This is a genomic window from Arenibacter sp. S6351L (assembly GCF_023016025.1).
In the GTDB taxonomy this organism is placed as follows: domain Bacteria; phylum Bacteroidota; class Bacteroidia; order Flavobacteriales; family Flavobacteriaceae; genus Arenibacter; species Arenibacter algicola_B.
Map to the genome: position 1 here is coordinate 1 of NZ_JALKBB010000008.1, position 115,343 is coordinate 115,343.

General features: G+C 39.7%; 115 protein-coding genes (1 of these 115 running past the window's edge). 68 read left to right on the forward strand and 47 right to left on the reverse strand.

Annotated elements, in window-relative coordinates; genetic code table 11:
- Window positions 1–98: 98 nt before the first annotated feature.
- The 3 genes from MWU82_RS08350 to MWU82_RS08360 are packed head-to-tail and all read right to left on the reverse strand — an operon-like array spanning window position 99 to window position 5,904.
- Window positions 99–1,019: a hypothetical protein gene (locus MWU82_RS08350; protein WP_247096087.1), complete on the reverse strand. Its 921-nt coding sequence runs from the start codon at window positions 1,017–1,019 to the stop codon at window positions 99–101.
- A gap of 17 nt (window positions 1,020–1,036) precedes the next feature.
- Complete coding sequence (locus tag MWU82_RS08355) at window positions 1,037–2,737, reverse strand: SusD/RagB family nutrient-binding outer membrane lipoprotein (RefSeq protein WP_247096088.1); 1,701 nt, start codon at window positions 2,735–2,737, stop codon at window positions 1,037–1,039.
- Between the two features lie 11 nt (window positions 2,738–2,748).
- On the reverse strand, window positions 2,749–5,904 hold the full coding sequence (locus tag MWU82_RS08360) for a SusC/RagA family TonB-linked outer membrane protein (protein WP_072865357.1): 3,156 nt from the start codon (window positions 5,902–5,904) through the stop codon (window positions 2,749–2,751).
- A gap of 573 nt (window positions 5,905–6,477) precedes the next feature.
- Between MWU82_RS08360 and rpsL the strand changes: the two genes are divergently transcribed.
- From rpsL to MWU82_RS08550, 38 genes are all read left to right on the forward strand, one after another.
- Window positions 6,478–6,852, forward strand: coding sequence for a 30S ribosomal protein S12 (gene rpsL / locus MWU82_RS08365; RefSeq protein ID WP_031445118.1), 375 nt, complete (start codon window positions 6,478–6,480; stop codon window positions 6,850–6,852).
- A 77-nt stretch (window positions 6,853–6,929) separates the two neighbouring features.
- Window positions 6,930–7,406 (forward strand): 30S ribosomal protein S7, encoded by a 477-nt coding sequence (gene rpsG / locus MWU82_RS08370; protein WP_072865355.1) that lies wholly within the window; start codon window positions 6,930–6,932, stop codon window positions 7,404–7,406.
- Window positions 7,407–7,415: 9 nt separating this feature from the next.
- Window positions 7,416–9,548, forward strand: coding sequence for an elongation factor G (gene fusA, locus MWU82_RS08375; protein ID WP_247096089.1), 2,133 nt, complete (start codon window positions 7,416–7,418; stop codon window positions 9,546–9,548).
- 11 nt (window positions 9,549–9,559) lie between these two features.
- Window positions 9,560–9,865 carry a 30S ribosomal protein S10 gene (rpsJ, locus tag MWU82_RS08380; RefSeq protein WP_010230113.1) on the forward strand — a complete coding sequence of 102 codons (306 nt, stop codon included), beginning with the start codon at window positions 9,560–9,562 and terminating at the stop codon, window positions 9,863–9,865.
- Window positions 9,866–10,024: 159 nt separating this feature from the next.
- On the forward strand, window positions 10,025–10,645 hold the full coding sequence (rplC, locus tag MWU82_RS08385; protein WP_031445115.1) for a 50S ribosomal protein L3: 621 nt from the start codon (window positions 10,025–10,027) through the stop codon (window positions 10,643–10,645).
- The gene (gene rplD / locus MWU82_RS08390) at window positions 10,645–11,274 is read left to right on the forward strand and encodes a 50S ribosomal protein L4 (RefSeq protein ID WP_215946050.1); all 630 of its coding nucleotides are present in this window, start codon (window positions 10,645–10,647) and stop codon (window positions 11,272–11,274) included. Before rplC ends, rplD begins: the two co-directional genes overlap by 1 nt.
- Window positions 11,275–11,281: 7 nt before the next feature.
- Window positions 11,282–11,572 (forward strand): 50S ribosomal protein L23, encoded by a 291-nt coding sequence (gene rplW, locus MWU82_RS08395; protein ID WP_215946049.1) that lies wholly within the window; start codon window positions 11,282–11,284, stop codon window positions 11,570–11,572.
- 9 nt (window positions 11,573–11,581) lie between these two features.
- Entirely contained in the window at window positions 11,582–12,406 is an 825-nt protein-coding gene (gene rplB / locus MWU82_RS08400) for a 50S ribosomal protein L2 (RefSeq protein ID WP_215946048.1), read from the forward strand.
- Between the two features lie 13 nt (window positions 12,407–12,419).
- Window positions 12,420–12,698 carry a 30S ribosomal protein S19 gene (rpsS, locus tag MWU82_RS08405; RefSeq protein WP_026810026.1) on the forward strand — a complete coding sequence of 93 codons (279 nt, stop codon included), beginning with the start codon at window positions 12,420–12,422 and terminating at the stop codon, window positions 12,696–12,698.
- 3 nt (window positions 12,699–12,701) lie between these two features.
- Complete coding sequence (gene rplV / locus MWU82_RS08410) at window positions 12,702–13,109, forward strand: 50S ribosomal protein L22 (protein ID WP_031445111.1); 408 nt, start codon at window positions 12,702–12,704, stop codon at window positions 13,107–13,109.
- A 10-nt stretch (window positions 13,110–13,119) separates the two neighbouring features.
- Window positions 13,120–13,842 carry a 30S ribosomal protein S3 gene (gene rpsC / locus MWU82_RS08415; protein WP_031445110.1) on the forward strand — a complete coding sequence of 241 codons (723 nt, stop codon included), beginning with the start codon at window positions 13,120–13,122 and terminating at the stop codon, window positions 13,840–13,842.
- Window positions 13,843–13,862: 20 nt separating this feature from the next.
- Window positions 13,863–14,282, forward strand: a complete 420-nt coding sequence (rplP, locus tag MWU82_RS08420) for a 50S ribosomal protein L16 (protein WP_072865349.1) — start codon at window positions 13,863–13,865, stop codon at window positions 14,280–14,282.
- A gap of 17 nt (window positions 14,283–14,299) precedes the next feature.
- Window positions 14,300–14,491 (forward strand): 50S ribosomal protein L29, encoded by a 192-nt coding sequence (gene rpmC, locus MWU82_RS08425; protein WP_031445108.1) that lies wholly within the window; start codon window positions 14,300–14,302, stop codon window positions 14,489–14,491.
- Window positions 14,492–14,504: 13 nt separating this feature from the next.
- Entirely contained in the window at window positions 14,505–14,762 is a 258-nt protein-coding gene (gene rpsQ, locus MWU82_RS08430) for a 30S ribosomal protein S17 (protein ID WP_031445107.1), read from the forward strand.
- A 2-nt stretch (window positions 14,763–14,764) separates the two neighbouring features.
- Window positions 14,765–15,133 carry a 50S ribosomal protein L14 gene (rplN, locus tag MWU82_RS08435; RefSeq protein ID WP_031445106.1) on the forward strand — a complete coding sequence of 123 codons (369 nt, stop codon included), beginning with the start codon at window positions 14,765–14,767 and terminating at the stop codon, window positions 15,131–15,133.
- Window positions 15,134–15,146: 13 nt separating this feature from the next.
- Window positions 15,147–15,461, forward strand: a complete 315-nt coding sequence (gene rplX, locus MWU82_RS08440; protein ID WP_110357441.1) for a 50S ribosomal protein L24 — start codon at window positions 15,147–15,149, stop codon at window positions 15,459–15,461.
- A gap of 2 nt (window positions 15,462–15,463) precedes the next feature.
- Entirely contained in the window at window positions 15,464–16,015 is a 552-nt protein-coding gene (rplE, locus tag MWU82_RS08445; protein ID WP_117020122.1) for a 50S ribosomal protein L5, read from the forward strand.
- Window position 16,016: 1 nt separating this feature from the next.
- Window positions 16,017–16,286 (forward strand): 30S ribosomal protein S14, encoded by a 270-nt coding sequence (rpsN, locus tag MWU82_RS08450; RefSeq protein WP_110357439.1) that lies wholly within the window; start codon window positions 16,017–16,019, stop codon window positions 16,284–16,286.
- A 67-nt stretch (window positions 16,287–16,353) separates the two neighbouring features.
- Window positions 16,354–16,752 (forward strand): 30S ribosomal protein S8, encoded by a 399-nt coding sequence (rpsH, locus tag MWU82_RS08455; protein WP_215946047.1) that lies wholly within the window; start codon window positions 16,354–16,356, stop codon window positions 16,750–16,752.
- Window positions 16,753–16,772: 20 nt separating this feature from the next.
- Window positions 16,773–17,315: a 50S ribosomal protein L6 gene (gene rplF / locus MWU82_RS08460; RefSeq protein ID WP_072865345.1), complete on the forward strand. Its 543-nt coding sequence runs from the start codon at window positions 16,773–16,775 to the stop codon at window positions 17,313–17,315.
- Window positions 17,316–17,326: 11 nt separating this feature from the next.
- Window positions 17,327–17,683: a 50S ribosomal protein L18 gene (gene rplR, locus MWU82_RS08465; protein ID WP_215946046.1), complete on the forward strand. Its 357-nt coding sequence runs from the start codon at window positions 17,327–17,329 to the stop codon at window positions 17,681–17,683.
- 7 nt (window positions 17,684–17,690) lie between these two features.
- The gene (rpsE, locus tag MWU82_RS08470) at window positions 17,691–18,215 is read left to right on the forward strand and encodes a 30S ribosomal protein S5 (protein WP_031445099.1); all 525 of its coding nucleotides are present in this window, start codon (window positions 17,691–17,693) and stop codon (window positions 18,213–18,215) included.
- 13 nt (window positions 18,216–18,228) lie between these two features.
- Window positions 18,229–18,408 carry a 50S ribosomal protein L30 gene (gene rpmD, locus MWU82_RS08475; RefSeq protein ID WP_072865343.1) on the forward strand — a complete coding sequence of 60 codons (180 nt, stop codon included), beginning with the start codon at window positions 18,229–18,231 and terminating at the stop codon, window positions 18,406–18,408.
- Between the two features lie 15 nt (window positions 18,409–18,423).
- Window positions 18,424–18,876, forward strand: a complete 453-nt coding sequence (gene rplO, locus MWU82_RS08480; RefSeq protein ID WP_215946045.1) for a 50S ribosomal protein L15 — start codon at window positions 18,424–18,426, stop codon at window positions 18,874–18,876.
- Window positions 18,877–18,888: 12 nt separating this feature from the next.
- Window positions 18,889–20,232, forward strand: coding sequence for a preprotein translocase subunit SecY (gene secY, locus MWU82_RS08485; protein ID WP_215946044.1), 1,344 nt, complete (start codon window positions 18,889–18,891; stop codon window positions 20,230–20,232).
- Between the two features lie 3 nt (window positions 20,233–20,235).
- Window positions 20,236–20,451 carry a translation initiation factor IF-1 gene (gene infA, locus MWU82_RS08490; protein ID WP_013549436.1) on the forward strand — a complete coding sequence of 72 codons (216 nt, stop codon included), beginning with the start codon at window positions 20,236–20,238 and terminating at the stop codon, window positions 20,449–20,451.
- 9 nt (window positions 20,452–20,460) lie between these two features.
- Window positions 20,461–20,577, forward strand: coding sequence for a type B 50S ribosomal protein L36 (ykgO, locus tag MWU82_RS08495; protein WP_013621733.1), 117 nt, complete (start codon window positions 20,461–20,463; stop codon window positions 20,575–20,577).
- Window positions 20,578–20,579: 2 nt separating this feature from the next.
- On the forward strand, window positions 20,580–20,954 hold the full coding sequence (gene rpsM, locus MWU82_RS08500; protein ID WP_031445095.1) for a 30S ribosomal protein S13: 375 nt from the start codon (window positions 20,580–20,582) through the stop codon (window positions 20,952–20,954).
- Between the two features lie 13 nt (window positions 20,955–20,967).
- On the forward strand, window positions 20,968–21,360 hold the full coding sequence (rpsK, locus tag MWU82_RS08505) for a 30S ribosomal protein S11 (protein WP_031445094.1): 393 nt from the start codon (window positions 20,968–20,970) through the stop codon (window positions 21,358–21,360).
- A 103-nt stretch (window positions 21,361–21,463) separates the two neighbouring features.
- Window positions 21,464–22,069: a 30S ribosomal protein S4 gene (rpsD, locus tag MWU82_RS08510; protein ID WP_031445093.1), complete on the forward strand. Its 606-nt coding sequence runs from the start codon at window positions 21,464–21,466 to the stop codon at window positions 22,067–22,069.
- A 19-nt stretch (window positions 22,070–22,088) separates the two neighbouring features.
- Window positions 22,089–23,081: a DNA-directed RNA polymerase subunit alpha gene (locus tag MWU82_RS08515; RefSeq protein ID WP_031445092.1), complete on the forward strand. Its 993-nt coding sequence runs from the start codon at window positions 22,089–22,091 to the stop codon at window positions 23,079–23,081.
- 57 nt (window positions 23,082–23,138) lie between these two features.
- A complete protein-coding gene (gene rplQ, locus MWU82_RS08520) occupies window positions 23,139–23,696 on the forward strand; it encodes a 50S ribosomal protein L17 (RefSeq protein ID WP_247096090.1) in 558 nt (185 codons plus the stop codon).
- Between the two features lie 97 nt (window positions 23,697–23,793).
- The gene (carA, locus tag MWU82_RS08525; protein WP_215946042.1) at window positions 23,794–24,906 is read left to right on the forward strand and encodes a glutamine-hydrolyzing carbamoyl-phosphate synthase small subunit; all 1,113 of its coding nucleotides are present in this window, start codon (window positions 23,794–23,796) and stop codon (window positions 24,904–24,906) included.
- A gap of 120 nt (window positions 24,907–25,026) precedes the next feature.
- Window positions 25,027–26,319: a phosphopyruvate hydratase gene (gene eno, locus MWU82_RS08530; protein WP_215946041.1), complete on the forward strand. Its 1,293-nt coding sequence runs from the start codon at window positions 25,027–25,029 to the stop codon at window positions 26,317–26,319.
- A 150-nt stretch (window positions 26,320–26,469) separates the two neighbouring features.
- Window positions 26,470–28,011, forward strand: coding sequence for a glycogen/starch synthase (locus tag MWU82_RS08535; protein ID WP_215946040.1), 1,542 nt, complete (start codon window positions 26,470–26,472; stop codon window positions 28,009–28,011).
- A gap of 126 nt (window positions 28,012–28,137) precedes the next feature.
- Window positions 28,138–29,421 (forward strand): citrate synthase, encoded by a 1,284-nt coding sequence (locus MWU82_RS08540; RefSeq protein ID WP_215946039.1) that lies wholly within the window; start codon window positions 28,138–28,140, stop codon window positions 29,419–29,421.
- Between the two features lie 101 nt (window positions 29,422–29,522).
- Complete coding sequence (locus MWU82_RS08545) at window positions 29,523–30,437, forward strand: arginine deiminase family protein (RefSeq protein ID WP_215946038.1); 915 nt, start codon at window positions 29,523–29,525, stop codon at window positions 30,435–30,437.
- 112 nt (window positions 30,438–30,549) lie between these two features.
- Complete coding sequence (locus tag MWU82_RS08550) at window positions 30,550–31,479, forward strand: arginine deiminase-related protein (RefSeq protein WP_215946037.1); 930 nt, start codon at window positions 30,550–30,552, stop codon at window positions 31,477–31,479.
- Window positions 31,480–31,486: 7 nt separating this feature from the next.
- Here MWU82_RS08550 and MWU82_RS08555 read toward each other — a convergent pair whose 3' ends face one another.
- Window positions 31,487–33,031 carry a BCCT family transporter gene (locus tag MWU82_RS08555; RefSeq protein ID WP_281502416.1) on the reverse strand — a complete coding sequence of 515 codons (1,545 nt, stop codon included), beginning with the start codon at window positions 33,029–33,031 and terminating at the stop codon, window positions 31,487–31,489.
- Between the two features lie 50 nt (window positions 33,032–33,081).
- The gene (locus tag MWU82_RS08560) at window positions 33,082–33,507 is read right to left on the reverse strand and encodes a hypothetical protein (protein ID WP_215946036.1); all 426 of its coding nucleotides are present in this window, start codon (window positions 33,505–33,507) and stop codon (window positions 33,082–33,084) included.
- 162 nt (window positions 33,508–33,669) lie between these two features.
- Here MWU82_RS08560 and argS point away from each other — a divergent pair, with 162 nt between their 5' ends.
- The 4 genes from argS (at window position 33,670) to MWU82_RS08580 (ending at window position 42,766) form a co-directional block, all read left to right on the forward strand.
- Window positions 33,670–35,454, forward strand: coding sequence for an arginine--tRNA ligase (argS, locus tag MWU82_RS08565; protein ID WP_215946035.1), 1,785 nt, complete (start codon window positions 33,670–33,672; stop codon window positions 35,452–35,454).
- A gap of 191 nt (window positions 35,455–35,645) precedes the next feature.
- Window positions 35,646–37,931, forward strand: coding sequence for a LamG-like jellyroll fold domain-containing protein (locus tag MWU82_RS08570; RefSeq protein WP_247096092.1), 2,286 nt, complete (start codon window positions 35,646–35,648; stop codon window positions 37,929–37,931).
- Between the two features lie 144 nt (window positions 37,932–38,075).
- Window positions 38,076–39,344 (forward strand): Gfo/Idh/MocA family oxidoreductase, encoded by a 1,269-nt coding sequence (locus MWU82_RS08575; protein WP_247096093.1) that lies wholly within the window; start codon window positions 38,076–38,078, stop codon window positions 39,342–39,344.
- 20 nt (window positions 39,345–39,364) lie between these two features.
- Window positions 39,365–42,766: a DUF1080 domain-containing protein gene (locus MWU82_RS08580; protein ID WP_247096094.1), complete on the forward strand. Its 3,402-nt coding sequence runs from the start codon at window positions 39,365–39,367 to the stop codon at window positions 42,764–42,766.
- Between the two features lie 141 nt (window positions 42,767–42,907).
- Here the strand turns inward: MWU82_RS08580 and MWU82_RS08585 are convergent, their stop codons facing one another.
- The 3 genes from MWU82_RS08585 to MWU82_RS08595 all read right to left on the reverse strand — a co-directional run bounded on the left by MWU82_RS08585 (window position 42,908) and on the right by MWU82_RS08595 (window position 47,076).
- Window positions 42,908–45,472: a carboxypeptidase-like regulatory domain-containing protein gene (locus tag MWU82_RS08585; RefSeq protein WP_247096095.1), complete on the reverse strand. Its 2,565-nt coding sequence runs from the start codon at window positions 45,470–45,472 to the stop codon at window positions 42,908–42,910.
- The gene (locus tag MWU82_RS08590) at window positions 45,456–46,364 is read right to left on the reverse strand and encodes a FecR domain-containing protein (RefSeq protein WP_247096096.1); all 909 of its coding nucleotides are present in this window, start codon (window positions 46,362–46,364) and stop codon (window positions 45,456–45,458) included. Before MWU82_RS08590 ends, MWU82_RS08585 begins: the two co-directional genes overlap by 17 nt.
- 199 nt (window positions 46,365–46,563) lie before the next feature.
- Window positions 46,564–47,076, reverse strand: coding sequence for an RNA polymerase sigma factor (locus MWU82_RS08595; RefSeq protein WP_215946029.1), 513 nt, complete (start codon window positions 47,074–47,076; stop codon window positions 46,564–46,566).
- Window positions 47,077–47,190: 114 nt separating this feature from the next.
- Between MWU82_RS08595 and MWU82_RS08600 the strand changes: the two genes are divergently transcribed.
- From MWU82_RS08600 to MWU82_RS08615, 4 genes are all read left to right on the forward strand, one after another.
- Window positions 47,191–48,945 (forward strand): hypothetical protein, encoded by a 1,755-nt coding sequence (locus tag MWU82_RS08600; protein WP_247096097.1) that lies wholly within the window; start codon window positions 47,191–47,193, stop codon window positions 48,943–48,945.
- Window positions 48,946–49,083: 138 nt separating this feature from the next.
- Window positions 49,084–50,421 carry a signal recognition particle protein gene (ffh, locus tag MWU82_RS08605; protein WP_072863704.1) on the forward strand — a complete coding sequence of 446 codons (1,338 nt, stop codon included), beginning with the start codon at window positions 49,084–49,086 and terminating at the stop codon, window positions 50,419–50,421.
- 353 nt (window positions 50,422–50,774) lie between these two features.
- Complete coding sequence (locus MWU82_RS08610; RefSeq protein ID WP_215946026.1) at window positions 50,775–51,659, forward strand: bifunctional 5,10-methylenetetrahydrofolate dehydrogenase/5,10-methenyltetrahydrofolate cyclohydrolase; 885 nt, start codon at window positions 50,775–50,777, stop codon at window positions 51,657–51,659.
- A gap of 188 nt (window positions 51,660–51,847) precedes the next feature.
- Complete coding sequence (locus MWU82_RS08615) at window positions 51,848–52,915, forward strand: PAS domain-containing sensor histidine kinase (protein WP_247096098.1); 1,068 nt, start codon at window positions 51,848–51,850, stop codon at window positions 52,913–52,915.
- Window positions 52,916–53,013: 98 nt separating this feature from the next.
- Here the strand turns inward: MWU82_RS08615 and MWU82_RS08620 are convergent, their stop codons facing one another.
- A complete protein-coding gene (locus MWU82_RS08620) occupies window positions 53,014–53,163 on the reverse strand; it encodes a hypothetical protein (RefSeq protein WP_215946024.1) in 150 nt (49 codons plus the stop codon).
- 205 nt (window positions 53,164–53,368) lie between these two features.
- Between MWU82_RS08620 and MWU82_RS08625 the strand changes: the two genes are divergently transcribed.
- The 5 genes from MWU82_RS08625 to MWU82_RS08645 all read left to right on the forward strand — a co-directional run bounded on the left by MWU82_RS08625 (window position 53,369) and on the right by MWU82_RS08645 (window position 58,894).
- Window positions 53,369–54,532 carry a dipeptidase gene (locus MWU82_RS08625; protein ID WP_247096099.1) on the forward strand — a complete coding sequence of 388 codons (1,164 nt, stop codon included), beginning with the start codon at window positions 53,369–53,371 and terminating at the stop codon, window positions 54,530–54,532.
- Window positions 54,533–54,694: 162 nt separating this feature from the next.
- On the forward strand, window positions 54,695–55,882 hold the full coding sequence (fabV, locus tag MWU82_RS08630) for an enoyl-ACP reductase FabV (protein ID WP_247096100.1): 1,188 nt from the start codon (window positions 54,695–54,697) through the stop codon (window positions 55,880–55,882).
- Window positions 55,883–55,941: 59 nt separating this feature from the next.
- Window positions 55,942–56,802: an alpha/beta hydrolase-fold protein gene (locus MWU82_RS08635; protein ID WP_247096101.1), complete on the forward strand. Its 861-nt coding sequence runs from the start codon at window positions 55,942–55,944 to the stop codon at window positions 56,800–56,802.
- A 268-nt stretch (window positions 56,803–57,070) separates the two neighbouring features.
- Window positions 57,071–58,042, forward strand: a complete 972-nt coding sequence (locus MWU82_RS08640) for an aldo/keto reductase (protein ID WP_247096102.1) — start codon at window positions 57,071–57,073, stop codon at window positions 58,040–58,042.
- Between the two features lie 15 nt (window positions 58,043–58,057).
- Window positions 58,058–58,894: a sugar phosphate isomerase/epimerase gene (locus MWU82_RS08645; protein WP_247096103.1), complete on the forward strand. Its 837-nt coding sequence runs from the start codon at window positions 58,058–58,060 to the stop codon at window positions 58,892–58,894.
- A 38-nt stretch (window positions 58,895–58,932) separates the two neighbouring features.
- On the opposite strand, the gene MWU82_RS08650 is transcribed toward MWU82_RS08645, so the two are convergent.
- The 13 genes from MWU82_RS08650 to MWU82_RS08710 all read right to left on the reverse strand — a co-directional run bounded on the left by MWU82_RS08650 (window position 58,933) and on the right by MWU82_RS08710 (window position 73,006).
- The gene (locus MWU82_RS08650; RefSeq protein ID WP_247096104.1) at window positions 58,933–59,358 is read right to left on the reverse strand and encodes a VOC family protein; all 426 of its coding nucleotides are present in this window, start codon (window positions 59,356–59,358) and stop codon (window positions 58,933–58,935) included.
- Window positions 59,359–59,460: 102 nt separating this feature from the next.
- The gene (locus tag MWU82_RS08655) at window positions 59,461–60,300 is read right to left on the reverse strand and encodes an alpha/beta hydrolase (RefSeq protein ID WP_247096105.1); all 840 of its coding nucleotides are present in this window, start codon (window positions 60,298–60,300) and stop codon (window positions 59,461–59,463) included.
- A 15-nt stretch (window positions 60,301–60,315) separates the two neighbouring features.
- Entirely contained in the window at window positions 60,316–60,864 is a 549-nt protein-coding gene (locus MWU82_RS08660; protein ID WP_247096106.1) for a hypothetical protein, read from the reverse strand.
- 66 nt (window positions 60,865–60,930) lie between these two features.
- A complete protein-coding gene (locus MWU82_RS08665; protein WP_247096107.1) occupies window positions 60,931–62,448 on the reverse strand; it encodes a helicase HerA-like domain-containing protein in 1,518 nt (505 codons plus the stop codon).
- Between the two features lie 363 nt (window positions 62,449–62,811).
- Window positions 62,812–63,210, reverse strand: coding sequence for a response regulator (locus MWU82_RS08670; RefSeq protein ID WP_215946010.1), 399 nt, complete (start codon window positions 63,208–63,210; stop codon window positions 62,812–62,814).
- Complete coding sequence (locus tag MWU82_RS08675; RefSeq protein WP_247096108.1) at window positions 63,185–64,558, reverse strand: PAS domain-containing protein; 1,374 nt, start codon at window positions 64,556–64,558, stop codon at window positions 63,185–63,187. The genes MWU82_RS08670 and MWU82_RS08675 overlap by 26 nt, the downstream gene beginning before the upstream one ends.
- Before the next feature lie 353 nt (window positions 64,559–64,911).
- Window positions 64,912–67,287, reverse strand: a complete 2,376-nt coding sequence (locus tag MWU82_RS08680; protein WP_247096109.1) for a prolyl oligopeptidase family serine peptidase — start codon at window positions 67,285–67,287, stop codon at window positions 64,912–64,914.
- A 159-nt stretch (window positions 67,288–67,446) separates the two neighbouring features.
- Complete coding sequence (locus MWU82_RS08685) at window positions 67,447–68,058, reverse strand: MarR family transcriptional regulator (RefSeq protein ID WP_247096110.1); 612 nt, start codon at window positions 68,056–68,058, stop codon at window positions 67,447–67,449.
- 55 nt (window positions 68,059–68,113) lie between these two features.
- Window positions 68,114–68,377 carry a DUF2024 family protein gene (locus tag MWU82_RS08690; RefSeq protein WP_247096111.1) on the reverse strand — a complete coding sequence of 88 codons (264 nt, stop codon included), beginning with the start codon at window positions 68,375–68,377 and terminating at the stop codon, window positions 68,114–68,116.
- 59 nt (window positions 68,378–68,436) lie between these two features.
- The gene (locus MWU82_RS08695; protein WP_111624247.1) at window positions 68,437–68,670 is read right to left on the reverse strand and encodes a thioredoxin family protein; all 234 of its coding nucleotides are present in this window, start codon (window positions 68,668–68,670) and stop codon (window positions 68,437–68,439) included.
- A 195-nt stretch (window positions 68,671–68,865) separates the two neighbouring features.
- Window positions 68,866–69,345 carry a GNAT family N-acetyltransferase gene (locus MWU82_RS08700; protein WP_215946005.1) on the reverse strand — a complete coding sequence of 160 codons (480 nt, stop codon included), beginning with the start codon at window positions 69,343–69,345 and terminating at the stop codon, window positions 68,866–68,868.
- A 65-nt stretch (window positions 69,346–69,410) separates the two neighbouring features.
- Window positions 69,411–70,550, reverse strand: coding sequence for a PepSY-associated TM helix domain-containing protein (locus MWU82_RS08705; protein WP_247096112.1), 1,140 nt, complete (start codon window positions 70,548–70,550; stop codon window positions 69,411–69,413).
- A gap of 32 nt (window positions 70,551–70,582) precedes the next feature.
- Window positions 70,583–73,006: a TonB-dependent receptor gene (locus tag MWU82_RS08710; RefSeq protein ID WP_247096113.1), complete on the reverse strand. Its 2,424-nt coding sequence runs from the start codon at window positions 73,004–73,006 to the stop codon at window positions 70,583–70,585.
- A 632-nt stretch (window positions 73,007–73,638) separates the two neighbouring features.
- On the opposite strand from MWU82_RS08710, the gene MWU82_RS08715 reads away from it, so the two are divergent.
- Complete coding sequence (locus MWU82_RS08715) at window positions 73,639–74,976, forward strand: Gfo/Idh/MocA family oxidoreductase (protein ID WP_247096114.1); 1,338 nt, start codon at window positions 73,639–73,641, stop codon at window positions 74,974–74,976.
- Window positions 74,977–75,277: 301 nt separating this feature from the next.
- On the opposite strand, the gene MWU82_RS08720 is transcribed toward MWU82_RS08715, so the two are convergent.
- The 5 genes from MWU82_RS08720 to MWU82_RS08740 all read right to left on the reverse strand — a co-directional run bounded on the left by MWU82_RS08720 (window position 75,278) and on the right by MWU82_RS08740 (window position 81,290).
- Window positions 75,278–75,862 carry a YdeI family protein gene (locus MWU82_RS08720; RefSeq protein WP_247096115.1) on the reverse strand — a complete coding sequence of 195 codons (585 nt, stop codon included), beginning with the start codon at window positions 75,860–75,862 and terminating at the stop codon, window positions 75,278–75,280.
- Between the two features lie 167 nt (window positions 75,863–76,029).
- Window positions 76,030–76,623, reverse strand: coding sequence for a DUF502 domain-containing protein (locus tag MWU82_RS08725; RefSeq protein ID WP_072863642.1), 594 nt, complete (start codon window positions 76,621–76,623; stop codon window positions 76,030–76,032).
- Window positions 76,624–76,941: 318 nt separating this feature from the next.
- The gene (locus MWU82_RS08730) at window positions 76,942–77,457 is read right to left on the reverse strand and encodes a GNAT family N-acetyltransferase (protein WP_247096116.1); all 516 of its coding nucleotides are present in this window, start codon (window positions 77,455–77,457) and stop codon (window positions 76,942–76,944) included.
- Between the two features lie 76 nt (window positions 77,458–77,533).
- On the reverse strand, window positions 77,534–80,902 hold the full coding sequence (locus MWU82_RS08735) for a DUF3427 domain-containing protein (RefSeq protein WP_247096117.1): 3,369 nt from the start codon (window positions 80,900–80,902) through the stop codon (window positions 77,534–77,536).
- Window positions 80,895–81,290, reverse strand: coding sequence for a (deoxy)nucleoside triphosphate pyrophosphohydrolase (locus tag MWU82_RS08740; RefSeq protein WP_247096118.1), 396 nt, complete (start codon window positions 81,288–81,290; stop codon window positions 80,895–80,897). The genes MWU82_RS08735 and MWU82_RS08740 overlap by 8 nt, the downstream gene beginning before the upstream one ends.
- A gap of 431 nt (window positions 81,291–81,721) precedes the next feature.
- Here MWU82_RS08740 and MWU82_RS08745 point away from each other — a divergent pair, with 431 nt between their 5' ends.
- Window positions 81,722–82,354 carry a 7-carboxy-7-deazaguanine synthase QueE gene (locus MWU82_RS08745; RefSeq protein WP_247096119.1) on the forward strand — a complete coding sequence of 211 codons (633 nt, stop codon included), beginning with the start codon at window positions 81,722–81,724 and terminating at the stop codon, window positions 82,352–82,354.
- Window positions 82,355–83,077: 723 nt separating this feature from the next.
- On the opposite strand, the gene MWU82_RS08750 is transcribed toward MWU82_RS08745, so the two are convergent.
- From MWU82_RS08750 to MWU82_RS08780, 7 genes are all read right to left on the reverse strand, one after another.
- On the reverse strand, window positions 83,078–84,292 hold the full coding sequence (locus MWU82_RS08750) for a DNA polymerase IV (RefSeq protein ID WP_215945997.1): 1,215 nt from the start codon (window positions 84,290–84,292) through the stop codon (window positions 83,078–83,080).
- A gap of 212 nt (window positions 84,293–84,504) precedes the next feature.
- Window positions 84,505–84,642: a hypothetical protein gene (locus MWU82_RS08755; protein ID WP_157730612.1), complete on the reverse strand. Its 138-nt coding sequence runs from the start codon at window positions 84,640–84,642 to the stop codon at window positions 84,505–84,507.
- 33 nt (window positions 84,643–84,675) lie between these two features.
- Entirely contained in the window at window positions 84,676–84,846 is a 171-nt protein-coding gene (locus MWU82_RS08760) for a DUF6747 family protein (RefSeq protein ID WP_170126329.1), read from the reverse strand.
- A 384-nt stretch (window positions 84,847–85,230) separates the two neighbouring features.
- On the reverse strand, window positions 85,231–86,097 hold the full coding sequence (locus MWU82_RS08765; protein WP_247096120.1) for an acyl-CoA thioesterase II: 867 nt from the start codon (window positions 86,095–86,097) through the stop codon (window positions 85,231–85,233).
- 44 nt (window positions 86,098–86,141) lie between these two features.
- Window positions 86,142–87,683 (reverse strand): acyl-CoA carboxylase subunit beta, encoded by a 1,542-nt coding sequence (locus MWU82_RS08770; protein WP_247096121.1) that lies wholly within the window; start codon window positions 87,681–87,683, stop codon window positions 86,142–86,144.
- Between the two features lie 45 nt (window positions 87,684–87,728).
- A complete protein-coding gene (accC, locus tag MWU82_RS08775) occupies window positions 87,729–89,207 on the reverse strand; it encodes an acetyl-CoA carboxylase biotin carboxylase subunit (protein ID WP_247096182.1) in 1,479 nt (492 codons plus the stop codon).
- 13 nt (window positions 89,208–89,220) lie between these two features.
- Entirely contained in the window at window positions 89,221–89,700 is a 480-nt protein-coding gene (locus tag MWU82_RS08780; protein ID WP_247096122.1) for an acetyl-CoA carboxylase biotin carboxyl carrier protein subunit, read from the reverse strand.
- A gap of 607 nt (window positions 89,701–90,307) precedes the next feature.
- Between MWU82_RS08780 and MWU82_RS08785 the strand changes: the two genes are divergently transcribed.
- The 10 genes from MWU82_RS08785 to MWU82_RS08830 all read left to right on the forward strand — a co-directional run bounded on the left by MWU82_RS08785 (window position 90,308) and on the right by MWU82_RS08830 (window position 99,015).
- Window positions 90,308–90,814, forward strand: a complete 507-nt coding sequence (locus MWU82_RS08785; protein WP_215945993.1) for a cytochrome c — start codon at window positions 90,308–90,310, stop codon at window positions 90,812–90,814.
- Window positions 90,815–90,829: 15 nt separating this feature from the next.
- A complete protein-coding gene (locus tag MWU82_RS08790) occupies window positions 90,830–91,411 on the forward strand; it encodes a fasciclin domain-containing protein (protein ID WP_247096123.1) in 582 nt (193 codons plus the stop codon).
- 34 nt (window positions 91,412–91,445) lie between these two features.
- The gene (nosZ, locus tag MWU82_RS08795) at window positions 91,446–93,407 is read left to right on the forward strand and encodes a Sec-dependent nitrous-oxide reductase (RefSeq protein ID WP_215945991.1); all 1,962 of its coding nucleotides are present in this window, start codon (window positions 91,446–91,448) and stop codon (window positions 93,405–93,407) included.
- Between the two features lie 134 nt (window positions 93,408–93,541).
- Window positions 93,542–94,186, forward strand: coding sequence for a hypothetical protein (locus MWU82_RS08800; protein WP_215945990.1), 645 nt, complete (start codon window positions 93,542–93,544; stop codon window positions 94,184–94,186).
- Window positions 94,187–94,203: 17 nt separating this feature from the next.
- A complete protein-coding gene (locus MWU82_RS08805) occupies window positions 94,204–94,638 on the forward strand; it encodes a nitrous oxide reductase accessory protein NosL (protein WP_215945989.1) in 435 nt (144 codons plus the stop codon).
- 114 nt (window positions 94,639–94,752) lie between these two features.
- A complete protein-coding gene (locus MWU82_RS08810; RefSeq protein ID WP_247096124.1) occupies window positions 94,753–95,046 on the forward strand; it encodes a cupin domain-containing protein in 294 nt (97 codons plus the stop codon).
- Window positions 95,046–96,284 carry a nitrous oxide reductase family maturation protein NosD gene (locus MWU82_RS08815; RefSeq protein ID WP_247096125.1) on the forward strand — a complete coding sequence of 413 codons (1,239 nt, stop codon included), beginning with the start codon at window positions 95,046–95,048 and terminating at the stop codon, window positions 96,282–96,284. The genes MWU82_RS08810 and MWU82_RS08815 overlap by 1 nt, the downstream gene beginning before the upstream one ends.
- Window positions 96,281–96,991 (forward strand): ABC transporter ATP-binding protein, encoded by a 711-nt coding sequence (locus tag MWU82_RS08820; RefSeq protein WP_215945986.1) that lies wholly within the window; start codon window positions 96,281–96,283, stop codon window positions 96,989–96,991. Before MWU82_RS08815 ends, MWU82_RS08820 begins: the two co-directional genes overlap by 4 nt.
- Complete coding sequence (locus tag MWU82_RS08825; protein WP_247096126.1) at window positions 96,984–97,766, forward strand: ABC transporter permease; 783 nt, start codon at window positions 96,984–96,986, stop codon at window positions 97,764–97,766. Before MWU82_RS08820 ends, MWU82_RS08825 begins: the two co-directional genes overlap by 8 nt.
- Window positions 97,767–97,797: 31 nt before the next feature.
- Window positions 97,798–99,015 carry a hypothetical protein gene (locus tag MWU82_RS08830; protein ID WP_247096127.1) on the forward strand — a complete coding sequence of 406 codons (1,218 nt, stop codon included), beginning with the start codon at window positions 97,798–97,800 and terminating at the stop codon, window positions 99,013–99,015.
- Here MWU82_RS08830 and MWU82_RS08835 read toward each other — a convergent pair.
- The 10 genes from MWU82_RS08835 to MWU82_RS08880 all read right to left on the reverse strand — a co-directional run bounded on the left by MWU82_RS08835 (window position 99,012) and on the right by MWU82_RS08880 (window position 105,866).
- Window positions 99,012–99,410: a group III truncated hemoglobin gene (locus MWU82_RS08835; RefSeq protein ID WP_247096128.1), complete on the reverse strand. Its 399-nt coding sequence runs from the start codon at window positions 99,408–99,410 to the stop codon at window positions 99,012–99,014. The genes MWU82_RS08830 and MWU82_RS08835 overlap by 4 nt on opposite strands.
- A 146-nt stretch (window positions 99,411–99,556) precedes the next feature.
- Entirely contained in the window at window positions 99,557–99,898 is a 342-nt protein-coding gene (locus MWU82_RS08840) for a 2Fe-2S iron-sulfur cluster-binding protein (protein WP_215945982.1), read from the reverse strand.
- Window positions 99,899–99,904: 6 nt separating this feature from the next.
- A complete protein-coding gene (locus tag MWU82_RS08845; RefSeq protein WP_247096129.1) occupies window positions 99,905–100,189 on the reverse strand; it encodes a hypothetical protein in 285 nt (94 codons plus the stop codon).
- Between the two features lie 18 nt (window positions 100,190–100,207).
- Complete coding sequence (locus MWU82_RS08850) at window positions 100,208–100,669, reverse strand: hemerythrin domain-containing protein (protein WP_247096130.1); 462 nt, start codon at window positions 100,667–100,669, stop codon at window positions 100,208–100,210.
- A gap of 189 nt (window positions 100,670–100,858) precedes the next feature.
- Window positions 100,859–101,584 carry an iron-sulfur cluster repair di-iron protein gene (gene ric / locus MWU82_RS08855; protein ID WP_215945979.1) on the reverse strand — a complete coding sequence of 242 codons (726 nt, stop codon included), beginning with the start codon at window positions 101,582–101,584 and terminating at the stop codon, window positions 100,859–100,861.
- Window positions 101,585–101,589: 5 nt separating this feature from the next.
- Window positions 101,590–101,886, reverse strand: coding sequence for a cupin domain-containing protein (locus MWU82_RS08860; RefSeq protein ID WP_247096131.1), 297 nt, complete (start codon window positions 101,884–101,886; stop codon window positions 101,590–101,592).
- Window positions 101,840–102,802, reverse strand: a complete 963-nt coding sequence (locus MWU82_RS08865; protein WP_247096132.1) for a tryptophan 2,3-dioxygenase family protein — start codon at window positions 102,800–102,802, stop codon at window positions 101,840–101,842. Before MWU82_RS08865 ends, MWU82_RS08860 begins: the two co-directional genes overlap by 47 nt.
- A 106-nt stretch (window positions 102,803–102,908) precedes the next feature.
- A complete protein-coding gene (locus MWU82_RS08870) occupies window positions 102,909–103,343 on the reverse strand; it encodes an Rrf2 family transcriptional regulator (protein ID WP_247096133.1) in 435 nt (144 codons plus the stop codon).
- 112 nt (window positions 103,344–103,455) lie between these two features.
- Window positions 103,456–104,532, reverse strand: coding sequence for a cytochrome d ubiquinol oxidase subunit II (gene cydB / locus MWU82_RS08875; RefSeq protein ID WP_215945975.1), 1,077 nt, complete (start codon window positions 104,530–104,532; stop codon window positions 103,456–103,458).
- Between the two features lie 2 nt (window positions 104,533–104,534).
- Window positions 104,535–105,866: a cytochrome ubiquinol oxidase subunit I gene (locus MWU82_RS08880; protein WP_247096134.1), complete on the reverse strand. Its 1,332-nt coding sequence runs from the start codon at window positions 105,864–105,866 to the stop codon at window positions 104,535–104,537.
- A gap of 221 nt (window positions 105,867–106,087) precedes the next feature.
- Here MWU82_RS08880 and MWU82_RS08885 point away from each other — a divergent pair, with 221 nt between their 5' ends.
- From MWU82_RS08885 to MWU82_RS08895, 3 genes are all read left to right on the forward strand, one after another.
- Window positions 106,088–106,462: a hypothetical protein gene (locus tag MWU82_RS08885; RefSeq protein ID WP_215945973.1), complete on the forward strand. Its 375-nt coding sequence runs from the start codon at window positions 106,088–106,090 to the stop codon at window positions 106,460–106,462.
- Window positions 106,463–106,556: 94 nt separating this feature from the next.
- Window positions 106,557–108,620, forward strand: a complete 2,064-nt coding sequence (locus MWU82_RS08890) for a TonB-dependent receptor (protein WP_247096135.1) — start codon at window positions 106,557–106,559, stop codon at window positions 108,618–108,620.
- A 13-nt stretch (window positions 108,621–108,633) separates the two neighbouring features.
- Window positions 108,634–109,497: a hypothetical protein gene (locus MWU82_RS08895; RefSeq protein ID WP_247096136.1), complete on the forward strand. Its 864-nt coding sequence runs from the start codon at window positions 108,634–108,636 to the stop codon at window positions 109,495–109,497.
- 72 nt (window positions 109,498–109,569) lie between these two features.
- On the opposite strand, the gene nagB is transcribed toward MWU82_RS08895, so the two are convergent.
- Window positions 109,570–111,498 (reverse strand): glucosamine-6-phosphate deaminase, encoded by a 1,929-nt coding sequence (gene nagB, locus MWU82_RS08900; RefSeq protein WP_215945970.1) that lies wholly within the window; start codon window positions 111,496–111,498, stop codon window positions 109,570–109,572.
- A gap of 265 nt (window positions 111,499–111,763) precedes the next feature.
- Between nagB and uxuA the strand changes: the two genes are divergently transcribed.
- The gene (uxuA, locus tag MWU82_RS08905) at window positions 111,764–112,951 is read left to right on the forward strand and encodes a mannonate dehydratase (protein ID WP_247096137.1); all 1,188 of its coding nucleotides are present in this window, start codon (window positions 111,764–111,766) and stop codon (window positions 112,949–112,951) included.
- 127 nt (window positions 112,952–113,078) lie between these two features.
- On the opposite strand, the gene MWU82_RS08910 is transcribed toward uxuA, so the two are convergent.
- Complete coding sequence (locus MWU82_RS08910; RefSeq protein ID WP_215945968.1) at window positions 113,079–113,747, reverse strand: bifunctional 4-hydroxy-2-oxoglutarate aldolase/2-dehydro-3-deoxy-phosphogluconate aldolase; 669 nt, start codon at window positions 113,745–113,747, stop codon at window positions 113,079–113,081.
- A 14-nt stretch (window positions 113,748–113,761) separates the two neighbouring features.
- Complete coding sequence (locus MWU82_RS08915; protein WP_215945967.1) at window positions 113,762–114,784, reverse strand: sugar kinase; 1,023 nt, start codon at window positions 114,782–114,784, stop codon at window positions 113,762–113,764.
- Between the two features lie 274 nt (window positions 114,785–115,058).
- Between MWU82_RS08915 and MWU82_RS08920 the strand changes: the two genes are divergently transcribed.
- Window positions 115,059–115,343: the 5' end (the start) of a prolyl oligopeptidase family serine peptidase gene (locus tag MWU82_RS08920; RefSeq protein ID WP_247096138.1), read on the forward strand. 447 nt of this gene lie beyond the right edge of the window; 285 of the gene's 732 nt are visible here — the first part of the coding sequence; its start codon is at window positions 115,059–115,061; the stop codon falls past the right edge of the window.

Sequence of the window (115,343 nt, forward strand, 5' to 3'; positions counted from 1 at the left end):
CCTAATTTTATACATAACAAAAAACCTGTGAAGTTAAATTCACAGGTCTAATATATATTCTTTAAAAACCGTCAACCTATTTTAGGACGACTCATGAGTTACCTGGTAAATAATTGCGGCCAATCCAATCCGCCTTCCCTAGTAATTACAACTGTGCCAGAATCTCCATAGTCATTAGTCCATGTCATGGTTAACTCAGGACCGGTTACATCCGTAATTACCCAGATGTATTCTAGACCATATTGGTCGAGGCCTCCGGAAATGATTTCACCACAAACCTCGCTAAAAGTGGCTCCACCACTTGTGGCTGGGCCATCGTTCCAGCATGATGATTCGTATTGGCCAAAACCTAGGTCGGAAGTGAGGTAATTGCCTCCACCCTGGTCGGTCCAAGTAACTGAGCCTGTAACTTCTCCTGTAGGACAGGCTGTAGGACTGTTGGCTGCTTGAAGATTGGTGGTAACGTATGTATGGGTTCCTCCCAAATCTGATAGACAGGACACGACATAATCCAATTTAACAGTAAAATCGGGATAAGCGTTGAAATCTGCAGCATAATAATTTGGTTCTCCTTTACTATTAAGAACTTCAAGTTTGGAGCCATCTTCAAACGTATAGGATGTAAAAAATTTAAGGACATCTCCTACTTGTATATCAGCAGCACTATTTAATTCTGAAAAGGCACCTATTATTTGGGTCCCAGTAATTGAATACTCCTTAGGATATTCGGTAACACCGGCATCCAAGGTAATTGGTCCGTACAAATCACCATCTACAGTAAGGTAGTACGCCTTTAGGTCAAAGGATGTAGGTTCTCCTACACCTACACCAACTGTGAACTGTAGGTTTAGATTAGTTATTCCTGTAAGATCAATAAAATCAGGGCTTCCAGCTACCATTTTAAAATCGGGTAGGGCACCATTGGTCGTATTGATTGCCGAAGTGCCCCCGTCATCATCACAAGACGTATTTAGCACAAATAGGGCTAAAAAAAGGCTTAATATATATATGTTTTTCATGTTATGAATTTTATCTATTAATTATCCCAAAATATTTTATAGGTCGTAGCATCCTTCTGGGCAGGTGCATTCTCATTAACGTTCAATTCGGCTTGTGGCCAGAATAGGGAAACCTGGTACGGTCTTGTCAATGTTGTTTCACTGTCATTTAATGGCCAGGCATCTCCATTGTCCAATTGATATTCTGGAGAAGGTCCATTGGGATTGGCCAATACAGGGTACCCGGTTCTTCTGTAATCATTATATTGATCAAAAGGATCTCCAAAAGTGGACACCCATTTTTGGGTCATGATAATTTCCATCTTTTTGGCATCGGAAGCAGCATCGTATTCCGCCAATACTCCATCTATGAAATCGGCCACTGCAGTGGTTCCTTCTAATTTTGGAACGGTTTGGTCAGTTTCCGAATTGGCAACTACAACATCCACCTTTTTAAAAGCTGCGGTCATAGCATCTTCCAACACTGTTCTTGCATCACCGGAAATTACATTGGCCTGAATTAATTCGGCCATGATAAATAAAGATTCATGATACGTTAACATCCTATGAGGAGCTGCACCTGTACCGGCATTTACATCGGCATCACCACCTTCACCGTCATCATATCTACCTCCGGCAGGATAAATCCCTGGGTAGGTAGAAGATTCCCTCGAAGCAAAATCCCTATTAGGGCTTACACTACCAAATCTAATGGTATGGAAACCTGTGTTTCTATCCCAATAATCCGCCTTAGGGTCACCTGTAGTTGGATCACCAACATCTGGAGGTAATTGTCCAGGGGTCAACTGGTTAAAGAAATAATAAGGAAGCCTAGGGTCTTCAAGTCCATTGTGAATGTTTGGATTCCATCCTTTAAGGATTTCGTAGAACCAAGGGCTGGCATAATGGCTGGTTTGACCTGTTGTGTAAGTAGTTCTAAAAAGTGGGTTTCTCTCTTCTGCCGGTGATTGGGTAGTAGAGTAAGGAAATTCAAAATCGTCAGCGCTACTGGCCATAAAATTGTCTGCCGCAATTAGAGCATTTAATTTACCTGCATTAAACAGGGAGGATAAACGAATTTCGTTGTACAATTTTAACTTCAGGGTATTCACGAATTTGTTCCATTTGGAAATACTTCCACCGTAGAACAAATCTTGTGTGCCAGGATTGGAACCTTGTCCACTATTAATATTGGCAAGACCTTCATCAATCAGTGCCAATGCATTTTCGTAAATGGCAGTCTGATCATCAAAAACCGGACTAACAATGCCTGCGGCAAGCTTGGATGCCTCGGAATAAGGCGCATCTCCCCAGATATCTGCAATAATGGTGGCGGTGTATCCTTTAAGTACTTTGGCCATTCCTACAATGATCATCTCCTCTTCGGCAGTTCCTTGCTCAATTATGATATCAGCTTCAGTTATTACCGAATAGGCAACATCCCAAGAATTTTGGATATCGGTATTATCCTGCCTGGTACCATATTGATCCTGCTCTTCACGGAAGGTGAATTGGTGTACATAGGCGGAAAGTTCTTCTGCCATATAAACCCTAAATTCAGTAATCAGATTAAAATTTCTCTCCGTGTCCGTCAAAAGTTGATCTAGAGGAGCTGTAGTAGGATTGTTTGGGTCTGTATTCACATCCAAATAGTCACTACAATTGTAGAAAAGTAAAGACACCAATGCTACGGCGAACATTGTGCGGCTTTTCAGATTTATTTTAAATATATTTTTCATAGTTCTTTTTATTAAAATGTTACGTTAAGTTTAAACCCAAATCTTTTGGAACTAGGGGCCGACTGGGTTTCAATACCCTGTAGGTTACCTGACCCATAGGCAGTAACATCTGGATCAAAATTGGTATATTTAGGCACGTTTGGTGCAAAATACCATAAGTTGTTCCCCACGACAGAAAATGTCATGGCTCCTATAAAGGTCTTGTCCAAAAACTTTTTTGGAACTTCGTAGGCCAATGCAATTTCCCTTAACCTAAATACTGTACCATCATAAATGGTGGCCTCGTCTACAGTGTTAATACCAAAAGTATTACTATTGGTGGTAGGTGAGAAATATAGGTTGTTCATTGTAACTTGAGTGGTATTTGGAATCTTGTTGCCAGCATTGTCAAGAATGGCCTCTCCTGTAGTTGGATTTCCGTAAACACCAGGTATTATATAAGTACGTTCCCTATCTTCTGTATCCTTGGTTACCCCTCTACCTAATAAGGATGCTATTGTAGTTGAAGCTACGTCACCTCCTTCTTTCCAGTCTAATTGTGCCTGTAAACTCAAGGTTTTATATTTGAAAGTATTGGTAAATCCTATTTTGAAATCAGCGTTGGGATCACCCACTACTTTGTTTTCCAAAGCCTGTAGGATACCTCCACCACCTTCTTCAATTAAATAATTACCTTCATCATCCCTTGCAAAAGCGGTTCCGTAGAATACTCCAAAAGGTTCCCCTTCGTCTACAAAGGCAATTTCGTTTACGTTAAGTGGAAACCTGTCAAGACCCTCGATCAATTCGTTTACTACATTATCGTTTTTGGTAAATGAGGTAAAAGTAGACCACCTAAAATTCTCGGTCCTAATTGGAATAAGAGTTAAACCTATTTCAATACCTGTGTTTTCCATTTCACCAATGTTGGTCAAAAATGAAGTATATCCTGAAGAGGTAGGTACATTAACCTCTGAAATCAAATCTGTAGTTGTTTTTTTGTACCAGGTAAAGTCGAGTATCGCTCTGTTGTTAAAGAGTTCCAAATCCAAACCTACTTCAAATTCTTCTGTGTTTTCTGGGCTTAAACTAGGATTTCCAAGTGTGGTTGGGACAAATACGGAAGGTTGTCCTGCGTATACTGTTCCAACACTAAAAATCTTATTAATCTGGTATGGGTCTGCATCCCTGCTCACGTTGGCCCAACCTCCTCTAATTTTACCAAAGCTGATAATGTCATTTTTTAACCCAAATGCCTCCGTAAATATAAAGGATGAGGAAACCGATGGGTATAAGAAGCTATTGTCGGTTTTGGGTAGTGTTGATGACCAGTCGTTTCTGGCAGTGGCGTTTAAGAACAAATAATCCTTATACCCCAATCCCAAGTCTCCAAAAACACCAACTATTCTTTTTCTTGATATTTCATCCACATCGGAAACCACATTGGCCGTGTTGTTAACGGTAAAGATACCATCTGCGATTAGATTGGTCCCAGTATAACCAACACGGTGGTCAGAAATTTGGTTAACGTTGTTACCCACCAATAAATTCATATTTAAATCTTCGGCCAAGTCATAATTGAAAGTGACCACAAAGGTTGATTCAATTTCTTCACTGTCGTAATTGTCTGTTACAACTCTACCTGTTCCCGAAGCTGCCCTTGAGCCTTTGTCGGTTATTTCTACACGGGCCAGATCATATTTATTGATACCCAACTGATATCTTGCATTAATGTGCTCGTTAAAATCGTAAGCAAAATTTACGTTAGCCACAGTCCTGTTTACACCTGTTCTTATTTGATTGTGTTCCCATGACCATAATGGGTGGTCCCAACCCCCGTTGGGGATTACGGGTGCACCATTGGCATCTTCATAGGGAAGACTAAGGTCCCATGTTCTACCCAGTACGAGTGTTCTCGCAAAGGAGGAGGCAGCCCCCGCGTATTGGTTTTCACCTAGGAATGGACCCACTTGGTAGCTATCAGAGTAGCTAAGGTTTGCACCAACTTGTAAGCCATTTTCCAACTTAAAATTACCCCCTGCAGATATATTGGTCCTTTTGTATGAGTTAAAAGGTATATACCCTTGTTGGTCCATGTTGGAAATGGTAAGACTAAAATTGGAGTTTTCCTTGGCAGAACTAATGTTTACCGAATTGTCTGCAACAAATCCAGTTTTAAACAAGTCCTTAACGTTGTCTGGTTGCGCCACATAAGGAACAGTGGGTCCAAACTGGTCAGGAAATGCATTTAGCAAGTTGGGCCAAGTTGGGATGGTTTCTAGGGAGTCAAATCTTGCACCCCATGAACCGTTTGCGTTGTTGTAGTTGAAATTGGTTCCGTTACCGTAAGTATTCTGGTATTCAGGAAGGTTGGCGATTTTTTCAAAATAAACCCCTGTGTTTAGGGATACCTCGAATTTTTTGTTGGACAAACCACCAGATTTTCCTGACTTTGTAGTAATGATGATTACCCCGTTTACCGCCCTTGAACCATAAAGTGCCGCTGCTACCGCTCCTTTTAGCACTTCAACATTGGCAATGTCGTTAGGGTCTAAAGAAGAAATACCGGTTTCATAACCACCACCACCGGTAATCTGGCTGGAGGTTTCAACCTCGGTATTACTATAAGGGGTACCGTCTACAACAAATAAGGGTTGGTTACCTCCTTGGAAGGAAGTGGTACCTCTTATACTTATTTTATTGGAAGCACCGGCAACACCTGTAGATACGTTTACGTTTACTCCAGGTACTTTACCGTTAAGGGACCTTATTAAGTCCGGTTCAGAGTTCTCTGTAATTGATTCGGCTTCAACAGATTTAACGGAGTATCCCAAAGATCTGGGGTTCCTCTTAATACCCAAGGCCGTAACAACCACTTCTTCCAATGCCTGCGCATCTTCTTCCATTTGGACGTTGATGGTGTTACTGGCACCGACTGTCATTCTAGCATTTTTTTGACCTATATAAGAGAATACCAAAACTTGCCCAACGCTTGCATCGATGGAGTAAAGTCCATCAAAATCTGTTTGGGTTCCAGTTGTAGTTCCCTCTACTAGGATGTTCACTCCAGGGAGCGGAAGACCGTCTTGGTCCGTTACCGTACCTGAAATCGTTTTTTCTTGTGCAAAGGATAATTGCACAATCAACGCTAGGAATAGCGTTAGGATTCCACTTAACTTTGTTTTCATTTTATGATTATTTGAATTAGCAACTGCAAAAATCTTAAATCTCTGTTAATAAAACAAGCTTTTGGGCATATTTCTTATGCACGCATAATAAAATAATGTTAAAAAAGTCTGTTTGGGAGGTTAATTATGAATTTTTAATACATTAGTATGTGATATTTTTACATTTAAAACATTAGTCTGACTTATTTGTAGGATTTTTTTTCATAAAACACGTTAATATATTGACAAATTCGCAATAATCACAATTATTGGGAGCTATTCGAGGTTTTGATTATGTTATTCTTTGTGATTAATCGATTAAGCTGAGAATGTATTAAAATATGGTTGAATTGTATTGTGTTCATTCTCTGTTTTTGACTTGTTTTGGTTTAAATTTCATAATCACGGATAAGTCATTTTTAGTTCTTTTGAATCTTCATTAAAAGGTGTAATTAGATCTAATTCTGACCTACTTAATATGTTGCGGATAAAAAATATAAAAAATAAATAGCGTAGGGTTTGAATTATTGTGAATAATTACTACATTTGCCAGCCCTTAAAAGAGGGGTTAAGTTTTTATTATACAAAAATAGTATGCCAACAATTTCACAATTAGTACGAAAAGGAAGAGTCACGATTACTAAGAAGAGTAAATCGGCTGCTTTGGATTCGTGTCCTCAAAGAAGAGGTGTATGTACACGTGTTTATACTACCACTCCTAAGAAACCAAACTCTGCAATGCGTAAAGTGGCAAGGGTAAGGTTGACCAACGGGAAGGAAGTTAACGCCTACATACCAGGTGAGGGTCACAATTTACAAGAGCACTCGATAGTATTAGTAAGAGGCGGAAGGGTAAAGGATTTGCCAGGAGTTAGGTATCATATCGTTAGAGGTGCCTTGGATACAGCAGGTGTTGCTGGAAGGACACAACGTAGATCTAAATACGGAGCAAAACGCCCTAAGAAGTAAAAATTTGTTAAAAGTTAAGTATTAAAGGTGTTGTGCTTTTAATAATTGACTATTGACCATTAACTCAAAAAGAAGAAATGAGAAAAAAGCAGGCAAAAAAGAGACCACTTTTACCAGATCCAAGGTTTAATGACCAATTGGTGACCCGTTTTGTTAATATGATGATGTGGGATGGTAAGAAGTCGGTGGCCTTTAAAGTTTTTTACGATGCTATAGATATCGTAGAAGAGAAAAAGACAGACGAAGAAAAAACAGCATTGGAGCTTTGGAAAGATGCATTGTCCAATGTTATGCCTCATGTAGAGGTAAGAAGTAGAAGGGTAGGAGGAGCTACTTTTCAGATTCCTATGCAGATCAGACCAGACCGAAAAATTTCAACCGCAATGAAATGGCTTATCAGTTATTCTCGAAAGAGAAATGAAAAGGCCATGTCGCAAAAATTGGCAGGGGAAATTTTGGCTGCATCAAAAGAAGAAGGTGCTGCTGTTAAGAAAAGAGTGGATACTCATAAAATGGCTGAGGCCAATAAGGCATTCTCACACTTTAGATTTTAATAAGCAGAAATGGCAAGAGATTTAAAATATACAAGAAATATTGGAATTGCAGCACATATTGATGCTGGAAAAACAACTACTACCGAAAGGATTTTGTTCTATACGGGAGTTAGTCATAAAATAGGTGAGGTGCACGATGGTGCGGCTACGATGGACTGGATGGAGCAGGAGCAGGAAAGGGGTATTACCATTACTTCTGCTGCTACTACCTGTGAATGGAATTTCCCGATGAAAAATGGGGCCGTTATAGATGAGACCAAGCCTTATCACTTTAATATTATAGATACTCCGGGACACGTTGATTTTACCGTTGAGGTAAACCGTTCCTTAAGGGTATTGGATGGTCTGGTATTCTTATTTAGTGCGGTTGATGGTGTTGAGCCACAATCAGAAACTAACTGGAGATTGGCAGATAACTACAAAGTGCCAAGAATGGGCTTTGTTAACAAAATGGACCGTCAAGGATCTAACTTCTTAAACGTGTGCAAGCAGGTTAGGGAGATGTTGAAATCCAATGCAGTGCCAATTGTATTGCCTATAGGTGATGAAGCGGATTTTAGAGGTGTAGTTGACTTGGTTAAGAACCGTGCAATTGTATGGCACGAGGAAAACTTTGGTGGTACTTTTGATGTAGTGGATATTCCGGCCGACATGAAAGATGAGGTTAGGGAATATAGAGCTGCTTTGATCGAGGCTGTTGCCGAGTATGATGAAACTTTAATGGAAAAATTCTTCGAAGACGAAGATTCCATTACCGAAGATGAAGTAAACGCTGCTTTAAGGGCTGCTGTTATGGATATGAGTATCATACCTATGATCTGTGGTTCTTCATTTAAGAACAAAGGGGTTCAATTTTTATTGGATGCCGTATGTCGCTACTTGCCATCGCCTTTGGATAAGGATGCTATTGTAGGTACTAATCCTGACACTGAAAAGCCTGAGTCCAGGAAGCCAAGTGTTAAGGAGCCATTTGCTGCCTTGGCATTTAAGATAGCTACTGATCCTTTTGTAGGTCGTTTGGCATTCTTTAGGGCTTATTCAGGTAGATTGGATGCTGGTTCTTATGTATTGAACAATCGTTCAGGAAACAAGGAGCGTATTTCCAGGATTTACCAAATGCATGCCAACAAGCAAAATGCAGTGGAGTATATTGAGGCTGGGGATATAGGTGCAGCTGTTGGGTTTAAGGATATTAAGACCGGGGATACCTTGTCTGATGAAAAACACCCAATTGTTTTGGAAAGTATGAACTTCCCTGATCCGGTTATCGGTATTGCGGTAGAGCCCAAAACAAAAGCTGACGTTGATAAATTGGGAATGGCTTTGGCTAAATTGGCTGAAGAAGATCCAACTTTCCAAGTAAAAACAGATGAAGCATCCGGTCAAACTATTATTTCCGGTATGGGTGAGCTTCACTTGGATATTATTGTTGACCGTTTAAGACGTGAGTTTAAGGTTGAAGTAAGTCAAGGTGAGCCACAAGTTGAATATAAAGAAGCATTGACCAAGACGGCTGCTCATAGAGAGGTTTACAAAAAGCAATCTGGTGGTCGTGGTAAATTTGGTGATATCGTCTTTGAGATGGGACCTGCTGATGAAGATTTTGTTGGAACTGGTTTACAGTTTGTTGATGAGATCAAAGGTGGTCGTATACCAAAAGAATTTATCGGTCCTGTTGAAAAAGGATTTACAGCTGCTATGAAAAATGGACCATTGGCCGGTTATGAAATGGATAGAATGAAAGTGGTTCTTAAGGATGGATCTTTCCACCCTGTGGATTCTGATGCGCTATCTTTTGAATTGGCTGCCAAAATGGGTTATAAAGCTGCTGGAAAAGCTGCAGGTGCTGTAGTTATGGAGCCTATCATGAAATTGGAGGTTTTGACTCCTGAAGAAAACATGGGTGATATAGTAGGTGACTTGAACCGTAGAAGGGGAACTGTTACCAACATGGATGACAGAGCGGGTGCCAAAGTAATTAAAGGTACAGTGCCATTGTCCGAAATGTTTGGATATGTAACTTCTTTGAGAACTTTGTCTTCTGGTAGGGCAACTTCTACAATGGAATTTTCACATTACGCTGAAACACCATCCAATATTTCAGAAGAGGTTATCAAGAAAGCAAAAGGATTAACAGCTTAAATCGTACTAAGATGAGTCAAAAAATTAGAATAAAATTAAAGTCGTACGACCATAACTTGGTAGATAAATCTGCTGAGAAGATCGTAAAAACGGTAAAGACTACAGGTGCGGTGGTAACTGGACCAATTCCTTTGCCAACACATAAGAAAATATTTACGGTTTTGCGTTCACCGCACGTAAATAAGAAAGCAAGAGAGCAGTTCCAATTAAGTTCTTACAAAAGGCTTTTGGATATATACAGCTCTTCATCAAAGACCATTGATGCCCTAATGAAGTTGGAACTTCCTAGTGGTGTTGAGGTTGAGATCAAGGTATAGTTCTGATTTCGGAATTCATAATTCGAAATTATGAAAGACATGTCCCGAGCGTTTCGCGAAGGAAAAACGGAAAAAAATATATTCAGGGTTGAATTGTTTTTTGACCCTGTTTTTTTGTCGATAATTTAAATAGTAATTAATTAATAATCAATTATAAATATGTCTGGGTTAATAGGTAGAAAAATAGGTATGACCAGCATTTTCGATGAAAATGGAAAGAATATTCCATGTACAGTAATCGAAGCTGGACCATGCGTAGTTACCCAAGTCAGAACCGAAGAGGTGGACGGGTACAATGCCCTTCAGCTTGGTTTCGATGACAAGGCAGAAAAACGTGCTAATAAAGCGGCTACAGGTCACTTTAAAAAAGCAGGAGCTTCTCCTAAGAAAAAAGTCATGGAATTCAGGTATTTTGAAGAAGGTGCGCACAAATTAGGGGATACTCTTGGGGTTGACCTTTTTGTGGAAGGAGAATTTGTTGATGTAATCGGTACCTCTAAAGGTAAAGGTTTTCAAGGTGTTGTTAAAAGACACGGCTTCGGCGGTGTTGGTCAATCAACCCACGGTCAGCACAATAGGTTAAGGGCTCCAGGTTCCATTGGTGCTGCTTCATATCCTGCAAGAGTTTTTAAGGGAATGAAAATGGCCGGTAGAATGGGTAGCGATAGGGTTACCGTTCAGAACCTAAGAGTATTAAAGATTGTTCCAGAGAAGAACCTTTTAGTAGTAAAAGGTTGTGTTCCTGGTCATAAGAACGCTTACGTAACTATTGAGAAGTAATGAAGGTAGCAGTTTTAGATATAAAGGGAAAAGAAACAGGTAGAAAGGTTGAGCTTTCGGACGCTGTATTCGCAATAGAACCAAACAATCATGCTGTTTATTTGGATGTTAAGCAATATTTGGCACACCAAAGACAGGGTACGCACAAATCCAAAGAGCGTGCTGAAATAGCAGGTAGTACAAGAAAGATCAAAAAACAAAAGGGTACAGGTACTGCTCGTGCGGGTAGTATTAAGTCTCCGGTGTTTAGAGGTGGTGGACGTATTTTTGGGCCAAGACCAAAGGATTATAAGCAAAAATTGAACAAGAATGTTAAGCGTTTGGCCAGAAGGTCTGCCTTGACTTTGAAGTCAAAAGACAATGCTATAGTTGTGGTTGAGGATTTCAATTTCGAAACGCCAAAAACTAAGGATTTTAAGCAAATTTTGAAGTCTTTGGGCTTGGAGAATAAAAAATCCTTAATTGTGTTGGGTGATTCAAATAATAACGTATATTTGTCCTCACGCAATTTAGAGCGTTCTGAGGTTATAACTAACTCAGAATTAAGCACTTACAAAATATTAAACGCTAACAACCTAGTGTTGTTGGAAGGTTCTTTGGAAGGAATCGAATCGAACTTAATTAAATAAGCGAACCATGGGTGTGTTGATAAAGCCAATTATTACGGAAAAAATGACTGCTGATAGCGAGTTGCACAATCGTTATGGTTTTTTTGTTGATCCAAAAGCCAACAAGATTCAGATTAAGGAAGCAGTGGAAGCAACTTATGGTGTTTCTGTCGATAAAGTTCGAACAATGAATTATGGTCCTTCGCGCAAGTCGCGTTACACCAAGACTGGTGTACAGCACGGAAAGACAAGTGGTTTCAAAAAAGCCATTGTTGATGTAGCAGAAGGAGATATTATTGATTTTTACAGTAATCTATAAAGACAAAAAATGTCAGTTAGAAAATTAAAACCAATCACTCCTGGGCAGCGTTTTAGAGTAGTAAACGGATTTGACGCCATTACTACTGATAAGCCGGAAAAAAGCTTGCTTGCTCCGTTAAAAAAGTCGGGAGGTAGAAACAGTCAAGGAAAAATGACCATGCGCCAAAAAGGTGGAGGTCATAAGAGAAGGTATCGTGTTATTGATTTCAAAAGGGAGAAGCAAGGAGTTGCTGCCACTGTTGAATCAATTCAGTACGATCCAAACAGAACAGCTTTTATAGCATTATTGGTATATACCGATGGCGAAAAGAGATATGTAATTGCTCCAAACGGTTTACAAGTTGGACAAGAAGTATCTTCTGGTGCCGGGGTTGCTCCAGAAATCGGGAATGCACTTCCTTTGAGTGAAATACCTTTGGGTACTATCATTTCGGGAATTGAATTGCGTCCTGGACAAGGAGCGGTAATGGCAAGAAGTGCCGGTACATTTGCCCAGTTAATGGCGAAGGACGGTAAGTTTGTTACCATTAAATTGCCATCAGGTGAAACCAGATTGGTTTTAGCAGATTGTTTGGCCACTATAGGTGCAGTATCCAACTCGGATCATCAGTTATTGGTGTCAGGGAAGGCTGGTAGAAGTAGATGGTTGGGAAGAAGACCAAGAACAAGACCGGTAGCGATGAACCCTGTTGATCACCCCATGGGTGGTGGAGAAGGTAGGGCTTCTGGAGGTCATCCTAGATCTAGAAACGGAATTCCTGCAAAAGGTTACAGGACCCGTTCCAAGACCAAGAGTACCAACAAGTATATTTTAGAACGTAGAAAGAAATAAAAAGTAGAAAGAAATGGCACGTTCATTAAAGAAAGGACCTTACGTTCACTATAGTTTGGATAAAAAAGTCCAACAAAATGTTGAATCTGGTAAAAAGGCAGTCATTAAGACATGGTCTAGAGCTTCTATGATTACTCCTGATTTTGTAGGTCAGACAATAGCGGTTCACAATGGAAAGCAATTTGTACCTGTTTTTGTAACAGAGAACATGGTGGGTCACAAATTAGGTGAATTTTCTCCGACACGATCTTTTAGGGGTCACGCTGGAGCAAAAAATAAAGGAAAAAAGTAAGCTATGGGAGTTCGTAAAAAACAAATGGCCGAAAGAATTAAGGCAGAAAAGCAGCAAATAGCGTTTGCAAAGTTGAATAATTGCCCTACTTCCCCTAGAAAAATGCGCTTGGTAGCGGATTTGGTTAGAGGTGTAAAAGTGGAGAAAGCGCTTGCTATTTTGAAATTCAACCAAAAGGAATCATCTCGTAGATTGGAGAAGTTATTGCTTTCTGCAATAGCTAACTGGCAATCCAAGAATGAGGATGCGAGTGTTGAGGATGCTGAACTTTTTGTTAAGGAAATCAGAGTGGATGGTGGAAGTATGTTGAAAAGACTGCGTCCTGCCCCACAGGGAAGAGCACATAGAATTAGAAAACGTTCCAACCACGTTACCTTGGTTTTGGGATCTAACAATAACACACAAAGCTAGAGCATTTAGTATGGGACAGAAAACAAATCCAATCGGAAATCGTCTAGGAATTATCAGAGGATGGGAATCTAACTGGTACGGTGGAAACGATTATGGTGATAAACTTGCCGAAGACGATAAGATCAGAAAATATGTTCATGCACGTTTGGCGAAAGCGAGTGTGTCTAGAATTATTATTGAGCGTACCCTTAAGTTGATTACGGTTACTATTACCACTGCAAGACCAGGTATTATCATTGGAAAAGGTGGTCAGGAAGTAGACAAATTGAAGGAGGAGCTTAAAAAGATTACGGACAAGGAAGTTCAGATCAATATTTTTGAGATAAAAAGACCCGAATTGGACGCTAATCTTGTTGCTGCCAGTGTAGCGCGTCAAATTGAAAGTAGAATTTCTTTTAGAAGGGCTATAAAAATGGCAATCGCAGCGGCCATGAGAATGAACGCTGAGGGAATTAAAATTCAGATTTCTGGACGTTTGAACGGAGCTGAAATGGCAAGATCCGAATCTTATAAAGATGGTAGGATTCCATTGTCCACTTTTAGAGCTGATATAGACTATGCATTACATGAAGCGCATACTACCTATGGAAGATTGGGTATTAAAGTATGGATCATGAAAGGTGAGGTTTATGGAAAGAGAGAGCTTTCTCCATTAGTTGGTATGGCTAAGAGCCAGGCGCCAGGTAAAGGTGGTAAGCAAGAAGGACCGAAGAAACAACGTCGTAGAAAGTAATTTTTTAAAGAAGTAAAGAAATGTTACAGCCAAAAAGGACTAAGTTCCGAAAAATGCAGAAAGGTCGTATGAAAGGGATCTCTGGAAGGGGTCATCAGCTTTCAAACGGTATGTTCGGTATTAAATCAATGGATACCTCTTTTATAACATCGCGCCAAATAGAAGCAGCTCGTATTGCTGCAACTAGGTACATGAAGAGAGAAGGCCAATTATGGATCAAAATATTCCCGGACAAGCCTATCACCAAGAAACCTTTGGAGGTACGTATGGGTAAAGGTAAAGGTGCTCCAGAATATTTCGTAGCTGTGGTATTGCCAGGAAGGGTTATGTTCGAGGTTGCCGGTGTGTCTCTTGATATTGCAAAAGAGGCTTTGCGTCTTGCGGCACAGAAACTACCAGTAAGAACGAAATTTATTATTGCTAGGGACTATTCTGCTTAATATAATTGCAAGGTATCATGAAACAATCAGAAATAAAAGAATTATCAGTTGAGGGGTTAAAGGAAAAGAGTGCTGAATTTAAAAAGCAGTATTCTGATTTGAAATTGGCCCATTCGGTTACACCATTGGAAAACCCTTTACTTATAAGAAAAGTGAGAAGAACGGTGGCTAGATTGGCAACTGAATTAACTAAAAGGGAATTACAATAATTGGTTCTGCTTTATGGAAAAAAGGAATTTAAGAAAAGAGAGAATAGGAGTTGTCACTAGCAACAAAATGGAGAAATCAGTAGTGGTTTCAGAAGTTAAACGTGTTAAGCACCCTATGTACGGTAAGTTCGTGTTGAAGACTAAGAAATATGTTGCGCACGATGAAAAGAACGATTGCAATATTGGCGATACGGTTAAGATAATGGAGACTCGTCCATTGAGTAAGACCAAATGTTGGAGATTAGTGGAAATCATTGAAAGAGCTAAATAATTATGTTACAGCAAGAATCTAGACTAAAAGTAGCGGACAATACGGGTGCAAAAGAAGTTTTGACCATTCGTGTGTTGGGAGGTACAAAAAGAAGATATGCTTCTGTTGGGGATAAAATTGTAGTTGCCGTTAAGGAAGCTACTCCTAATGGGGCTGTTAAAAAAGGTGCAGTTTCCACAGCAGTTGTTGTAAGAACAAAGAAAGAAGTTAGAAGACCTGATGGTTCTTATATTCGTTTCGATGATAATGCCTGTGTTCTTTTGAACCCAACTGGGGAAATGAGAGGAACACGTGTTTTTGGACCAGTGGCCAGGGAACTTCGTGATAAGCAGTTCATGAAAATTGTATCATTGGCTCCAGAGGTGCTTTAATAAAAATAGCAAAATGGGAAAATTAAAAATCAAAACAGGGGATACTGTTAGAATTATTGCCGGAGACCACAAAGGGGTAGAAGGTAAGGTTGTGAGTGTAGACCGTGAAAAAAACAAGGCGATAGTTGAAGGAGCCAATATGGTTTCCAAACACGAAAAGCCAAGTGCTAGCAATCCTCAAGGAGGGATTGTTAAGAAAGAGGCTCCCTTACAGATATCCAATCTGTCATTGATCGATCCAAAATCTGGAGAGACCACTAGAGTTGGATTTGAAGTAAGAGATGGTAAGAAAGTAAGATTTTCTAAGAAATCTAAAGAAGTAATTTAGTTATGGCTTACGTTCCAAGATTAAAACAGGAATATAAAGAAAGAGTTGTTAAGGCTCTTAAAGAGGAGTTTGGTTACAAAAATGTAATGCAGGTTCCTAAATTAGAAAAAATTGTTGTTAGTAGAGGTGTTGGTGCCGCTGTAGCGGATAAGAAACTTATAGACCATGCGGTAGATGAGTTGACCAATATTACTGGCCAAAAAGCAATTTCAACGATGTCTAAAAAGGATGTTGCTGCATTTAAATTACGTAAAGGAATGCCAATTGGGGCAAAAGTAACCTTACGTGGAGAGAGAATGTACGAATTCTTGGATAGATTGGTGACAACTGCATTGCCTAGGGTAAGGGATTTCCAAGGAATTAAGGCCACTGGTTTTGATGGAAGAGGGAATTATAATCTTGGTATTACGGAGCAAATCATATTTCCAGAAATAAACATTGATAAAATTAACAGAATCAATGGTATGGATATTACATTTGTAACTTCTGCGGAGACAGATAAAGAAGCTAAATCATTATTAACCGAATTAGGACTACCTTTTAAAAAGAATTAGTATGGCTAAAGAATCCATGAAGGCCCGTGAGGTCAAAAGAGCTAAAACTGTAGCTAAATATGCTGAGAAGAGAAAAGCCTTAAAAGAGGCTGGTGATTATGAGGGGTTACAGAAATTACCTAAAAATGCTTCTCCTGTTCGTATGCACAACCGTTGCAAACTAACTGGAAGACCAAAGGGTTACATGAGAACTTTCGGTATATCTAGGGTTACTTTTAGGGAAATGGCCAATAATGGTCTTATACCGGGAGTAAGAAAAGCTAGCTGGTAATAAAAGAGTATAAACTGGTTTCAGGTTTAACAATAGTGTTAAAAACCGTTACCGTAAATCAATAATTATGTTTACAGATCCAATTGCGGATTATTTAACGAGAATTAGAAATGCAAGTAGTGCCGGCCACAGAGTGGTTGAGATTCCTGCCTCTAATTTAAAGAAAGAAATTACTAAAATATTATTCGATCAAGGATATATTTTAAGCTACAAATTTGAAGATAGCGCGGTTCAGGGGACTATTAAAATAGCCTTGAAATATGACAAATTCACAAAAGAGCCGGTTATAAAGAAAATAAAGCGAGTTAGTACACCAGGACTTAGAAAATATGCTAGCTCCGAGGAGTTGCCAAGAGTATTAAACGGTCTTGGTATTGCTATTATTTCTACTTCCCATGGTGTAATGACCAGCAAACAGGCAAAGCTTGAGAATGCAGGTGGGGAAGTATTATGTTATGTTTATTAATACTATAAAGATTTAGAAAGATGTCTAGAACAGGTAATAATCCAATAGCAATTCCAGAAGGAGTAACCGTAGAGGTTAAGGAAGATGTTATTACTGTAAAAGGTAAGCTGGGAGAACTTTCCCAAGAATTTTCTGGTGCTGCTGTTAAGGTTGAAGATGGTCAAGTATTTGTTACAAGACCTTCAGATTCCAAGGAGCATAAAGCAAAACATGGTCTTTACAGATCTTTGATCTTTAATATGGTCCAAGGAGTTTCTAAAGGATGGGTAAAGGAATTGGAGTTGGTAGGAGTAGGATATCGTGCCAGTAACCAAGGACAAACATTGGATCTAGCTTTAGGATTTTCGCACAATATTGTTTTGGATTTGGCTTCAGAGGTAAAAGTGGAGACCGTATCCGAAAAAGGAAAGAATCCAATTATAAAGCTAAGTTCGCATGATAAGCAATTAGTGGGGCAGATCGCCGCTAAGATTAGATCTTTCCGTAAGCCAGAGCCTTACAAAGGAAAAGGAATTAAGTTCGTTGGTGAACAATTAAGAAGAAAAGCTGGTAAATCGGCTTAATAATTAGCATTATGGGATTAACGAAGACTGAAAGAAGACTACGTATCAGAAGGAGGATTAGAAAAATATCCTCAGGTACTGCAGAAAGGCCAAGGCTTGCTGTTTTTAGAAGCAATACTGGGATATACGCTCAAATCATTGATGATGTCGCTGGAACAACTTTAGTGTCCGCTTCCTCAAGGGATAAGGCGTTGGCTAAGGCTAAAGGGACTAAAACAGAAGTGGCTAACCTAGTTGGAAAGGCTATTGCCGAAAAGGCAAAAGAAGCTGGAATAGAAGCTGTTGCTTTTGATAGAGGTGGTAATTTATACCATGGAAGAGTTAAATCATTAGCCGATGGCGCTAGGGAAGCAGGATTAAAATTCTAAGAATATTATGTATCAGAAATACAAAAACGTAGAGACTGTTAAGCCGGGAGGTTTAGAATTAAAAGATAGATTGGTTGGGGTACAACGTGTTACCAAAGTTACTAAAGGTGGTAGAGCGTTCGGTTTCTCTGCAATAGTTGTCGTAGGTGATGAAAATGGAGTTGTAGGTCACGGTCTAGGTAAGTCTAAGGAAGTTGCTACGGCAATTGCCAAGGCTATAGAAGATGCTAAAAAGAATCTTATTAGAATTCCATTGAACAAAGGTACTTTGCCGCATGAACAAAAAGGGAAATTCGGTGGAGCTAGAGTTTATATCCAGCCTGCATCGCATGGTACCGGAGTAATTGCAGGTGGTGCGGTTAGAGCAGTATTGGAAGCAGTAGGTGTTCATGATGTATTATCTAAATCACAAGGTTCTTCCAACCCTCATAACGTGGTAAAAGCTACTTTTGATGCGCTTTTGCAACTTAGAGGAGCAAAGACAGTTGCAAACCAAAGAGGTATTTCTTTAGAAAAAGTTTTTAAAGGATAAAACCAAGAATATAATGGGAAAGATTAAAGTAAAACAGGTAAAGAGCAGTATTAAAAGAGCTCAAAATCAAAAGAGAACATTAGAGGCTCTTGGTTTACGAAGAATAGGACAGGTGGTAGAACATGATGCTACCTCAAATATTCTTGGAATGATAAATAAAGTTAAACACTTAGTTTCCACAGAGGAGGCTTAATATAATTTTAGTGTTATGAATTTAAGTAATTTAAAGCCAGCGGAGGGTGCCGTCCAAAAAGCCGGTAAAGTCGTAGGTAGAGGTCAGGGTTCCGGTAAGGGAGGTACTGCTACCAGAGGACATAAAGGTGCTAAATCCAGATCTGGTTATTCTAAGAAAATTGGTTTCGAAGGTGGACAAATGCCATTGCAGAGACGTGTGCCAAAATTTGGTTTTACGAATATCAATAGAAAGGATTACGCTGGGATCAATCTTGAAAAATTACAGGAATTGGTAGATAAAGGAGCCATTAAGGATACGGTTACTTTGGAAATCCTTGTAGAAAATGGATTGGTTGGTAAAAACGATTTGGTTAAGATTCTTGGTAATGGAGAGCTAAAAGCTTCCCTTAAAGTTTCTGTACATAAATTTACAGCTACCGCAAAGGCCGCAATTGAGGCTGCAGGTGGTGAAGCTATAAGTTTATAAGCAAAGAATACTATGAAGAAATTTTTCGAGACATTATCAAATATTTGGAAGATTGAAGAACTAAAGGGTAGAATAATCGTTACCCTTGGTTTGCTTTTGGTGTATCGTTTTGGTGCACAGGTGGTTCTTCCAGGTATTGATTCTACCCAGTTAGGTGCTTTGGCATCCAGTACTGATAGTGGTATCTTAGGAATATTGAATGCCTTTACTGGAGGAGCATTGTCCAATGCCTCGGTTTTTGCGTTGGGAATTATGCCCTATATTTCTGCTTCCATTGTGGTGCAGTTAATGGGTATAGCCATTCCTTATCTTCAAAAGTTGCAAAAAGAAGGAGAAAGCGGAAGAAAGACGATCAATCAAATTACCAGATGGCTTACCATAGGTATATGTGTCGTTCAGGCTCCTGCTTATTTGTACAGTTTGGGAGCTTTAGGTGTTCCAGATAGTGCCTTCGTATTTGGTAAGGGACTTGATTTTGTGATTCCCTCAGTAATTATTTTGGTTGCTGGAACCATTTTTGCAATGTGGTTGGGTGAAAAAATTACCGATAAAGGTATCGGAAATGGTATATCCCTTCTGATCATGGTTGGTATTATCGCCAATATGCCACAAAATTTTGTACAGGAATTTATTTCCAGAACGGCTAATAACAACGGTGGACTAATGTTCATGCTTATTGAGGTCATCATCTGGTTCGTGGTAATATTGTTATGTGTGTTGTTGGTAATGGCTACTCGTCAGATTCCTGTTCAATACGCTAGAAGGACTGCTTCCGGTGGATATGAAAAGAATATCATGGGATCTAGACAGTATATTCCTTTAAAGTTGAATGCTTCTGGGGTAATGCCTATTATATTTGCGCAAGCTATTATGTTTGCACCAGGATTGTTGGGCAAGACCTTTAACAATACCGCTGTAGGACAGTGGATGGAAGTTCAATTCCAAGATATATTTGGATTGGCCTACAATCTTTTGTTCGGGTTCTTGATTATTGTTTTCACCTATTTTTATACGGCGATTACAGTACCTACCAATAAAATGGCCGATGATCTAAAAAGAAGTGGTGGTTTTATTCCTGGAATTAGACCAGGAAAGGAAACTGGAGATTTTTTGGATAAGATAATGTCGTTGATTACATTACCTGGATCTGTTTTCCTTGCGTTGTTGGCAGTATTGCCTGCAGTGATTGTAAAGCTTATGGATGTACAGGCAGGATGGGCATTGTTTTACGGAGGAACGTCATTGTTGATTATGGTAGGTGTGGCGATCGATACAGTGCAACAAGTAAATTCTTATTTGTTGAACAGACATTACGACGGTTTAATGAAATCAGGAAAAAATAGAAAGGTAGCATAGATTATGGCTAAACAATCAGCAATAGAGCAAGATGGAAGCATAATTGAGGCATTGTCAAATGCCATGTTTCGCGTGGAGTTGGAAAACGGTCACGTGGTAACGGCGCATATCTCTGGAAAAATGCGTATGCATTATATTAAGTTACTTCCAGGGGATAAGGTTAAGCTCGAAATGAGCCCCTATGATTTAAGTAAAGCAAGAATTACATATAGATATTAAGTAAATAGGATGAAAGTTAGAGCATCAATAAAGAAAAGAAGTGCCGAGTGCAAGATTGTGCGTAGAAAAGGCAGATTGTACGTAATTAATAAAAAGAATCCTAGATTTAAACAAAGACAAGGGTAATTATGGCAAGAATTGCAGGTGTAGACATACCAAAACAGAAAAGAGGGGTAATAGCCCTAACCTATATCTTTGGTATAGGAAAAAGTAGGGCAAAGGAGATTTTATCTACGGCCCAAGTAAGTGAGGATACCAAAGTATCTGACTGGAACGATGATGAGATTGGTCGTATTCGTGAGGCAGTTTCTTCTTTGACTATTGAAGGGGAATTGCGTTCTGAAAACCAATTGAACATTAAGCGTTTAATGGATATAGGTTGTTATAGAGGTATTCGCCATAGATCTGGTCTGCCTTTAAGAGGTCAGCGTACCAAAAACAACTCTAGGACAAGAAAAGGTAAGAGGAAAACAGTTGCTAACAAGAAGAAGGCAACTAAATAATAATTAGGATATTATGGCAAAGGCAAATGCAAAAGCGGCAAAGAAGCGTAAAGTTATAGTAGAGTCTGTGGGCGAAGCCCATGTTACTGCTTCTTTTAATAATATTATTATTTCTTTAACCAACAAGAAGGGTGATGTAATTTCTTGGTCTTCAGCAGGTAAAATGGGTTTCAGGGGTTCTAAAAAGAACACTCCTTATGCAGCTCAAATAGCTTCTGAGGATTGTGCTAAAGTTGCTCATGAAGCTGGTTTAAGAAAAGTAAAGGTTTATGTAAAAGGACCGGGAAATGGTAGGGAATCTGCTATTCGTTCCATACATAACTCAGGAATTGAGGTTACAGAGATTATCGATGTAACTCCAATGCCGCACAATGGTTGTAGACCACCAAAAAGAAGAAGAGTATAATTAATAGTAATCAATTGCCCCAAAAGGGTATTTCAAGGAGATGTAGTTACGATTATCGAAGGATAAGCCTTAATTCATGATCACGTTTCCAAACTAAAAGAAAATGGCAAGATATACAGGACCAAAAACAAAGATCGCCCGTAAATTCGGTGAAGCGATTTTCGGAGATGATAAATCTTTTGAGAAAAGAAATTATCCTCCAGGACAACACGGTAATAACAGACGTCGTGGTAAAAAGTCTGAATATGCTATCCAGTTAATGGAAAAGCAAAAGGCAAAATACACTTACGGTATTTTGGAGAAACAATTCCGAAACATATTTGCAAAAGCAAATAGAAGTAAAGGAGTAACCGGTGAGGTATTACTTCAATTGTGTGAATCGCGTCTAGATAACGTTGTTTACAGAATGGGTATTTCCCCTTCTAGAAGCGGAGCAAGACAATTGGTTTCACATAGACATATTACGGTAAACGGAGAGTTGGTTAACATTCCATCCTATACCTTGAAAGCTGGTGACGTTGTTGGTGTTAGGGAAAAATCAAAGTCTTTAAAAGCGATCGATGACGCTCTTTCTGCAAATAGCAGTGTGTACGAGTGGATCACTTGGAATTCAGAAAAAATGGAAGGGAATTTTGTTTCCGTTCCAGAAAGAATGCAAATTCCAGAGAATATCAAAGAACAATTAATAGTCGAGTTATACTCTAAATAAAAACAACACTGATCCAATTATGGCATTATTAAATTTTCAGAAGCCCGATAAAGTTATAATGATTGATTCCTCCGATTTCGAAGGTAAATTCGAATTTCGTCCATTGGAACCAGGTTATGGCTTAACTGTTGGGAACGCATTAAGAAGAGTTTTGCTTTCGTCCTTGGAAGGTTTTGCTATCACTTCTGTTAGAATTGATAAGGTGGAACATGAGTTCTCTGTAATTTCCGGTGTTGTGGAAGATGTTACCGAAATCATTCTAAATCTTAAACAAGTTCGTTTCAAAAGACAGATAGACGATGTTGACAGTGAGACAGTATCTATCTCTGTTAGCGGAAAGGAACAGTTGACTGCAGGTGATTTTCAAAAATTTATTTCTGGTTACCAAGTATTGAACCCAGATTTAGTTATTTGTAACATGGATCCCAAGGTTAGCATTAATATGGAGATTACCATAGATAAGGGTAGGGGATATGTGCCAGCAGAGGAGAATAAAAAATCCAATGCACCATTAGGTACCATAGCCGTAGATTCTATCTTTACTCCTATTAAAAATGTAAAGTACAGTATAGAAAACTTTCGTGTTGAGCAAAAGACCGATTATGAAAAATTGGTTTTTGAAATCGCAACCGATGGTTCAATTCATCCAAAAGAGGCATTGACCGAAGGAGCAAAGGTTCTAATACACCACTTTATGTTGTTCTCCGATGAGCGTATTACCTTAGAGGCGGACGAAATTGCACAGACAGAGACTTATGATGAGGAATCATTGCATATGCGTCAGCTATTGAAGACCAAATTGGTTGATATGGATCTTTCTGTAAGAGCTTTGAACTGTTTGAAAGCTGCTGAAGTTGATACACTTGGTGATCTGGTTTCTTTTAACAAGAACGATTTGATGAAGTTTAGAAACTTTGGTAAAAAATCCTTGACCGAATTGGAAGAATTGGTTATCAACAAAGGTTTGAGCTTTGGAATGGATTTGTCAAAATATAAATTGGATAAAGATTAATTGAACTTTCAACGGAATTGGGAATACCAAAACCAAGAAAGACTATAGAAAAGAACAATGAGACACGGTAAGAAAGTTAATCATTTAGGAAGAAAGGCAGCCCATAGAAAATCTATGTTGGCAAACATGGCCTGTTCATTAATAGAGCACAAGAGAATTAATACAACTGTTGCCAAAGCAAAAGCTTTAAAGCAGTTTGTGGAACCATTGATTACCAAATCAAAGACTGAGAATAATCAAACAGTTGAGAAGGGTACTCACAACAGACGTATTGTTTTTAAAAGCCTTCGCGACAAGTATGCGGTTACCGAGCTTTTCAGCAGCGTTGCTGAAAAGGTAGCCGACAGACCAGGAGGATATACCAGAATTATCAAATTAGGTAATCGTCTTGGGGATAATGCTGACATGGCAATGATAGAGCTTGTAGATTTTAATGAAATCTACAATGCCGGCAAGCCTAAGAAGCAAAAGACCACAAGAAGGGGTAGAAGTAAAAAAGCAGATGATGCTGCAGCGGTTGTTGAAGAAACTGCAAAAGCTGAAAGTCCAAAGGCTGAAGAACCAAAAGTAGAAGAGCCGAAGGCAGATAAAAAAGCTGATGATGCTAAAGAGTAAAATTGTTATTAAATATTAATAATTGTTAAAGGATAAGCCTAAAAGCTTATCCTTTTTTTATGTTATTTTTGCAAAACGAAAAATTGTAAGACCAAAAATGAAGTATCAAACAAGAAAAAAAGCAATACTGTTGCTTGCCGATGGGACCATTTTTCACGGAAAGGCCGTAGGGGATAAAGAAGGAACTGCCTTTGGAGAGGCTTGTTTTAACACTGGAATGACCGGTTATCAGGAAATATTTACAGATCCATCCTATTTTGGACAATTAATGGTAACCACAAACGCCCATATTGGGAATTATGGAGCCAATAACGAGGAGGTGGAATCCGATTCTGTGAAGATCTCAGGCTTGATATGTAAAAATTTTAGTTACAACTATTCTAGACCAGATGCGGACTCAAGTTTACAGGAATTTTTGGATAAAAATAATCTGTTTGCCATTTCCGATGTGGATACTAGGGCCTTGGTAGGTTATATCCGGGATAACGGTGCCATGAATGCCGTAATATCCACTGATGTGGATAATATTGAGGGGTTAAAAAAGAAGTTGGCAGAAGTGCCAAGTATGGAAGGCTTGGAGCTTGCTTCCAAAGTTTCTACCAAAGAACCATATTTCTACGGTGATAAGAATGCGAAATATAAAGTATCTGCCTTGGATATAGGAATTAAGAAAAATATTCTACGGAATTTGGCCAAAAGGGGCGCCTACATAAAAGTTTTTCCCTACAATACAAGTTTCAAGGAAATGAGTGCTTGGAATCCGGACGGTTATTTCATTTCCAATGGCCCCGGAGATCCGGATCCATTGAACGAGGCCATTGCATCTGCCAAAGAAATGATAAAATCGGATAAGCCATTGTTCGGTATATGTCTAGGGCATCAAGTGTTGGCATTGGCCAATGGGGTTTCTACCTATAAAATGCACAATGGGCATAGGGGTATAAACCACCCTGTAATGAATTTGGTTACAGGAAAGGGAGAAATCACTTCCCAAAATCACGGTTTTGCTATTAACCGGGAAGAGGCCGAGGCTAATCCCGATTTGGAGATAACCCATCTTCATCTAAATGACAATACGGTGGCGGGGATTAAAATGAAAGATAAGAACGTATTTTCTGTTCAATACCACCCTGAAGCAAGTCCAGGACCACATGATGCAGATTATCTGTTCGACCAATTTTTCGAAATGATCCAATCCACGGTAAACTAAAACGTTATAGTTTTATTTTATTGTTATCAAAGGGTCATTAAAGCCAATAATAGTGGGGTTAAAAGCACTTCCTTTGCTATATTTGCATAATAATTTAACTAAAAAATAAAAGATAGACATATGAGTATCATCCTAAGTGTTCATGCACGACAAATTTTGGATTCAAGAGGTAATCCAACAGTAGAGGTAGATGTAATTACCGAAAATGGAGTAATGGGAAGGGCAGCAGTTCCTTCAGGAGCTTCTACAGGTGAGCATGAAGCGGTTGAGCTTCGTGATGGAGGGAAAACATTCATGGGTAAAGGAGTAGTAAAGGCCGTTAACAACGTAAATACCGTTATTGCCGAGGAGATTCTGGGTATGTCCGTTTTTGAACAAAATTTGGTGGATCAAACCATGATAGATTTGGATGGTACGCCCAATAAATCGAAATTGGGTGCCAATGCCATTTTAGGTGTTTCCCTTGCAGTTGCCAAGGCAGCAGCCAATGAGTTGGGATTGTCCTTGTTTAGGTATGTGGGTGGTGTTAGTGCCAATACTTTGCCAGTACCAATGATGAATATAATTAATGGAGGTAGCCATTCTGATGCTCCTATTGCTTTTCAGGAATTTATGGTGATGCCGGTAAAGGCAAACAATTTTTCGCATGCCATGCAAATGGGTACGGAAATATTCCATAACCTAAAGAAAGTTTTGCACGATAGGGGGCTAAGTACAGCTGTTGGGGATGAAGGTGGATTTGCACCGAATCTTGCCGGCGGTACCGAGGATGCCTTGGATACTATTGCAAAAGCGGTTGAAAAGGCGGGATACAAATTAGGGGACGATGTAATGATCGCCTTGGATTGTGCTGCTGCAGAATTTTATGTGGATGGAAAATACGATTATACCAAGTTTGAAGGAGATAAGGGAGTAGTAAGAACTTCTGAGGAGCAGGCTCAATATTTGGCAGATTTAAGTGCCAAATATCCTATTATTTCCATTGAGGATGGTATGGATGAGAATGATTGGAAAGGCTGGAAGGCTTTGACAGATAAAATTGGGGATAAAGTACAATTGGTAGGCGATGATTTATTTGTGACCAACGTAGAGCGTTTGTCCAGAGGGATCAAAGAAGGTATTGCCAATTCCATCTTGATCAAGGTTAATCAGATAGGAACCTTAACAGAAACCATAGCAGCCGTTAATATGGCCAAGAACGCAGGGTATACATCCGTAATGTCTCACCGTTCAGGAGAAACTGAGGACAACACCATTGCCGATTTGGCAGTTGCCTTGAATACCGGTCAAATTAAAACCGGTTCGGCTTCCAGATCCGATAGAATGGCCAAATATAACCAATTGTTAAGGATAGAGGAAGAATTGGGGAGTACTGCATATTACCCAGGAGTACAAGCCTTCAAAATAAAATAATACAAAATTAAGGTCGTAAGAAAAGCCATTCTATGTAGAATGGCTTTTTTTTTTAAATATCATGGAGGTTTGTTTACTTATCAGAAATAAATAATTATATTATCCTACTTTTATTAGTATACCAATATATATAACCAAATTCTAGATTAAATGAATAACTTTCTATTTGTTGCTGCTGAGAATGACGGTATTCCAAAGTGTAAGGCCGGCGGTATGGGTGATGTGGTTAGGGATGTTCCTCGGCAGATTTCTGAAAGGGGGGACATGGCGCATGTAGTAGTACCTTCCTATTCAAGATTACATCAAAATGGAACCTTCATTACCAATCTTAATCTAAACCTACGGGGAATGGTCTATGTTGCAGAGCTGTACGAAGTACCCCCTAAAAAGGAGTTTGCAAATTTACATCATTACGTTATACATCACCCTGAAATTACTGCAGGGGAAATAGGACATATATATCACGACGATCCGGAAGAAGCTTTTTATACGGATAATATTAAGTTTACTATTTTTTGTACTGCCGTGGCAGAAGCTATAAAGGTGGGGGCATTTGGGGAATTGGATATTGTTCATATGCATGATTGGCATTCCAGTCTGGTTTTGTTTTTAAAAACCTACCATCCGGAATATCAGGCCTTAAAGAAAATGCGCTATGTCTATACCATTCATAATTTGGCCATTCAAGGTATTCGTCCCTTTTATAATAATTACTCTTCATTGGGAAATTGGTTTCCCAATTTGTCCTTAGATGAAAAGAAGTTGATGGACTATAGATACCAGGACTGTATTAACCTTATGGCTGTGGGTATCCGGTTGGCAGATGCCGTTCATACGGTATCCCCTTCTTATAAGGAAGATGTGCTTAGGCCTAGTAATCCGCCCGAATTTATTGGAGGTGAAGGTTTGGAAACGGATTTACAGGAAGCAAACAATCAAGGGAGGTTGTTCGGGATTCTCAATGGTTCCAACTACAAAAATATTCGCGCGGCAGAAAAGGGGTTGTTATATAGAAATACTGTTAAGGCACTATTTAGGTGGCTACAGGAGGAATCCAAGAAATACAAGGCCGATTTTCTAGCGCATACCGGAGAAAAGGTAATGGAATTTGTAACGGATAGGCCTAAATTTATAGTTTCAAGTGTGGCACGTTTAACCGAACAGAAATTCTATTTTTTTAAACGTTCGCCGGAAGCCTTTGTAGAGATTTTGAAAAGACTGAAGAAAGTGGATGGAATTTTTATGCTCTTGGGTACAGGTGCCCCTGAATATGAGGAACTATTTCGTCAGTTGAGCTATGAACATAAAAATTTTATTTTCACCAACGGTCAATCCGAAGATTTAATAGATTCCATTTACTTGGAGTCGGACCTGTATTTTATGCCCAGTTTATTTGAACCCTGTGGTATTAGCCAAATGTTGGCCATGCGTAACGGCAACCCATGCCTGGTACATAATACCGGTGGCTTGAGAGATACTGTGGAACACATGAAAACTGGATTTAGCTTCGACGGCAAGACCTATGATGATAAAATTAAAAATATGATCTTGGTACTTGATCAGGCTTTGGATGTTTTTGTAAATGACAAGCCAAAGTGGAAAGAGATTCAGGATAATGCCAAAAAGATGAGGTTTACTTGGGAAAAATCGGTAGATGATTACTACAAATATCTATATTCCATTAACCAATAGAATTGCATTTATATCCGGTTTTCAAAATATTTCATAATTATTCAATAAATAACAAAATCTTCAATTGTTAACCTTGGGTGTTTTTAGTATTTTTACGAACAATCGAATAAAACAGGAATTTAAGAAATGGCGAATAACGCAACATTAGAATACAACGGAAAGAAATTTGAATTTCCAGTTATAGAAGGTACCGAAAATGAGTTGGCTATAGATATCAAAACTATGAGAGCCGAGTCAGGAATGATAACGATAGACCCTGGGTTTAAGAATACGGGCTCTTGTGAGAGTGCCATTACTTTTCTGGATGGTGAAAAAGGAGTTTTAAGGTATCGAGGATATTCTATTGAGGAATTGGCGGAAAAGGCCGATTTCTTGGAAGTAGCCTATTTGTTGATTTTTGGAGCCTTGCCAAATCAAGATCAGTTGGATAAATTCCATCAGGATATAAAAGCTGAGTCCCATGTAGATGAGGAGATGAAGAAGATTTTGGATGGTTTTCCAAAATCGGCACATCCAATGGGTGTACTTTCCAGTTTAACCAGTGCCCTGATCGCCTTTAATCCAACCTCGGTAAACGTGTCCTCGGAAAAGGAAATGTATTGGGCCATTGTTAGGATTTTGGCCAAATTTCCTGTTTTGGTGGCATGGACCTTAAGAAAGAAAAAAGGTTTGCCCTTGGATTATGGGGACGACTCTTTGGGTTATGTTGAGAATATTCATAAAATGATGTTCAAAAAGCCTAACCAGGAATATAAAAAGAATAAGATCGTCATAGAGGCCTTGGATAAATTATTGATCTTGCATGCAGACCATGAGCAAAACTGTTCTACTTCTACCGTTCGTATTGTAGGATCCTCACATGCTGGATTATTTGCCTCTATTTCTGCAGGTATCTGTGCGCTTTGGGGACCGCTTCACGGAGGAGCTAATCAGGCGGTATTGGAAATGTTGGAGGCAATTGAGGCCGATGGCGGGGATACCAAAAAATATATGGCCAAGGCCAAGGACAAGAGCGATCCTTTTCGTTTAATGGGCTTTGGACATAGGGTATACAAGAATTTTGATCCAAGGGCAAAGATAATCAAGCAGGCTGCAGAGGAAGTTTTGGGAGATTTGGGTATAGATGATCCAATTTTGGATATCGCCAAAGGCTTGGCCAAGGAGGCCTTGGAGGATAAATATTTTGTAGATAGAAAATTATATCCCAACGTAGATTTTTACTCAGGAATAATATATAGGGCATTGAGTATACCTACCGAAATGTTTACCGTTATGTTTGCTTTGGGACGCTTACCGGGCTGGATTGCCCAATGGAGGGAAATGAGATTGAACAATGAGCCTATCGGTAGACCAAGACAGGTATATATTGGTGAGAAAAGCAGATCTTTTGTTCCTTTGGACAAGAGATAGATAGAAAACAAATTATTTGTGACTGCCCTTTGTGTTAAATATACAAAGGGCAGTTTTTATTTATCAAAATAAGTATTTCTATCTTTACCTAAAAAGCAGTTATGCTAAAGTTGAATGTACAGGATGAAACTTCGCGGTTAAGATCGGTGGTTCTTGGAACTGCCAAAAGCTGTGGACCCATTCCAAAACCTGAAGAGGCCTACGACCCCAAGTCATTGGAGCATATATTGGCCGGTACCTATCCTATGGAAGCGGATATGGTAAGGGAAATGGACGGTTTTGCCCAAGTATTTGCCAAATACGATGTTCAAGTGTTTAGGCCTAGGGTCTTAAAGGATTGCAATCAAATATTTTCTAGGGATATTGCTTTTGTTATAGATAATAAGTTGGTGAAAGCTAATATTCTTCCGGATAGGGAAAAGGAATTTCAAGCAATTAAATATGTGCTCAGTAAAATAGATGAGGATCAGATAATCTACCCGCCAAAGGAGGTTCATGTAGAAGGAGGCGATGTTATGCCGTGGGGAGAGTATATTTTTATGGGTACTTATACGGGGGCTGACTACGCTGATTATATTACGGCCCGTACCAATAAAGAGGCGGTGGAATTTATTGCCAATCAATTCCCAAATAAAAAGGTAAAGGCTTTTGAACTTAGAAAGTCGAATACCAATGCCAGGGAAAATGCCCTGCATTTGGACTGTTGTTTTCAGCCCGTAGGAAAAAATAAGGCCATTTTGCATAAGAATGGATTTTTAAGGGAAGAGGAGTATCAATGGCTGTTGGATTTTTTTGGAAGCGACAATGTTTTTGAGATCAGCAAGGAAGAGATGTATAATATGGTGAGCAACGTTTTTTCCATATCCCCCAGTGTAGTGGTCTCTGAGCGTAATTTTACCAGATTGAATAACTGGTTGCGCGAACACGGTTTTACGGTCGAGGAAATAGCATATGCCGAGATAGCTAAACAAGAAGGACTTTTAAGGTGTAGCACCTTGCCCTTGGTAAGGGACTAATGTATTTCTATTTTTCACATACTAGTCCATACTGGGAAATAAATGAATTAATTTTGCACAAATTTAAAGCGAGAAGGCTTTGTAATACCCAATTTGAAAAGTGACGAATAAAATGCAAATTACAAATACCATTTTGATGGTGCGCCCAGTGAATTTTCGAATGAACGAGCAAACCGCAGTAAACAACTATTTTCAGGAGGACCTCGATTTAAAAAACCAGGAAATAAATGTGAAGGCACAGGAGGAGTTTGATGCTTTTGTACTGGAGTTAAGGGAAAAGGGGGTAAATGTTATTGTTGTAGATGACAAGAAGGATTTGGATACTCCAGATTCCATATTTCCCAATAATTGGGTTTCCTTCCATGCCGATGGAACAGTAGGGCTTTATCCTATGTTTGCTGAGAATAGAAGAAATGAAAGAAGGGAAGATATTCTTGCTCTTTTGGAGCAGAGGGGGTTTGTTATAGAAAATCTAATGGATTATACCTCGGCTGAGGAAGAGGGCGTTTTTTTGGAAGGAACGGGCAGTGTTGTGTTGGATAGGGTAAATGAGAAGGCTTATTGCGCTCTGTCGGATAGGGCGGATGAGGATTTGTTTATAGAGTTTTGTGAGGATTTTGAGTATACCCCTATCGTATTTACGGCCAATCAATCTGTGGCAGGTACCCGAAAACCTATTTATCATACCAATGTAATGATGTGTTTGGCAGAAACATTTGCCGTTATCTGTTTGGATTCCATCGACGATAAAAAGGAAAAGAAGAATGTAGTGAACCACTTAAAACAGGATGGTAAGGAGATTATTTCCATTTCGGAAAAGCAAATGCACCATTTTGCAGGGAATATGCTACAAGTTTTAGGAATGGGTGAAAAACGATATTTGGCAATGAGCACGGCGGCATACAATAGTTTAAAGCCACAACAGATTCAAACGATAGAGAAGCATTGTGCCATTATCCATAGTCCTTTGGATACCATTGAAACCTGCGGTGGTGGAAGTGCACGTTGTATGATGGCCGAGGTGTTTCTGCCCAAAGAATAATAGTTTCCTATTTTTTGCCGATCAAAGGATAACTCTTATGGTACCTCAATAGCTCCTTGACAAATACCAGGGCCATAAATACCATGAAAAAGGCAAAGGGAAGCGAAGTTATAATCAGTAACTTTTGGGCGGCAATCAATATGTCTACCTCTGGTTTGGCATTGCCCAATAGAATTAGGGCAATCGTTGCCAAAAAGATAAACAGGGACCAAATTAAGCGATGTTTTTTGCTGGGGTCTTTTTTGCCCCTGTCCGAAAACATACTCAATACAAAAACAGCAGAGTCCACGGAGGTTACCAAAAAACCTATCAGCAATAATATGGTGGTAATATTTAGGAATGTGGAAAAAGGATAGTTCCCAAAGAATACAAAAATAGAGGAAAACACTCCGTCAAATTCGTTGTTATAGCTTCCCCATCCCTCAATAAGTTGGAAGGCCGAGGTGCCAAATACTGAAAACCAAAAAAAGGTGCCCATGCTGGGGATAATCAAAACACCCAATAATAGCTGTCTTAGGCTGCGCCCTTTGGAGATCCGGGCAATAAAAATTCCTGTAAAAGGTGCCCATGCCAACCAAAATGCCCAATAATAGAAAGTCCAGTCGGTAAGAAAGGTTAATCCAGGGTCGTAACTGCCATAGGCTAGGCTCATGGGGATAAAGTCCATTATATAATGAAAGCTGGCCTCTAAAAAATTACCAACTACCTTAAGAATATCACTTTGGAAAAAAGTAAAAAATAGTACGGCCAGGGTAATAAGAATATTGATTTTTGAGAGTACCTGAATGCCTTTGTTAACTCCTTTCCATGCAGAATAAAAGGCCAATGCCGAAATAACGGTGGTTAGGAATAAGGTAGTGACCAAGCCGAAATTTGAGGAGGTAATGTGGATCAGCCCACCATTAATTTGGGTTGTCCCAAGGCCTATTGCGGCAATCAGGCCAAACACCGTGGTCATAATGGTGAGCACGTCAATACCTGTTCTAGCTGCTTTATTGTGTAATATATCCTCTATAGTTGAGCTGATCAATACTTTTTTCTTTCTTACAAAAAGATAATAACCTATGGTCATGGCAAAAAGTCCATAAAACGCCCATGCTGTAAACCCCCATTGATAAAAAGTAAATTCCAAGGCTAGGATATCTGACGGTAAATCTGAAAGGTAGGGAGGATTCTGTTGCATGAAAACGGGTTCCTGTACTGCCCTGAGCAAAATTCCAGCCCCCATTCCTGCACTATAAAGCATGGCTGTCCATGCCCAAATGGTAAACTCGGGTTTTTCATTTTTCTTGCCCAGTTTTATTTTTCCCAAAGGGGATAGTGCTATAGCCACTAATAGAAGCACACATCCCAAACCAAGATATAAATAGAAATAACCAAAATAGTTTCTTACCCAAATGGAGGCTATTTCAATGGCATTATAGGTTTCCTCGGTAGCGATAAAGACAATCAATGTAGATATCAAAAGGATTCCGATAGAGACGGAAAGTAATGGGTTTTTACGATAAGAATTAAATATTTTGATAATACCGGTTTTAATACAAGGTAACAAAAAGCTTCATTGTTTTATAGGTTGGCTTTTGGTATTTATTCTATGAGTTGTTAGAGGTCCTCTATATTGGTAGGCGCATTGTCCGCCCTATGTCCCAATAATTTTGTAAAAAATTTCTGGATCGCCTTGGTGTCAGATTTTATTTTGATGAAATACTGGTCCCTGTATATAGTATATAGGCCAAGATCGGTTTTGTACAGGGTAAACTTATAGTATGGAATAATAAGCCCAAAGGTCTCGAGTAGGGACCTAAAGCGAATTATGATCCCTTTGGGCCGTAATTCAATATTGCAGGTGTTGGTATTGTTGTCCAGGATCAATAGATTTTTAATTTCTATACTACTGTCAACGATGAATAATTTGGGAGATCCAATGCCGTCCAAGGCAAAGCGTTCTTTTAAGGTAAAAGGTTTGCCTACCTCTTCATCAATTTTTCTTGTAATTTCTTTATTGTTATAGGAAACGTTCAGCAACATAAACTTTATGGATATCCAGATTAAAACATCATCTTATGGTAATTTGCACCACATAGAAATATAAAGTTAAAAAAATCTTCCCTCTTTATAGTCTACTTATCCCTAACAATAAGGGGAAAGAATAAAAAATGCTTAATTTTGCAGCCGTAAACGCCGAAATTAATGAACATTCAAGAAGTCCTAAGCCAAAAGGTAAAAGAAGCCGTTACCTCTATTTTTAAAGTTGAATTGCCAACGGTAGAATTTCAACCTACTCGAAAAGATTTTGCGGGCGATATTACTGCGGTTATTTTTCCCATGTTGCGATTTGTAAAGGGAAATCCGGTACAAATTGGTGAACAAATAGGACAGTTCCTAAAAGAGGAAGTGGAAGAGGTGACCGATTTCAATGTGGTCAAAGGATTTTTGAATATTACCATTAGCAATGAATATTACCTCGATTTTTTTGAAGGAATAAGGAATCTGCAAGATTTTGGTTTTGTTTCCCAAAGTACTAATGAGGCCATAATGGTGGAATATTCGTCCCCCAATACCAATAAACCTCTGCATTTGGGACATGTCCGAAACAATTTATTGGGATATTCCGTGGCAGAAATCCTAAAGGCTTCAGGGAAGAAGGTCTATAAGACCCAGATCATTAACGACAGGGGGATACACATTTGTAAAAGTATGCTTGCCTGGCAACGCTTTGGCAATGGGGAAACTCCGGAGAGTACGGGGCTAAAGGGTGATAAATTGGTGGGGAACTATTACGTAGCTTTTGACAAGGCCTATAAGGCCGAAATTGCTACCATGATATCTAATGGTGTTGATGGAAAAGTCGCAGAAAAAGAGGCACCTATCTTATTGGAAGCTCAGGAAATGCTGAGAAAATGGGAGGCCGGCGATGAAGAGGTGGTAGGTCTATGGAAGACAATGAACCAATGGGTATATGATGGTTTTGAGATAACCTACAAAAACATGGGAGTTGACTTTGATCAACTGTATTACGAGAGCAACACCTATTTGTTGGGCAAAGACTTTGTGGAGGATGGATTGCAAAGGGGAATATTTTATAAAAAGGAAGATGGCAGTGTTTGGATAGACCTAACGGACGAGGGTCTGGATGAAAAAATTGTACTCCGTTCAGATGGTACGGCAGTGTATATGACCCAGGATATTGGTACTGCCATACAAAGGGTAAAGGATAACCCAGATGTGAAAGGTATGGTCTATACCGTTGGCAATGAACAGGATTACCACTTTAAAGTATTGTTCCTCATTTTGCAGAAGTTGGGCTTTTCGTGGGCCGAAAAACTGTATCACTTAAGTTACGGCATGGTAGATCTGCCCAGTGGAAAAATGAAGAGTAGGGAAGGTACTGTAGTGGATGCCGATGAATTAATGGATGATATGAGCCAAACTGCCGCTGATATTTCCGAGGAATTGGGCAAGTTGGAAGATTACTCCCAAGAAGAGAAACAAGAGCTTTATAAAATTATAGGACTGGGCGCCTTAAAGTATTACATTCTTAAGGTGGATCCCAAAAAGAGAATTTTGTTCAATCCGGAGGAGTCTGTGGATTTTCAAGGAAATACCGGGCCTTTTATTCAGTATACTTATGCCAGGATCCAATCTATTTTGAGAAAGGCGGAAGAATTGGAACAGAACCTGAACAGCTCTCAAAAGTTGACGGATTTACACGAGAAAGAGAAAGAATTGTTGAAACAATTGCAGTTGTTTCCAGAAACTATCCAATTGGCGGCCGATAACTATAGTCCGGCTCTAATTGCCAATTATACTTATGATTTGGTGAAGGAGTTTAATTCCTTTTATCAAAATGTTTCCATTTTAGGGGAGCAAGATCAGAGCAAAAAAATATTCAGGGTTCAATTGGCTAAAAAGGTTAGCGAGGTTATAAAATCGGCCTTCGGACTTTTGGGGATACAGGTGCCGGATAGGATGTAGGCAGGTCATAGCCTTTGTATGGGATGGCATTCTAGGTGTTAAAATTAAATTGTTCGGTACAGATATACTTCGGATAATTTCCACGGACGAAATTTTATTTATTCTTAGTAAATTGCGTAGTTGATACAAATGCCCTATACGGGATTATTACGTAAATGTTGCAAAGAAGTATAATTTCTAAATGTTGTTTGTTGTTTTTACTTCTATTGTTGAAAGTGGGAACCGCACAGGAATATCAACTTCTTTCCGAAGAGGATAGATGGGATATACGTCTACATTCCCATATTTTGATCGATATTGATCAAATTACAAGTAATGATTTACCTTTTCTGCTTAATGGTAAAACTACCATAGCTCTCTATATTTCGGACTATCAGGAGAATTACAATCCTCTTTTGGAACAATTGGCGAAAAAAAATGATTCGCTCATATTACTGACCGATAAGGTTTTTGAAAAAGACTTCCTTTCTCAATCTTGGGTTCCGCAGATACCAGTACAAAAGGTAGAGACTATTCAATTGGATGCATTGGCCAGTGGTAAAGAGGCCTCCAAATTTGATACCGCAAAGGAACTGGGGGAGGTGAGGGTGTTGGATAAGGAATTTTTAAAGGATAGTGTTTTTACGGATATTTGGAAGCGTTCCGGAAAAATGCCCAATTTCATTCATATTGATCCCGAGTTGTTCGCTAAAGCAGATAGCCTTGTCTTCGACCTAAATAAAAAAAGCAGGATATTTGGAACAGTAAGGTCCAAGTCTGGTTTGTTGAATGGGGTTAGCTTCAAAAATCATAGGAACCTTGTTGTAAACGGACATTTTAGCCTTCCAATAGATCTAAATGAAAACTTGCCCGTGTTTATTCCGCACAAAGCGGGCTATTATTTCTCACCCGATATCATTTATACCACCCCGGAAAATAGTGGTAATCTTAAGGAATTTATTGGTTTTCCCTTGGATTTTGAATACGGTCTAACAGACCATTTTACCTTTGGCACGGCAATTAAGAATACCACTAGGAAAAACGACAAGGAACTTATCGTTAATAATGTAAAGATTCAAGAAGATGAGGTGCATGGAAAGGTGGGTTATTTTAATGAGGGGGCTTATGTGGATGCAGGATTGGACAGTAGGACGGCCTTGGAGGGTAGTTTTACCATCTTGGCTTGGGTTAAGCCAACTGTTCTAACGAGCAACAACAGTATATTGGGGAAGGGGGATAACTTTGTTTTAAAGTTGCACGAAGGCCTATTGACCTTTACCATGGCGGATATAAAAGATTATATATCACAGACGTCTCCAGTGCCATTAAATGAATGGACCCATGTGGCTCTGGTGCACTCCAAAGTGAACGATGAACTTTTGTTCTTTGTGAATGGGGTGCAGACGGATAAGATCAAGCTAATTGAGGACTATGATACCTCCGATTATAATATTGTAATAGGAAGTAATTTATGGCAAGAATTTTTTATAGGATACTTGTCAAATATTAAAATATGGAAACGTGAACTTAATGCGAATGAAATTGCCAAGGAATACCAAAAAATAGAAGTGAACTATGCTGTGGTATCATCCCTGTATGTAAAAGTAGGAATAGCTATTGCTGCATTTTTAATTATTTTCTTGGCGCTTAAATTCTGGAAGAAAGGATTAATCAGGGCAAAGTTGTCGCCGGTACCCGAAGAACCGGTAAAAAAACATCACAACAGGGACCAGAAGTGTTTAATTAATGCAGCTGAAAAAATACTTTGTTTTGGAACCCTGCGCATTATAAATTCTGAAGGTGTTGATATTGCCAAAAAATTGTCCCCCAAGTTAAAACAGCTATTTGTTATTGTCTTATTGCATAGTATTGGCGACAAGGATGGAATTAGCACCAAAAAACTTACCGAGGCACTTTGGCCGGGGATGAGCCCAAAGAATGCCAAGAATACCAGAGGGACCAATATACAGAACCTTAGGGCCATTTTGTCCGAAGCCAAAGAAATGAATTTGACATTTCGGGACAAAAGTTGGTATCTGGATATCGGAAAAAATTGTTTTTGTGATTATCAGGAGGTTTTGAATTATTTGAACGATTTGGGTAGAAGTGATATAGCGGTTGCTTATTTGGAAGAGCAATTACCGCAAATGTTCTCTATATTAAAGGCAGATAGATTTTTCGTAAACATGAGTGATTCATGGTTGGATCCCATAGTTGAAAATATGAGCAATAGAATCATAGAATTCTGTTATGATATTTCAAAAATACTGGATCTGGATAGGCATAGCACTTTAATGTACGACTTGGCATCCGTTATGTATATCTACGATGATTTAAATGAGCATGCGTTACAGATCAAATTGCAAATTCTTATTAGGCAGGGAAAATTAAGTTTGGCGCATACTGCTTACGACAATTTTGCCAAGCTTTATGAAAAGATTTATGGAGAGGTTTATACCGTTAAATTTGAGGATATGGTGGTTAATAACCCCTTATAGCACCCATGGATATTTAAAAATAATTATATAATTCGCCTTTTTTCAATTTTATTACCCCAAATATTACCCCCTTTTTTACGCATTGCAGTTTTTCTTTGTGGGTTTAAATATTGAAACTTCAAATAATTAATAGAATAAGCATAGATGGAGAAAAAATCAACCAGCCGTAGGGATTTTGTTAGAAAGTCGCTAGTGGCAGCTGCAGGAATCAGTATAATTCCAAGACATGTCATGGGAGGGACGAATTTTATTCCGCCTAGCGATCAACTGACCAAGGCCGTAATAGGTGTTGGGGGCATGGGCCAAGGACATTTGGATTATGAAGGAACAAGGCTATTGGCAATTTGTGACGCTGATGCCAATCACTTGTCCAGTACCCTACAAAAAGTGGGAAGTGGTGTAAAAGGATACCGCGACTTTAGGGAAGTTTTGCAGAGACCGGATGTGGATATTGTACATATAGCCACTCCTCCCCATTGGCATGGTCTTATGTCTATAATGGCTGCGGAAGCAGGAAAGGATGTTTGGTGCGAAAAGCCGATGACAAGGACCATTGGTGAAGGTAAAAAAGTAGTGGAGGCCATGCAACAGCACGGCAAGATGTTCCGCTTAAATACCTGGTTCCGTTTTAAGGATAATTTTTATGGAATGGGTACTCCGGTAAAAAAGTTGAAGAAGGTAGTGGATAGTGGTGCCCTAGGGTGGCCGCTAAAAGTGACCATTAGCGGGGTTACTGGATTTAATTGGAAATTCTATTGGGTTGGTAAGGAAAATTTAACGCCTCAACCCGTGCCTGCAGAATTGGACTATAATATGTGGCTAGGGCCGGCACCGGAAAAGCCTTATCATCCACATAGGGTACACGGTACCTTTAGAGGGTATTGGGACTACGATGGTGGTGGATTGGGAGATATGGGCCAGCACTATATTGATCCGGTACAATACTTTTTAGGAAAAGATAACACCAGTCCGGTTAAGGTTGAGGTAGATGCACCGGAGCAGCACTATGATGCCATAGGTACCTGGAGAAGAATTACCTATACCTATGCCGATGGTTGTCAGATTATTCTCGATGGTGAAAACAGGGATAAGGATGCCGCATATATTGAAGGGCCCAACGGGAAAGTATATAACGGATTTAAATCTACCATCCCCAATATAGAGGGCTTGATCAATAGTATACCTGATCCAGAGGAGCAGATCACCGTTTTCTCGGAATCGGTAAAAACTAGACAGAAATTTGCACTTAACGAAGAGAATGGCCACCGTTCCGCAACGGTTGTGAACATGGGTATTATAGCCTTGAGATTGGGTCGTACCTTGGAGTTTGATCCTGTAAAACAGGAGTTTATCAATGATGAGGAAGCCAATCGATTAATAGATCAACCAATGAGGTCCTCTTGGGCTTATTAACCAAATACTAGAATTATAAAATGAATACATTATATAAAAACATAGGTGTGCTAATGCTATTTATGGGCACACTTGCCATTAGTGCACAGGACAATAGAACCTTGGACACCAAGGTAGCCGATATTTTGATGCAGTTGCCAACGGAAGATCTTGATCATTCAGATCGCTTAATGCAGGAAATAATCGACTTGGGTGGGGATGGGATCCTAAAAATTACGGATAAGCTTGTGCCGCTAGGGAGCGGGGATGACACCAAGGCCAGGTATGCCATCCAGAGTGTGGCCATTTACAGTGGCGGCGAAGAACCTCTAATTCAGAACGGTGTAGTTGAAAATGCCTTGTTAAAGGCGCTGGGGTCTGCCTCCAACGATGAGGTAAAGACCTTTTTAATGGACCGATTAATTTACGTTGGAACAGATGTAAGCGTTCCGGTTTTAAGCAAGTATCTGTCCAATAATGACCTGTTTAAGCCTGCATTGGCCGCTTTAACGGCCATAGGCACAACAGACGCCTCCTTGGCTATTCTTGAAGCTACAGAGCTCGGGGATGTGAAAAAGCAAGCTGCTTTTGTAGAGGCTTTGGGAGCCTTGCAATTTGCTCCTGCCGAAGAAGTATTGAAAGCTAAGGTGAACTCATCGTCAAAAACAGTTCAACAAAGAGCTTTGATGGCTTTGGCCGAAATAGGAAGTCCAACTTCATACGAGGTATTGGAAAAGGCTGTAGCCAGCTCCAATTATCAATTGGACGACACCAAAAGTATTATAGCCTTTATTCACTATGGCAATAAACTGCAAAAGAAAGGCAATAAAGGCTTAAGTAACACCGTGGCCAACGCTTTGCTTAAAAATTGCAAGCTGGATGACCAATTACATTATCGATCTGCGGGAATTCATATGTTGAGTGCCAATGAAGGCACTGCCTTTACCAAGACTTTGTTGAAGGAATCCAAGAACAGCAATAAGAATTATGTTGGTGCCGTATTGGATGCCGCTGGTTCCGATCTTACATCCACTGAGGTTTCACTTTGGGTAAAACAGTATAAGAAGTCATCTACTGAAATTAAGCCGCTTATAATAAGAATGCTCAGTAAAAGTGATGGCGCAGTTGTTTTTGATAAGGTTATTTTGAAGGCAGTGGAAGACAAGGATGTTTCTGTACGTGAGGCCGGAATAAAATCATTATCCTATCAAGATAAGAACAAGGCCTTGCCGGTATTGTTCAACAGTTTAAAATTGGCTACTTCCCCTGAGGAATATAGTGCTGTGGAGGAAACCTTATTGAGATTGTGCGATGCCAAGGATAGTGGGGTATTAGCAGGTCAGCTACCCAATGTAAATGAGGCTGGCAAGGAAGTATTGGTCAATGTTTTGGCGGCCAGAAACGCAACGGATCAATTTGGTACGCTGGTAGCGTATATCGAATCAGGAAGTGAAAATGTTGCTGGTGCGGTATACAAGGCTTTGCCCTCTATTTCAACAGAGAAGGATTTTTCCACTTTAATAAGTCTATTGAACAAGACCGATAAGTCCGAAAACATAAAAAATGCACAGCAGGCCATATTGAGCATTCTGGATGAAAGTAATGGCAAATATGCGGATGCTGTGTTCAAGGAGTATAAAATGGCTGCGGATAAGTCAAAATTATTACCTGTATTGGCTTCTTTAAGTAACCAGGAGGCATTGGAATTAGTTTCCCAAAGACTTTCTACAGGTAATGATAGTGAGAAAATGATAGCATTGGATGCCTTGTCCAGCTGGAAAAACAATGATGCATTGCCATATCTATTTAAGACGGCCACGGCTAGTTCTGATGCCGCTATCAGGAAAAATGCGTTTAACAACTATCTGGCCAAGGTTAGAAAATCTGATTACCCTGCTGACCAGAAGTTGCTTTTGGTGAGGAAGTTGATGCCCGAAGCCAAAACTATCGAAGAAAAGAAACAAGTACTTTCTGCAGCACGGACTATAAAAACCTTTCTTTCCCTGATTTTTGTATCGGACTATTTAGATGACCAAGATTTGTTGACAACGGCATCAAATGTGGCCATTGCCATTGCTTTGCCTACTCCGGGTAAACAAGATGGTTTAAGCGGTGAAGTGGTTAGGGATATTGTCTCTAGAAGTATCGACAACCTTACAGGTCCCGATAGTCAGTATATAAAAATAGATGTAAAGGAATTTTTGGATAAAATGCCCAATGAAAAAGGCTTTGTGTCGATCTTTAATGGCAAGGACTTTACAGGATGGGAAGGTTTGGTGCAAAATCCAATAGCCCGTTCCAAAATGTCCTCAAGAAAATTGGCAGCGGAACAAGCCAAGGCCAATGAGCAAATGATGAAGGATTGGTATATAGAAAACGGTGTTATCGGTTTTAAAGGGGAAGGATATAATAATATCTGTACGGTAAAGGATTATGGCGATTTTGAAATGATCGTGGATTGGAAGATTACCAATGGCGGTGACAGCGGTATTTATCTTAGAGGTACACCTCAGGTTCAAATATGGGACATTGCCAGAGTAGATGCTGGTGCCCAAGTGGGTTCAGGTGGTTTGTACAACAACCAGAAACATGAGAGCAAACCGTTACAGGTGGCCGATAACCCCATAGATGAATGGAATACTTTTAGAATTAAAATGGTAGGTGAGCGCGTTACGGTACACTTAAATGGAGTCTTGGTAACGGATAATGTGGTTTTGGAAAACTATTGGGATCGCAAGCAGGCTATTTTTGCCAAAGAGGCTATTGAATTGCAGGCCCATGGGGAAGACCTGGGCTTTAGGAATATTTATGTAAGGGAAATAGGTTCTGGTGATGATCAGTTGACCGAGGAAGAAAAGAAGGAAGGTTTTAAATCCTTGTTGAATGGTAAGGATCTAGATCATTGGGTAGGAAATAAGACGGATTATATCATGGAAAACAATGAGCTTTTGGTACGCCCTAAAAGAGGTGGACATGGCAACTTGTTTACAGCTGAAGAATATTCGGATTTCATTTTCAGATTTGATTTTAAATTAACCCCTGGCGCCAATAACGGTTTGGGTATTCATGCTCCCTTAAAGGGTGATGCCGCCTATGAAGGTAAAGAATTGCAGATTTTGGACGATACAGCTGAAATATACGCCAATCTAAAACCTTACCAATATCATGGGTCTGTATACGGAATTATTGCGGCCAAAAGAGGTGCCCTGAACCCGGTAGGGGAGTGGAATTCACAAGAAGTAATCGTTAAGGGGAATCATGTAAAAATAACCTTGAACGGCACTGTCATTGTGGATGGAGATTGGAAAGAAGCGTCCAAGAACGGGACGGCAGACCATAAGGATCACCCAGGCCTGGAAAGGAATACAGGTCATATTGGTTTCTTGGGCCATGGTGCAGAATTGGCCTTTAGAAATATTAGAATTAAGGATTTGAGCAAATAATTTGATTGATTATTTATTTATATGCCGGGAGTTTTGGATAGGTGTTATCCTAAAGCTTCCGGCTTTTTTTATGGCAAAGATCCAAGGGCCTTTATTTTGAAGTGAGTTTGATTAATTGTTTTGTAAAAAACAGGAGGTGCGCTAAAAGCTCATTCGGAAACTAAAGTTGGGGGTAATACCCAAGGAAACCCTTTCTATGGTTTCAATTTCGTTTTGTTCATTTATCCTGTAATAGATATTCAGGATATTTTTTTTGTTCAAAAGGTTTAAGACTGAAGCACCTACGGACGATTTTATTCCTTCGCTAATCTTGAAGTTGTAGATAAATGAAGCATCTGCCCTTAGATAGGCTGGGAGTCTACTGCTGTTGGGATCCTCGTAGTTAATTTGATTTGGGAAAACATTCAGTATTATAGAATTGTTGCCTTCCTGTGGCTTGGTGTACGGCCTTCCCGTGTGATAATTGGCTCCAAGTCCCATTCTAAAACTCTTATAAGTATAGGTGCCTGCAAAGGTTAAAGTGTGCCTAATGTCCAGGTTGTTAGGAAACTGGTTGGGCGTTATATTCTCAAAAGTGTAATTATTGGTGTTGTAGGCATAACTGAGCCATGTGCTATAGGTTGCAGTTTTTTTGTTGATCAAGAATTCTATTCCGGATACATCGTATTTTCCTATTTCGCCGTTGAATTGATCTTGGTTTTGAAATCCCTGTGTAGCCGTGCTTATACCGTCTACCTTTTTGTAGAACCCTTCAACACCTACATAAAGTGTATTTTTGTCATAGTTTATCCCAAGGGATATTTGTTTGCTTTTTGTAATGGGCAGTATTTCATTGTCAGAAAGTGTCCATCGCCTTTTCTCTATCCCCAGAAAATTCTGTTCCAGATCGATTATTTGGTTGGTGGTCTGACTTTTAAATTCTCCCAGTAATTCGGTCTTAAGGCCGTCGGTCAAAGCATAATTTATGTTTAATCTAGGTTCTAGAATAACTCCATCAAAGGTTTTAAAGGTCTTTAGGTTTTTAATGTAATTCAGTCTAAGTCCGCCCCTGGCATTAAATTTTTCATTTTTCGACCTATAATCCAACTCAGAAAATAAGGAATGGGTCATAATTACCCCTTTTATGTTGCTTCTATATGCGGGTTGGGTAACTTGGGTAAAGTTGGTTATGCCTACCTCATTAAGCTGATATCCGTTCAACCAATTAAGGTTTTGCCCCAGGTTGTAATTAGAGTTCAACTTTATTGCCTTTTCCAAAACCTGGTTACTCTGAAAAAGCTGTTGGGACTGTGAAGGAATGTTTTGGGAATCCAAATTGTAACGGGTGTAATACAGGTTTAAATGAGTGCTCCATCTAGGCGTCCATTTACTTTCCAAGCTTCCCCCAAAGGAAAGATTGGTCTGTTCCAATAAGCTTTTAGCAGTGCCCTCCTCAGTTTTTTCAGTGTATTTAAGGTGGTTGTTGGTATTGATAAAACTTAGTCTGGCCTTCTGATTTTCATTGATGTCATAAAGCAGTTTACCCGTAAAGTCATAGAAATAAAAGTTTTCGTCCCTAACTGTGTTTTCGGGATTGGAGGAGTTGTTGTTTTCCTTGACCTCGCTGTCCTGAAACACTTTATCAAAATACCGATTGTAAGTTGGGGTATTTATAATATCTGTGGTAGATCGCCTTCCTGAAAACTGAACGGATACTTTCTCGGAAAGGGGTAGTTGTCCAAAAACATCGCCACTTAATAGATTAAATCCTGCCCCGCCCACGAATGAATCGCCGATATCGTTTCTAGTCCTTATATTTATCACACTGCTCACACCATCGCCATATTGTACACTGGTCCCATTTTTTATGATGTTCACATTTTCGATCAAATAGGGATTAAAGGCAGAGATCAAACCAAAAAAATGTCCGGAGTGGTACATTTTTATACCATCCCACAACACTAAATTTTGGTCGTTGGTGCCTCCCCGAACATTAATATCGGATACGGTCTCATCTACACTCTTAATACCGGGCAATGCTTGTATGGTCTGTAGTACGTCAGGCTCTATAAGACCAGGTAAAATTCCGAATTTATCCGTATTGAGTTCAATGCTGGCATCCGGTTCTTTGGTAATACCTGTGGTAAGAAATTGATAGACAACAACTTCTTCCAATTGCTGATAATTTGGAGACAATAAAATAGTCTTGCAGGGATTGTTAGCTGCCAGTTCTTCCGCGCTCAAATATTTGGTTTTAAAGCCAAGATGTTTGATCGCGATATTCGCATTTCTGAGTACCTCCTTTATTTTGAACTGTCCTTCCAGATCGGTAATTTGGGATATATTACTGCCCAAAACCTCCACGGTAGCATTCATGATGGTGCTGTTCTCAAAGTTGTCCACCACATTGGCGCAGATATCCACGAACTTGCTTTTGGATATGGCAAAATAACGGTCATTGAGTTTAGTAATGTCCAGCAGGGTCTGTTTGCGGAGCTCTTCCAGTATTTGGGGTAGTGAATCGGTATCCGGAACGGAAAACTGCAGCTGACCCAAGTCCTGATCCACATAGGAGAACTTAATGTTGAACTCCCGTTCCAGTTCTTCCAAATAGCTAATTAGATTTACTTTTTGTGCACTATTTTCTTGTGCCCAATTGGAATAAGGAACTAGTAGAAACAAATATAGGGCAATGACAAATACAACGTATTTATTGTGTTTCAGCATAAAATAGCACTTTATTCCCCTCTAGTTTAAACTTGATCTGAGAAGGAGTACTTATACTTTGCAACGCTAATTCCTTATCGGTATTGCTAAAGGATCCTGTAAATAATTGATTGGTATCAATATTTTCGGTAGCGACTTCAATATTGAATTGTCTTTGAAATTCATCCAAAACAAATTTCAAGGGAATACTCTTAAAACTGCTTTCGTTCCTTATCCAAGATGGTTCCTTGATATTTGGTATTTTCAGGGCCTGTAATTCACCATTTATAACCACCAAGGAATTACCGGCGGGAAGTTTAACCTCCTCCTTGTTGTAGATGACACTTACCAAACCCTCGTAACAGGCTACTTCGAAATAACCTTTTCTATTTTCTACATTAAATTGTGTGCCTAGAACGGTAACAGTTCCATTCTCTGTTGTTACGGTAAAACGCTTGCCCTTGGCAACCTTAAAAAAAGCTTCTCCGTTCAGTGCTATATCTCTTTTTTTGGACCAATTTTTTTTGCTGTACGAAATTTGGGAATCGGCATTTAGTTGAACCTCCGATGCGTCCGGAAGCACTATTTGGGCCCTTTCGGCATATTGCGTACTTATTTCTTCGTTTAAATTGCCATAGTACAAAAAGGAGGCAACAAAAATCAGGGCTATGGCAGCAGCGATGCCCATGTATTTTTTATAGGGATTAAGTTTAATTACTTTGCTCTTAGTGGAAGCCTTGTGTTTGTTGAGGTCTTCAAAAGCCTTGGCCATGTCAAAGTCTGGCGCTGCCAAATTATTGGTGGCCTCCCGTAGTTTTAAATACGAGGCATATTCTTTGGACTCCTTAAATTCAGACAACTCCTCTTCCGTGAGTTCGTTGTTGAGCCATTTTGCCAAATAATTTTCTTGCATGGTTTCTAGCTTTATATAGGTATAACAATCAAAAAAGAAAATACCCTACTTTCAAATAAACATTTATTATTGGTATTTAGGTTTTAGTATTGGGTTTTGGGATTGGGACTGCTGAATAAAATATAAATTTTATAACACTATATAGTATAAAACAATCCAATAGCTCATTTACTCATTACTAAATACTCATTACCGTCTTTTATATCCCTTCAATCTGTTCCCTAAGTGTTTTTAGGGCCAGGTGCATTCTTTTTTCGATGGCTTTTACACTTACACCTTCCATCTCGGCTATTTCCGCATATTTCTTTCCATCGATCCTATTCAATAAAAAGGTAGTACGTTGGTTTTCGGGTAAAGCCGCCAACGCCCGTTCCAATTTTTCTTTATATTCCTGTTCTTCCAATAAAAAGTCCGGGGACTCATTTACAACTGCACTGGTCTCGGGCGCGTATTTTAATCTTACTTTTTCCGCCTTTAAAACATTCAGGTATAAATTGTTGGCAATGGTATATACATAGGACTTTGCTTTATCTGGAGCAACCTTGGAACAATTCTCCCATAATTTTATAAATGCTTCCTGTACAACGTCATACGCTTTTTCCTCGTTGCCAAACTTATAATATATATAGTTAAAGACCGTTTTGGAATAAGTGCTGAAGATTGAGGCGTAAACGTCATCCTTGCATACATGTTCTTCTTTGATAGCTTTCAATCCTGGTCGTTTTTAATTTTTTCAAAGATATTTTAAAAAAAATGAAAAATTGGGTAGGGTATTTTAAAAGTGAGTTGTTTTAGAGATATACGAACAAATAAAAACCAAATCGTTATGAAAAAGTTTATGTCATATTTAATGTTCTCGAGCCTACTTCTTGTAGCATTAAGTTTTACTTCCTGCCAGGAAGAATTTGAAGAATTGCCTGGTGAGGATAGTCAGGAAGCCATATTGGCAAGTTCCAGTACGGCACAATTAATAAAAAGAACTTCCTCTAAAGATGGTTCTTATGACAATATTGTGGATGGGGCAAGTTGTTTTGCAATTAACTTTCCTTATGTGGTAAATGTAAATGGCCTAGATGTTAATATAGATGCTGTTGAAGATTTAAAGTTGATAAAGCAGCTTTTTAATGAGGTGGAGGTAGATGATGATATCTTGGAAATTATTTTCCCTATACAGATTACCTTGTCGGATTATACCGAAATTACCATAAACAACAAGGAACAACTTCGTGAAAAGGTCGAGGAATGTATTGAAGGTGGGGATGATGATGACATAGAATGTATAGATTTTGTGTATCCAATAGTGGTTTATTCCTTTGATATTAATCTGCAGCAAACCGGTAATGTAACTGTGCAAAATGATATGCAATTAAGACGCTATTTTGCGGAGCGTGGGGACGATGATCTACTTAGTTTCGATTTCCCAATTACATTGGAGTTATATGATGATACCAAGGTTAGTGTTAATAATAATGCCGAATTGGCCAATGCTATTGAAACTGCCAAAAGTGAATGTGATGAGGATGATGATGACGATTATGATGATGACTTTACCCAAGAGCGTTTGGAGGAATATCTTGTTGCCTGCCCATGGTTGGTAAATGAAGTAATAAGGGCCAATGTGGACAACACAGGTCAGTATTTTGACTACGTAATGAATTTTACCGAAGACGGGAATGTGGTAATGAAAGATAGGGTCGGTAACAGTTTAATGGGAACTTGGAGTACCAGAATTGGAGACAACAGAGTATTGTTGAAGTTGGAGTTTGAAGCCTTGGCCGATTTTGATCTGGAGTGGTTTGTTTATGACCTGGAAGATGGTAAAATTAAGTTGTATGCCGGAGAAGGGGAGCGGATAATTATGAAAAAGGCATGTGATATCGTAGATAATACACCGGATACCTTGAGGGAAATTTTGAAGGAATGTAGCTGGGTCATAAAAAAGGTGAAGCTGAACAACGAGGATGTTGATAGGCTTTTAGGATATGAGTTTAGTTTTCATGCTGAAGGAGTGGTGACTTTAAGTAACGAGTCCAATATTTCCGAAGGAACATGGGCTGTTACTACCAATGCCCAAGGGCGTTTGGTTATGGCAATTACCATGGGGGACGAGCCAGGGGTAAGTTTTGAATGGTTGTTGTCCGATCTTAGGGACAAACGCTTAGGCTTTAGTATTGAAGATGATAATTATGAACTTATTTTGGAAAGGGTTTGTGATAATAATTCCGATGATGACGATGTTGCCGAGATAAGAAATATTATGATGGGTGGCGAATGGATGATTGCAAAATATATGGAGGGTGATAATGATGAAACCCAGAATTATGCTGCCTTTACCTTTGCCTTTCAGGCCGAACTTGCTATTAATGTTACAGCAGGAGAAACTGGACCTACTTACCCAGGACTATGGAGAATAATCAGGGATAGTGAAGGGGAATTGAAATGTTATCTTAATTTTGGCTTGGCGACTGCTATGCAGGTCTTAATGGACGATTGGAAAATTGTCTCCATTACCAATGATCGTATAGAGTTGAAGATGGTTAATGAGAACAGTGTAGAAGTTCTGGTCTTCGAAAAGAAATAAAAATTTTGCCCCAATTTTTGGAAAAGGGTGGCTTCTTCAGGAAGCTGCCCTTTTTTTACTTTTATATTTTTCATCCCAAGCTTCACACTTACGGCAGTTATTCTTAAATTTGCGCTTTCCTGATAATACAGTAAGACTATGTTTGATAATTTAAGTGAAAAGTTGGATAAGGCGTTACATGTTCTAAAAGGACATGGACAAATTACAGAGATCAATGTTGCGGAAACCTTAAAGGAAGTGCGTAGGGCACTTTTGGATGCGGATGTCAACTTTAAAATTGCCAAGGAGTTTACCAATAAGGTGAAGGAAAAGGCATTGGGACAGGATGTGTTGACCTCCCTTCAGCCAGGCCAGTTAATGGTAAAATTGGTGAAGGATGAGCTTACGGAGCTTATGGGCGGAGACGCAGAGGGCATCAATTTATCCGGTACGCCTTCCGTTATCCTAATGTCCGGTTTACAAGGTTCGGGTAAAACTACCTTTTCAGGAAAATTGGCCAATTACCTTAAAACCAAAAAGACTAAAAAACCATTGTTGGTGGCATGTGATGTCTATAGGCCTGCAGCGATAGACCAACTTCATGTAGTTGGGGAACAGATTGGTGTTGAGGTTTTTTCGGACCGGGGAAATAATGATCCCGTTGCCATCTCAAAAGCAGGTATTGCCCATGCAAAGGCCAATGGTTTTAATGTAGTTATTATAGATACGGCAGGTCGTTTGGCTGTGGATGAGCAAATGATGAATGAAATTGCCAATATCCATAAAGCCATTCAGCCTCAGGAAACCCTGTTTGTGGTCGATTCCATGACTGGTCAGGATGCTGTTAATACCGCCAAATCATTTAATGATGTTCTTAATTTTGACGGGGTAATTTTAACAAAATTGGATGGTGATACCCGTGGTGGTGCGGCCATTTCAATTAAGTCGGTCGTAAACAAACCAATTAAGTTTATAGGTACTGGGGAAAAGATGGATGCCATAGATGTCTTCTACCCTTCCCGTATGGCCGAGAGAATTCTTGGTATGGGAGATGTGGTTTCTTTGGTGGAAAGGGCTCAGGAACAGTTTGATGAGGAAGAGGCCAGAAAAATCCAGAAGAAGATAGCCAAGAACAAATTTGGTTTCGATGACTTTTTAAGCCAGATCCAGCAGATAAAAAAGATGGGGAGTCTTAAAGACCTTATGGGGATGATCCCAGGTGCTGGAAAGGCATTAAAAGGTTTGGATATAGATGATGACGCCTTTAAACATATAGAGGCCATTATACATTCCATGACCCCGGATGAACGATCTACCCCTGCCAAATTAAATGCTAGCCGTAAAAAGCGGATAGCCAAAGGCAGTGGTACCAGCATTCAGGAAATAAATCAATTGCTGAAGCAGTTTGATCAAATGAGCAAGATGATGAAGATGATGCAGGGCGGCGGCGGCAAAAAGATGATGCAGATGATGGGGGCCATGAAGGGGATGAAGTAATTTTATTCAAGGTTAAAGGTTAAAGGTTCAAGGTTCAAGGTTCCTGGTGTAAATGAGATGTCCTAATGGCAAAGGTTGAAAGGCTTGAAGATTTGGGAATATGGCAGTTGGCTCGGGGGATATGATAAATATTTTATCAGCAAGTTGACAGATGCTGATAGTGAAAATTCGGAAGCCCAGGTTTGGTTGAAATTTACCGAATCTTGTCAAAATATATCAGCTGTTGATAAAAAGGAACCTTATTGAAGGAAGTTTGGAAACAGGACGATTATTACAATACATGATTAACAACCAGGGCAAGTATGGTGTTTAAGGGACTGCCAACTGCCACTGTAAACTGAATACAAGAAAAAATGGAATTACTGGACGGTAAAAAAGTATCGAATCAAATTAAGGAGGAAATAGCCGCTGAGGTGGCTAAAATGAGGGAGCGTGGAGAAAAGGTGCCACATTTGGCGGCAGTTATCGTTGGGAACGACGGTGCCAGTCTTACCTATGTTGGTAGCAAGGTAAGGTCTTGTGAGAAAGTAGGATTCGAATCTACCTTGGTGCAGTTACCAAGCACTACTTCGGAACAGGAGTTGTTGAACAAGATAGAAGAACTTAATCAGAATGACGATATAGACGGATTTATTGTCCAATTGCCCTTACCAGAGCAGATCAACACACAACGTGTTCTTTTGGCAGTGGATCCGGATAAGGATGTGGACGGATTTCATCCTACCAATTTTGGAAAGATGGCCCTGGATATGAGTACTTTTATTCCTGCCACGCCTTTTGGTATATTGGAACTTTTGGAAAGATATAAAGTAGAGACCAAAGGGAAACATACAGTGGTTATTGGTCGTAGCCATATTGTGGGTAGGCCTATGAGCATACTTATGGGAAGAAAAGGCTGGCCCGGTAACTCCACGGTAACCTTGACCCATAGCCATACCAAAAATATAACCCAGATAATTTCGCAGGCTGATATAGTTATTTCGGCATTGGGAGTGCCCAACTTTTTAAAAGCCGAAATGGTGAAGGATGATGCGGTAATCATCGATGTGGGTATTACCCGTGTCCCTGATGACACCAAAGAAAGAGGATATTATATTACTGGCGATGTTGATTTTGAAAATGTGAGCAAGAAGGCCTCTTATATTACCCCGGTTCCCGGAGGTGTGGGGCCAATGACTATTGCCATGTTGTTGAAAAATACCTTGTTGGCACGGGAAAGGCATAGAAGCCAAAAATAATGCTTAAAGACCGCATTTATTTTATCTGCGGTTTTTTTGTTTTTACCCAGATCCTCATGACGAGATTTGAAACAGGAGCTTTTTGTGTTTGTTATACAAACACCTCGGAGTTTGGTCTTGGGCAGTACCGGTAGAAGTATTTATTTTTTTGTTTAAAAACCGTATATTACCCTTATCTTATCAGGAGCATGCAAAAAACAAAAGACCTTAGCCTAGAACCCTTTTTTAATCTTTCCATGGATTTATTATGTATAGCCGGTTATGACGGCTATTTTAAAAAAGTAAATCCAGCATTGGTGCAACTATTGGGCTATACTGAAGAGGAGTTGTTTTCCAGACAAATACGAGAGTTTATTTATGAGGAGGATAGGGATATGACAGCCAGATATAGGGATAATTTGACAAACAATGTCCCTTTGGTGAATTATGAAAACAGATATGTCTGCAAATCGGGAGAAATAGTTTGGTTGCATTGGACGTCGATTCCCTTGGAGGATGAAAATCTTATATATGCTATTGCCAAAAATATTACCCACAAAAAGAAATTGGAAAAAGAGCGTATAGAACATCTTATTGACCTAGTAAATAAAAATCAAGAATTAAAACAGCTCAATTATACCACATCCCATGATTTAAGGTCTCCGGTAAACAACCTATTGTCCATATTCGGGTTTTTGGATTTTAGTAAAATTGATGATGATGAAATATTGGAAACCTTGGATTATATGAAGATGGCTACGGAAGGCATCAACAATTCACTAAACAACTATGTAGACCTTTTGACTAAAAAAGACAGCTCTCAGATAGATTTAAAGGAGGTAGATTTTGAAATAGTCCTACAGCAGGTTAAACAATCCATAAGTTCCTTGTTGAATAATGCCCGGGTAACTTTTAAGGTAGATTTTTCTGCACTGGGCAGTGTACGGCACAACCTCAATTATATGGAAAGTATTTTTCTGAATCTGTTGACCAATTCCATTAAATACGCCAGGCCAGATGTTCCACCTGTAATTTCTATAAAATCACAAGTTGTAGAGGGAAAAAAACAGCTAATATATTCAGATAATGGTCTTGGTTTTGACATGGAAAAATTTGGGAGTAAAATTTTTGGACTCAATCAAAAATTCCATAATAATGGAGATAGTAAAGGGGTTGGACTTTACCTGGTATATAATCATATTAATAGTCTAGGGGGTACTATTGCGGTAGAAAGTGAAGTTAATAAAGGGGCAACCTTTACGATTACCTTTAAATGATTGGGAGGCAACTTTGAAAGGGCTTGTTAAGGAAGTAAAATGATAATATAAAGGTCGGTTTAGAGCATGATATTCTCCAAACCGACCTTTTTTTATGCCTATTCCGTTGGTTCAAAAATCTCTAGAGAGTTTTGGGTACTGTCGGTAGGCGTTAGGACATCAATTTTTTCCTCATCTTCGTCGTTGGTACAACTGCTGATGGTTAGCGTGCAAAATAGGAATGTGGCTAAGTAGATTATTTTTTTCATGAGTTCAGATTTTAGTAGGTGTGTCCAAATTCAATTTAATGTAATAACGTTTAATTTTCATTTTTGTTTTGTGACCTTTATGTTTTCGGGGAACACCAAAAAGATACCTGCTCAATTGGGTTTTAAAATTTATAAATCAATATACTTTATAGCGGTTTTTAATTTATTTTGATTAATTTTTAGCTCGTTAAACAGGCGAAATTGCATGAAAAAATTTCTTAGGTACGCTTTGGCCATTGTCCTCCTTCTATATTTCTTGGCAACGTTTATTGTGTCTCCCATCTTGGACAAGCAGATGAACCTTGTTGAATATAGCGATCCCAGGCAACTGGGAGCCGAAGCAAAAAAATTGTATAAGTCATTGGAGTTTATTGCAGATTTGCACTGCGACGCCTTGTTATGGGATAGGGACTTGACAAAAAAGCTGGATTATGCACATTTGGATTTTCCGCGCATGCAGCAGGCAAATATGAGCTTGCAGGCTTTTACCATTGTTACCAAATCTCCCAAAGGACAGAATTTTAAGCAGAACAGTGCGGACGCCTTCGATAAAATTACGATGTTGAATTTCGTACAGGGCCGACTGCCAGATAAGTGGTTTAGCCTTTATAAGCGGGCCGAGTACCAGGCAAGGGCTTTGCAGGACTACCAAGGTAAGTATGCCGGCAAATTCTTATTGGTGAAATCGCGCCAGGATTTAAAAAATTTGATCGAATTAAAAAAAACAGACCCTGAGGTGATCGGAGGTTTCTTGGGAATTGAAGGTGCCCATTGTCTGGAAGGGAATTTGGATAATCTACAAAATCTTTATTACGAAGGGGTTAGAATGATGGCTCCCACGCATTTTTTTGATAACGAACTAGGTGGGTCTGCACATGGTCTTTCCGGGGCAGGGCTTACCGATTTCGGCAGGGAGGTAATTCACGAGATGAACCGCTTGGGTGTCATAATTGATTTGGCACATGTCTCCCCAAAAATGATAGATGAAATACTTGACCAAACTACCCGACCAGTAGTGGTGTCGCACACTGGCGTTAAAGGGACCAAGGATAGCCCCCGGAATATTTCGGATCGCCATATAAATAGAATTGCAGCATCCGGCGGACTAATAGGCATTGGGTTCTTTAAGGGTGCCATAAAAGGGGAGATTAAGCACATTGTGGAGGCTATGAAGTATGTCCGTGACCTAGTCGGCATTGAGCATGTGGCCCTTGGGTCCGATTTTGATGGGGCAGCCACAACACCTATTGATGTAACCGGCCTGCCTTTTATTGTTCAGGAATTAATGAACCAAGGGTTTTCAGAATTGGAGATAAGAGCCATAATGGGCGAGAATGTTAAGCGATTTTTGTCGGAACAATTGCCTTAGCATCGGTGTAGTTTTATTTAAATCTGCACAATAGGATGCAATTTTCCCCACTACAACTTTATCTTTTGAATCTTTTATATATCTTCGATAATTGGGAAAATTATAAATAATATGCACTACTACATATTCCATATTGGGAAAGTGCAGAAAATAAATTAAGAAATGATAATAGAGCCTAGAACACGCGGATTTATATGCCTTACCTCCCATCCTAAAGGATGTGAACAAAATGTTATTGATCAAATTGAATATATAAAATCCAAAGGGGCCATTGATGGCGCTAAAAAAGTATTGGTAATAGGAGCTTCCACTGGATTTGGCTTGGCTTCGAGGATTACCAGTGCCTTTGGATCCGGAGCTGCTACAATAGGGGTGTTTTTTGAAAAACCGCCTTCAGAGGGCAGGCCGGCCTCGCCAGGCTGGTACAACAGTGCCGCCTTTGAAAAGGAAGCACATAAGGCAGGATTGTATGCCAAAAGTATAAACGGGGATGCCTTCTCCAATGAAATTAAAAAACAAACCTTGGACCTGATCAAAGCCGATTTGGGCCAAATAGATATGGTTATTTATAGCTTGGCTTCACCGGTAAGGACGCATCCGGATACCGGGGTAAAGTATAAATCGGTCTTAAAGCCCATAGGAGCGAAATTTCAAAACAAAACGGTGGACTTTCATACTGGGGCAGTGTCCGAAGTATCCATAGAACCGGCCCAAGGGGATGATATAGAGAATACGGTTGCCGTGATGGGAGGTGAGGACTGGAAAATGTGGATCGATGATTTAAAAAGTGAAGGATTGCTTTCAGAAGGATTTACTACTATAGCCTATTCTTATATTGGCCCTTCGCTTACAGAGGCAGTGTATAGAAAAGGTACCATTGGTCGTGCCAAGGATCATTTGGAGGCTACTGCTTTTACCATATCGGACAGTTTAAAACCGTTAAATGGGAAAGCTTATGTTTCCGTGAATAAGGCATTGGTAACCCAGGCAAGTTCTGCCATACCTGTAATTCCGTTATACATATCCCTATTGTACAAGGTAATGAAGGAAGAAGGTATACATGAAGGTTGTATAGAGCAGATCCAACGTTTGTTCCAAGATAGATTGTATGCAGGCACAACACCTACAGATGATAAAGGAAGAATACGAATAGATGATTGGGAAATGCGCGCAGATGTGCAGGCCAGGGTAGCAGAACTATGGAAAGAGGCCACTACGGAAACCTTGCCTAAAATTGGTGACCTTAAGGGCTATGAAAAAGATTTCTTCAATTTGTTCGGGTTTATGGTAGATGGGGTAGATTATGATGTGGACGTGAACGAAATGGTTGAAATTCCTGGGCTTCAGTAAATATTTGCCTCCCTTACCCAATCATAAATTTATACTGCTTCGGTAGAAATTTGATAAATATGCGAAACAATCTATTATTGCTATGTACGCTAATGTGCCTGGCCGTCTCCAACGCGCAGACCGGAAAGGTATTTGACGCACTCACAATGAAGAGTGAAATCCTAAAAAGTGAAAGGAAATTTGCCGTATATCTGCCACCGGATTACGAAACTTCCAATAGGAGTTACCCTGTATTGTATTTGTTGCACGGTGCTGGTGATGATCAAACGGGTTGGGTGCAATTTGGAGAGGTGTTGCGCATTACGGATAACGCCATTAAAGAGGGCAAGGCTACTCCTATGGTTATTGTTATGCCAGACGCCAACACGGGAACCAGGGGATATTTTAATTCCATTAAAGGGGATTGGAGGTATGAGGATTTCTTTTTTGAAGAGTTAATGCCCTATGTAGAGAAGAAGTATCGCATTAAGGGGGAGAAACGCTTTAGGGCCATAGCCGGACTTTCCATGGGAGGCGGTGGATCGTTTATGTACGCGTTGCGCCATCCCGAACTGTTTTCTTCGGCCTGTCCTTTAAGTGCCTATATCGGAGCCTTAAGTTTAGACGAATTTAAACAAAGACTTAAAAGTAATAATGAGAGTTATGAAGATGGCCTTGTAAGTGCCTATTATGAAAAGCACAATGCCCTATCCCTAATACAGGCTTCATCCCTGGAAGATTTAAAATCGGTTAGATGGTACATAGATTGTGGGGACGATGATTTTCTTTATGAAGGCAATAGTTTAGTGCACATTGCCATGAAAAAGAAAGAGGTGCCCCATGAATATAGGGTAAGGGAAGGACGTCATAGTTGGACCTATTGGCGGGAGTCCCTTCCCGTGGTTTTGGAATTTGTCTCCGATGCCTTCCATCAGTATTGATGTATAAATAAGGTGAGTTCGATTGATTTTAATTGTGAATGAGTTGCTTAGTGTAATGTTGTCCGGTCGAGCCTGCCCGTTCCGTTCAGGCGGGCGCAGTCGAGACCTTATTTTAAAGCTATAATTGTCAATAACCTCTCGACTGCGCTCCAGGAGACAGAGCATTAACTTTAATAGGTTGGTCTTTAGGTATTTGTATTTAATTTTAAATTAAACTCACATTAACTAGTATACGGGATTTCAAGGAGTAAGAAAGTAAACAAGAAGTATGATCAAAAGAAAATTTGGTAGAACCCAGTGGGATGTAAGTGAAATAGGATATGGAATGTGGGGCATGGGCGGATGGACAGAGTCCGACGATCTATTGTCTGCCAAGTCATTGGATCTGGCCGTGGAAAACGGAGTTAATTTTTTCGATACGGCTTGGGCCTATGGGCATGGGCACAGTGAAAAATTACTGGGCGATCTATTGCGGAGATATCCCAATAAAAAACTTTTTACCGCCAGCAAGATCCCAGCTAAAAATTTTAAATGGCCGGCAAAACCGGAATATAGTTTAGAGGAATCCTATCCTACGTCCCATATTGTAGAATATACGGAAAAGACCCTGAAGAATTTACGCTCGGAGCAATTGGATTTAATGCAGTTCCATACCTGGGACGACAGTTGGTCCGATCGTGAGGAGTGGCAAAGAGCTGTTGAAGATTTAAAAAAGTCAGGGAAGATAGCAGCCATGGGTATCAGTGTAAACCGCTGGGAGCCAGAAAATGGTATCAAGGCCCTTAAAACAGGAGCCTTTGATGCGGTGCAGGTGATTTACAATATTTTTGACCAAGCTCCGGAGGATGTTCTTTTCCCCTTATGTTCAGCCTTGGATATTGCTGTCATTGCAAGGGTGCCTTTTGATGAAGGTACCTTGACCGGGAATATTACCAAAGAGACTAAATTTCCGGAAGGGGATTGGCGGGGGACATATTTTGTTCCCGAGAATTTAATTGCAAGTGCGGAAAGGGCAGATCTGTTGAGACCGGTTGTTCCGGAAGGGATGACCATGGCAGAAATGGCTTTGCGCTTTATTACAATGAACAAAACGGTAAATACTATAATTCCTGGAATGCGCAAGGAAAAGAACGTGTTAATGAATACGGCCTTAAGTGATGGCAAAGGCTTACCAATAGGGTTATATAAGGAATTGAAAGGCCATAGGTGGGATAGAAAACCAACCTCATGGTCACAGTAATATAAAGGATAGAATATGACAACGAGAAAAGAATTTTTAATGCAGTCAGGAATGTTGGCAGCAGGTGTGGTTTTATTACCATCCTTTACTTTGCCGTATAAGAATCCAAAAAAGAATTTAGGGGTTCAATTGTATACCTTTCGTGACGAGATGTTGGAAGATGCTGTTGGTACTTTAAAGAAAATAGCGGCCTTGGGAATTAAACAAATTGAATCGGCAAGAAGTACCAAGGGACTGTATTACGGTCTAAAGCCGAAAGAAATGAAAGGTGTTTGTGAAGATCTGGGGATGACCCTCAGAAGCGGCCATGTAGCCTTGGACGAACATTGGAAGGAGACCATGGATCAGGCGGCCGAGGCCGGACAGGAATATCTAATTTGTTCCTCCATGCCTACGGAAGGACAAACAGCGGACAACTATAAGGCCGTAGCCGAAGCCTTTAATAAGGCAGGGGAAGAATGTAGCAGTAGAAATATTAAATTCGGATACCATAATCACGAATATGAATTTGAATCCGAAAACGGGGAAGTGTTCTATGATATCCTGTTGAAAAATACCCAAGCCAACCTGGTGCATATGGAACTTGATCTAGGTTGGGTCGTGGTTGCCGGGAAGGATCCTTTGGATTATTTTAGAAAGTATGAAGGTAGGTTTCCATTATGGCATTTGAAGGATATGGACATGGTGAAAAAGGAAAGCACCGAGTTTGGAAAAGGAGGTTTGGACATAGCCCAAATGCTGAAATATAAAAAGGAATCCGGACTTAAGTATATATTTATAGAACAAGAGGAGTATGCCAGTACCCCTTTTGAGAGTATGACGCACAATATGAAGTTCATGAAAAACCTATAAAGGTTTTTCATGAACCTAAAGTTTAGGTATTGGATTGGTTAATTGGCAAACAATTGTCCCATATCCTTAAAGGCCTTGAATTCCAGGGCATTCCCTGCAGGGTCCAGAAAGAACATGGTGGCCTGTTCGCCAACCTCTCCCTTAAAACGGATATAGGGCTCAATAACAAAGCTTACCCCTTTTGCAATAAGTTCTTCCGAAAAGGATTTAAAAGTATCCCAAGGCAGGACCACTCCGTAATGCGGTACGGGAACATCTTTGCCGTCTACAGGGTTAACGTGCAATTCTTCGCCCTTGGCCTTAGGTTTGTAATGGATTACCAATTGGTGACCGAACAGATTAAAGTCCACCCAATGATCACTGCTTCTTCCTTCTTCACAGTTTAATATTTCCCCGTAAAATTTACGGCATTCGGCTAAATTATGGACAGGAATGGCAATATGGAAGGGAGTAATTTCAGACATATATTAGATTCTTTAATTTATGGAATACGGGTTGTAAAACTTTCTAAAAATAAGCATATTTTAAAAAGGAAATTGGTTGGGGAATAAAATTGCATTGCAAATTTAAGACAATAAAAAGTCTACTATTTGTAAGTTGATTTCCTCTTGGTGCAAGGAGTGGCCAAGCCCGGTGGTTTTTATTAAGCTGCTGTTTTTCCAGTTTTGGTGGAGACGTTCGGAAGCGTTGAACGGGGTTATTGTATCCCATTCATCATGTATAATGAGCCCCTTCTGGTCAATGGATTTGGCAAACTTGGGGGTGGAGATATCGTGAATTCTAAAGTTGAAATGCTCATATACGTGCTTATCCAAGGCCTCTAACACCTTCTTGTTGAACTTGACCAGGTTCTGGTAATGTGCCATTAACTCGGAGAGTTCGGCCGGGGCTCCCAAAGTCACTATTTTTTCGATGGAGGTGTTGGGATTTTGATATTGATTATGAAGGGTGGCAAGTCCCCCCATAGAATGGCCAATAATATGTTTGGGCCGGTATAGGTCTATGAGTTGCCGAGCGCTGTCCGCATAGGTGACCACATTTAAACTATTTCCTTCGGAATATCCATGGCCCGGAGCATCAAAGGCAATGATATTGAATTCCCTTTCCTGTAATTTTTCAATAAGATACCGCCACCTAAAGGCATTGCTTTCCCAACCGTGCATTAAAAGTACGGTTTCCCCGGTTCCTGGCCATTCATAGGTCTGCAGCCCAGTGTTGTTCACCCTAACCCTTTTGCCCAAATACTCTTGTAGGTATTCTTGCTGTACTGGCAATATCCTGCCCTTTCTTGGGGTCGTAAAAGTTTTGAACGCCTTTTTTCCCGCCTCCTTTTCAGAGAAAAGTGCCGTGGAATTAAAGTAGGCACCATAGGAAAGTGCCAGAGTACGGTAAAGTAGTTTTCGCATAGAATTGCGTTGCTGTTATTCCCAGCCCACCATCATATATTTGATCTTTGCCTTGTCCGGTATCTGAACAGCTTCAATATCGGTGTTGTTGCCATATTGAAGGTTGCTGGGAAGTTCGGTCTTGGCTATGGTGAAATAGGCGTCGGAGTCCTTAAGGAAGATCACCACATTGTTGAGGGCTGTTATAATTTTTTTAATACTGTGTTTGTCTTTGATATCCTTAAAGGTACTATTGAGTCCAACGCCTTTTTCAGTAACATATCTTGGATCGTAAATACGGATAATTTCTATTTTTGGAATACTATCCTTATTGGGGGTGAGGGTAAGTAAATGCTTGCCTCCCTTTTCAAAAATGTTGATTTTTTTTACTGCTGCACCAATTCTGGTAATTGCCGTATCCCTAACTATGGAATCACTGGCAAATACAGTTTCAATTTCATCAACGGTATTGGATTTCATCAATTTGCCTACTTGGTCTTTGGCAATTACAAAATCGGTATTGGTATTACATTGAATAAAGAGTAGCGCGCTTATTGCTACGGCAAAAATTGATTTTCTTATCATTTTAAAGGTAAAAGGTATTTTTAAAGATTAATTTTTTTGTGTCTTGTTGGTGGATAATCCATAGGACTATCGCATAACTTTCTTTAATACGCCCAGGACTCCCCTAATAAAAGTTGCGCTGGTCAATACTTTTATTACAGGGTTTTGGCGTGTGCTGGTCCTTCTGGAGCTAGATCGGGTTGATTTACTGCTGGAAGAGGCCTTTTCCTCTTCAGCCAGTTTTTCTGCCTTTTCAATCTTAACGTTTAGGAGTTCATACGCGCTTTCCCGGTCTATGGTTTCATTGTATTTTCTAACCAGTTTAGATTTGTCTATTACCTCTTTAAGCTCACTGTCGGTAAGAATATCCATCCGGCTCATAGGAGCCCTTAGCATAGTGGCCGCTAGGGGGGTTGGTCTTCCCTTTTCATTCAGGGCACTGATCAATGCCTCCCCGATTCCCAGGGAAGTCAAAACTTCCTTGGTGTCATAAAATTCGGAAATGGGATAGTTTTCTGCAGTAAGTTTTATGGCTTTTCTATCCTTTGCGGTAAACGCACGTAGGGCATGTTGCACCTTTAATCCCAATTGGGAAAGGACTGCGTCTGGCACATCGGTAGGGTTTTGGGTTACAAAATACACCCCGATACCTTTGGATCGTATTAATTTTACAATGTTCTCTATTTGATTTAAAAGTGCTTTTGAAGCTTCGTTGAAAATAAGGTGGGCTTCATCTATAAAAAGGACCAGTTCCGGTCTCCCGGTATCACCTTGCTCAGGAAAAGTATCGTAAATTTCAGCCAATAGACTCAACATAAAAGTTGAAAATAATTTAGGCCTGTCCTGTATATCCGTTAAACGAAGAATATTGATATAACCCCTGCCATTTTCGTCAATACGGGTAAGGTCCTCTACATCAAAAGATTTTTCTCCAAAAAACAGATCGGCACCTTGCTGTTCCAGTTCTATTATTTTTCTAAGAATGGTCCCGGTAGAACTGGTAGAGATTCGCCCATAGGAATCGGAAAATTCCTTTTTGCCCTCTTCTGTGGCGTACTGCAATACTTTTTTAAAATCCTTAAGGTCCAATAACGGAAGCTTGTTGTCATCACAATATTTAAAAACAACCGCTACAATACCTTCCTGTGTAACTGAAAGATCTAGAATTCGGCTGAGAAGAACCGGTCCAAATTCTGAAACCGTGGCCCTCAATTTTACACCGTCCTGTTCGGAAAGGGAAAGTATTTCTACAGGAAAGGCTTTTGGAGTAAATGGTAGGCCACCTATTTTGGCGTGACGTTCATCAATTTTTGGATGCCCAGGACTGGGTTGGGCCAGACCGCTAAGATCCCCTTTAAGGTCCATAAGCAATACGGGAATTCCTTTGTCCGAAAGATTTTCCGCAATTACCTGAAGGGTTTTGGTCTTACCTGTACCGGTTGCCCCGGCAATGAGACCATGCCTATTAAGTGTTTTTAATGGGATTTTTACGTGTGCATTGGTTATGGTTTCCCCGTTCAACATGGCGGAACCCATAGTGATAAAGTCTCCTTTTGTGGTATATCCTTCCTCTATATGTGCAAAGAATTTGTCTTTGATGTCCATTGGGCTAATTTTTGATAAAAATAGACTAATTTTAATCAAAAGAAAAGTTGTTGATTTTGAAGTTATCCAAATAGCTTCAACATATATAGATTATGGTTTTATATGGGATGGTCACAATTTCTAGGTGCTAAAATGAAGTTTTTCATAACGTAATTTCTATCACTTTAATTTGAAATTTTATTGAATTTTTGTTCCTAACCTTAATAAGGCACTTCAATTTAAATTTTTGGGGATAATATGTTAGGGTGTATCAATAGGACTTTTCAGTCTGTTTGATCCTGTGCCAAACTACTTGTAATGGGAACGGTTTATTGCTTGCCAGAATTATTAAATAAAGTCATATATAGCAGACGGCCATACAAGTTACTTCTGTAAATTCAAATATTCCATAAGCAATGGTATTTTTTCAATCTTTTCCTTGGTCAAAGGTTTTTGAATAAAATGTACAATGTTGGCATATGATTTGGATTTGTCCAAATCAGCATAATCTGCGGAGGAAGTTAAAATTACGACACTAATGCTCTTAGCCAAGCCAAGGTTGCAAATCTCATCCATTAATTCCCAACCATTCATTACTGGCATATTGATATCTAAAAGCAACATGTATGAAATGTCAGGACCATTGTTGTCTAGTATATGATCCAATGCCAATTTCCCATTCTTAAATTGTTCAATTTTGGAATTGGTGTATTTTGAAAACAGTTTGTTGTGCAAAAAAAGAATTACCGGATCGTCATCAATCTGCAATAATCTGTGCGTCATTCCTTTTCTCTTTTAGTTGGGTATCATTAATAATCTTGGCTATGTTTTTGGTCATGACATCCATTTCATTGGCCGAATTTATAATTTCCTTATTGATATAATTCATTTCTTCCTTGCATATGGAGTCATGATCGTTTAGTAAATTTATTAGGCCCATTAATCTAACCAAAGGAGCCCTAAGTTCGTGGGACTGCATCCAGCCAATCTTTTTTAAACTCTTATTCTGATTTTCTATAAACTTTAGATATTTCATTTTTTCTGAAATATCTATAGCGATGATCTGTCTACATTTTTTGCCATTGTAAGTAATAGGACTGCTATATAGATGCACTGTTAATATTTGGCCATTTTTGGTAATATGTTTAAAATGTCCATCGAAAAGGTTTGAATAATTTTCTCTAGTTTTTTTAACCTGTTTCTCCAGATATGTCATTTCACCTTCTGGTCTTATATCCGCCAAAGTCATGCCCATGAACTCCTCTTTGCTATAACCATATTTTTCTATGGCAGCAGTATTAACATTCAAAAAAGCTAATGTTTCTAGGTTATATACCCATGAAGGCTGGGGGGAATGCTGAAAAAGGCTATGGTATTTTTCTTCGGATACTTTAAGTTGTTCGGTATACAATTTCTCCTTAGTGATATCCGTAATTACAATGTCCAGAAAACAACTGCCATCTTTATCCCTTATAGGTGTTCCTACGCCCTGACACCAAATAATCTTATCTTCCTTTGATACCACCCGCCATTGGCATTCGAAAAATTCCATTTTCGTGAAGGAATTGTTTAAGGCAGATCTAATTCTGCCAAGATCATCCACATGAGCTAAATTACGTAAATAGTTTTCATCTTTTAAAAGGGTTTTGCATGGAATATTCCAATGTTGTAGGGCTTCCTCACTTATAAAATCAACTTTAAGATTTTTATTGGAATCTTGTTTTAAGCGGAGTATTATTATGGAAACGCTTTTAAGGATAGATTTTAAATGGGTATTCTTTTTTTTCTTGTCCGTTACCTCTTGTATGGTGCCGATTGCTCCAATAGGATTGTTGGAGGTGTTAAATTCATTGGCTAGACCAGATTCTTTTATCCATCTCCATGACCCATCCTTATGCTTGAACCTATAGGATATTTCAAAAGAATGATCGGTGCCTTTTTTATATGCCTTCCAAGATTTTTGAAGTAGATCAAAATCTCCTGGATAGAATAATTCCTTGAAACTGCTGGAAGTAAATGATTGATCGTCGGGAGCTACATATCCCAGGACATTTTTAATATATTCAAGATTCTTGAATATAGGGTCTTCTTTATCCCATCTCCATCCATAATACTTTTTCTGCGTTCCCATATTCCTAAAACCTCACCTAGTTGCTTTTCCTGTAATGCCAATTACTTTGTAGAATTGACTTTGTCCAAATTAAATTTAAATGTTAAGATATGATTCAATTTAGATAATATATAATGCAAACGGCTTATTTTTTAAATACGTATGTACAATTAAGCTTTTTGTGCCTTTAAAAGGTACCAAATACCTTATTCACCTGGGATGTTACCCCTTATTAAGAGCGTAGGTACTATGCTTAATTTATTATAGGTACAGTCTAAATGAAAGGTAGTAGCATATGGAATTGAATAATGGGTATGCCCAGGCGACCATTAAGTGTTGGCCGACCTGTCCTGTTGTAGTACGTTTGGTTCGTGCTAGTTTTTATCCAATAAGCTTTTTTGGAACAACTTAAAGATACGGGTGTATTCATCGGTCCAGCTACTGGGTTCCACAAAACCGTGCCTTTCTACCGGGTACACGGCCATTTCCCAATTGTGTTTCTCCAACTCTATCAAGCGTTGGGATAATCTCACCATATCCTGAAAATGTACGTTGTCATCTATCATGCCGTGCAGGATCAATAAATCGCCCTTTAATCCGTCCGCAAAATAAATTGGGGAGCTTCTTCGGTAGGCCAAACTGTCCGTGACCGGGGTGTTCAATATACGGGCCGTATATCCGTGACTGTATGCTGCCCAGTCTCCCACGGACCGGATTGCTGCTCCCGCTTTAAAGGTGTCGGGGGTGGTAAACATTCCCATTAAGGTGATGAATCCTCCATAGGAGCCACCATAGATGCCTATCTTATTCTGGTCTATCCCTAATTCCTTTACCAAATATGCTGCTCCATCCACTTGGTCGGACAGGTCCTTTCCACCCATATGTCTGTAAATTCCTGTTCTCCAGTCCCGACCATAACCGGCACTGCCCCTATAATCTATGTCCAACACGGTATAGCCATTGTCCGCTAAGAGATTGTGGAACATATACTCCCTATAATAGGTACTCCACCATTTATGGGCGTTTTGCAAATATCCAGCTCCATGGACAAAAATAACGGCAGCCTTATTTTTTATGTCGGAATTTGGTTTGTATAGCCTAGCGTGTACTGCCTCGCCATCTTCGGCCTGGAAGGTGATTATTTCTGGGTCTCGCCATTCGTACCCATTAAAATCTTTGGTGGTGGAAAAAGTGATTTGTTTTGCCTCTGCTTTGGATTTCCCCCAAATAGGGTTGTCCTGCAGGTACAGTTCCGTAGGCTTGTTGGTGTACGAATGCAAAATGGCCATTTTACGCTCGTCTGGGGACAGGGTAACCTCATTGGATCCGGTCATCTGGGTCAGCTGCTGTAGTTTTCCACCATCAATGGGCATGGTGTAAAACTGGCGGTCACCGGGATGGTTCTTATTTGCCGTAAAATACCAACGCTTTTTATCCTTTGAGATTCGTGGGTCGTAGATTTCAAATTCCCCCGAGGTCAATGCCGTTACTTTTTTGGTGCTTACATCCATCATATAGAGATGTGAATAGCCCGTTTTTTCGGATTGGAACCAGATACTTTTTCCATCGGGCATCCAACCCATTTCGCCTCCTTCGTATCCTCCTATGCCGGGTCCGGCTATCCAAGCTTCGTCATGTTGGCGATCCAACAACGTAACCGTACCGTTTTTTGGATCTAGAAGTACGATCCACCGGTCCTTATAATCGTTGCTGTTAATGTCCAATACCGCGTATTTTCCGTCCTCGCTCCAAAGAGGCCCATCAATATACCCTAACCGGTTTTTGTTTTCATAAGTCTTATCCGGATAGTCCTTGGTGTACTCAGGTACGTAATCCAAACCTTCCAAGCTGTCAAGGACTACTGGGTAGGCTTTTCTGTTGGCAATGTCATATACGAACATTTCATATTCGTAGGGTTCGTTGCCCACCTTAGATCTTGTATTTTCATCTTCGGTATAGCCCGATTCGGTAACGTAATGGGGAACAATGGTACCCTTATTGGCTTTTGGTGATTTTGCACCTATGTAAGTAATAAATTTTCCTTTGGGATCAATCCTTTGATTGTAAATCGATTTGTCTTCGGGGTCAATAGGTAAGGGTTCTTTGGCTTCCAGACGTTTGTTCATTTCCTCGGCCGCATCCTTTTTTGCTTTTCGTTCGCGCAATACCTCAAATAGGCCTAATTGATCTTCGTATAGCCATTGGTCTTTTTTACTTTTTTCGTCATCTGTTTTTTTGGACTTAATTTGGGTTAGCTGTACGGTACTCCCATTGGCGATGTTCCAAGTAAATAGACTTTTGCCCTTTTGGTAGGCCACTTTGGTGTCGTTCTCGGTGAAATGGGGGGTGCTTTCGTATTCTTCGGTCTGGGTTATTTGGGTAATGTGTCGGGTCTTAAGGTTCAACATAAATATGTCTCCCCGCTTGGCATATAATTTCATGGATCTATCCTGGTTATAGACCCCGTAAGTACTGGGTAGGGCATATTCGGTCTCAAAATCGGTTTTTACTGTCTTGTCCGATTTTAAATGGTAGTTGTAGAGGGAGTCACTTTGGGCCTTGACGGGGTTCCAATCAAAATATAGGGTCTGACCATCCACGGACCATTGCGGGTTGGAAGGAAGATGCCCCACAAAGTCATCGCCCTGCATAATTTCTTTGATCGATAACGTTGAGGTATTTCCTTGCTGGGCAAGACAAGGAGTAATGGACAATAGAAATATGCCGCACAGTAGCCAAGTGTTCTTCATTTACTTTATTTATAAGCCTAGGATGACCTTAGGTTTGGATTTGCCAGTTTTTCTTAAAACATGGAAGCGGTAAATATCCTAAATCTTGGTAAATATCACAAAGTTGTAGACAAGATATTCGGCTTTTGGAAATTATAGTGGGAGTTTGGATTGGAGGGTTTAGTGGGTAGGCCTTTCTTCAAATTCCGGGCAGTCCAATCGAATATCTGTATTCAATAATTCCTTGTCCAATAAATTGCAATAGTCCTGATCGGCCTTCCTACTGTAGAATTTACAACCATAACAGGTTCTTTGCACCGTAAGAATTCCGCTTCTATTTAATTGATAGATAAGTTTGCTAAGTGTACCGAATAGAGCTTCCAGGTCGGTCTGATGCAAAGTGGTGAGCTCAGTTTTTAAGGGATTGGCAAAATCAGATGTTTCTTCCACCATTTTTTTGCCTTCAGTGGACAAACCAATGGAATAACTTCTGCTATCGCTGGAGGAGTAGTTTTTGGTAATGAAGCCTTTCTTGTCCAATACCCTAATGGCATCGCTTATAGTAGGTTTGGTAATATTGAATTCTTTGGCCAAGTGACTTACATTACAGAACTCGGTTTTGTGGTAGGCAATAAAAATTAAGATCTGGATCTGGATGGGACTTAATCCCAATAATTTGGCCTTATCCCATAGCAAAACCTTGAATGCTTCGGATATACGTTCAAGCCCGGCAACAATTTTACTGGAAACGTCGGTCTCTTGATGGTCCGGATTAAAAATACTTTTGTCCATATAAAAAGCCTGCCGGGATTTTATCCGACAGGCAAAGTTAGTTATCCTAATTAAATTATTCGCAATTTTCCATTTCTATGATGTAATACCCTTCTTTATTGATAATATCCGCTATGGTATTTGCTGCCTGTTCCATATGGCAGAACTTGCATTCCTTGGAGGAAAGTTCAGCTGTTTTGAACGGTTTTGTGGATAGAAATTCACGACCGTATTTAAAAATACTGTCCTTATCTTCCATAGTAGCAGGTACGAGTATATCAAAATGCATGGTCTTGCCGTATTCATGGGCTACATAAGTGTCCCAAACCGATATTTTCATGGCGTTCACTGTTAAAATTTTAAAATATTAGGAATCCTAACTTTTAAGGTTAAATTTTTTTAACCCTTTACATCTGCCATGGAGGCGCCAAAGTTAATGTGCAGTACATTTCCAGTAGGGGTAACCAAAGCTGGAACCGATTTAACGCCGGCTTTTTCGGCCTCGGGAATGCGCGATTTACTGGTTCCGAAATGTACAATTTCCACATTGTCCTTTCCTACTAGTTCTAAGATCTCATGTTCTGCACTAAGGCATACGGGACATCCTGCGTGATAAAAAACGGATTTTTTCATTGTTCTAAAATTTAGGTTATAGCACTATTGCCATACAAATATAGTAAGGAATCCTAACTAAACAAATTATTATGAATATTTTAATATGAAATAAACCTAATTTGAAAGGGGTATTGGTTCTAGTTGGATTAGAATTTTCTGGAGAGCTGTTCCTGAATGCACCTGTAAAACCGGGCTTCCGGTTTCTTAAAACGATTACTCTTTAAGGTTTAATTCAAAATACTTGGCCGATTCGTGGGGATTATGGCGATAGGCAGAAATTTCTTTAAAACCATGATCAGTATACAATTTTATGGCCGATTTCATAAAGTCGGCCGTGTCCAATTTAACACTGTCGTATTGTAGTTTTCTGGCGGTATCCAGGCATTGCTTCAATAACAGTTGCCCTATGCCCAAGCCTCTGCTATTGGGTTTTACATACATTCTTTTAACTTCACAATCCTGCTGGTTGAATCTACGTATCCCAGCGATGCCAACGGCCTCCCCGTTTATATAGGCAATATATAATCCCCCATCCTCAGGATTGTACATTTCGGGCAGACCCGCCATTTCCTTGTCAAAATTTTGAAAGGATAGATCAATGCCCAGCCAGGCTACATATTCCAAAATCAACTCCTTTGCCGCTAAATAGTCGGTTGTTGTTTGGGCCAGTTTTATTTCGATCTTGGGCTTCATGCAGGATTAATCGGTAAATCTATTGGTTGAAAAGTACGGAATTATTTTGATTTTTTTCTCCTGTATTAGGCTTCTATTTTTACCAAACTCTTTTTCTTTTTATACGTCCTGCCATACCAAAGTAATATTCCGGTTACGGGCAGACTAGCGGTAAGCAGGCTCACCAAAAAGGCAATTATTTTTCCGGCAATGCCCCCTATGGCCCCAATATGGATGTCATAGTTCATTCGTAGAATTTTGTCCGCTACCTTGGCATTTTCATATTTACCGTATATACTTGGGGTTTCTATTTCCTCTAGGGTATGTTGGTCAAAAAACCGAAAGTCCGAATCGTAGTATAGACCAGAACTATTGGAAACTTCTACATAAATACTTGCATCCGGGCCTGTGGGATAGTGAAGTTCAAAACTTTCCGCATCGGGCGATGCTGCCTGAAGTTTGGGAATAAGAAGGTCAATCGGCATTACACCTTCGCCTTGGCTTGGGGAGCCAATATTTTCAGGAATTATAAATGCAGCTTCCTTGTCTCCCCCCAAAGATTTATAAAGTACATACTTCATCCAATTATAGGACATTACCGAGCCCGTAAAGGCAAGGATCAGGGCCAGTGAACATATGTAAAAACCTATTATGGTATGAAGGTCAAAGTTCTTTCGTTTCCAACGGGTAGTATCTTTCCAGCTAAACCTTAAGCGTTGTTTAAGATTTTTCCGCTTCTTAGGTACCCAAAGGAAGATTCCGGAAAGGATTATCGCCATAAATATAAGGATGGACGCTCCTACCACCTGTTCCCCAATTTCTTTTGGCAACCATAGCCGCATATGCCCTTTTAGGATAAAGGCAAAAAATCCGGATAAATGGTCATCCACCTGTATCACCTTGCCAGTATATGGATTTAGAAAAACACTTTGGTAAAATTCTGGTTGCGGGTCGTAAAAAATAACCTCAATGGCATCATCCGCCTTTTTAAATAGGGTGCCATGTATATGGTTATCGGGGAAAACCTCCTTGGCATACATTTTGGCCTCAGTAGGGGTAAGAATGGGTTCGTTTTGGGGGCTTACCTTTTTATAGTCGTCATATAGACTTTCAATCTCATCCCTAAAGGCCCAGCAACAGCCGGTAATCGCAACAATAAATACAACGATACCAGTGGTAAGGCCTAAAATTTTATGAAGTTCGAAGATAATTTTTCTGAGGTTCATTTGTGCAAGGTTGAAAATCTATATTTTTTTGCTTAAAACTTGTAGGTGAAATTGGCCAATAACACCCTTGGAGCCTGTGGATTTATAGTGGACCAGCCTTTGTAATATTCTTTGTTAAAGGCATTGTTTAGCTTTAGGCCAATGCGATATTTGTTGGCTTGGTAATAAAGAGAGGCGTTGGCTATGGTATAACTTGGCAGGATAAATTCTCCTGTGGAGGCATAGTTTATGGCAAAGCGTTCACTTGCCCCGTTAAACCCTAGTCCCATTCCAAAACCGTCCAACATACCCTCCTGTAATTCATAGTTGGCCCAAAAATTATACTGTGTTTCGGGACCGGCCTCCAGGGGTCTGCGATTCAAAATCTCGGTATTGTCAGATTTGGTGGTTTCACTATCGTTATTGCTGAAGCCGGCCCTTAGGTTCAAACCTTTAACGGGGTTGGCGTTGATTTCAATTTCAAAACCTTTGCTTTCCACTTCCCCGCCTTGAATTTTGTTAAAAGGTGAGGAGGGATCGGTGATTACACGGTCTTTTACCTTAATGTCGTAGTAACTAATGGTTGCATTTAATCTATTATTGAACAGATTGGTCTTAACTCCAAATTCCAATTGATTGGCCTGTTCCGGATCAAAGGTTTCCAGAGTCTGCGGTCCCGCGTCCGGATCCCCTACCAATTGGGGGGCAATGTTGGTAAACCCGTTTTGGTAATTGGCGAAGATAGAAAGTTGATCCAAAATTGGTTGGTAAAGCAATCCAAATTTGGGCGATAAAGTGGTTTGGTCATAATCATCCTCCACACTGGCCAAGTTGCCTTCATTGTCAAAACGATCTACCCGCAGTCCCAGCATGGCCGATAGGTTATTGCTGATATTTAGGACATCCGAGGCATAAAGACTATAAATATGATATTTGGATTTAAGGTTCCCTACGGCCTGTGAGGCCAACACGGCATCTACTGCTGCCGTAGATAGGGCATATGTATCGGTTTCCACATCGGCAGTAAAAGGATTGTCCCCATTGGACCCACCTTCTGGAGTTACATTTCCATAGAAGGCATAGCCGGTACTATTATTGATTTCCGTGGCGTTGAAATAATCCAGACCAATTACGACTCGGTTTCTAAGGGAGGCGATCTTAAAATCGCCGATAAAATTTTGCTGTATATCCGTGGTTTGGGTATTGGCGTTTTGTTTGTTGATGAACCTTGTAAAGGTATCGTTCCCTAAGATGCCATAATCGTAGAGATAGGAATAGTAGCCCTTTGTAGAAGTGGAGCTTTTGGAAAGTAAGGTCTGTGATTGCCAGGTATCGGACAATTTATAGTCCATTTCAATCCTATAATTCTGCGTCGGATTTTCCAAGCTAAGGTCATTGCTTGTAAAGGACAGTTTGTTGTTATAGTTCAACTCCTCCAGGTTTTTGGATTCTGTAGGAGCCCCTCTATTTAGAAACAAGAAGGTAGGATTGGTCTGTTCCGCCTGTGTAATTTCACCATAGAAGGAGAAGGATAATTTGTTGTTTACCTTGTAGGATAGGGAAGGGGCTACGAAAAAGGATTTTCTAAAGCCGGCATCCTGAAAACTTTGTTCTGTGGAGTAGGAGGTGTTTAGCCTAAAATATAAGTTTTCACTTTTATTGAGTGCCGTATTGAAATCGCCGGTAATCTGGTTTAGTCCGTAAGTACCGGAGGTAAAGGAAAGTTCGCCACCGCTACCGGCATACGGTTTTTTGGTAACCACATTTATTAGACCACCATAGGAGCTTACTGCATTGCCGAACAAGGTTGCGGAAGGTCCTTTTAAGACTTCTATCCGTTCTATATTTGCCGGATTTATAGTACCGTTGGTTAAACCTGGTAGGCCGTTTACCAATTGTGGTTGTACGGAGAATCCGCGCATGGAATAGTATCCGGCCCCATCACCGCCCCTACCTGTGGAGGTCCATAGGTTTTCCACTCCGGCGGCATTTTTAAGGGCATCGTCAAAGTTGGTCACTATCTGTGATTCCAAAAGATCGGTGGTAATAGTGTTGTACACCTGGGTATTTTCGATGTCCTTCAGTGGGAGTTTGGATACATAGGCCGTTTTCTTTCTTGAAAATTTATTGATGCGCTCCCCTTCAACGATTACTTCGGTGAGTATCTCGTTTCCTTCATATAAGATTAGGTCCCCAAGATCTAGTGTTTTTCCGTTGGTAACGGTAAATGGGACATCCCTGTTTCTAAACCCAAGATATGAAATGGATAAGGTGTGTGCGCCGTCGTTAAGATTGGCGATTTCAAAGTGGCCTTTTTCATCGGTCTGGGTCCCTGTTTGGGAATTCTTTACCAGAATATTTACCCCAAATAGAGGTGTTTCGGTGTTGTCCTTTATGGTTCCGCTAACGGTTGGGCCTTGTGAAAATGCTATGGAATTTAGGCAAAGGAGAAGTAGTAATGTTAGTTGGTTTTTCATCTATTCTTATTTAGACTAATAATAAATAATTGTTCGGCGACAAAAATATCTTGTAGAATTGAATTGAGCAAATTATTTATATTAAATCTAAATAAGAAAATGCTAATGGCTGATTTCCAATGGTAAAGGGGTGTTTTAAATCGTTTGGAAGAACAAATCTGTTGGCTTTTTGGGCTTTATCGCCTTATTGATTATTGATAATGGGTACGATTTCTTGGTCCATAGCTGCCAATAATTGCTAATGCGCGGCGGGGCCTCATAAACTGGTTAAGGGATATAACTTCGGTTTGAAGGTAGCCGTAAACTGGTCCTAAGCCATAATTTGGATAAAGACCGCTAATGGATAAATGAAATTTATCGAAAAAAAAGTATGATTTATGTTATAAACAACAACTAAAGTTGAAAAATTAACAAAAAACTACGCCTGTTAACGTTAACGAATAAAAAAATAATGCTAACTTTCATTGCAAAAGGGGACAAGGTATCTTTTACATGAATTGCAAATGTTGGTTTCCAACGCAAAAATGTCGAATGGGCGCTGGGCTGCTTAAAGGATTAAACGGTTTTGGATTTTAGGTCGGGCCTTTGTATAATGTCAATAAAATTAATAGTTAACGTAAATATAATTGCAAATGAAATCTACGAGAAGATCATTTATTAAAAGAACGGCTGTGGCAAGTTCTGCCGTTATTGCGGCACCTACCATAATCTCATCGACTGTTTTTGGGGCCAACGACCGTATCAATGCGGCAGTTTTGGGGGTCAATGGCCGTGGGAAAAGCCATATCCAGGGGCTCATGGCACAAAAGAATGTGCAGGTTACCACCTTGTGCGATCCGGATATGAACCTTTTAAGGGAACGCCAAAAAACGTTTAAAGAAACCTATAAGAAAGATGTTGCTTTGGAGCAAGATCTTCGTAGGGTAATGGATAATAAGGATATAGACGTGGTAAGTATTGCATCGCCAAACCACTGGCATGCCCTTTCTGTAATTTGGGCCTGTCAGGCCGGGAAGGATGTCTATGTTGAAAAACCCGGCTCCCACAATATTTGGGAAGGCCGTAAAATGGTAGAGGCAGCGGCAAAATATGATCGTATTGTACAGCACGGGGTTCAGTTAAGGAGTTCCCCTGCCGTGAACGAGGCTATTAATTTAATGCGAGACGGATATATAGGAAGGGTTTATATGGCCAGAGGTATTGTTTTTCGTTGGAGGGGCGATATCGGGGACAAAGGTTTCTCTCCCGTTCCGGCAGGAATAGACTATGACCTATGGACAGGACCAGCTCCAAAAAGGCCATTTACCAGAAATTTGGTGCACTACAATTGGCACTGGCATTGGGATTATGGCAATGGGGATGTAGGAAACCAAGGTATTCATGAAACCGATCTATGTATGTGGGGCTTGGATGTAGGGCTTCCTACAAAGATTACCTCTATGGGCGGAAAGTATCTTTGGGACGATTGCAAGGAGGTGCCAGAAGTGCTTACCTCTGTGTATAACTACCCTGAAGAAAGAAAGATCATACAGTTTGAAGTACGTCCTTGGTGTACCAATACCGAGGAAGGTGCAACCGTAGGTAACATTTTCTATGGCGATAAGGGTATATTGGTCGTAGATGGTTATGACAAGTATAAAACATATTTAGGACAGGATAGGACACCAGGTAAATCTGGCGAGGACGGTGGAGAATCTGGAAGTGGAATGGACCGTGGTGCCGGTGGAACCGACGGACATTTTGCCAATTTTATAGAGGCGGTGCGCAAGCGCGATAAAACTATCTTGAACGGGCCTGTAGAAACAGCCCATCTTTCCTCTGGCTTGGCACATTTGGGCAACATAGCCTATAGATTGGACCGTGTCCTTACATTCAATCCAAAATCCGAGTCGTTCATAAACGACCCTGAAGCGGATAAAATGTTAAGACGGGATTATAGGGAAGGATTTGAAGTTCCCGAAAATGTTTAATAACTTTATTTCGATTTATATTTAATTGTTAATGAGTTATTTATGGTAATTTTGTCCGGTCGAGCCTGCCTTCCGCAGGCAGGCTTGAGGGGACAGTAGTAATTTTTTAATTTATACTAAATCAATGTCTTGTAATTCTTTTTTATGTGGAATTCATGTATAATAGAAGGTAGCTCCAGATAATAACCATTGTAACCAAATGGTTCGTTGGAGTAATGGCAATGCCCAGGGTCTTGAATCCTGGGCATTGTTTATTTATAATAAGTTTTGGACTGTTGGGATATGTTAATGTCCCTCATTGCTATTGGTCATTCAACCCCTTGCCCTCAAGAATTTTAGGGGTATATTTTTCCACTCTGTTGGCTCTTGTGGCCGATTGCTTGGCTTGTGAGAAATACAGCAAATACCCCCTTTGTCTTCCCGGTGTTAAGCCTTGGAAGGCAGCTTTTAAATCGGGATCATTATCCAAGGCCTTTTTAAATTCAGTAGGCATATTAAATTCGGAGGTCTTTTTCAATGTCACTTCCAAGCCGGCTTTTTCTACTTCAATGGCCTCGAAAATATAGGCTTTGATAGTAGGTTTTAAATCTATGATTTCCTTTAGGCTTGTAAATCTTAGTTGACGGGCGGCTTGTACGTTCTCGGTTTGTTGGATTAACATATTGTTGGTGTCCTTTAACAGGACTCCTTTATGAAAAAGAAGGGCGCAATATTCTTTAAAACCATGGATTAAGACCACATTTTTGTCTTGGAACGTATAGCAGGGGTGCATCCATTTAAATTCCTCTGTGAGGCCGCAATCCAGGCAGATTTCCCTCAACAAAGTCATTTCCGGTTTCCATTTTTTGGCCCTGTCTAAAAATCTATCCACCACTTTTGGGTTCATAAGGTCTTATTTTGGTAAGTAACCTATAACCAGGTACTTGATTAGCGTATATGCCCTAAGTTATTAATTTTGCAGCAAAATAAGCGTCATGTTTATAGGGAACTGACTAAAATAAGTTACAAGCGAAACATTAGGACAACAAAATTGCTGACCTATACCATAGGTTTCTAATCCTTGGGTGTCTCTTCTTCTTCATCGATACCTGAAACACCCCCTGATAAAATAAATTTCATAACGGCCGAAGGATTTACATCAATTAACCTTACTTGGTTTTTAGGTACAATGAACAACTCTCCGGAAAAATTATAGGAATGAGGAAAATAAACGGCTACCTTTTCCTTTTCATCAAGGATACTTAAATCCTCTTCGGTGAGGAAACCCAACTTTTCTAAATTCGATATGGGGTTTACCAAGACCATCACGGGTTTATTAAACTTCTTTTCCTTACCAACAAAGGCTGAAAAAAGGTCGTTCAAAGCTGAAAATATCAGCTTTAGTAAAGGGGCTTTTTCAAGAATCCGTTTAAACAATACCTTAAATGGTTGTGCAAATATGCTTTGTCCTGCGATCCCGACCAAAACAAGAAATATAAAGATTACCGCCAATCCCAATCCCGGAATATCAATTTTAAAAATTTCCTCTAGCTTGTCATGCAATAGATTATCTATAAAATTGAATATGACATATATAATGTAGGCCGTGATGCCCAATGGGGCTATATATAACAAGCCTTGTAGGAAATAATTAACGATTCTTTTCATCTCTTTAAAATTTATATTAATCTAAAAATGAGGGTGACAAAAATGTTCTGCATAAAACAACCCCTACGTCCCCGCCTACAAATATTTTTTTAACGATTAGCGGACAGCTACACCTAAGCCTGTCTGCGGAAGACAGGAAGTTTAGTTGTATTTTCGCGATAATTATTGGCAGTGTATGCAAAAATTAATTTGGTCAATACTCGTTTCATAAATCAAAAATAATTGAAAATAAGTGTAATGCATAATGGCAGTCTTAGCCCCCTTAGCCATTACAATTCAATAGAACTCCCCTAACTATTGAATTTTAAGGGAATAGGGTTAGTATTTTAGATACATGATGTGGTTGGGGTTGGAGTGTGTTTCCGATATTTTAAAATTAAACTCCCCAACAATCTTAAATCCAGCTTTTAAGTAAAAGTTCAGTGCTTTTTGATTCTCTTTCCAAACAGCCAACCAAATACCTTTCTCATGGTTTTGTTTAGATAATTCAATATTAAGATCGACTAGCTTTGCACCTAAATTTTTCCCATAAAATTCTTTTAAAAGATAAAGCCTATCCAGTTTAGTAATGTTTGGATCCTTAATATTAACGTTGGAAGTGCTTAATTCAATTTTTGAAAAGCCTGCAATTTTATCATTGAAAGAGACCAGATGGTATAGGATATTTGTATTCTCAAATTCCTTATTAATGGCCGCCTTGTTATAGGTTTTTGAAATAAAGCTGTTAATATCTTCTTTTGAAGCGCTGTGTCCGTGAGATTCCCAAAAGGCTTGTTTTCCTATTTCCGCGATTAATTCGGAATGCGCAATATTTGCTTTTATTATTTTGATCATGGGGTTTGCTTACTTTTTTAGGTAAGGTAACACCTCGAATGTCACGTTCACTATAGAAGCGGACAACTGGTTTTATTTATTTTAATATTTTGACGAACTCTCCAATAACCCTCATCTCTTCACTGTTTTCTTCATTTATTATTATGTTTTTATACGAATTATCAAATGAATTTGGCCTTAGGACAATTGAAGTGTGTTGCCAACTATCTTCATGTATCACTTTTTCACTTGAATAGGTTTTAACAGTGAAAGCGGAATTGAAATCTTTATCCTGAATATCCCTGTTTTCCACTAAAACAATTTTACCATTTCTAGTTCCTCCCGTATATGTTTTAAATAAGCATATTGAACCACTTGGGATTACTCTATTCATTGATTTACCAATTACTTTACAGGCAAAATAATCGTTGTTTGGGATAATATTTTCTGGTCCTTCGATTAATGTGAAATCTTTTTCTGACTGCATTTCACTAAATGTCCCAGCTGCCGCGTAGAAATCATAAAGGGGGATGAGGTTCTTGGACTTGTTTTTATCCCATGATTCAGACACTTTGTTTTCAATGTAGACATCTTTATTGACTGGATTTAATACTTTGCCGTTAGTTATATAATGGTATACACTAGGTATAACAGGTTGCTCAAGTTGAAATTTAAAATGAACGACAGGTAGTTTAGAATCGGGCATGTAACTTTGTTCAATCGAATCAGGGATTATAGATACATCACCCATGAAATAAAAATCCGTGCCCTCGCCATCCTTCTTTTTTATAAATAACAAAATTCGATTTGAATTTATTACCTCCTTTATTTCATTACTTTCAAGTTTTCTATTTGACCTTGATTCCCATGCAAAAGTAGACGGATTAATAAAATGGTCGTTGTAATTAATCGTACTATCTATCTCGTCAGATTTATGATATGTAACAAAACATGGAGTGGCCCCAGATCTTGTGCGATAACCATATATAGTACTGCTAATATCTTTTTCCCAATTCAATAATCTACATACATCTTTACGGCTATATTTATTGTATAGAATTAGTCCGTTTTTATAGTATTCTTCTTTATACGAGTTTTTAAAAGTCTCAATGGAGTAATTAATAGAATCTATTAAAAAAAGTTTAAAAGTAGGATTGCTTAAAGTTTCCAGAAATTCGGGATAGAAATTTAAAAAGTTTCCTTTTTTGATGATGATTTTCTCTTCTTTTCGAACAAAAGAAAAGTTTATATTGGAAATACAAGATTCTATTGTTTCAGTACTTGGGGTATATTTATAAAGGTTAAAAATAATATTTTTGAATTCTGATATATCCAGTTCTTTTTTTAGTATCAATTCTTTCAGAATTAAACTTTCTTCAACTCTTTTAGAATTATTTATTTCCTTGGAGAATAGCTCCAAAAGTTTAACCTGCTTTTTCGATAATTTAAAGTGATGTTCATTTTCGACTTTGACAACGAAATTATAATAGGAATTGGAATAATTAACATATAAATAAGGGTCTCTAGAACCATGTTCAATAAAATCCATCATCATTGGAATTCTGCCTAACTTGAATTTCAAAAGGTTATAATCTTTTTTCAAGTCCGATAACAACTGCATTTTCGCAGAATCAATGGATTGAAATATTCTTTCTTTAGTGATTTCATCAAAATTAATAGTTGAAGACCCAGGAATCATCCGGCTACCTTCGGTAATTAATTTGCGCAAGGAGTCTTTGTTGTAGGATGTATCTCCATACAATGCAATAGGGATGAGATAATTATTTTCATAATTACCAATGAAATCTATAACGGTTAAATAGCTCTTTCCATCAACCTTTCTTAATCCTCTCCCTAATTGTTGAATAAAGATAATTGCTGATTCTGTTGGGCGAAGCATAATAATTTGATTGATTTTTGGAATGTCAATCCCTTCATTGAAAATATCAACCGTAAAAATGTAATCTAGTTTTTCATTCAAATTATCGGATTCTAACTTTTCTATGGAATAAGCTCTTTCTTGTTCAGAACTATCACCCGTCAAAGCAACTGTTTTATAGCCTTTTAAATTAAATAAAGTAGATAGTTCAATAGCTTCATCCTTTCTTGAACAAAAAATTAGGCCTCTAGTTATTCCATTATCACTACCGTAAAAATTTGCCTGCTCGATGATCCTATCAACTCTTTCTTTGGAAACCAATAGGTTAAAGTCCGACTTATTATCAATGGCATTGTCGTCAATTGATAAATCTGTTACTCCATAATAATGAAATGAACTGAGCATTTCCTCTTCCATTGCCCTATTTAGTCTAATTTCATAGGCAATGTTGTGGTCAAACAATTGAAATATGTCATTACCATCAGTTCTTTCAGGAGTGGCTGTCATTCCTAAAAGAAATTTGGGTTCAAAGTGATCTATCAACCGTAAATAAGAATCTGCACCTGATCTATGGGTTTCATCAATAATAATATAATCAAAATGGTTTTTCGAGAAGTTTTCTAGATCTGTCGATTTGGATATAGTTTGAATTGTTGAAAACACGAAATCTTTATCTAATTCCCTATTTTCACCCGAATACAAACCCATAGTTTTATCCTCGCCGAAAACACTTCTAAATGTATTTAATGAATCTTTTGCAATGGTTAACCTATGTACTACAAACAATAATTTTTTTGGTTCAAAGGCTTTGGCATCGAATGCGGATAAATAAGTCTTACCTGTTCCCGTTGCAGAAATTATCAAAGCTTTTTTCTTATTTTCCGCTCGTAAATTATGTAGATTTTTCAATGCTTCTCTTTGCATTGAATTTGGAGTTATATTGGTTTCTGGTTCAATGAATCCTTCAATATTGTTTTGCTTCTCTGATAGAAACTGCTTCTTATATACTTCATCATATGACGAAATAAATTGTTCCGTTACAGGTGTTCCTTTTTCAAAATCTGCTTGAAATTCAGATAGTACTTTTTCAACAAGTCCACTTTCATCTAGTGCGGAGACTTTTATATTCCATTCTTTGTTGGTGCATAAGGCTTGGGCTGTTAAATTACTGCTGCCAACAATTAGATTATAATGTTCATTATTTTTAAAGATATATCCTTTGGCATGCGCATTTCCTGAAGTTGCAATTCTTAGGTCTATGTTTTTAAACTGGACTAATCTTTTCAGTGCTTCAGGTTGTGTGAAGTTTAAATATTGAGAGACTAGAATTTCGCCCTTTATATTTCGGTTTTCAAGTTCTTTAAGCTTGTTGATTATTGTTGCAACTCCACTTGTCGTTACAAATGCGACGGATATATAAAACCTACTACAATTTTCAAGTTCATGAATAATAGTTGAAAGTACCTTCTTAGGTGGATTTTTTTTATTGACCAGTAACTCTGGTTGATAATCAATATTTGATAACACGGTTTTATCCACATACCCTGTTTGTAAACTGGCACTGAAAATTTGAGTTAGTTTATCCATTCATTACCAATTTATTTACTATTGGAATATCAGCCGCTGCCCAATCGAGTTTTTTAAGTTCATCAGGTGTTAACCATTCTTGACCAATATGTTCGTGAAGCGTTACTTCCTTGGATTCTGCTTCACAAATAAAACTGTGCATTGTTAGTTCAAAATCTGGATATTCATGAACAACAGTTAGGTAATGGGATTTGATATTTGTAGAAATATTTAATTCTTCAATTAATTCTCTATGCAAAGCTTCCTTTTGTGTTTCGCCTTTTTCAATTTTTCCTCCAGGAAATTCAAATTTCTCTGAAATATATTGAAGTTTGTTTTTTGGTCTTTGAACACAAAGAATCTGATTTTGAAAATGAATTATTCCAGCAACAACTTCAATCTTTTTCATTATTAACTTCTGTTTTTATTTAATATGGTGAAAATCTGTTTGTATACAATTAATGGCAATATTCAAGCGCCTAATTTAGCAATTACAAACCGAATAGAAAATCCGTCCTGCCACCTATTTTGCCACTAGGGAATTTTCTTAAGTAAGCTTGCCTGGCAATTAGGTTTAATTGTTATTGTAGTACGCTATTTTTTTAAACAAATTTTGGATTCACCTTAATTTGTCCCTTAATTGCTTTTGCAATAGCACAATTACGTTGATTACATCAGCATTATCTCCTTCTGCTTACAAACGCAAACCTAAGGTTCATTCTTCGGGCAGTTATAAAAATTTAATTTACAATTTTAATTGAAAAGCAGGGGTTAGGGATTGCCAAAATATCTTTTTCTTAATTAGTAGTGCCAGAGCGGGGTATTTTCTATCTTTGCGCCATGGTAAAAGAAGATGTTTTAGCGTTGGTAGATCAAGGCCTTATGCTGCCTCTAATGGAGGAGTTTTACACTATTCAGGGTGAAGGTTTCCATAAGGGGACCGCGGCTTATTTTATTCGTGTGGGCGGCTGCGATGTGGGGTGCCATTGGTGCGATGTAAAGGAAAGTTGGAATGCGGAAACCCATCCTCCAACAGGGATAGACCATATTGTAACCAATGCGGCCAAATATTCCGATACCATAGTCATTACCGGGGGAGAACCCCTTACCTGGGATATGGGGCCCCTAACGAAAGCTCTAAAGGCTAAAAACCTTAAGACCCATATAGAGACTTCCGGAGCCTATCCGCTTTCGGGAACCTGGGACTGGATCTGTCTGTCCCCTAAAAAGAACAAGTTGCCAGAAGGGATTATCTATGACAAGGCGCATGAACTAAAGATGATCGTGTACAATAAGCACGACTTTATTTTTGCCGAGGAACAGGCGGCCAAGACCAATAAGGATTGTATTTTGTACCTGCAGCCGGAATGGAGCGTAAGGGACAAGGTTGTTCCTTGGATCGTAGAGTATGTTATGCAAAACCCCAAGTGGAAAGTGTCCCTACAGACCCATAAGTATTTGAATATTCCCTAAACGTAAGTTGAATGTTCAAAGTTGGAAAGTTTAAAGTTAAAGATCTTTGAATACAGGATGCTCACTACTACTTAATAAACCTATTTCCTAAACCATAAGCTGGCACCCCTTCCGTCTCCTCTCCTGATAGTTGAGGACCCACCTTCCCCTAGTTAGGGGAAGGAGCCTTTTTTAGCGTGATTGCAATTTTTGCTGTCTACTACGATTTCTATTACGTCTACCTAGAGGCCGGTAGACAGGCCTGCCTGCAGTTATGTAGGCCGAATCCCCTAAATGACTTTCGATTTATATCCTCTAGTCTCTAGTCTCTAGATTCTAGTTTCTTTTTTCTCATTACTGTTCACCTTTTACCACCACAGCAATAAACAGATTGCCGCGCTGCGCCTGCCTAGGCGGCAGACTGGCTCGCAATGACGGCAACTACTTTGAACGTCTAAGATCTTGTCTACAGATTCTAGTTTCTTTTTTCTCACTACTGTTCACCTTTTACCACCACAGCAATAAACAGATTGCCGCGATGCGCCTGCCTAGGCGGCAGACTGGCTCGCAATGACGGCAACTACTTTGAACGTCTAAGATCTAGTCTCCAGATGCTAGGTTCTTTTTTCTCACTATTGATCACCTTTTACCGCCACAGCAATAAACAGATTGCCGCGCTTTGCTCGCAATGACGGAAACGGCTTTGAACCTTGAACTTTCCAACTTTGGACTTTAAACACAGCCTCACTGTTTCCTATGTGCCAATACAATAGGGGGTTGGCCGTTGAACGGATTCTGCATTCTGCCAATGGTCTTGGCATCCATACCAGAGGCCCTTATAACGCTCTTGTCCCCATAGCGTTCCCTAATCTTGTCCAAGGCGTTGTATAGGTTTAATATTTCCTCGGTATCATCAAATAGATCTATCTGGTAGTTGCCCTGAACCAAGTGACTGAAACGAATACCGATAAGCCTAATCAACAGCCTTTTGTTGTAAAGTGTATTGAACAGGTCCAAAATCTTGGGAATCAGAATATGGTCCGCACTGGTATACGGAATCTTTAATTGTTTGGAATAGGTATTAAAATCCGAATAGCGAATTTTTACCGCAATGCAGGCAGTAAGTTTTTTTCCCCTCCGCAACTGATAGGCCAGATTCTCGGTCATGGCAATAAGGATTCCCCGCAGTTTAATGACATCTATGGTATCCCTCTCAAAAGTACGTTCGGTGGAAATGGATTTACGTTCGGAAAAAGGGATGACAGGGGTGTTGTCTATACCATTGGCCCGCTTCCATATTACGCCCCCATTGGCACCCAATACCCGCTGCATCATATCCATGGGCATTTCTTGAATGGTCTTTATTTGCCGTAACCCCAAATTTCTTAGGGTCTGATAGGTCTTGTCACCTACCATAGGTATTTTTTTAATGGATAAGGGCGCTAAAAAAGGTTTCTCGTGGCCTATATCTATCTTCAGTTCATTGTTGGGTTTGGCCTCATTGGTGGCTACTTTGGATACTACCTTGTTTACCGACAGGCCAAAGGAAATGGGAAGTCCGGTTTCCTTGATAATTTTATGGCGTAGCTCGGTAGAATATTGGTGGCAACCATAAAACCGGTCCATTCCCGTAAGATCTGCATAAAATTCATCTATGCTTGATTTTTCGAAGACTGGTACCTGCTCTTTGATAATATCGGTTACGATATCCGAATGTTTGCTATAGGTTCCCGCATTCCCTTTTATGATAATGGCTTCCGGACAGAGTTCTTTGGCCATTTTCATAGGCATGCCGGAATGCACCCCAAAACCTCTGGTCTCGTAGCTGCAGGCGGCCACCACGCCTCTGTCGCTAACGCCACCAACGAGTATGGGCCTATGCTCCAATTTACTGTCCTGAAGTCGCTCTACGGATACAAAAAAGGTATCCAAATCCAAATGAAGTATTGTCTTGTTCATTGCACACCAAAAAAAGGTATGCTAAATTATGGAATATTTCCAATATTTTGGATAATATCCATAATTTATTTAAAAGCAACTTATCATTGGATCAACATCAAAAAAAACATCTGTCAAGGTTATATTGTTCAAGTGGGGGAACTACATAACATTAAAAAAATAGTGTAAAATTGAAAGTTTGCAGAACCTAATGTTTTTGCAACAAAATAATACTATTCAAAGGTATATAGCAGGATCGAGAACAAGGCAAGGAAAAAGCAAAGGAAGACCAAGATCAATAACAATTTTAGTGTCATTGGAACCTCGATTCCATCACTTTTTCCTACCAATAATTCCCTTAAATACTGCATGCCTTTCATATTAATTAATGCATTTCTTCTTAATTAGTCCCAAGCAAATCCGGTTACCAGTCTAAAAATGAAAGCGTACAATACTACGGCAAACATAGCTACACTGAACCATAAGAAAGCTTTGAAATAATTTCTGACAATAATGCTTCCTAGGTTTTTGAATCCTTCGGCATAAATTTCTTTAACGAGTAATAATGTCTTCATATCTTTTATTTAATGTTATAGGGCAAAATTCGACCAGCCTTGCCCTAAACAGAAATTTAGTGGTTAAAAGGGAGAAAAAATGGTTAAAAAACGAATGGGGAATTTTTGTTCGGATGAATGGTTATTTACCAAGGATAAACCGCAGTTGACGTACTAAACACAAATAGTGTTTCAAGGATGTTAATGGTAGTTTGGCAGATTGCAGTTGGTCTATCTTAGTCCGAAAATAATTGGCCCAAGCAAGATTGGTCCAAGATCCAACCCATGGAGAAAGTAAGGGTATTGATTTGTCCGGTACTGGGCAGTCCTAAGAATTTAATACAACAAAGCACTTTCCAAATAGGTGAAAAGTGCTTTGTTAATTACAGGAGCCTATTAATAGTATTAACCTATCTGAGTGTTGCGCATTAACCCTTCCTGTGCCACAGAGGCTACCAGAACACCATTTCTGTCAAAAATACTGCCCCTGGAAAAACCTCTGGAATTACAGGCACTGGGACTGTCCATAGTGTATAAAAGCCATTCGTCTATTTTAAAATTCCTGTGGAACCAAATAGCATGGTCTATACTGGCATAAAAGGTCTTTCCCTTTCTAAGTTCTTCGCGATGGGGGAGGGAGGCGGTGGTAAGAATGTTGTAATCGGAGGCATAGGCCAATAATTGTTGCTGTAGGGGCAAATCGGCATTTACCTTTTCCGTAGCGCGCATCCACATATGGTTGAATGGCGGGCCGTCTTTGGCAAGTAGGGAGGTTAACCGTTCAACGGGCTTAAATTCAAATACTTTGGGATGGGTAAGCTTTATAAGATTATAGGAGTCCGGATCCGTTTTTTTCATTTCCTCAATTTGCTCCAAGCTGTTCATCAACTTTTTGGGGGTAATTAAATTGGGCATGGTGATCTGGTGCTCCACACCATCTTCCTTGACCTGAAAGGATGCTGCCATATTAAATATGGCCTTGCCGTTTTGTTTTGCTACCACTCTACGTGTGGTAAAACTACGTCCGTCCCTCAGACAATCTACTTCATAGGTAATGGGAATGCTCAGGTCTCCCCCCAGAATAAAATAGCCGTGCATGGAATGGGCCATCTTATCATCGGAGACTGTTTGGTAGGCGGCGTGCAATGACTGACCCAAAACCTGTCCCCCAAAAACCCTGCCCCAGGGGGCCTGATAGTTTTGTCCCACAAAGGTATTGTCATTGATTCTTTCCAACGTTAATAATTGTATTAGTTCTTCTAAGTTGCTCATGTTCTGTTATCGATTCAAAATTACGCTAAGTGATCAGCAATAGATTACAAAGGTATATTACCGTGTTTTTTCTTTGGCAGATGCACCACTTTATTTTCCAGCAGCGCAAAGGCTCTTATTAATTTCCTGCGGGTATCCTTGGGAAGGATTACTTCATCTATAAACCCTCTTTCCGCTGCGCTATACGGATTGGCGAACTTATCGGCATATTCCTCCTCTTTTTCCTTTAGTTTGGCCTCGGGATCCTCTGCAGAATCTATTTCTTTCCTAAAGATGATCTCACTAGCTCCTTTGGCACCCATTACCGCAATTTCGGCACCGGGCCATGCATAGTTAAGGTCGGCCCCAATATGTTTGGAGTTCATCACATCATAGGCGCCACCGTAGGCCTTTCGGGTAATAACGGTTACTTTGGGAACCGTGGCCTCACTAAGGGCATAGAGCAGCTTGGCACCATTGGTTATTATGCCGTTCCATTCCTGATCGGTACCTGGCAGGAATCCGGGAACATCTACCAATACCAAAAGCGGAATATTGAAACAATCACAAAAACGGGTAAATCGCGCCGCTTTTTTGGAACTGTTTACATCCAAGACCCCGGCAAGACTCATGGGCTGATTGGCAACGATCCCGATACTTTTTCCCGCCAATCTGGCAAAGCCCACGACTATATTTTCGGCATAATGCTTATGGACCTCAAAGAATGGGGAATCGTCTATGATTTCATTGATGATATGCCTCATATCATAGGGCTGATTGGAATTTTCCGGTATAATGGTTTCCAGCTTTTCCCGGATCTCGGTATTTAGGGAATAGGGGAGTGGCTGTGGCACTTCCTCACAATTTTGGGGCAAGAAACCAATGAGTTCCTTAATCTGCGCAATGCACTCCAAGTCGTTTTCCGCTGTAAAATGGGTGACCCCGGATTTGGTGGCATGGGTCATTGCCCCGCCCAATTCTTCGGAACTAACGGCTTCATTGGTCACAGTTTTAACCACATTGGGTCCGGTGACGAACATATAGCTTGAATTTTCCACCATCAGGGTAAAGTCGGTCATAGCCGGGGAGTAGACTGCTCCCCCGGCACAAGGGCCCATAATGGCGGATATTTGCGGAATAACCCCGGAGGCCATTACATTCCGGTGAAAGATATCGGCATAGCCGCCAAGCGATCTTACCCCTTCCTGTATTCTTGCGCCGCCGCTATCGTTCAATCCAATAATGGGCACTCCTATTTTCATGGCCATATCCATTACCTTGCATATTTTTTCGGCATGGGTCTCGGAAAGAGAACCTCCAAATACGGTAAAATCCTGAGCAAAAACACAGACCTGTCTACCAGCAATTGTTCCATAACCCGTGACTACCCCATCTCCATAAAATATTTGTTTGCCCATACCAAAGTCTTTGGTCCTATGGGTTACCAGGGTACCCAATTCTTCAAACGAACCTTCGTCCAACAGAAAATGAATTCGTTCACGTGCAGTAAGCTTGCCTTTGGAATGTTGGGTTTCAATACGTTTTTGGCCGCCACCCAATTTTGCCTTGGCAATTTTATCTTCCAGTGTTTTTATGTTTTCCTTCATTAGGTAATACTTTTTGCCATTTAAAAATTTTGGTCCATGTGGCGTTTATCTCTTGGTTCTTTTAAAGGACCAATTGGAGTTTTTATAGGCGGGAAGCTTTAGTTGCTCCTGGTGCTCCAAGAACAGTTTTAATCCTACCATAGCTGCAATTTCACGCTCCTCTGTATATTGTTGGTGCAGCAGTTCCGGAGTATAGAAATTCTTAACAAAATGGGTGTCGAAATTCCCGGAAGTAAAGGCCTCATGTTCACAGACAAACTTCCCAAAGGCTAGGGTAGTGGATATTCCCTTTATCTTATATTCCGATATGGCATTGATCATTAGTTGAATGGCTTCTTCCCTGTCTTTGCCATATGTAATTAATTTGGCCAACATGGGGTCGTAATAAATGGGTATGGTCATACCTTCCTCAAAACCGTCATCCAATCTTATTCCTTTGCCCTCCGGACGCCTATAGGTTTCCAAAGTACCCATGCTGGGTAGAAAATTGTCCAATGGATCTTCGGCATAGACCCTAACTTCCAGGGCATGTCCCTTTATACTTAAATTTTCCTGTGAAAATGCCAGTTTTTCATTTCTGGCAATTCTGATCTGTTGTTCCACCAAATCTATGCCGGTAATTAGTTCTGTTACAGGATGTTCTACCTGTAGGCGGGTGTTCATTTCCAAAAAATAGAAATTTTTATCACTGTCCAAGAGGAATTCCACCGTTCCTGCCCCTACATAGTCGCAGGCCTTGGCTACTTTTATGGCAGCTTCTCCCATGGCGGCTCTTATTTTTGGGGTCAATATGGCCGATGGAGCTTCTTCCACTACCTTTTGATGTCTTCTTTGTATACTGCATTCCCTTTCAAAAAGATGTATAATATGGCCAAAATTATCGGCCAATATCTGGATTTCTATATGTCTGGGAGATTCAATGTATTTCTCCAAAAAGACGGCACCGTCTCCAAAGGCTGCCTTGGCCTCGCTAATGGCACGTTCCATTTGCTCCTCTAATTCCGATGGCTGTTGCACCACCCTCATTCCTTTACCGCCACCACCGGCGGAGGCTTTTATTAAAATGGGGAACCCGATCTCTTCGGAAACTTTCCGGGCCAGGGTAATATCGGTAATGGATTCTTCAATTCCAGGTACCATGGGAATATTGTAGGCCTTTACAGCCTCCTTGGCTGCCAATTTATTGCCCATAACCTTTATGGCATGGGGTTTAGGGCCTATAAAGGTAATTCCGTTATCGGCTACCAGTTGGGCAAAAACGGTGTTCTCACTTAAAAACCCATAACCTGGATGGATAGCTTGGGCCTTGGTCTGTAAGGCTGCCTCCACAATTTTGTCCATATTCAAGTAAGATTCTGAAGAAGGTGAATTTCCCAAATGCACTGCTTCATCGGCAAATCTTACATGGGGCGACTCCCGATCGGCATCAGAATAGACCGCTACTGTTTTTATTCCCATATTTTGCGCCGTCCGCATGATGCGTAAAGCTATTTCTCCCCGGTTAGCTACCAATATTTTTTTTATCTCCATACTAAGGCTATTCCATTTCAATAATTAGCTGTCCTTTGTCAACTGCATCATTAACATTGACTTCAATATTCTTTACAACGCCTTCTCCCGGGGAAGTGATGATATTTTCCATTTTCATGGCCGATAGCACAATCAGCGGGGTGCCCGCTTCTACCTTTTGTCCTACCTTGGCCATAACATCTATAATGAGTCCGGGCATGGGGGCCTTAATATTATTTATTTTATGGGTTTTGGTAGTCAACAATCCCATTTTGTCTACCATTTGATCATACTCATCTGCTAGGACCATTGCATAACTATCCCCATTTACCTCTATGGTCATAGTTTTGTTGGCATAATCGGTATTCAAGATTTTGATCTTATAAGAGCGGTTGTGCCTTAGGGCATGAAATTGCTGATTGCCTATGGGAACAATATCCAAGGAAGCAATATCCTCGGGACTTAAAATGAATTTTTCCTTATCGATACTAATATCGTAGTTGGCCATAAAAAACGGGTTCACAATTGGGCCCAAGCTTATTTTGTTAAGACCATGGCCGCGATTAATAATAAAATAATAGAGGATTAAAAAGTTCTGGTTAAATGTAAAATGGCAATAAACCCTTCCATATTGTTCCAAACCTTATTTATCCCAAACTTGGCCTTCAATTTTAAGATTGAAAGTAAATTGAAATGGCCCTAAAATTTTCGGGACCAATAGTACCAATGTTTCTGTTTAACTGCTTTTACTAAGATATGTAAAAGATTTAAAAGACAGATACTGCCGAGCCAATTCCCGGTTTCCGGGAATTATTTTATCTATGGGGTTGAAGGGGCATTGTTTTGAAAAACAATTGTTTAGGGTTTAACTCAGGGAGTTATTATAAAATAAGAACGCTGTTATAGGTTTCATTCCGATAAAAAGGTAAAAAAAAGGACAATTTTATCCTTAATATGATTTTTATCATGTTTTTTGTTTCAATGGCAACCTAATTTTGTCCCAATAAATTGTTAAAAATCGCAAATTATGTATAAATCTTTCTAAGCAACAACGATCAATATCAATATTACGAATATTTAAAAACGACCTATAAACAACAAATAAAAATAAAGTGATGAAAATAATTTTAAAAAGTAGCGCAGTTCTTTTTTCAGTTTTAATGATGAGCTGTGGAGGTAAGGAAGAAAAGAAAAAAGAAGGTTTTAGTGTGGACAGGGCAAAAACCACAACGGAACAACCTGCACCAGCGCCTGCGGCAACAGATACAAAACCCTCTGAGACCGTAGATCTAACAAACAAAGGAGTGGGGCCAATTACCTCGATAAGCTTGGCGGCCGAAGTAGATCAAGAGATGGCTAAAAAAGGTGAAGAAATTTACAACCAAATGTGTTTGGCCTGTCATAGGGTGGATAAAAAATTCATAGGGCCGGCCCCAAAAGGTGTTTTGGAAAGACGTAGCCCTGAATGGGTCATGAACATGATCCTGAATCCTGAAGGTATGGTTAAGGAAGATCCATTGGCAAAAGCTTTGTTGGCCGAATTTAACGGTGCTCCTATGGCCAATCAAGGTCTTACCGAAGAACAGGCCAGAGCAGTATTGGAATACTTTAGAACCTTATAATAAATACATAGTATTATGTTCCCGACAACCAATTTAAAATCATTTATGTTATCGTTTCTTATGTTGAGCGTTTTGTTCAGTTGTAAAAACGAACCCAAGACGGCAACGTCCCCTACTCAGGATAAAGCTGGGACGGAGGAAGTTGAAAAACAGGGCCAGGCCTTTATCGACGATGATGGTTCCACGCCCAATGTTCTGCAGATTGCCATAGGTTCCCCCGACCATACTACTTTGGTGGCAGCGGTCCAGGCCGCAGGATTGGAAAACGCCTTGGTAAATGCAGGTCCCCTAATGGTATTTGCCCCTACCAATGAGGCTTTTGCCGCACTACCTGCAGGTACTGTGGAGGATCTTTTAAAACCGGAGAACAAAGATGCTTTGGCCAATATTCTAAAATATCATGTTACCGCTGGTAATTACAGCAAGGAATTCTTAATGAAGTTTAAAAAATTGGGGCAGGCCAATGATCAGAACGCCACGGTTGAGGTAGTAGGAGACGATGTGTTGGTCGGTGGTGCCAAAATTTTGGCCAGTGTACCTGCGGGCAACGGAATTGTACATGTGGTAGACAAAGTAATGTTGCCCCCAACAGAATAATTATAGAACTCAATAATCAATTAAATCAAAAACAATGAAAAAGCATACCTATTTAGTATTAGGACTCCTGGGCTTTGCCGCCCTATTGACTAGTTGCGGTAACGGCAACCAGGGCAAAGGTTCTTCCGGAGCATTGAATTCGAGCAATGCCGAAAAAGTCTATGTAGCCCCTGGGGAACATGACGAGTTTTACGCTTTTATGTCCGGGGGATATAGTGGCAACCTAACAGTTTATGGCCTGCCGTCTGGACGTATGTTCAAGGAAATCCCCGTGTTCTCTCAGTTTGCCACCTCAGGCTACGGCTATTCAGAGGAGACCAAGCCAATGTTGAACACCTCTTTTGGTTTTGTGCCATGGGATGACTCCCACCACCCGGATATTAGCCAAACCAATGGTGAATTGGATGGAAGATGGATATTCATAAACGGAAACAACACGCCAAGGATTGCAAGGATAAGCCTTACGACCTTTGAAACAGAGGAAATCATTGAGGTACCCAATAGTGCCGGTAACCACAGTTCGTCTTTCATTACCGAAAACACCGAATATGTCGTTGCAGGAACCCGTTTTTCAGTACCCGTTCCTCAGGCAGATATGCCAATTAAGGAATACAAGGGCAATTTTAAGGGCGCCTTATCCTTTATTAGTGTAGATCCGGAACATGGTCATATGGATATTAAATTCCAAATATTGATGCCTGGGTTTAACTATGATCTATCACATCCTGGACGTGGAAAATCTCATGGTTGGTTCTTCTTTACCACTTATAATACTGAAGAAGCTAACTCGCTTTTAGAGGTTAACGCATCTCAAAATGACAAGGATTTTATTGCAGCTATAAACTGGAAAAAAATCGAAGAATACGTAAACAATGGAGGAGGTACAAAAATGCCTGCAAATTACGCTCATAACGTATATGATGAGTCTACACATACAGCCACTTCAACTATGAAAAAAGAGGTGTTGACCGTAGATCCTACCAAAATACCTGGAGCGGTATTTTTCTTACCCACTCCAAAATCACCTCACGGTTGTGATGTAGATCCTTCTGGCGAATATATTATTGGTAACGGAAAGCTGTCGGCAGATTTAACAGTACACTCTTTTGATAAAATGATCGCTGCCATTGAGGGTAAAAAGTTTGATGGAGAAGCCTATGGCATTCCTATCCTAAAATTTGAGGACGTACTTGCCGGAACTGTAAAAAGTGGTGGTCTTGGGCCATTACATACCGAATTTGACGGTGAGGGTAATGCCTATACTACCTTCTTTATCTCCTCAGAGGTGGTGATGTGGAAATTGGGAACTTGGGAAGTCATCGACAGAAAACCTACCTACTATTCTGTTGGCCACTTGATGATACCTGGTGGTAACTCCAGAAAACCCTTTGGTAAATACGTGGTAGCCATGAACAAGATTACCAAGGATAGATATCTGCCCACAGGTCCGGAATTGGAGCATTCTGCCCAATTGTACGATATTTCAGGGGATAAAATGGAACTTATCTATGATTTCCCAACTCATGGAGAGCCACATTATGCGGCAGGAATCCCTGCTGAGATCCTAGCGCCAAAATCGCAAAAGATCTATAAGCTGGCAGAAAACAAACACCCATATGCTACCTTAGGGCCAGCTGATGCCAAGGTTGTTCGTGATGGAAAGGATGTACATATTTACATGTCCACCATACGAAGTCATTTCACCCCTGATAACATTGAAGGTGTCAAGGTAGGCGACAAAGTATATTTCCATATAACCAATCAAGAACAGGATTTTGATGTACCACACGGTTTTGCCGTAATAGGTGCCAACACCTCCGAATTGTTGGTTATGCCGGGTCAGACCAAGACAATAATTTGGGAACCTAAGCAAGTTGGGGTATGGCCGTTCTATTGTACCGATTTCTGTTCTGCACTTCACCAAGAGATGCAGGGTTATGTTAGGGTTTCACCAGCAAATTCCAACATAGAGCTATCCTGGTCCCTAGGCGAATAAGATTACTTATTATTAGTTTTTAAGATGAAAAGCGGGTCTGGTTTAAGAAACTGCCCGCTTTTTTAACAAGTTGAAGAAGGGGACAACCATCCAATACATTTTTCGATTTGTAAATAATAAAATGACGATAAGAAATGAAAAATGCAAGTATAATAATGATCATTGGCCCATTATTTTTATTGGGATTGTTTGCCTTTCCTCTATGGAACATTATGCTGGGGGCACCGCAATATCCAGAACCATTGGGCATGAATATTCATATTTCGGGAATAGAGGGTGTCTCTGAATTTGATTTACAGAATATAGACGGATTAAATCACTATATTGGTATGAAGACTATTCCAAAATCCGGGGAAATGTGGGAATTTGGTGTTTTTCCCAAGGTTATCATTGGAATGGTGGTACTTGGAGTGCTTATAGGACTATTGGGATTCTTTGGAAAAGTGGATTTTAAATGGTTTTTGGGCTGGTTTGTCTTGATGTCCGTTTTGGGCGTTCTGGGTATGTACGACTTTAATGAATGGCTTACGGATTACGGTTCCAACTTGGATCCACATGCCATTATAAAGGTTATCAATGAGGATGGAACCCCTATGACTTATAAACCACCCTTGTTGGGATATCAAAAAATGTTGAATTTTGATGTTACATCCCTTCCAAGTATTGGTGCCTATATGATGTTTGTTGGAATGTCACTTACATTGGTAGCGGCCTATATTGGTTGGAAGAGCAAGAAATCAGGGGCAAAACAGCAATTAAAAAAAGCGGTAGCTGCATAATTTTTAGTACTTAATATATGGCGAACTACAGAATAGTTGTGTTTTTGTTTTTATTGTTGGCAGTTTCCTGCAATGTTGGTCCTAAACCTATTGCCTATGGATCTGATGGATGTCATTTTTGTAGTATGACCATTGTAGACCGGCAACATGCAGCTGAAATTGTTACGGATAAGGGTAAGGCCTTTAAGTTCGATTCCAGTGAATGTATGATGAATCACCTTAAGGACATAGACCAGGAGCAAGTAGCCCTTTATTTGGTCAATGATTACAATCAGCCTGGGGAATTGATAAATGCAACAAAAGCTACCTATCTGATCAGCGATCGCATTCCCAGTCCCATGGGCGAATTTTTAACGGCCTTTAAAACGGAACAAGCAGCAGTGGATGCACTAATGACTTATGAGGGGGACCTATTGACCTGGGAACAGTTAAAACTAAGATTTCAATTATAGACATCCAAAAAGCAGCCCATGGGTTTGCTTTGGAAGCTAAATAAGAACAGGCTTATATTTTTCTTCTGCCATTTATAGGTGTAGGGAAATAATTGGCCTAAAAAAATAATGACTATGTACACCATTAGTGATGAGATAAAAAATCAGGAATACAATCAACTTCAGGTAAATAAATTGGTGAAAACAGATGCTTTGGAGATTTTGAATATTAGCTTGGAAAAGGATGCCATTTTCCCGGAACACACCGCCCCTACGGATGCCCAATTGATTGTTTTGGAAGGAAGGATAATCTTTCATATCAATGGCAAATCCTATTTCATAAGTGGGCATCAACACTTTAGTTTTCCCAAAAACGTGCCGCATTGGGTATCGGCCGAAGAAAATTCAAAATTTCTGATTATTAGATAATGGGAAGGATAGGAGTACTTTACTGCTTTCTATTATTGCTTTTTGCTAATCATTTACGGGCTGGGACCATCACGGTCTGCGTATCCTGTGAGGTGAAAACCATAAAGGAAGGCATAGCCGTAGCTGCCGATTTTGATACACTTTTGATCAAAAAAGGAACGTACAAGGAATTCAATATCCAAGTAACCAAACCCTTGACCATTATCGGGGAGAACTATCCCGTAATTGATGGCGAAGATAATGGGGAGATTATAACCATAGTTTCGGACAATGTAACCATAGATGGCCTGTTCATCATAAATGTTGGTACTAGTTATACGGCAGATTATGCCGCTATCAGGGTGGTGCAGAGCGAAAACTTTTTAATACAGAATGTGGTGCTGGAAAAGCTGTTTTTCGGTATTTATTTGGAGAAGAGCAAAAACGGCAGGGTATATCATAATAAGATCATCGGGGATGCCGTGGACGAGTATAATTCAGGGAATGGCATACAATTATGGTATTCACAGAATATAGTTGTGGAGCGCAATATTGTTCAACATGTAAGGGATGGTATCTACCTGGAGTTCTCGGACAATATCACCATTGAAAACAACATTAGTTCGGACAACCTTCGTTATGGGCTGCACTTTATGTTCTCCAATGATGACATTTATAAGGACAATACCTTTGAGAACAACGGGGCAGGGGTAGCGGTCATGTTTTCCAAAAGGATAAAAATGTTGGGAAATACCTTTAAAAAGAATTGGGGAACCACTTCCTTTGGTGTGTTGTTAAAAGAGATCAATGATGCAGAAATTACAGGCAATACCTTTGAGGAAAATACAGTGGGTATAAGTATTGAAGGCTCTAATAGGATAAATTATTCAAAAAATAATTTCATAAAAAATGGATGGGCCATAAAAGTACGTGGAGCCTGTTATTCCAATACCTTTATCCATAATAACTTTATGTACAACTCCTTTGATCTGGCCTACAACAGCAATTTGAACGATAATATTTTTGAGGAAAACTTTTGGAGCGACTATACAGGTTACGATCTGGATAGGAACGGCACTGGCGATATTCCCTACAGACCGGTAAAATTATTTTCCTATATCGTAAACAGAACCCCCGAAACTATTATTCTACTTCGCAGTTTATTTATGGATATTATCGATTTTTCGGAAAAAGTTTCCCCTGTTTTCACCCCGGATGAATTAGTTGATGCAAAACCCTTAATGAAAAAAATTAAATGATACACGTTGAAAGCCTTCATAAGAAATTTGGTAAGAATGTGGTATTGGCCGGATTGGAACTCAATATTGATCAGGGCGGTATTTTTGCTATCCTGGGACCCAATGGTTCCGGTAAAACAACCTTGATCAAAACAGTGCTAGGGATGGTAATTCCCAATAAAGGGGCTATAACTGTAATGGATTCACCTGTTAGAAATAAGTGGAAGTATCGCCAAGACATAAATTACCTTCCCCAAATTGCCAATTTCCCAGGAAACCTAAAGGTCAAGGAATTAATAGCAATGATAAAGGATATTAGGCAAAAACCGAGCGACGAACAAAAGTTGATCGGCCTATTTGGATTGGAGCCATTCTTGGATAAAAAATTGAGCAACCTATCCGGAGGTACCAAACAAAAGGTAAATATTGTATTGACCTTTATGTTCGACAGTCCCTTGATTATTTTGGACGAACCTACCAATGGCCTGGATCCCTTATCAATGATCCGTCTCAAGGAACTTATTTCTGAAGAAAAGGCAAAAGGAAAGACTATTTTGATCACCTCCCATATTATGCAGTTTGTAGAAGAGGTTTCCGACCATATCGTATATCTGTTAGAAGGTAAAATTTACTTTAAGGGCAGCATTGCGGAATTAAAGACCAAAACCGGACAAAGCAATTTTGAACACGCCATTGCGGCAATATCAACCCACAGCAACCATGATTAAGATATTAAAATATAGTTTTTACGACCTTATGCGTAGCCGTTGGAGTTACGTTTATTTTCTGTTCTATCTGTTGTTGGGCTTTGTACTGTTGTTTTTGAACAATGAGCTCTCCAAGGCCGTTATTACCCTAATGAACGTTATTATTGTTCTGGTACCCCTTATAGGGACCATATTTGGCGTAATGTATTTCTACAACTCCAAGGAATTTACAGAACTCCTTTTGGCACAGCCCATTAAAAGATCGTCTATTTTTCTGGGCCAATATTTTGGGGTTGCCGGTTCGTTGACGGTGAGCTTGGTATTGGGTCTGGGTATTCCTTTTACATTATACGGACTGTTCCAAAGCAATGCCATATGGGATTTTTCGCTATTATTGATTACGGGTGCATTTTTAACACTGATCTTTACTGCTATTGCCTTTAATATTGCCCTGTCCAATGAAAATAAGATAAAAGGTTTTGGGTATGCCGTCCTGGCCTGGTTGTTTTTGGCCGTAATTTATGACGGACTCTTTCTAATGTCATTGATCGTTTTTGAGGAATACCCCTTGGATAACCTTTCCTTGCTTGCCACCTTGTTTAATCCAATAGACCTATCCAGGACCTTAATTTTACTAAAACTGGATATTTCGGCTTTATTGGGGTACACAGGAGCTATTTTTAAGCAATTTTTTGGGACCAACCTAGGACTTTTTGTGTCTATTATTATGTTGTTCCTATGGACGGTAATCCCGGTTTGGCGCTTGTCATATGTAGCCAAAAGAAAAGATTTTTAGTAGTACCTTTAGCCGAATTACATGATATTGCGTGATTGCTACCAGAACCCATATTAAAGTATCCCTAGGCTATTTTTTATTGGCTGCCTTACTTGGTGTGTTGTTGCGGACGTTTGTAGTTGCCCCAATGCCCATCAATTACCGGTTTATAGTGCATACACATTCCCATATAGCACTTTTGGGCTGGGTTTATATTGCACTGGCCACCTTGTTGTACCATCTTTTTTTGGACAAGCAGGGTTTGGATAGGAAGTACCGCAGGATTTTCTGGTTTACGCAGATCTGTTTGCTAGGGATGCTGTTATCCTTTCCCTTTCAAGGGTATGCCCTGTTTTCCATAATATTCTCCACTCTATTCCTTTTGGCTTCCTATTGGTTTTCCGCTTTTTTTATCAAATACGCTCCTCAATCCTTTAAGGGGACAAAGGCCTATAGCTGTGTGAAGTATGCTCTTTGGTTTATGATAGGATCCAGTGTTGGTCCTTGGTGTTTAGGTGTTATTATGACGGTTTTAGGGCCTGAATCCATATGGTACCGACTGGCCATTTATTTCTATTTACACTTTCAGTATAACGGATGGATGATATTGGCACTTATGGGGCTCTTTTTTTATTTGTTGGAACAACTTCAAATTAATATTTCCACTAAGACATTTAGGTACTTTTTCCTTACTACGGTTCTGGGAATTATTCTGAGTTTCTTTCTGTCTACCCTGTGGACAGGACCTTCAAAGATATATTACGTTTTGGGGGGTTTGGGCGCTGTATTACAACTAATAGGCTTCGGTATTCTGATAAACATCTGCCTTGGAAACAGGATGGTATTGAAATCGGCCCTTTCCCAACTTCAGTTGAATGTTTTAAAGTTGGTTGCCTTCCTATTGTTGGTTAAAATGATTTTGCAATGGCTTACCGCTTGGCCCTACTTTGCAAATTTGGCCGCAGCGGTTTTGGATTTTACTATTGGCTATTTGCATTGGACCTTTTTGGGGGTCATTAGCATAGGATTATTTTTCTTTTTGGAATTTTTTGGATTGATAAAACTGTCCAAAATGGCCATTACATTGTATTTGGGCGGTTTTCTGCTTACCGAAACCCTTATATTTTATAGGGGAATGGCCGCATGGTTGGGTTGGCCGCTGTTCGAAGATTATTCAATCTTTCTGGCAAGTGGAAGTATATTGATCCCTTTAGCGGTGCTGTTGATTTTTTGGCAATCCAAGGGGAACTTGGTAAAGTCAAGGGCTTAATTGCCCTTGTTTCTGTGTTGATAAATGTGCATATATAACATTGTGGACATTTTCTGGGCCCTATTCTTTGCAATCCACGCAACTTCCCCTTCAAAAAGCTCATCAATAGTGGCAAACCATTCGTTTAGCCAAAGTCCAAAATGTTCCGGGGTGATAGTATGGTTCATTTTCTTGTCCACCTCCTGGTGAACGGCAATAGGGTTGCCTATATATTTTCGTTTTAAGAGTAATTGACTCTCCCAAAAATCCGTCAATAATTCCAAGTGACTGTCCCAGTCTTTGATTATACCGTTAAAAATGGGCCCCAATATTTGGTGCTCCCTAATCTTGGCGTAAAAGCTAACCACCAATAGGTTTACGTCCTGTCTCTCCTTAATTTCCGATTTTAATAACATAAATTTTATCTAATAGCTCAGGGAATACTATAAAGGTAGTCCGTTGAATTTGTATTTTATAATAATTGGCCCTTAAGTATAGGTGTTTGGAACACTTAATGCCCACACATGAAGTCCGTATGATTTTTTGCTGTCATGATTCCGGATTATTTTAGTCCGAAATCATTTTCCGTTATTATTTTGAAAACCAGATTATGTAGCTCCGCATTGATTGGAATTTGGCATGCCAATCTACTTTGGGGAGAGGCATCATCCAGTTTGGACAAAGTCAGTTTTTCATCGTGCTGCATTTTTGAACTTAACGAGCCCTCAAGAATTTGTATATGACATGTTCCGCACCATGCCCTGCCTTTACAATCTCCCCATTCCTGCAAATATTTGTCAAAAAGAAGTTCCATGAGGCTATGGTATTCGTTAGGCCTACAAGTTGCAGAATTGGTGTCCCCAAATTCGTCTATATAAGTAAAAGTATAGGGTTCCTGCTTCATTTATTTTTAAATAAGATTCCCTATAATGGTCAAGATACTGAATAGAACGCTTAAAACTAATAGGTTAAAGGTGGTTTTGGCGTTTAATCTGGCCAAAACGGCACCGTTATAGGCCATGCATAAAATGGTTACCAGAAAAAGCAAGGTCAATTTGATTGCTGCAGGCATATGGTTCATAAGGACGACCATAGCGGCAACAGATCCAATACAACTTTGGCCAATAATGGCAATGGTGGAATACCCTGTTTGTTCCCTTTTAAATTCGTTTAATAGTTGATTGTAAAGTCTCATAATCATCATTTTTTATTGTTATTCCCAAAACTTATCTGTGGTATTTTCCAAAAATTTGGTTTCGTTATGATGTTCTAAAATGAATTGCAATTGTTGTTCGGTTGCCTCCTTCTGAATTTCATTGAACAGTACCCGTTCCTCAAATCGGATATGTGACTCCAATTCTTCCTCTATATGGTTTAGGGACTTTGTTAGTTCCGAGCTCCTCTTGAAAAGGCGATCTAGCCTCCTATGTTGTGCAATTGCCTTTTTTATCAATATGTGGTCATTTCCGAGAATGGGGAAGATGTGTTTTTCTTCTTCTTCAAAATGGGGGATCAAATAGGTTTTGTAAAACCAATCAACGTAGGTCTTTATCCTATCTGTAGATACCCCTTTGGAAAGACCGGTCCTAATTTTCCATGATAGCAATAAACCTTGATGGTGTTCCCTGCTCAAAGGTTGTATGGCTTTATGTCTTTTTATGGGTTTAACTTTCATATCAACGTGTTTTATTATGGTTAAGGCCAATTTTAAAGTTCACCCTATTAATGTTTTATACAGCATAGGTTGGCGGCATTGTAATCCAATGAGGCACGGCGGGGGGAGACTATTTAAAGTATTGTGCCGCACCTTATTGGTTACAAAATTGTTAGTTTGGGAATAGGGTTATAGGTTGTTAGGTAACCTTTAAGCGCTTAATTCCTTTTCCAGAGCAATTGCTTTTGGAAAGAGAATATTATTCTCCAAATGTATATGCCTATGTAGATCCTCTTCAAACTCCTGTAATAGTGAAAATGTAACTCTGTAAGTGTTGCAGGCATCGGCAGGTGGATTATAGTTGTTGCTCAACTCCTCTATAAGCCTAAATCGGTCGCCTTCGTTCTCATGTTCCTGCATCATCATTTGTATGGGATTTTGAATAGTGCCAAAATGTTGTTCTGCCAGGGCATTGCCATATTGTTTGTTTTGAACCATTTTACGTACGGCAGGGAAGACGATGAGTTCCTCTTTTTTCATGTGCATCGCCAGCTCTCCTGCACTTTTATTGAAATGCTCCGTAATTTCAAAAAGCTCTGGATGCCGGTCTCCATGGACCCGGCATAGTTTGGCCAGATATTGATTTAGAATCGGTATTTGGGCCTCAACATATCTATGATGTTTTTTCTCAATATAATCTGCCAATAGGTCCAAAGGCCATGTTTTAAAATCGATGTTGTCATCATTGGTTTGATGTTGCACCGTTTCAATTTCCTGTAAAAGGAGATTGGCGTCCAGCTTACTTTTTTCGGCAACCTCTACAATACTCCGGTTTCCCTTACAACAAAAGTCTATTTTATGATTTTTGAATACTTGTGCCGTACGATAGTTTTCTGCTACTATTTCGCCAATATTCTTGGTCATTAAATTTTCCATAGTTATTAATTTTTAAAATTTATAATTGAATCCGTTGCCATAATGGCAACTGCCTTAAAATCATTTATTACGGTAAGACTATGTTTCAATCCTGCCGGAACCAACATAGTAGACCCTTTCTTTAATACGTAATTAGTATCCTTGGTTTTAAGTATGGCTTTACCCTCTTGGACTACAATGACCGCTTCATGGGAACTACTGTGTTCTGGCATACCCATATCCGCCAAAGCCTCAATTTGTAATACTTTTAGGTTTTCACCTACCTGTAGGTGTGTCAATTGTGGTCTGTTCAATACTTCCATACTGTTCATTTTTATGATTAATTCCCCAGTTTTGTTTTTCTGATTCCGTCCATAAGCTTGGAAAGAATTTACGTTGCTGATATTTTGGATGGAGGTATTTTTTCCAATCCGAACCACCAGTGGCTTGCTTGTTTTCCCCTTTTTTGTCCAAATAGTGTTCGGCAGTGCTCAAATGGACCATGGGCCAATCAATATTGTACAGCTTGTCAAAGGTGCGAAGTCTGTTCCTGAGTGCATCCGGGACATAGGGCAGTTGGGCCAACTTGTCTTCCAAGGTATTGCCCATTACCGCTTTAGCTGTTTCCGTCAACACTGTGAGGTATTTTTCCTCAAAAAGTTGAAGTGTCAAGGTCTTTTTGCCGGTTTTTGGATCTGTTCCGGCATCTTTCCAATAAATATGTTCAAAACATTCCCTTAAATCTGGATTGTGGGAACCTTCTTTTTTATATCTATGGCTAATTAAGTTTTGCAATGAAGTACAATGCAGTTCAATAAACCGGAATTGCGCGGATTGAAAGCCACTGGCGGGCGTTAAGGTTTTACGAAAGGTATTGTAATCTTCGTAGTCCATTCCAACCTTCATAATGTCAAAGGAATTGATCAGCATGGAGGTGTAATGTATTAGTCGGTCCACTTTATTAATTAAGTAGCTAGTAGTAGGTACTTTTTCTCCTACTATCTGCTGTAATTCATGCAGCATCATCTTTAGGTATAATTCGGTTACCTGATGGTACATTATAAAAATGGACTCATCCTTAAAATTGGTCCGTGGTCTTTGTAGGGAAAGCAGGGTCTCTACTTCTACATAATCCCAATAGGTGATTGGTTTTGCGTGCAGTAGACCCTCCATATAGGTTTCGGGATTTTCCCCAAGGGATTGGTATTTTTCGACTAATTTATTGGTGATGTTCAACATGGAAGGATTGTTATTGTTTTAATGATATTATTGACAACATGGGCTTATTCGTAATTATTTTAGTTAAAGAGTTTAATACCTTTTTATCTTTTATTATTTTAAATTTTTATCTTTTCAGATGGGTTAGACCAATTTCCAAGCCTGTGGCCAATTCATAAAGGCTTGTATTTTCCAGCATAATCTTTAGATTGTCCCTGATTCCCACAAATTTATCGTGGACAGGACAGGGTTGACTGGCATCACATTGTTCCAGACCCAGACCACAGCCAACGAATATTTTGTCACCGTCTATGGCATGTACTATATCGTGCAATTTAATGGTATCTATTTTGGTTTCCTCGATCTGAAATCCACCAGTTGGACCCTTATGGGAATCTATGATTCCACTCTTTGCCAATGATTGCAATATTTTTGCGGTAAATGCCACAGGAGAATCTACCTCTTCCGCTATCTCTTTAAGGCTTACGCGCTCTTGCCGCATAGATTTAACAGCTATGTATATAGTTGCTTTAATTCCGTACTCGCAGGCCTTTGAAAACATATTGATTTTATATTTAAATCGTTACAAATATAATGCTTATTCTTATTTCGGATAAATTTATCCTAAATAAATAATTATTACAGTTTTTAATGGAGGTATATGGTTCTTAATACTAATGCTCCCCGTAGCCTATATCGTCCATTTTTCCTTTGAATACCCTATATTGAATAAAAATATAGGCAATTAGAAGGATAACGGCAATTATAAACCAATTTATGCCTACTGAAAGGCCGTATTCATCTGCCGCTACATTGTAAACCGTCAAGGATGGATTTACAGAATTGGTAGATGGCAGGAGCTTTGGAAAAATAGATGCTGCGGTGGAGGCAAAACCTCCAAGGATAAATAGGGAGGAGAATATAAATCCTGCCCCATCCTTTTTAAAGGTCTTTATTAGGAAAAGTCCGAATAGGCCTATTAGGGTCAACAATGGAAAAATCCACAGCCATGGTGTTTCCATAAAATTATGAAAGGGCCTGGGGGCAATTACATGCCAAACCACAAGCGAGAGGATTACCAAAGCTAGTAGGACGAAATTGAGTCTAAAAATAACGGTCCTTAATTGGTTGTTGAGGTCCGAATTGGTCTTGTAGATTATCCAATTGGCGCCATGGATGGTTAGGGTGACCACTCCGACCAGCCCCAGTAAAATGGTAAACCAATCAATAATTCCTAGATGTTCTGCAGTTGGACTAAAAGTGGGATTCCATAACGGGAGAAAAAAATAGTGCGCTTCGTGGGCGGAGACACCATTTTCAACCATTCCTAAATTTACGCCCCTAACAACATTGCCCAAGGCAATACCAAAGAAAAGGGCCAAGAGAAAACTGGCAATTCCAAAGGCTTTGTCCCACACCGACTCCCATAATCTGTTATGGATCTGACCTCTGAGTTCCAAGCCTATAGCCCTAAAGATCAGCAACCATAGAATCATGATCAGCGGCAGATAAAACCCACTGAATGAAGAGGCGTATAAGGTGGGAAAGGCAAAGAAAAGAACACCTCCCGAAGCGATTATCCATACTTCATTGGCATCCCAAAAAGGGCCAATGGCATTGGTAATGGCCTTCTTGTCCTTTTCTTTTTTTGCGAAAAATAAATGCACTATTCCCGCACCAAAATCATAACCATCCAAAACTACATAGATGGCCAACATACTCATTAAAACAACGTACCAGAATAATTCCATAGTTAAGCTTCAGCGGTTACAGGTCCTTTATTAATAATTTTACCTACAAGTATCAAAAATAGCATTCCCAACAATAGATATAATCCAATAAATCCCAATAAGGTGAACAAAGTATTTCCGGAGGATACCGTTGGGGAAATTCCTTCCGAAGTGCGCAGTAGGTTATATACCAACCAGGGTTGTCTACCCAATTCTGCGGTATACCAACCAGTGGTATTGGCAATATAGGGAAAGGGGAGGAAGAACAGCAGGGACCACAAAATCCATTTGGTACCGTATAGTTTTTTACGCCATAGCTGAAAGGCCCCCAACGCCATTATCCCTATAAATAGGGTGCCCAGACCAACCATAATATGATAGGCATAATATAATCCAGGAATATTGGTGGGATAGTTTTCCGGTTCAAATTCGTTCAATCCTTTTACTTCTGCATCCCATTTTTTGTAGGTTAAAAAACTTAGTATATTGGGAACCGCAATTTTATTGTCCAATTTTTTGTCGACCACGTTGGGCTGGCCAATCAACACAATTTCCGATCCGCCATCCTGGGTTTCAAATAGTCCTTCCATGGCCGCAAAAGTAACAGGCTGATGTTCCACCACATTTTTTGCCGCCCAATCTCCCGTTGGGAAGGCTACCAATACAGAGGATACAAGTCCAAATATTACCCCGGTCTTAACAAAAAGCTTACCGAAACTACTGTGCTTGTTGTTCAAAATATAAAAGGCCCCTATGGAGGCCATTACAAAAGATGCGGTTACCAAACTGGCCAACTGATTGTGCAAATAGGAGGGTAAGAGCCAAGGGTTAGTGAATAAGGCACCAAAATTGTTCAAGACAAATTTGCCATTGCTCAATATTTCATATCCTACCGGATGCTGCATCCAGGAATGCGTGGCTATAATTAAAAAGCCACTCGCCCAGGAACCTAAAAAAACCAAGAAACCAGTTACAAAGTGCAATTTGTGTCCCAATAATTTCTCGCCGAACAAAAATAGACCCAAAAAGGAAGATTCCAGAAAAAAGGAGAACATCCCTTCCATGGCCAAGGTCTGCCCAATGATTCCCCCGGTCAATTCGGAAAATTTGGCCCAATTGGTCCCAAATTGAAATTCCATTGGTATTCCGGTAACAACCCCCATGGCAAAATTAAGGGCAAAGATCCGCATCCAGAATTTGGCGGCATCATTATAATGATCGATTCGGGTTCTAAGAAATTTCCATTTAAAATAAACGATGATCAGGGAGAGGCCCATGGTAAGTTGTGGAAACAAATAGTGGAAGGTGATAGTAAAGGCAAATTGCATTCTATCGTAAAAGAGCATATCCTCCATGAAAAAAACTTAAGGTTTATTTTGGCTTAAAATTAAATAACAAAAAATTAAATTAGGTAACAGTGGTTACTTAATTGCTTATTTAAATTGAATAAAAACAAATTAGTTCATTACCTGACAATTGTCATCTTTTTATGTTTTAAAGATGCATTATATTTGTGCAGTATTTTAAATATTGCAGTCTTTTGTCAGGAGGGATTGTATCAATTTGAAAATTAATAATGAAACATTTAATCTTATTTGTCGCTATAATTATGCTGATAAAGCCACTTTGGCCTATAGCTGAATATGCGGTAAATTACGATTATATTGTTGAGAATCTTTGCGAAAACAGGGCTACCCCTTCCTTGCATTGCGATGGTAAATGTTACCTGGCAAAACAATTGGCCAAAGAATCGGAGGGAAGCGATAAAAATCCGTTTGAGGGCAAACGATTCAATTTGGAAATCCAGTACATTTCTTCATTCGGCCCATTATTCGTTCTTGGTTCGGCCAATGAATGGGGTGTTACCGTTCAAAACAATTATAAGGGAATCCAAACTTTGATTCCCGGACTATATACTACAGATATTGCACAGCCACCAGAGCTGGGATAATTCAATCATCGTCATAAAGGTATTGGGTGCTTATTCTAATCCTTGTACAAGGCTTATGGCGTCTTAAAGGAATTGTATTATCTAAATAAATCAAATGAACATTTTTAAAAGTGTCCATAAGGTGTGTACAATACTTATGGAAACAAGCAGACCTATATACATTTGGGTGTTGTTGTTGGGGATATTTATTTTTCCCATTAACATTGGTGCACAGGAGTTGGTTTTGCCAAAGGATTCGATCATAACGATCAATTTGGACGAAGTTATTCTTATTTCGGCCAGAAAGACTTTGGATTACCACCGCCAGCCCAAACCCCTCTCTACTTTGGACGAGTATCTGGAATCCTCTAAAAAGGTAGATATGGTGAAACGTGGAGCTTATGCCTGGGAACCTACTTTGAACAATATGTTTTCGGAACGTCTTTCTGTAACTATTGATGGAATGAGGATTTTTGGAGCATGTACAGACAAGATGGACCCCGTAACCTCCTATGTGGATGTGTCCAATTTATCACAGGCTCATATAGCTTCCGGCCAGCAGGGCACCGAACACGGAAACACCATTGGTGGGGCCATTAATTTGGAGCTCGATCGGGGGAATTTTAAGGAAACGGGACTATATGGTGGAGTGGAGACAGGTTTTGAAAGCAACAACCAAATGAGTGTTGTTGGGGCCGAACTTAATTATTCTAATTCCAATTTCTACGTGGATACGGATATTATTTATCGCAAGGCAGAAAATTATTTTGCCGGGGGCGATGAAGAAGTTGAGTTCTCCCAATTTGAGAAATATAATTTCTCCGCCAATGGGGGCTATAAAATTGCCGAAGATCAAGCACTGACAGCGAGCCTTATTTACGATGAGGCCAGGGATGTAGGTTATCCTGCATTGACTATGGACGTTTCCTTGGCAAGGGCCATCATTGCATCTGTAGGTTTTGAGCAGGATGCTCTATGGGGCAGTTTAAGCAATTGGAAATCCAAGCTATATTTTAATAAAGTAACCCATGTCATGGACGATACCAAACGGCCAGATGTACCCATCCACATGGATATGCCGGGTTGGAGCGATACCTATGGCTTTTACTCCCAAGCAGCACTGCAGGCCAAAAAGCATCAATTTTTATTTAAGGTAGATGGGTATTACAATAAATCCTTGGCAGAAATGACAATGTACCCCAATGACCCAAATGAGTTGCCCATGTTTATGCTCACCTGGCCCGATGTACGCACCGCCAATGGTGGGGTCTATGCGGAGGATGAGCTGGATCTGAATGGTAGTTTTCTTAAAATAGCGACCAGGATGACCGTTCAGAACCAGAATGTTGCGGACGAGTTTGGATTGAATAGTCTAAAGATTTTTTATCCGGAGATGGAGAAATCCAAAACTCGGTTCCTGAAAAGTATTTCTGGGCAATGGCATAAAATGTGGATGCCATGGCATATTAATGCGGGACTTTCTTATGGTGATAGGGCACCTTCCGTGACCGAAGGCTATGGGTTTTATTTGTTCAACAGCTTCGATAACCATGATTATATTGGGGACCCGGGACTTGCCAACGAAAAATCCATGGAGGCCAATACCAAGATCTCTTGGGAAAAATCCAAGTTTAAGCTCAGTGCCGAGGCTAATTTTTTCCATATCAAGGATTATATCATAGGGGAAGTAGATCCTTCCCTTAGTGTAATGACCATAGGGGCGGAGGGAGTAAAGATCTACAAGAACCTGGAATACGCCAATTTGTTCAACACTTCCTTGGATATGGAATACGCCATTCTGCCAGAACTGAAATGGTCCGGATTGATCTCCTATCATCTAGGTACGGACAATAACGGTGGCAACATACCTTTTATAAGTCCATTTTCTTACCGCTCAGGTTTTCAATTTGACAAGAGGTCATTTTCAGCGGCCTTAAGGATAACCGGAGCAGGAAAACAAGTGAACTATAACCCGGCTTTCGGGGAAGATCAAACACAGGCCTATACGGTTTGTTCCTTAACCTTTGGCAAGACTTTTAAATTTAACAATGATTCCATGTATGCGAAGTTCGGGGTAGAGAATATTTTTGATGAAAACTACTCCACCTATACCGATTGGAAAAACATCCCGCGTATGGGGCGAAACTTCTTCTTAACACTTTCTTATTCAATTAATTAAAAAAAATAAACATATGAAAACAATAAAACTAGGTCTGGTAACATTAATAGCTGCTATAGGGTTGATATCCTGTTCATCTGATGGGGACGATACACCAAAAAATGAAGTAGATCCTTTGGCCGAATTTAATTTGGTAACAAATATTGAGGCAAATGGCCACAGCCTGGAACTGTACTCCGAGGGGAAAACGGGTTTTACGACCGGATACAACGAACTTTTTGTACGTATTAAAAATAATGCCGATGATACGTATTATGCCAATCCTGAGATTACATGGATGCCCGTAATGCATATGATGAGTATGAACCATTCCTGTCCAACATCCGAATTAAGTATTACGGATGATTACGACACAGTGGCCAAGGGGTATATTGTATTTCAGATGCCGGGAAACGCGGATGAATTCTGGGACATAACCTTTACTTACGAGGTAGAGGGGCAGGAATTTTCGGTAACAGAAACCGTAGATGTTACAGCGCCAAGCGATGGTAAACAAAAGGTTTCTGTATTTATGGGAAGTGATGATGTAAGGTACGTTTTGGCCATGGTTGAGCCAACGGATCCAGAAGTTGCCATTAACGATATACAGGCCATGCTGTTTAAAATGGAAAGTATGATGAGTTTTCCCATTGTGGAAAATTATTCCGTAACACTTGATCCACGTATGCCTAGTATGGGTAACCATAGTTCCCCCAACAATGAAGATTTAACTTATGATGCTGCCACCAAATCGTATAACGGAAAACTGTCCTTGACCATGACGGGGTATTGGAAACTTAATCTAAAACTGTTGAACAGTACCGGAGATGTATTAAAAGGTAAAGATATTACCAATGAAAACGAAGCAAGTAGTTTGTACTTTGAATTGGAATTTTAGACAGCATTTATATGCTATATAAAAAAGGCTGCCCATTGGGCAGCCTTTTTTTGTATGTAAATTAGTTTTGCGTTAATATTTGTAACGGACAAAGGCTTCCATGGCGGCGTAATGCGCCAATCCCAATTCATCGTATTTGGTAGCCGTTTCCTTGTTCCTGTCCTCTGCACGTTGCCAGAATTCCCTAGAATCCGACCCTTGGAATACTACACCGTCTTTTTGGGATTGGTGTTTGAAAATTCCATAGCGCTTGGCCAAAACCTGACTTGGACTCATAGGTACTGCCATTTCAATATCTTCTATATCCCATTCTTGCCATGCACCACGGTACAGCCATAACCAACAATCCTTCATGTAGGATTTAGTCTTAAGTCGCTTTAGGGCCTCAAAAATAATGTCCAAACACACCTTATGGGTACCATGTGGATCCGCCAAATCGCCCGCAGCATATATTTGGTGCGGTTTAATTTTTTCGATCAAATCCATAGTGATTTTAATATCTTCCTCTCCCGGAGGATTTTTCTCAATGGTACCGGTTTCATAGAAAGGCAGGTCGTTAAAATGTATCTGCTCGTCCGTAAGTCCAACGTAATAACTCGTTGCCCTGGCCTCACTTCTACGTATAAGACCCTTTATGTTTCTTACTTCTTCAATGTCAATTTCGCTGGTCTTTTTGTTCTTGATGAACTCCGTTGCCTTTTTGTATATCTCAACGGATTTTCTGTTGTCCAGACCAAAGGAACGGTTGTAATCTATCACGAAATCCGAGAATCGCAGGGCTTCGTCATCGGCTACAGCTATATTTCCGGAAGTCTGATAAGCTACATGTACTTCATGGCCTTGGTTTTGCAGACGCATGAACGTTCCCCCCATACTAATGATATCATCATCTGGGTGCGGACTAAAAATAAGTACGCGTTTTTTGGCCGGATTTGCCCTTTCCGGTCTGTTACTGTCATCGGCATTTGGCTTACCACCGGGCCAACCGGTAATGGTATGTTGTAGTTTATTAAAAATTCTAATGTTAATGTCGTAGGCGTCCCCAACTTCGGTCAACAAATCGCTCATACCGTTTTCAATATAGTCGGCCTCAGTTAGCATTAACACCGGTTTCTCCAATCTTAACGCAAGTCCAACAACGGCTTTTTTGATCATTTTCTCATCCCACTCTACCTTCTCTACGATCCATGGGGTGCTTATTCTGGTAAGTTTTGAAGATGAACCTTTGTCAAGGATAAAAATACTGTTTGGATGCTCCTGTAAGTAGGATGCCGGTACCTGTTCCGTAATAGGACCCTCTACAGAAGCTTTAATGATAGAGGATTTCCCTTCTCCCCAAGCCATAAGGACAACTTGCTTGGCCTGCATTATTTGCTTTATACCAAGTGTAATAGCTGTTTTAGGGGTGTTGTACAATCCTTGGAAATCTTTACTCGCCGCAACTCTTGTAATATGATCCAGTGTAACCAGCCTGGTTTTGGAATTGGGAAGGGATCCGGATTCGTTGAAACCAATATGGCCATTACCACCAATACCCAAGACTTGAAGGTCTATTCCGCCCAAAGCGTCTATTTTGGCTTCATACTCCTTACAGTAATCCGCAATATCCTTTTTTTCCAATGTACCATCGGGAATATGATAATTTCCTGGTTCAATGTCCACATGGTTAAAGAGCAATTCCTTCATAAAACGCACATAACTTTGTATGGCATCCGGTTCCATTGGATAATATTCATCCAGGTTGAAGGCTATCACATTTTTGAAGCTAAGGTTTTCTTCCTTGTGCAAACGTACGAGTTCGGCGTAAAGCCTTTTTGGAGTGGAACCAGTGGCAAGGCCAAGGACACACATCTCATTCGTCTTTTGTTTTTTCTTGATCAATGTCGCAATTTCAGCTGCTGCTGCTTTGGACGCAACCTCGGAAGACTCGAAGATGACCGTGTTGATTTTTTCAAACCGTTTTTCAAAACTGGTAACCTTGTCGATTTTACTTTTAATCATGGAGAGCTAGATTTTTTGTTCATTTTTGGTTGAATCGATAAAAGTAGTACAAAGTATTTAAATGCCTAAAAAAGATAAGGAATTTTAATCAAGTTTAAGAATAAATTGTATTTTGTGATACTTTTTTAATCTTTCACAAAATGGTCTGTGCAATACTTTTAAAATTAATATCTTGGTAAATTATTTACTTTAAAGACCAAGTGGTTAAAAAATATTGTCGCAATGCCGCCAATGGAGTAATGTTTTATTTTTAAAAATAATATTAATGAGTTTGACTTTAGAAAATACTTGGAGATGGTACGGGCCCAAAGATCCTGTTTCTTTACTGGATATTAAACAGTCCGGAGTTACCGGTGTGGTTACTGCCCTACATCATATTCCCAATGGGGAAGTTTGGCCAGTGGAGGAAATTAAAAAGAGAAAGGCGGAGATCGAGGCTGTGGGCTTGACCTGGTCTGTTGTAGAAAGTGTTCCCATTCATGAAAGTATTAAGACGCAACAGGGCAATTTTCAGAAGTATGTGGAAAACTATAAGACCACCATTACCAATTTGGGATCCTGTGGGATTGATACTATTTGTTACAATTTTATGCCGGTGTTGGATTGGACACGTACCAATTTGGATTATGAGCTGGAGGATGGGTCTACGGCTTTGAGGTTTGAAAAGGACGCTTTTGCTGCTTTTGAACTGTTCTTGTTAAAACGTCCCGGTGCAGAGAAATCATACACTGAGGAGGAGCAGAAAGCGGCCAAGGAATATTTGGAAAAAACTTCGGAGAAGGATCAAAAGAAATTGGTGCAGAATATTATAGCAGGACTTCCCGGAGCGGAAGAAGGCTATAGTTTAAAGGAGTTTAATAAGATTTTGGCAACCTATGACCAAATTGGGGCCAAGGAACTAAAGCAACATCTGTTCTCTTTTTTGCAGAGTATAATTCCTATTGCCGAAAAAGAAGGGGTGCGTATGTGTATACATCCCGATGATCCACCTTATCCAATCTTGGGGTTGCCAAGGGTGGTAAGTACGGAGCAGGACATTCTTGATCTCTATAAGGCGGTGGATAGTCCCAATAACGGATTAACATTTTGTACCGGGTCTTTTGGCGTTAGAGCGGACAACGATTTGGTGGGTATGGTAAAGCGCTTGGGGCATCGTATACATTTCATGCACCTGAGAAGTACACAGCGTGATGAAAAAGGTAATTTTCACGAGGCCGATCATTTGGCAGGGGATGTAGATATGTTCGGAGTGCTAAAAGCCTTGGTGGAGGAGCAGCAAAAGAGAAGTGCTGCAGGAAGAAAAGATTTGAGGATGCCAATGCGGCCAGATCACGGTCATAAAATGTTGGACGACCTTAGGAAAAAAACCAACCCGGGGTATTCTGCCATAGGCAGGCTTAGAGGACTTGCAGAGTTAAGGGGGTTGGAATTGGGTATAAGGAGATCCCTTTAAAGTAAATCAACTTTCCTTCCCTAGGAAAACATTATTTAGATATCTAAAAAAACCTCTGATTTTTATGAAAATCAGAGGTTTTACTATTTCAATACCAAAATGGGTAGGCAAACGAAGGGTATTATTCCTAGTTCCGTATTCTTTTGATAAGGGCCAATGTTTCCCTTACCGATTTTTCCAAACCATTGTAATCCTTATTTTCTACTACCGTTTTGCTAATTAGATTGCTACCCATACCTACACAGGTAACCCCTGCATTGAACCAACCCTTTAAATTGGACTCTTCCAAGGTTACACCGCCCGTTGGCATAACACTGGTCCATGGTTGTGGCCCTTTAATGGCTTTTACAAAGTCTGGTCCAAAATTGGCGCCAGGGAATAATTTTATAATTTCGCATCCCAATTCTTCAGCTTTGTTTATTTCTGTAAGGGAGCCACATCCTGGACTCCATAATACTTTTCTTCTATTACAGACTATGGCAATATCTTCTCGCAGGGATGGGGTTACAATGAAATTGGCACCCATTTGCATATAAAGGGAAGCGGCTGCTGCATCGGTTATTGATCCTACACCTACGGCCATTTCAGGCAATTCATTAATGACGAATTTATTAAGTTCGGCAAAGACTTCATGGGCGAAGTCCCCACGTGCGGTGAACTCTATTAATCTTGCACCGCCATTGTAGCATGCTTTTAATATTTTTTTTCCTAATTCCACATCCGGATGATAGAACAAGGGTACAAGTCCCGTTTCTTTCATTAATGCAGCTACTTCAATTCTTGAAAACTGTGACATAAGGTATACTTGTTTTATCTGCTTACTTTTCCAGAGGAATTTCCTCCTGCCAATTGCTCAATTTCTTCAAGGGTGGCCAAGTTGAAATCTCCTGTAATGGTATGTTTGATACAACAGGCGGCTGCAGCAAAATCGATTGTTTTTTGATTATCTATTTTGTCTTGTAAAAGCCCATATATCAAACCTCCCATAAAGGCATCGCCACTTCCTACACGGTCTACTACCGGAGTTACCTCTCTGATTTTTGCATAGTGTATCTTTTTTCCATCATATAGGATTCCTCCTATTTTTTGATGGGAAGCATTTACGGAATAACGTAATGTTGTGGCCACATAACTTAGGTCCGGAGAGCTTTTGTAAAGTAGGTCGTACAGTTCTGGTAAGGAATCCATATCCTGATAATCCGGATCTTGCTTTTCCTGACCTGTCATGAAAAATGCAGTATCCAAATCCCCTAAAATAACGTTGCTGTACTTTAAGAGTTCAGGCATAATATCTTTTGGCTCTTTCCCGTATTTCCACAATTTGGAACGATAATTCAAATCCGATGAAATGGTAATCCCCAATTTATGGGCAGCCTTGACCGCCTCCAGGCATACAGCCGCCGCCTTACTGGAAATTGCCGGGGTAACCCCACTCCAGTGAAACCAGTCGGCATCCTTAAATACTGCTATCCAATCTATGCTGTTAGGCTCTATTTCTGCAATGGCACTGCTGGCCCTATCATAGACTACCTTGCTTCCCCGGGTACCAGCACCTGTTTCCAAAAAATAAATGCCCAGACGGTCTCCCCCAAACTGAATATTGGTGGTTGCCACATTATGCTTTCTAATTTCTTGTAGGGCACATTCGCCTATATCGTTCTTTGGCAAACGCGTAACGAATTCCGCATTAAAACCATAATTGGCCAAGGATACCGCTACGTTAAACTCGCCACCCCCATAGGTAGCATTGAAATTGGTGGCCTGTGAAAACCGAAGGTGTCTTTCAGTAGACAGTCTTAGGAGGATCTCCCCGAAAGTGATGACTTTCTTCATACTAAATTTTTTGTTTGCTCGATAAATGTACCAAAGTAAAACGAAAACCCGAAAAGAAAATACATTTAGGCATTTATAACTATTATCCTATTTTTTGTTTAAGGAATAAACGTGAATGTTAAATAAAAGTATAAACAAGGGGTAAGTTAAAGAAAAATGCATCAATTTGCGGATTTTCAACCAATTTGGAATGCCAATTGATAACAAAGAAATTACCGGGATATGGCCTTTAAGAAACATGGGGAGTCCTAAGTCGAACAATATAAAAGAACAAATGAAAACAATAGTTTTAATTTTTTGCTGCCTGTTTATTTTTGAAGGCTGCGCCTCCCAGTCTTCTCCAGAACTGATCAATTCCGAAATGGAGGTTGTTACCTCCGAAACCTTGAGATATTATCTGTATTACCCAGGTAATTATGAGGTAAATCCAGAGGAAAAGTTTCCCCTATTGCTTTTTTTACATGGCGGGGGAGAATCCGGGGGAAATTTAAAATCCGTGAAGCGAAATGGACCCCCAAAACTTATTTCCGGGGGCAAGAAATTTCCTTTTCTAATCTTG

Excerpts from the sequence above, each read along its gene's own strand:
- rplN (WP_031445106.1), top strand. The coding sequence starts at position 14,765 with ATGTTACAGCAAGAATCTAGACTAAAAGTAGCGGACAATACGGGTGCA.
- MWU82_RS08615 (WP_247096098.1), top strand. The coding sequence starts at position 51,848 with ATGCAAAAAACAAAAGACCTTAGCCTAGAACCCTTTTTTAATCTTTCC.
- eno (WP_215946041.1), top strand. The coding sequence starts at position 25,027 with ATGAGTATCATCCTAAGTGTTCATGCACGACAAATTTTGGATTCAAGA.
- MWU82_RS08350 (WP_247096087.1), bottom strand. The coding sequence starts at position 1,019 with ATGAAAAACATATATATATTAAGCCTTTTTTTAGCCCTATTTGTGCTA.
- rplD (WP_215946050.1), top strand. The coding sequence starts at position 10,645 with ATGAAGGTAGCAGTTTTAGATATAAAGGGAAAAGAAACAGGTAGAAAG.
- MWU82_RS08805 (WP_215945989.1), top strand. The coding sequence starts at position 94,204 with ATGGCGAACTACAGAATAGTTGTGTTTTTGTTTTTATTGTTGGCAGTT.
- MWU82_RS08360 (WP_072865357.1), bottom strand. The coding sequence starts at position 5,904 with ATGAAAACAAAGTTAAGTGGAATCCTAACGCTATTCCTAGCGTTGATT.
- rplF (WP_072865345.1), top strand. The coding sequence starts at position 16,773 with ATGTCTAGAACAGGTAATAATCCAATAGCAATTCCAGAAGGAGTAACC.
- MWU82_RS08850 (WP_247096130.1), bottom strand. The coding sequence starts at position 100,669 with ATGAAAGTTAAACCCATAAAAAGACATAAAGCCATACAACCTTTGAGC.
- MWU82_RS08825 (WP_247096126.1), top strand. The coding sequence starts at position 96,984 with ATGATTAAGATATTAAAATATAGTTTTTACGACCTTATGCGTAGCCGT.
- MWU82_RS08575 (WP_247096093.1), top strand. The coding sequence starts at position 38,076 with ATGGAGAAAAAATCAACCAGCCGTAGGGATTTTGTTAGAAAGTCGCTA.
- MWU82_RS08820 (WP_215945986.1), top strand. The coding sequence starts at position 96,281 with ATGATACACGTTGAAAGCCTTCATAAGAAATTTGGTAAGAATGTGGTA.
- MWU82_RS08750 (WP_215945997.1), bottom strand. The coding sequence starts at position 84,292 with ATGAACAAGACAATACTTCATTTGGATTTGGATACCTTTTTTGTATCC.
- MWU82_RS08860 (WP_247096131.1), bottom strand. The coding sequence starts at position 101,886 with ATGGAAGTATTGAACAGACCACAATTGACACACCTACAGGTAGGTGAA.
- MWU82_RS08785 (WP_215945993.1), top strand. The coding sequence starts at position 90,308 with ATGAAAATAATTTTAAAAAGTAGCGCAGTTCTTTTTTCAGTTTTAATG.
- infA (WP_013549436.1), top strand. The coding sequence starts at position 20,236 with ATGGCTAAACAATCAGCAATAGAGCAAGATGGAAGCATAATTGAGGCA.
- MWU82_RS08760 (WP_170126329.1), bottom strand. The coding sequence starts at position 84,846 with ATGAAGACATTATTACTCGTTAAAGAAATTTATGCCGAAGGATTCAAA.
- MWU82_RS08660 (WP_247096106.1), bottom strand. The coding sequence starts at position 60,864 with ATGATAAGAAAATCAATTTTTGCCGTAGCAATAAGCGCGCTACTCTTT.
- rpmC (WP_031445108.1), top strand. The coding sequence starts at position 14,300 with ATGAAACAATCAGAAATAAAAGAATTATCAGTTGAGGGGTTAAAGGAA.
- MWU82_RS08625 (WP_247096099.1), top strand. The coding sequence starts at position 53,369 with ATGAAAAAATTTCTTAGGTACGCTTTGGCCATTGTCCTCCTTCTATAT.
- rplO (WP_215946045.1), top strand. The coding sequence starts at position 18,424 with ATGAATTTAAGTAATTTAAAGCCAGCGGAGGGTGCCGTCCAAAAAGCC.
- rpsL (WP_031445118.1), top strand. The coding sequence starts at position 6,478 with ATGCCAACAATTTCACAATTAGTACGAAAAGGAAGAGTCACGATTACT.
- MWU82_RS08755 (WP_157730612.1), bottom strand. The coding sequence starts at position 84,642 with ATGCAGTATTTAAGGGAATTATTGGTAGGAAAAAGTGATGGAATCGAG.
- secY (WP_215946044.1), top strand. The coding sequence starts at position 18,889 with ATGAAGAAATTTTTCGAGACATTATCAAATATTTGGAAGATTGAAGAA.
- fusA (WP_247096089.1), top strand. The coding sequence starts at position 7,416 with ATGGCAAGAGATTTAAAATATACAAGAAATATTGGAATTGCAGCACAT.
- MWU82_RS08685 (WP_247096110.1), bottom strand. The coding sequence starts at position 68,058 with ATGGACAAAAGTATTTTTAATCCGGACCATCAAGAGACCGACGTTTCC.
- MWU82_RS08515 (WP_031445092.1), top strand. The coding sequence starts at position 22,089 with ATGGCATTATTAAATTTTCAGAAGCCCGATAAAGTTATAATGATTGAT.
- MWU82_RS08535 (WP_215946040.1), top strand. The coding sequence starts at position 26,470 with ATGAATAACTTTCTATTTGTTGCTGCTGAGAATGACGGTATTCCAAAG.
- MWU82_RS08710 (WP_247096113.1), bottom strand. The coding sequence starts at position 73,006 with ATGAAAAACCAACTAACATTACTACTTCTCCTTTGCCTAAATTCCATA.
- MWU82_RS08655 (WP_247096105.1), bottom strand. The coding sequence starts at position 60,300 with ATGCGAAAACTACTTTACCGTACTCTGGCACTTTCCTATGGTGCCTAC.
- rpsK (WP_031445094.1), top strand. The coding sequence starts at position 20,968 with ATGGCAAAGGCAAATGCAAAAGCGGCAAAGAAGCGTAAAGTTATAGTA.
- MWU82_RS08720 (WP_247096115.1), bottom strand. The coding sequence starts at position 75,862 with ATGAACCCAAAAGTGGTGGATAGATTTTTAGACAGGGCCAAAAAATGG.
- MWU82_RS08810 (WP_247096124.1), top strand. The coding sequence starts at position 94,753 with ATGTACACCATTAGTGATGAGATAAAAAATCAGGAATACAATCAACTT.
- MWU82_RS08910 (WP_215945968.1), bottom strand. The coding sequence starts at position 113,747 with ATGTCACAGTTTTCAAGAATTGAAGTAGCTGCATTAATGAAAGAAACG.
- rplV (WP_031445111.1), top strand. The coding sequence starts at position 12,702 with ATGGGAGTTCGTAAAAAACAAATGGCCGAAAGAATTAAGGCAGAAAAG.
- fabV (WP_247096100.1), top strand. The coding sequence starts at position 54,695 with ATGATAATAGAGCCTAGAACACGCGGATTTATATGCCTTACCTCCCAT.
- MWU82_RS08895 (WP_247096136.1), top strand. The coding sequence starts at position 108,634 with ATGAAAACAATAAAACTAGGTCTGGTAACATTAATAGCTGCTATAGGG.
- MWU82_RS08680 (WP_247096109.1), bottom strand. The coding sequence starts at position 67,287 with ATGAAGAACACTTGGCTACTGTGCGGCATATTTCTATTGTCCATTACT.
- MWU82_RS08620 (WP_215946024.1), bottom strand. The coding sequence starts at position 53,163 with ATGAAAAAAATAATCTACTTAGCCACATTCCTATTTTGCACGCTAACC.
- rpsS (WP_026810026.1), top strand. The coding sequence starts at position 12,420 with ATGGCACGTTCATTAAAGAAAGGACCTTACGTTCACTATAGTTTGGAT.
- MWU82_RS08835 (WP_247096128.1), bottom strand. The coding sequence starts at position 99,410 with ATGTTATTAAAATCGGAAATTAAGGAGAGACAGGACGTAAACCTATTG.
- MWU82_RS08765 (WP_247096120.1), bottom strand. The coding sequence starts at position 86,097 with ATGAGCAACTTAGAAGAACTAATACAATTATTAACGTTGGAAAGAATC.
- rpsG (WP_072865355.1), top strand. The coding sequence starts at position 6,930 with ATGAGAAAAAAGCAGGCAAAAAAGAGACCACTTTTACCAGATCCAAGG.
- argS (WP_215946035.1), top strand. The coding sequence starts at position 33,670 with ATGAACATTCAAGAAGTCCTAAGCCAAAAGGTAAAAGAAGCCGTTACC.
- MWU82_RS08665 (WP_247096107.1), bottom strand. The coding sequence starts at position 62,448 with ATGGACATCAAAGACAAATTCTTTGCACATATAGAGGAAGGATATACC.
- MWU82_RS08550 (WP_215946037.1), top strand. The coding sequence starts at position 30,550 with ATGCAAATTACAAATACCATTTTGATGGTGCGCCCAGTGAATTTTCGA.
- MWU82_RS08865 (WP_247096132.1), bottom strand. The coding sequence starts at position 102,802 with ATGTTGAACATCACCAATAAATTAGTCGAAAAATACCAATCCCTTGGG.
- carA (WP_215946042.1), top strand. The coding sequence starts at position 23,794 with ATGAAGTATCAAACAAGAAAAAAAGCAATACTGTTGCTTGCCGATGGG.
- cydB (WP_215945975.1), bottom strand. The coding sequence starts at position 104,532 with ATGGAATTATTCTGGTACGTTGTTTTAATGAGTATGTTGGCCATCTAT.
- MWU82_RS08610 (WP_215946026.1), top strand. The coding sequence starts at position 50,775 with ATGGAATTACTGGACGGTAAAAAAGTATCGAATCAAATTAAGGAGGAA.
- rplR (WP_215946046.1), top strand. The coding sequence starts at position 17,327 with ATGGGATTAACGAAGACTGAAAGAAGACTACGTATCAGAAGGAGGATT.
- MWU82_RS08700 (WP_215946005.1), bottom strand. The coding sequence starts at position 69,345 with ATGAAGCCCAAGATCGAAATAAAACTGGCCCAAACAACAACCGACTAT.
- MWU82_RS08715 (WP_247096114.1), top strand. The coding sequence starts at position 73,639 with ATGAAATCTACGAGAAGATCATTTATTAAAAGAACGGCTGTGGCAAGT.
- rpsH (WP_215946047.1), top strand. The coding sequence starts at position 16,354 with ATGTTTACAGATCCAATTGCGGATTATTTAACGAGAATTAGAAATGCA.
- rpsN (WP_110357439.1), top strand. The coding sequence starts at position 16,017 with ATGGCTAAAGAATCCATGAAGGCCCGTGAGGTCAAAAGAGCTAAAACT.
- MWU82_RS08640 (WP_247096102.1), top strand. The coding sequence starts at position 57,071 with ATGATCAAAAGAAAATTTGGTAGAACCCAGTGGGATGTAAGTGAAATA.
- MWU82_RS08670 (WP_215946010.1), bottom strand. The coding sequence starts at position 63,210 with ATGACGCACAGATTATTGCAGATTGATGACGATCCGGTAATTCTTTTT.
- rpsE (WP_031445099.1), top strand. The coding sequence starts at position 17,691 with ATGTATCAGAAATACAAAAACGTAGAGACTGTTAAGCCGGGAGGTTTA.
- MWU82_RS08690 (WP_247096111.1), bottom strand. The coding sequence starts at position 68,377 with ATGAAAATATCGGTTTGGGACACTTATGTAGCCCATGAATACGGCAAG.
- ykgO (WP_013621733.1), top strand. The coding sequence starts at position 20,461 with ATGAAAGTTAGAGCATCAATAAAGAAAAGAAGTGCCGAGTGCAAGATT.
- MWU82_RS08745 (WP_247096119.1), top strand. The coding sequence starts at position 81,722 with ATGGTAAAAGAAGATGTTTTAGCGTTGGTAGATCAAGGCCTTATGCTG.
- MWU82_RS08780 (WP_247096122.1), bottom strand. The coding sequence starts at position 89,700 with ATGGCCAACTACGATATTAGTATCGATAAGGAAAAATTCATTTTAAGT.
- MWU82_RS08635 (WP_247096101.1), top strand. The coding sequence starts at position 55,942 with ATGCGAAACAATCTATTATTGCTATGTACGCTAATGTGCCTGGCCGTC.
- MWU82_RS08560 (WP_215946036.1), bottom strand. The coding sequence starts at position 33,507 with ATGTTGCTGAACGTTTCCTATAACAATAAAGAAATTACAAGAAAAATT.
- rplE (WP_117020122.1), top strand. The coding sequence starts at position 15,464 with ATGGCTTACGTTCCAAGATTAAAACAGGAATATAAAGAAAGAGTTGTT.
- MWU82_RS08770 (WP_247096121.1), bottom strand. The coding sequence starts at position 87,683 with ATGAAGGAAAACATAAAAACACTGGAAGATAAAATTGCCAAGGCAAAA.
- MWU82_RS08580 (WP_247096094.1), top strand. The coding sequence starts at position 39,365 with ATGAATACATTATATAAAAACATAGGTGTGCTAATGCTATTTATGGGC.
- rplB (WP_215946048.1), top strand. The coding sequence starts at position 11,582 with ATGTCAGTTAGAAAATTAAAACCAATCACTCCTGGGCAGCGTTTTAGA.
- rpmD (WP_072865343.1), top strand. The coding sequence starts at position 18,229 with ATGGGAAAGATTAAAGTAAAACAGGTAAAGAGCAGTATTAAAAGAGCT.
- MWU82_RS08540 (WP_215946039.1), top strand. The coding sequence starts at position 28,138 with ATGGCGAATAACGCAACATTAGAATACAACGGAAAGAAATTTGAATTT.
- MWU82_RS08870 (WP_247096133.1), bottom strand. The coding sequence starts at position 103,343 with ATGTTTTCAAAGGCCTGCGAGTACGGAATTAAAGCAACTATATACATA.
- rplP (WP_072865349.1), top strand. The coding sequence starts at position 13,863 with ATGTTACAGCCAAAAAGGACTAAGTTCCGAAAAATGCAGAAAGGTCGT.
- MWU82_RS08880 (WP_247096134.1), bottom strand. The coding sequence starts at position 105,866 with ATGGAGGATATGCTCTTTTACGATAGAATGCAATTTGCCTTTACTATC.
- MWU82_RS08845 (WP_247096129.1), bottom strand. The coding sequence starts at position 100,189 with ATGAGACTTTACAATCAACTATTAAACGAATTTAAAAGGGAACAAACA.
- rplX (WP_110357441.1), top strand. The coding sequence starts at position 15,147 with ATGGGAAAATTAAAAATCAAAACAGGGGATACTGTTAGAATTATTGCC.
- MWU82_RS08590 (WP_247096096.1), bottom strand. The coding sequence starts at position 46,364 with ATGCAAGAAAATTATTTGGCAAAATGGCTCAACAACGAACTCACGGAA.
- MWU82_RS08815 (WP_247096125.1), top strand. The coding sequence starts at position 95,046 with ATGGGAAGGATAGGAGTACTTTACTGCTTTCTATTATTGCTTTTTGCT.
- MWU82_RS08585 (WP_247096095.1), bottom strand. The coding sequence starts at position 45,472 with ATGCTGAAACACAATAAATACGTTGTATTTGTCATTGCCCTATATTTG.
- rpsJ (WP_010230113.1), top strand. The coding sequence starts at position 9,560 with ATGAGTCAAAAAATTAGAATAAAATTAAAGTCGTACGACCATAACTTG.
- ffh (WP_072863704.1), top strand. The coding sequence starts at position 49,084 with ATGTTTGATAATTTAAGTGAAAAGTTGGATAAGGCGTTACATGTTCTA.
- MWU82_RS08600 (WP_247096097.1), top strand. The coding sequence starts at position 47,191 with ATGAAAAAGTTTATGTCATATTTAATGTTCTCGAGCCTACTTCTTGTA.
- MWU82_RS08645 (WP_247096103.1), top strand. The coding sequence starts at position 58,058 with ATGACAACGAGAAAAGAATTTTTAATGCAGTCAGGAATGTTGGCAGCA.
- nagB (WP_215945970.1), bottom strand. The coding sequence starts at position 111,498 with ATGATTAAAAGTAAAATCGACAAGGTTACCAGTTTTGAAAAACGGTTT.
- MWU82_RS08915 (WP_215945967.1), bottom strand. The coding sequence starts at position 114,784 with ATGAAGAAAGTCATCACTTTCGGGGAGATCCTCCTAAGACTGTCTACT.
- MWU82_RS08695 (WP_111624247.1), bottom strand. The coding sequence starts at position 68,670 with ATGAAAAAATCCGTTTTTTATCACGCAGGATGTCCCGTATGCCTTAGT.
- MWU82_RS08730 (WP_247096116.1), bottom strand. The coding sequence starts at position 77,457 with ATGATCAAAATAATAAAAGCAAATATTGCGCATTCCGAATTAATCGCG.
- rpsC (WP_031445110.1), top strand. The coding sequence starts at position 13,120 with ATGGGACAGAAAACAAATCCAATCGGAAATCGTCTAGGAATTATCAGA.
- uxuA (WP_247096137.1), top strand. The coding sequence starts at position 111,764 with ATGAGTTTGACTTTAGAAAATACTTGGAGATGGTACGGGCCCAAAGAT.
- MWU82_RS08650 (WP_247096104.1), bottom strand. The coding sequence starts at position 59,358 with ATGTCTGAAATTACTCCCTTCCATATTGCCATTCCTGTCCATAATTTA.
- MWU82_RS08885 (WP_215945973.1), top strand. The coding sequence starts at position 106,088 with ATGAAACATTTAATCTTATTTGTCGCTATAATTATGCTGATAAAGCCA.
- MWU82_RS08705 (WP_247096112.1), bottom strand. The coding sequence starts at position 70,550 with ATGAACCTCAGAAAAATTATCTTCGAACTTCATAAAATTTTAGGCCTT.
- rplQ (WP_247096090.1), top strand. The coding sequence starts at position 23,139 with ATGAGACACGGTAAGAAAGTTAATCATTTAGGAAGAAAGGCAGCCCAT.
- MWU82_RS08740 (WP_247096118.1), bottom strand. The coding sequence starts at position 81,290 with ATGAAAAAGATTGAAGTTGTTGCTGGAATAATTCATTTTCAAAATCAG.
- MWU82_RS08725 (WP_072863642.1), bottom strand. The coding sequence starts at position 76,623 with ATGAAAAGAATCGTTAATTATTTCCTACAAGGCTTGTTATATATAGCC.
- MWU82_RS08790 (WP_247096123.1), top strand. The coding sequence starts at position 90,830 with ATGTTCCCGACAACCAATTTAAAATCATTTATGTTATCGTTTCTTATG.
- MWU82_RS08675 (WP_247096108.1), bottom strand. The coding sequence starts at position 64,558 with ATGGGAACGCAGAAAAAGTATTATGGATGGAGATGGGATAAAGAAGAC.
- rplW (WP_215946049.1), top strand. The coding sequence starts at position 11,282 with ATGGGTGTGTTGATAAAGCCAATTATTACGGAAAAAATGACTGCTGAT.
- MWU82_RS08355 (WP_247096088.1), bottom strand. The coding sequence starts at position 2,737 with ATGAAAAATATATTTAAAATAAATCTGAAAAGCCGCACAATGTTCGCC.
- rpsQ (WP_031445107.1), top strand. The coding sequence starts at position 14,505 with ATGGAAAAAAGGAATTTAAGAAAAGAGAGAATAGGAGTTGTCACTAGC.
- MWU82_RS08890 (WP_247096135.1), top strand. The coding sequence starts at position 106,557 with ATGAACATTTTTAAAAGTGTCCATAAGGTGTGTACAATACTTATGGAA.
- MWU82_RS08735 (WP_247096117.1), bottom strand. The coding sequence starts at position 80,902 with ATGGATAAACTAACTCAAATTTTCAGTGCCAGTTTACAAACAGGGTAT.
- rpsD (WP_031445093.1), top strand. The coding sequence starts at position 21,464 with ATGGCAAGATATACAGGACCAAAAACAAAGATCGCCCGTAAATTCGGT.
- ric (WP_215945979.1), bottom strand. The coding sequence starts at position 101,584 with ATGGAAAATTTAATGACCAAGAATATTGGCGAAATAGTAGCAGAAAAC.
- rplC (WP_031445115.1), top strand. The coding sequence starts at position 10,025 with ATGTCTGGGTTAATAGGTAGAAAAATAGGTATGACCAGCATTTTCGAT.
- MWU82_RS08800 (WP_215945990.1), top strand. The coding sequence starts at position 93,542 with ATGAAAAATGCAAGTATAATAATGATCATTGGCCCATTATTTTTATTG.
- MWU82_RS08545 (WP_215946038.1), top strand. The coding sequence starts at position 29,523 with ATGCTAAAGTTGAATGTACAGGATGAAACTTCGCGGTTAAGATCGGTG.
- nosZ (WP_215945991.1), top strand. The coding sequence starts at position 91,446 with ATGAAAAAGCATACCTATTTAGTATTAGGACTCCTGGGCTTTGCCGCC.
- rpsM (WP_031445095.1), top strand. The coding sequence starts at position 20,580 with ATGGCAAGAATTGCAGGTGTAGACATACCAAAACAGAAAAGAGGGGTA.
- MWU82_RS08840 (WP_215945982.1), bottom strand. The coding sequence starts at position 99,898 with ATGAAGCAGGAACCCTATACTTTTACTTATATAGACGAATTTGGGGAC.